The sequence below is a fragment of the Kingella sp. SNUBH-2017 genome, assembly GCF_028680565.1.
GTDB classification, from domain to species: domain Bacteria; phylum Pseudomonadota; class Gammaproteobacteria; order Burkholderiales; family Neisseriaceae; genus Kingella_D; species Kingella_D pumchi.
Window position 1 is genome coordinate 226,782 of the sequence record NZ_JAPHVK010000001.1, and the last position, 113,121, is coordinate 339,902.

Sequence of the window (113,121 nt, forward strand, 5' to 3'; positions counted from 1 at the left end):
GTGCCGGGATTGGGCACCGCCAGCAGGTTTTTGTAGGCCGGTTTGGTCAAATCGTCGAGACTCTGCGGCAGCGGCAGGCCTTTTTCCTGAAACCATTTTTTGTCGTAATTCAGGGTAACGAAGCCGTAATTGACCGCCAGCGCATAAGGCAGCGACACGGTAACCGGCGCGCCGGCAGGCTGTTTGTCGGCCAGAATGCCGGCATGGTGGGCTTTATAAACGGTGCTGTTGTCCAGTCCGTACACCGCGTCGGCCAGCGGGCTGTTGCTGCGGGTCAGGATCAGGCGGTTGACCATTTCGTTGCCGCTGCCCATTTTGATTACCGTTACCTTGGCATCGTGGTTTTTCTCAAACTTTGCCAGCACTTCGGCGGGCAGGCTGTAAGAGCCGGTAACGGCGAGCTTGACTTCGGTATGCGCCGAAGCCGCGGCGGCGGCAAAGAGAGCGGCGGCGCACAGCGTGCGGCGGACAAATTTCTGCATGGCGGTTTCCTAAAACGGCAAAGTGAAAGACGGGATGATAGGCAAAACGGTTTGCTTGTGCAAGCTTGGGTTAAGGAAGCGTTAAGGGGGCGGCGGGTGCGGCGGATGTTTTAGCTTCGCAGAAACTCACTTCGTTCGTTTTCAGGCTGCCTGAAAAACATTAGAATGCCGCCCTTGATATTTTTTCCGCAAAGGACACGCGATGCGCACCCGAATCATTGCCCTGCTGGCGCTGGCCGCACTGGGCGGCTGCACTTGGGAAACCTACCAGAACCAGGCCGGCCAGACCCGCCTGCGCCAGAAATACCCCACCGGCACCGGCATCTACTACACCGAAGGCGCCGCTTCACAAAACACCCACTACCACTCCGCGCGGCCGGTGCAGCACGCCATTTTGCCGGAAAAAGAAGTCGGCGAAGACGAAGAAGGCCAGAAGTAAACCGCCGATGTCTTTTCAAGAACACTATCCCGCTTGGCGGCAGGCTTTGGCGGGCGGCGGCTGGCGCGGCAGCGGTGAAGAACTGCCTGCCGCCGCCGCGGCTTGGCTGCTGCATCAGGGTTCGCTCACCGAAAAACTGCGCGGCCGCTGCGGCAGCCTGAAAGTGCGTATCGTGCGCCAGGGCTGGTTTTCAGGCAGCCTGAAAACGAACGAAGCGAGTTTCTGCGAAGCTAAAACCGATACCGCGGGTTTACCGGGGCTGGAAACGGCAAAAGCCGGCGGCGTTGCGGCTGCGGCGTCTGAGCGTGTTTGGCTGCGCGAAGTGATGCTGTTTGGCGACGGCGTGCCGTGGGTGTTTGCCCAAACCCTGCTGCCCGAGTCCGGCGCCCGCGGTGCCGCCGCCGGCCTGACCGAGCTGGGCGACGAACCCATCGGCCCGTGGCTGTTTGCCCGCCGCACCCGTCGCCAGAGCCTGCAATGGCGGCGCGACGAAGGCGGGCTTTATGCCCGCCGCTCCATGCTGCTGCTGGAAGGCAGTCCGCTGCAGATTAGCGAGCTGTTTCTGCCGCAGTTTGATTTTGCCGGCTGAATGCCTTTCAGGCTGCCTGAATCGGGGCGGGCGGTATTTTTCAGGCTGCCTTGTCTGCCGGCAGCCTGAAAAACGCCCGCTCCGCGCCAACCCGTTTTCCCTTTTATCCGTCTTCTATATAGAGAAAGATTTGCCATGTCCGCCCCGCTTTCCATCGTTATCCTTGCCGCCGGCAAAGGCACGCGCATGTATTCCGCGCTGCCCAAAGTGCTGCACCGCATCGGCGGCCAAACCATGCTCGAGCGCGTGATCGACACCGCGCTGTCGCTGCGGCCGCAGCACATTAGCGTGGTAATCGGCCACGGCAAAGACGCGGTGCGCGACACGGTGCGGCGCGACGTGGCATGGGTGGAGCAGACCGAGCAGCTGGGTACCGGCCACGCGCTGAAAACCGCGCTGCCGCAGCTACCCGCCGACAGCCGCACGCTGGTGCTGTACGGCGACGTGCCGCTGATTGACGCCGCCACCCTGCAAACCCTGCTCGATGCCGCCGGCGACGAGGTCGGCCTGCTCACCGATGTGCTGGCCGATCCCACCGGCTACGGCCGCATCGTCCGCCAAGACGGGCGCGTGGTGGCGATTGTTGAAGAAAAAGACGCCGATGCCGCGCAAAAGGCCATCACCGAAACCAATACCGGCATTCTGGTGCTGCCCAACCGCCATCTTTCAGGCTGGCTGGCGCAGCTCAACAGCAACAACGCCCAAGGCGAGTATTACCTGACCGACCTGATTGCGCTGGCCAATGCCCAGGGCGTCGCCGTGCATCCGGTACAGGTGGCCGCGTCTTATCTGGCGGCGGGCGTAAACAACAAACAGCAGCTGGCCGCGCTGGAGCGCATTTTTCAGCGCAATCAGGCCCAAGCGCTGCTCAAAGCCGGCCTGACCCTGCGCGATCCCGAGCGCTTTGATTTGCGCGGCAGCCTGAAACACGGGCAGGACGTGGAAATCGACGTTAATGTGCTGCTCGAAGGCGACAACGAATTGGGCGACGGTGTGATCGTCGGCGCCAACTGCGTGATCAAAAACGCCGTCATCGGCGCCGGCAGCGTGATCGAGCCGTTTTCGCATCTGGAAAACTGCCGCATCGGCCGCGACGCCCGCATCGGCCCCTACGCCCGCCTGCGCCCGCAGGCAGACATCGGCGACGAAGCGCACATCGGCAATTTCGTCGAAGTGAAAAACAGCACGGTTGGGCACGGCAGCAAGGCCAACCACCTGACCTATATCGGCGACGCCGAAATCGGTCGCGGCAGCAATATCGGCGCCGGCACCATCACCTGCAACTACGACGGCGTGAACAAACACCGCACCATAATCGGCGACGAAGTGCGCATCGGCTCCGGCACCATGCTGGTGGCGCCGGTAACGGTCGGCAGCCGCGCCACCACCGGCGCCGGCAGCACCATCACCCGCAACTGCCCTGCCGACAAACTCACCGTCGCCCGCACCCGCCAAACCGTTATCGAAGGCTGGGTGCGGCCGGAAAAACCGAAAAAATAGCCCCGATCCGTTTTCAGGCTGCCTGTTTCCCAATAAAGGCAGCCTGAAAAACAAGCAGCCTGAAAAACCAAACCCGTTCCGCACGAAAGGAAGCCCATGATTACCCCGCAGCAGGCGATAGCCCGCCTGATCGACAACAACGAGCTGTTCCACGACGAAATGGCCGATCTGATGCGCCAGATTATGAGCGGCCAGGTGCTGCCCGAGCAGATTGCCGCGATATTGGTCGGCCTGCGCATTAAAGTGGAAACCGTATCCGAAATCGCCGCCGCCGCCGGCGTGATGCGCGAGTTTTCCGCCAAAGTGCCGGTGCGCGACGGCAGCGATCTGGTCGATATCGTCGGCACCGGCGGCGACGGCGCGCGCACCTTCAATATTTCCAGCACCGCGATGTTTGTTGCCGCTGCCGCCGGCGCGCAGGTGGCCAAACACGGCAGCCGCTCGGTGTCGTCGTCCAGCGGCGCCGCCGACGTGCTCGAGCGGCTCGGCGTGCCGATGACGCTCAGCCCCGAACAGGTGGCGCAAAGCATCGAGCGCTGCGGCATCGGTTTTATGTTCGCGCAAAACCACCACAGCGCCATGCGCTACGTTGCGCCGGTGCGCAAAGCGCTGGGCGTGCGGACTATGTTTAATATTCTCGGCCCGCTGACCAATCCCGCCGGCGCCGCCAACCAGCTGTTGGGCGTGTTTCATATCGACTTGTGCGGCATCCTGTCGCGCGTGCTGCAGCAGCTCGGATCGCAGCACGTTTTGGTGGTGCACGGCAGCGACGGTTTGGACGAAATCACCGTGTGCGGCAGCACGCGCATCGCCGAGCTTTATCAGGGCAGCGTGCGCGAGTACGACGTCCACCCCGAAGATTTCGGCATAAGCGTTTATCCCGATTTGGACGGCCTGACGGTGGAAAACGCCGCCCAGTCGCTCGCGCTGATGAACGCCGTGCTCGCCGGCGAAGCAAAGGGCGCCGCCCGCGACATCGTGCTGCTCAACGCCGCCGCCTGCCTGTATGCCGGCAACCGCGCCGGCAGCCTGAAAGACGGCGTAGAAATGGCGCGCGAAGCCATCGACAGCGGCAAGGCATTGGCCAAACAGCAGGAATTTGTCGCCACCAGCCTGGCGCTGGCCGGCTAACGCGGCAAAAGTGTTGCATCCGCCGCTAAACCTTTCAGGCTGCCTGCGCGCCAAATTGCGGCGCAGGCAGCCTGAAAATTATCGAAAGGGGCAGGGCGGTTTGATTTTGGTCAAGCACGGTGTTACGGAATAACTTATAATCAGCCGCGCACCGACAGTTTGCTCTAGCCGGCAAACCCGCAGCCGGTGCGCCAGGCCCGCGGCCTTTCGGGCGGTTCGGGCATTTTTCCATCAAGACAAAGGAAGCAATCATGAAGAAAATCGCTTTGGCGCTCAGCGCAGCCCTGCTCTGCCAAATGGCTATGGCCAAAGGCATCCAAACCGGCGCAGCCTATGCACGCCCCACCGTTGAAGGCCAGAGTGCCGGCGGTGTGTTTGTCAACCTGAAAAATACCGACAAAAAAGACAACGTCCTTGTCGGCGCAAGCGTTCAGCCCTCCATTGCCGGCAGCACCGAGCTGCATACCCATATCAACGAAAACGGCGTGATGAAAATGCGCGAAGTCAAAGACGGCATCCCGCTGCCCGCCGGCAAAACCCAGAAGCTCGAACCCGGCGGCTACCACGTGATGCTGATGGATCTGAAACAGCCGCTGACCGTGGGCAAAACCTTCCCCCTGACTTTGAAATTCAAAGACGGCAGCAGCAAACAAGTAACCGTGAAAGTACGCAAAATGCAGGACACCATGAAGCACGATCACGGCCATGATCATGGCGGCCACGACCACGGCGGTCACGATCAGCATCATTAAGTCTCAAACTCCCAAAGGCAGCCTGAAACCGCAGATTCCGGTTTCAGGCTGCTTTTTTTCAGGCTGCCCCGCATACGCGCAAGGCAGCCTGAAAACTTTTGAAACGACAGCTTTTAGTCGATATCGTGCAAATCACCCGTCCATTCCTGCGGACCACCCTGCCAGCCAGAAGCATCGGTCTGCATTTTTCCGCTGGCCGCATCCACGCGGAAGCTGAACAGGCGCGGCGAAGTTTCGGGGTCGCCGCCGCAGTGTTCGTCGTGTTTTTCATGCACGGCGATTTCATAGTAGCCCTCGTCGTTTTCGCGCCCTTCGTTGCTGTAAACGAGTGTCAGGCATTCGGTTTCCAAACTGGTGAGTTTGTGCGTTTTTACCGCGGCAACCACTTTTTCCGCCGCCTGCTCGGCGCCCACCGGTTCGGCCAAAGCTGTGGCGGCGGCAAGAAAGAATACGGCTGCGGCCGTGATACGTTTGTTCATTTTGATGTCCTTTAGTTTGGGATAACTGTTTTCAGGCTGCTTTTCAGGCTGCTTTTCAGGCTGCTTTGCTGCGGGGCAGGGCAGCCTGAAAGGATTTTAACCGTTTTCACTTGCGCCGTAATCGCGGCGGCCGAACAGCGCGCTGCCGATGCGCACCATAGTCGCGCCGCAGGCGACGGCGGTTTCCAAATCGCCGCTCATGCCCATCGACAGCGTGTCGGCCTGCGGGGCGACGGTTTGCAGTTCGCGCAAAAGATTGCGCATGGCGTCGAACTGGGCGCGCAGCGCGGCGTGGTTGTCGGTGGCTTCGGCCACGCACATCAGGCCGCGCAGATTCAGGCGGGGCAGCTGCGCCACTTCGCGCGCCAGCGGCAGCATCTGCTCGGGGGCAACGCCGTGTTTGGCCGCTTCGCCGCTGATGTTGATTTCGATGCAGACCTGCAAATCGGGCAGCTGCGGCGGGCGCTGATCGCTCAGGCGGCGGGCGAGTTTGGCGCTGTCGAGCGTGTGCAGCCAGTGCGCACCCTCGGCCACCGGCCGGCTTTTGTTGGATTGGACGTGGCCGATAATGTGCCAGAGCAAACCGGCGCAGTCGGCCAGCTCTTCGGCCTTGAGCTGCCATTCGCGGATGTAGTTTTCGCCGAAATCGCGCTGGCCGAGCGCGTAAAAAGCGCGGATATCGGCGGCGGGAAAGGTTTTGCCAACCGCAATCAGCCGTACCGCCACCGCTTCCCTGCCTGCCTGCACCGCCGCTTCGCCGATGCGCCGGCGCAGCGCTTCCAGTCTCTGAGCCTGTTCCATCGCACACTCCCAAATAAAAAGGTAATTATAGCGCCAAGGCAGCCTGAAACGCTTTTCAGGCTGCCTTGATCCTTATTGGTCTGCCCCCGCTTTGCTGATAAAATCGCCGCCTTTTCCGAGTCCCCTTTTTCAGAAAGGAAACCGCATGAATTTCCGCACACTGCTGCTGGCTGCCGCGCTGATGGGCGCCCCGGCCGCCTACGCCGAAACCCGCGCCGTGATCGACACCAATATGGGCAGCATCGAGCTGTCGCTAGACGAAACCAAAGCGCCGCAAACCGTGGCCAACTTCGTCCAATACGCCGAAAAAGGCTTTTACAACCACACCGTTTTCCACCGTGTAATCGACGGCTTTATGATTCAGGGCGGCGGCCTGACTTCCGACCTGCTGGAAAAACCCACCCAAAAAGCCATCGTAAACGAAGCAGACAACGGCCTGAAAAACACCGCCGGCACCATCGCCATGGCACGCACTGCCGCGCCCAATTCCGCCACCAGCCAGTTCTTTATCAATCTGGCCGACAACGATTTTCTCAACTTCAAAAACAAAACCACCGCCGGCTGGGGCTATGCCGTATTCGGCAAAGTAACCGGCGGCATGGACGTGGTGCAGAAAATCGCCAAGCAGCGCACCGGCTACCAGCGCAGCTTCTCCGACGTGCCGCTCAAACCGGTTATCATCGAAAAAGTCCGCATTCTGAAAAAAGGCGGCAAATAAATTTTCAGGCAGCCTGAAAGGCTTTCAGGCTGCTTTTTCCCTTTCCCAAACCGTCCCACCAAAGGATTCCAGCATGATCAAACTGCACACCAACTTCGGCACCATCGGCATCGAGCTCGACCACGAAAAAGCCCCGATTACCGCCGCCAACTTCGAGCAATATGTGAAAGACGGCTTTTACGACGGCCTGATTTTCCACCGCGTTATCAAAGGATTTATGATCCAGGGCGGCGGCATGGACGAAAACATGGGCGAAAAAGCCACCCGCGATCCAATCCAAAACGAAGCGCAAAACGGCCTGAAAAACGACAAATACACCATCGCCATGGCGCGCACCCAAGCCCCGCACAGCGCATCCGCCCAGTTTTTCATCAATACCAAAGACAACACCTTTTTGAACCACACCGAACCGAGCCTGCACGGCTGGGGCTACGCCGTATTCGGCAAAGTGGTCGAAGGCCAGGATGTGGTTGATCAGATTGAAAACGTCGCCACCAAACGCCACGGCTACCACGACGACGTGCCGGTAGAGCCGGTGGTGATTACCAAAGCGGAAATCGTTTAAACCGCTTTTTCAGGCTGCCTTTGCCCAAAAAGCAGCCTGAAAAACCCTGCCCGCCGTTGTTGATTACGGCGGGCAGGGTTTTATTGTTTGTTAAAACGGAGATTACGGCGAAAAACCGGCTTTAAAAAAATTGAGTGGCGGAACGCCCCAAAAGCCGTCATTCCCGCGCAGGCGGGAATCTTGGTGAAAATTCAGGCAACGGTTTGTTTTTCCGGCACCGCCGAACACCGAACAAGATTCCCGCCTGCGCGGGAATGACGGTATTGCGGGAATGACGGCATTTGCGGGAATGGCGTCTTTGGGAATGCGGCCAAGTTTTCAGGCTGCCTGCAGGCGCTGGCGGAACTGCTCAAACAGGCACACGGTGGCGGCCATCGCCACATTCAGTGATTCCGTGCCCGGCTGCATCGGAATCAGCACTGTTTCATCCGCCGAGCCGGCCAGTTCGGCAGACAGCCCGCTGCCTTCGTTGCCAAACAGCCAGGCATGGCCTGCGCCGCGCAAGTCCAGGCTGTATAAAGACTGCGGCCGGCCGCCCAGCGTGGTCGCCAGCACCCGGCCGCGGTAGTCCGCCCGCCATGCCGCCAAATCCGCCCGTTCGCAAATCTCCAAAGCAAAATGCGCGCCCATGCCCGCGCGCAGCACTTTGGGCGCGTAGGCGTCGGCACAGCCTTTGCCCAGCACTACCGTGCGCACGGCGGCGGCGGCGGCGCTGCGCAGCACCGTACCGAGATTGCCCGGATCCTGCACCGCTTCCAGCACCACGCAGTCGCCTTGCTGCGGCAGCTTCGGTGCCGGCGGCACGGCCAGCAGCGACAATATCCCGCCGCCATCGTTCAGGCTGCCTGCCTGCGCCAGCAGCCGGCTGTCGGCCGTCGCCGCGCAGCGTTCGGGCAGCCGCGCCAGCAGAGCCGCAGTTTCATCGTCGGCCAGTTTGTCGTCCGGCACCAGCACCCGCTGCGGCAGCAAACCGGCATTCAGGCAGGCATCCAGCAAATGCGCCCCTTCCAGAACCGCCAAACCGCTGCGCCGCCGCTCTTTGGCCGACGATAACAATTTGGCAAACTGCTTCAACTCGGGATTGTGGGGCGATTGGATGTGCTTCATGGTATTTTCGGCGATGGCGGCAAAGCGGCGGATTGTAAAGCATTTCGGCGGTGGGGTTGGGGTTTTCAGGCAGCCTGAAAAAACAGCCGCCCGCAGAATGGACTGCTGGCGGTTTTTATTTCTAAAATTTTAAAAGTAGGGAAGTTTACAAACTTAACAAATTTCTGAATTTGGCAGCATCAATATTAAGTTTGTTTTATGGAACGTAAAGAAAAGTTGCAATTTGCATACGGTTAGCGGACAATTAGCAAAACAATAAAGAAAAGAGTTTGCAGTTACAGGATTAGGAAGAAAACAATCATCAGTTGTTACAGATGTGCTTAGAATTTTTCTTTTGCCTTTACCTTGAATCAAGGAAATACCATGAAACATCAGAAAATTACGCCGATTGCCCTAACAGTTGGACTTCTTTTTGGCAGTGCGGCCTATGCCGCCGACGACACGCCTGCCCAAGGCACCGAATTGCAGCAGGTGAAAGTGAAAGGCCGCAGAAATGCGCCGGCAGCGGTGGAGCGGGTTAATGCGGAGGTTATCCAAGAGCAAATGATCCGCGACAACCGTGATTTAGTCCGTTACTCGCCGGATGTCGGCGTAGCCGATCAAGGGCGCCATCAGAAAGGTTTTGCCATTCGCGGCGTTGAAGACAACCGTGTCGGCATCAGCATCGATGGCGTATCCCTGCCCGATTCGGAAGAAAACTCCCTTTATAAACGCTACGGAAACTTAAACACTTCCCGCCAAAGCATAGACCCCGAGCTTGCCCGTTCGGTAGAAGTGGTTAAAGGTGCGGATTCGTTTAATCAGGGCAGCGGCAGCCTTGGCGGCGGAGTCAATTACCGCACGTTGGGGGCGGCTGACATCGTGCAGCCCGGTAACAAACTCGGGTTTCTGCTGCGTAGCGGTTATGCCAGCAAAAACCGCGAATGGGTTAATACTGCCGGTACCGGCTATCAGGGAGAAAAAGCCGAAGCGGTATTACTGTATTCGCACCGGCACGGTCATGAAATGAAAAGCCGGGGCGGCTACACCATCCCCGAAGACAGCCTGAAAACCCGCGATTACGGCAGCAGCCGCCAGATTCCCGATGCTGCCAAACACAAAAGCCACAGCTTTTTGGCCAAATGGGCATGGCAGTTTAACGATAATCATCGTGCAGGGTTATCTTTGAGTGGACAGCAGGGCAACAACTACATTATCGAAGACTCCGGTGTGTGGAGCTCCAGCAAATACCGTGAGTCAGATGACCGCGCGAAACGCCGCACTTGGAATGCTTTTTATGAGTTTACGCCCAATTCCGACTGGCTCTCTTTAGTCAAAGCGGATTTGGATTATCAAAAAGCCGTTTCTTCCGCCTACAACTACGAAGGTACGCGCGAAGGATATGACTGGGCGGGCAGGTATAAAGAACGGGAACCCAGCGACGACAACATCCGCATTTTCACCACCCGTCTCAAACGCCTGTCGCTGCGTGCCGACACCCAGCCTTTAAGTCTGGGAAGCACGCGGCATACGCTGTCGTTTAAAGCCGCCGCCGCTCGTAGGGAATTTGATATTCTGCACCGTGACCGCTACTTCTTAAGCGGTGCGTATTTGCCCTACAAAGAAGAAACCATGATGTATCCGGTGAAAACCACGCAATACAATTTTTCGTTGCACGACCGTATTGTGTTTAACAACACCTTCTCCGGCTACGCAGGCATCCGCTACGACCACAACAAAGTACAGCCGCAGGATTTGAACGGGCTTTATTGCAAAAACTGTCTGGTTCCCAAACCTGCCGACAGCACCTTTAAAGGTTTCAGTTGGGTATTGGGCGCAGATGCCAAACTGAATAACTCTTGGAAACTCGGTTACAGCATCGGCACCGGTTTCCGCGTACCCAATGCTTCGGAAATGTATTTCGACTACCGCGGAAATGCGGCAGGCGAATGGTTGTCCAATCCGAATCTGAAAGCCGAACGCAGCCTGACGCAAAATCTCAACTTAACCGGCAACGGCAAAGCAGGGAATTTGGCGGTAAACCTGCACCACACCCGATACAAAGATTTTCTCTACGAGCAGGAAGTCTTGGAGCGCGAAGACAACCCGTTTTACCCTTGGTATAGCAACAATCCCTACCGTTACAAACCGATGCAGCAGATGCAAAACTCAGATAAGGCCAAAATCTACGGCATCGAGCTCACAGGCCGCCTGAACCTCAACAGCATTACCCCCTTGCCCGAAGGCTGGAAATTATTCGGCACGTTGGGCTACAGCCGTGGCAATTTGGCCGGTGATGCGGATCTGCTTTCCATCCAGCCGTTTAAAACCGTTATCGGTTTGGACTACGAGCAGCCTGAAGGAAAATGGGGCGTGCTTTCCCGTCTGACCTACACCGGCGCGAAACACGCAGGCGATGCCAAATACAAAAACTGTAACGATCCTGACAACCGTGATGAAGGAAAATGTATTTACAGCGTTTGGCCACATCTCAACAAATCCGCTTGGGTATTTGATTTGTTCGGCTATTACAAGCCTTCGGAAAAGCTAACTGTCCGCGCCGGCGTGTACAATCTGTTTAACCGCAAATACCACACTTGGGACAGCCTGCGCGGCCTGAACATTACCGGCGGTTTGGTCAATTCCGTCGGAGCGCGCCCCAACCGTACTTATGGCGGCTATCCCGGTCTTGAGCGTTTCTATGCACCCGGCCGCAACTACTCTTTCTCTGTAGAACTGAAGTTTTAAACCGTCGGCAACAACCGCCAATCTCCGATTGGCGGTTTTCTTTTCCTTATCTAAGCCCAAAACAGGCAGCCTAAAACCTGTGCAAAACTTCGCGGCAGCCTGAAAACACTTACCCCACCATTCCCGCCTGCGCGGGAATGACGTTACGGGAAGAGACCAAGGATGACAAAACAGGCAGCCTGAAAGCCGGTTCGAGCTTTCAGGCTGCCTTTGTCGTTCCGCCGCCTGCTGCGGCAGCGGCGGGATGGGCGATCGCGTATCGGCCTTATTATTCCGTTCATAAAACGGCAAAAAAGAAGCCTGAAAACCGTGCCGTCGGGTTTTCAGGCTGCTTTGGGGTTCGGGATATTCGGGCGTTGCTGTCAGGCTGCTCAGCCGAAAAAGCCCATTTTTACTTGGATCAGTTTTTCGATTTCGGCCAGGGCGCGGCGGCGGGTAACGAAGATGACCAGGTGGTCGCCGTCGGCGAATTCGAGATCGTGGTGGCGGCCCATCACCACTTCTTCGCCGCGCACCACGGCGGCGAGGTGGCAGCCTGAAGGCCATTTGACCTGTTCGACGCGGCGGCCGACGAGGGCGGAGGTTTTTTTGTCGCCGTGCACCACGACTTCGATGACTTCGGCGTTGCCGCGGCGCAGCGGATAGACGGCGGCAACGTCGCCGCGGCGGATGTGGGCGAGCACGCTGCCGATGGTGATCATGTGCGGCGAGACGACAATGTCGATTTGGTTGCCGGTGAGCAGATCGACGTAGCGCGAGCGGTTGATGATGCTGATCACGCGGCGGGCGCCGAGGTTTTTTGCCAGCAGGCCGGCCATGATGTTGTTTTCGTCGTCGTTGGTTACGGCGCAGAAAACGTCGATTTCGTCGATGTATTCGCGGGCAAGCAGCGCTTCGTCGGTGGCCGAGCCGTGCAGCACCAGGGTGTTGTCGAGATTTTCGGCGAGCCATTCGGCGCGGGCGCCGCCTTGTTCGACGATTTTGATGTCGAAGCGGTTTTCCAGCTGTTTGGCCAGCCGGTAGCCAACGTTGCCGCCACCGGCAATCATAATGCGGCGGTTGCTCTGCTCGCGTTGGAACAGCACGTTCATAATGGTGGCGATCTGGCGGCTGTGGCCGACGAAGCAGACTTCGTCGCCTTCCTGAATCAGGGTGTCGGGCTGCGGCACAATCAGGCGGCTGCCGCGGTAAACAGCGCAAATCTGGCAGTCGGTGTTTTCAGGCAGTATGTCGCCGATTTGGATGATGCTGCGGCCGTTGAGCGGGTCGCCGTTGCGGGTCTGCACCACCATCAGGCGGGCGAGATCGCCGGCAAAACGCAGCACCTGCAGCGCCCGCACATAGTCGAGCAGGCCGGCCAGATGGCGGGTAACCAGCTGTTCGGGGTGGATGGAATCGGTTACGGCGAAGGCATCGAGCGCGGGGATATGCCCGTCTTCGGCGCCGTAGTCGAGATAGTCCGACGAGCGCACGCGGGCGATGCGGTTGGGAATATTGAAAAAATCGGCGGCCATTTTGCAGGCCAGCAGATTGGTTTCGTCGCTGCGGGTGAGCGCCAGCAGCATATCGGTGTCGGCGGCGCCCACCTGCTCAAGCAGCACCGGCGAGGCGCCGTTGCCGACCACGGTTTGCACATCGACCAGGCTGCCGATGTTGCGCAGGGCGTTTTCGTCGGTGTCGATGATGCTGACGTCGTTGTTGGGCATGTTCGCCAGCTCCTGCGCGATGGCGGAACCGACTTGACCGCTGCCTAAAATCAGTATTTTCACGGTAATCGGGGATGCGGTGTTTCAGGCTGCCTGAAACGCAAAAAACGGGAAAAGAAAGCAGCCTGAAAAGTTTTCAGGCTGCCTAGGACGTGTTGGCATTCAACACGCCCTAGGGCTTACAGGGCGCGGATCAGATCCTGCACCATCTGCGCCGAATGCACGGCGGCGGTTTGCAGGAAGGTTTCAAAGCTGACCTGCGCTTCGTCGGAGGCGCTGTCGGACACCGCGCGGATAATCACAAAGGGCTTTTGCAGCCGCGTGCAGGTTTGGGCGATGGCGGCGGCTTCCATTTCCACCGCCGCCACGTCGGCAAAACGGCTGCGGATGCGCGCCAGCTCGCTTTCGCTGTGGACAAAACTGTCGCCGCTGACCACCAGCCCGCGGCGCACCGAGGCAGCCTGAAAAGCGGCGGCGGCCTTTTCGGCGGCGGCCATCAGGGTTTCGTCGCTGTCAAAACGCGGCGGCATGCCGGGCAGCTGGCCGTATTGGTAGCCGAAGGCGGTAACGTCGGCATCGTGGTGGGCGCTCTGGCTGCCGATAAGCACATCGCCGATTTTCAGGCCGTCGGCCACGCCGCCGGCGCTGCCGGTGTTGATTACGCAGTCGGGATTAAAGCGCTCGATCAGCAGCGTGGTGGCGATGGCGGCGTTTACCTTGCCGATGCCGCTTAGGCACAGCACCATCTTCCGGCCGGCAAAGCCGCCGCTGTAAATCACGATGTCGCTGCCGAAACGGTGGGTCTGCGGCGCTTCGAGCAGGTTTTTCAGGCTGTCGATTTCGGCTTCCATCGCGCCGATCACGGCAACGGTGTCGATGCGCTTCATGCGAAAATCTCCGTCCATTCGCCGCGTTTGTCGAGCAGGTAGCGGGCGATTTTCTGCGCGCCTTCCAGGCTGTGGCTGGCCGCCCAGCCGCATTGGACAACATTGCAGGCCGGCACTTCGCTGGCGGTGGTTACGTCGTGCAGGGTTTTTTCGATCAGATCGAGCGCGTCTTGATATTCGGGCAGGTTCAGCAGGGTGATGTAAAAGCCGGTTTGGCAGCCCATCGGGCTGATATCGACAATCTTATCGGAATGGTTGCGCGAGAGTTCGGCCATCAGGTGCTCGAGCGAGTGCAGCGAGGGCATGTCCATGTGGTCTTGGTTGGGCTGGCACACGCGCAGGTCGTATTTGTAGATGATGTCGCCGTGGTCGCCGTCGGTAATGCAGGCGAGGCGCACATAGGGGGCTTTGACTTTGGTGTGGTCGAGATTGAAGCTCTCGACATTCATTCTTTTTTCGGCGGTAACGGTGTTCACGATGCGTCCTTCGGGGGTGGGAATGGAAAAGTGCGATTATAGCGCAATCGCCACCGCCATCGGCTTTCAGGCTGCCTGCTAAACGGCACCGCCGTTTGTTTGGTGCGACGATTTTGCTGGGCGGAATAACGGTGTGTAGCGTAGAAAAGGCAGCCTGAAAACGGGTAGGACTGGTTTTCAGGCTGCTTTGGGTTTTCAGGCTGCCTTTTGGGGCTTCGGTTGTAGGGTGCACACCGTGCACCATTGCAGCGGTTGACTGACGGCTGGTGCGCGGGGCGCACCCTACAAATGTGAAATGGCGCGGCGGTTTTGCTTTGGCAGCATAAGGGTGCGCGGCATGGAAAAGGCAGCCTGAAAACAGATTGCTTGGTTTTCAGGCTGCTTTCGGGTTTCAGGCTGCTTTTCCGTGTGGCGATAGGAATGTGGTGGATTGCCGTCCGGCACAAAAGTTTTCAGGCTGCCTGCAGGGGATGCAGGCAGCCTGAAAACGGTTTGGGCGTTTAGGCCAGTTTGCCGTGGCACTGCTTGTATTTCAGCCCGCTGCCGCAGGGGCAGGGATCGTTGCGATGCACCAGCACGCCTTCGTGCGCCAGCGCTTCGGGGGTGTAGGCGCCGTTGTCTTCCTGCGTGGGGCTGAAGGCGTCGCGCACGTATTCGTCGCGGGTTTCGCCGAATACCTGCTGCAGGCCGGGTGCTTCGGCGTGGACGGCCTGCACATGTTCGGGAGTGTGGCTTTCCACTTCGGCTTCGACGTCTTCCTGCGGGCGCACCTGCAGGGAAATCAGAATCATCGCCACACTGTGCTTGATGCCCGCCCACAGGTTTTGGAACATGGCGAAGGCTTCACGCTTGTATTCCTGCTTGGGGTTTTTCTGCGCGTAGCTGCGTAGGTGGATGCCCTGGCGCAAATAGTCCATCGCCGCCAGATGCTCGCGCCATTGGGTATCGATGGTATCGAGCACGATGCGGCGCTCAAACTGGCGGAAGTTTTCTTCGCCGACCATCTCGACTTTTTCGCGGTAGTCTTTTTCCACCTGGCGGATCAGGCGCTGCTTGATTTCTTCGTTTTCCAGCGTGTTGTCTGCCTTGAGCCAGCCCTGGATGTCGGCATGGACGTGGAATTCGCCGGCCAGCACGGCTTCAAGGGTGGAAATTTCCCATTGCTCTTCCACGCTGTCGGCAGGCATATAGCGATCGACCAGACCGCCGATCACGTCGGCGCGCACGTCGCGGGTGTATTCGCCGATATCGGCTTCGGTCAGGATGTGGTTGCGCTGGTGATAGATGACTTTGCGCTGGTCGTTGGCAACGTCGTCGTATTCCAGAACCTGCTTGCGCATATCGAAGTTGCGGCCTTCTACTTTGCGCTGGGCGCCTTCGATCTGGCGGGTGAGAATGCCGGCTTCGATGGCGACGCCGCGCTCGGGGGCGAGACGGTCGAGAATCGCGGCGGCACGATCAAGCGCAAACAGGCGCAGCAGCGGGTCTTCAAACGACAGGTAAAAACGGCTGGAGCCGGGGTCGCCCTGACGGCCGGAGCGGCCGCGCAGCTGGTTGTCGATGCGGCGGCTTTCGTGGCGCTCGGTGCCGATGATGTGCAGGCCGCCGGCTTCGAGCACGCGGCGGTTGTCTTCTTCCCAGCTGTTTTCCAGCGCGCGGATTTGCGCTTCTTTTTCGTCGTCCGACAGGTTTTCGTCGTTGCGGATGGCATCGCTTTGGTGCTGGACGTTGCCGCCGAGCACGATGTCGGTACCGCGGCCGGCCATATTGGTGGCGACGGTAATCATGCCGGGTTTGCCCGCCTGTGCCACAATCAGCGCTTCGCGCTGGTGTTCTTTGGCGTTGAGCACGTTGTGCGGCAGGCCGGCCTTATCAAGCAGGCGCGACACCAGCTCGGAGTTTTCGATGGTGGTGGTGCCGACCAGTACCGGCTGGCCTTTTTCGTGGCAGGCCTGGATGTCTTTGATCACCGCTTCGTATTTTTCTTCGGCGGTGCGGAAGATTTGGTCGTTGTAGTCTTTGCGCTTGATCGGGCGGTTTGTGGGGATGATCACGGTTTCCAGATTGTAGATGTTCTGGAATTCGTAGGCTTCGGTATCGGCGGTGCCGGTCATGCCCGAGAGCTTGGTGTAAAGACGGAAGTAGTTTTGGAAGGTGATGGATGCCAGCGTTTGGTTTTCGCGCTTGATTTCAACGCCTTCTTTGGCTTCCACCGCCTGGTGCAGACCGTCCGACCAGCGGCGGCCGTCCATTAGGCGGCCGGTGTGTTCGTCCACAATCACGATTTCGCCGTCTTTGACCACATAGTGCTGGTCGAGATGGAACAGGTTGTGGGCGCGCAGGGCGGCCATCAGGTGGTGCATCAGCATGATGTTGGCGGTGGAATACAGCGAATCGCCTTCTTTGAGCAGACCCATGCGGATCAGGATGTCTTCGGCATGCTCGTGGCCGGCTTCGCTCAGGATCACCTGATGGGCTTTTTCATCGACCCAGAAATCGCCGTCGCTGTCTTCTTTCTCTTGGCGCGACAGCAGCGGCGGCACCTGGTTCATCACTTGGTAGAGCTGGACGTTGTCGTCGGCCTGGCCGGAAATAATCAGCGGCGTGCGCGCTTCGTCGATCAGAATCGAGTCTACTTCGTCCACCACGGCGAAATTCAGCTCGCGCTGCACTTTGTCGTATTGGTCGGTCACCATATTGTCGCGCAGGTAGTCGAAGCCGAATTCGTTGTTGGTGCCGTAGGTGATGTCGGCGTTATAGGCGGTTTGGCGGTAGAACGGCTCTTGGTTGCTGAGAATCACGCCCACGCTCAGGCCGAGAAAGCCGTAGAGCGGCTCCATAATGCCGGCGTCGCGCTCGGCTAAGTAGTCGTTCACGGTAACCACGTGCACGCCTTTGCCGGAGAGCGCATTCAGATAAACCGGCAGCGTGGCCACCAGCGTTTTGCCCTCGCCGGTGCGCATTTCGGCGATTTTGCCGTAGTGCAGCACCATGCCGCCGATCAGCTGCACGTCGAAATGGCGCATGCCCAGCACGCGGCGCGATGCTTCGCGGCAGACGGCAAAGGCTTCGGGCAGGATGTCGTCCAGCGTGGCGCCCTGCGCCAGCCGCTCTTTGAATTCGGCGGTTTTCGCCTGCAGCGCTTCATCATCGAGCGCCTGCATGGATTCTTCCAGCGCGTTGATTTTGGAAACGGTTTTACGGTATTGCTTGAGCAGCCGGTCGTTGCGGCTGCCGAAGATTTTTTTGGTCAGATTGCTTAGCATTGTTTGCTTTCTTTTGTCCTTGCATGGCCATGTGGCAAAACGGGCGGATTCTAACACAGAGCCGCGGCCGAGCCGGCCAAATGCGGCCAAAGCGGCCGATTTAAAGCCGGTCGCCGCGATTTGTTTGCAACAACTTGCGTTTTTCGCTTTTCAGGCAGCCTGAAAGCGCTTTGGCGCAGGCAGCCTGAAAAGGTTTAGCGGCGGCGTCCGCCGTAGCGTTTTTCCAGCCAGGCAAACAGAATGGTCAGGCAGGAAGTCATCGCCAGATACAGCAGCGCCACGGTATAGGCCGGCTCTTTATAAATGTAGAAGCGGCCGGAGATGGCGTTATACACCGACATCAGTTCGGCCAGGGCAACGGTTGAAACCAGCGAGCTGTCTTTAAGCAGCGTGATGAATTCGTTGCCCAAAGGCGGCAGCATCCGCCGTACCGCCTGCGGCACGATGATGTAGCGCATTGCCTGGCCGTAGCTCAAACCCAGCGAGCGCGCCGCTTCCATCTGGCCGCGGTCGATAGACTGGATGCCGGCGCGGAAAATTTCGGTGATGTAGGCGCCCGAGTTGGTGCCCAGCGCCAGCACGCCGATCAGGAAAGGTCCGTAGTTTTGGCGGAATATTTTGGCTTCTTCGCCGCTGAGAATCCAGCCGCCGTCCGGATGCACGAAAGCGGGAAACCACACATACGCCCATACAAAAAGCTGCACAAACAGCGGTGTGCCGCGAAACACCCACAAATAAACGCCGGACACCGTGCGCAGCAGCCAGGTCAGCGCGCGCAGCGGCCAGGCGCTTTTTTCGGCATTGGCCAGCCGCGCCAGCGCGCCGACCATGCCCAGCACCACGCCCATCAGCGTGGACAGGGCGCTCACGCCCAGAGTCAGCAGGATGCCTTTGGCGAACATCCAGCGGTACTCGTAAATCAGATCGAAATAATCGCTCATCCGTTTCCCCGAAACAGTTGTTGCCGAAAGGCTTTCGGCCGTGGAAAAACGGCGCATTCTACAGCAAAACCGCAGCGCTTTAAGAAAAAAACCGCGCTGCGGTTTCAGGCTGGGAGCAAAGCCATTAGAATACCGCCCTTTCGTGTTTTTACGGCATCCCAAGCTATGGAAATCTGGCTCGGCCGCAAGCTCCCGCCTGCCCTGCAGGGCAGCGCGGTAACCGTCGGCAACTTCGACGGCGTGCATCTCGGCCACCTGCACATTCTCGAACGCCTGCGCGACGAAGCCCGCAGCCGCAAGCTGCGCAGCGTTGCCGTTATTTTCGAGCCGCAGCCGCTCGAATTTTTCGGCCGCCGCCACGGCAGCCCCGCACCGTTGCGGCTGACCCCGCTGCGCGACAAACTCGCCCTGCTGCGTCAGAGCGGCTGCCTGGATGCGGTGTGGGTGCAGCGTTTCAACCCCGAATTTGCCGGCCGCAGCGCCGAAGACTTTATCCAGAGCGTACTGCTTGCCGGACTCGACACCCGCTACCTGCTGATTGGCGACGACTTCCGCTTCGGTCACCGCCGCAGTGGCGATTTTGCCCTGCTGCAGCAGCAGGAAAACTTTGTAACCGAACGCACGCCCAGCATTCTCGTTGCCGGCGAGCGCGCCAGCAGCACCGCAGTGCGCCAGGCATTGCAGGCCGGCCGTCTCGACACCGCCCGCAGCATACTCGGCCATGATTACCGGCTCAGCGGCCACGTCAAACACGGCGCCAAACTCGGGCGCACTTTCGGCGTGCCCACCGCCAACATCCACCTGCCGCCGCACCGCTACGCCTTAAGCGGCGTGTTTGCCGTGCGCGCCGAAGGCAGCTTCGGCCGCCGCGACGGCGTGGCCAGCTTCGGCCTGAACCCCACCGTGTCCGATACGCCCGAGAGCAAGCTCGAAGTGCATCTGTTCAATTTTTCAGGCTGCCTTTACGGCCAGCGCCTGCACATCACCTTTTTGCACAAACTGCGCGACGAAGCCAAATTCGCCGGCCTGGACGAACTCAAAGCCCAAATCCACGCCGACATCGGCGCCGCTAAATGCTGGCTCGCCGCAGCGGCAGCCTGAAAATCTACCGGCCAGATATCAAAACAGGCAGCCTGAAAACGCCGCAAACGTTTTCAGGCTGCCTTTGCGTATCGGCAGGCAGCCTGAAAAGTCTGGGCGGCGGTTTAGGCGCGGGCGGCGATAAAGCGCAGCGCAGCTTCATAGCCGAAGGCGCCGAGACCGGCGATTACGCCGAGCGCTTTGTCGGAGAGATAGGAGTGGTGGCGGAAGTCTTCGCGGGCGTAAACATTGGACAGATGGACTTCGACAAAGGGCAGTGCCACACCCAAAAGGGCGTCGCGGATGGCGATGCTGGTGTGGGTATAGGCGCCGGCGTTGATGATGATGTAATCGTGTGTAGTGCGTGCCTGATGGATGGCATCGACGATTGCACCTTCGTGGTTACTTTGGAAATGGTGAAGCGTGATGCCCAGTTCGGCGGCGGTGTCCTGCAGGCGCGTAACCAGCGTATCGAGGGTGTCGCTGCCGTAAAGCTGCGGCTCGCGCAGGCCGAGCAGGTTGAGATTGGGGCCGTTGATCAGTAAAACGTTCATGGTTTTTCAGGCTGCCTGAAATGTAAGGAAAGGCAAAGTTAGCATAAATCGCAGCAGGCGGCAAAAGGCATCCGCCGCTGCCGGCACCGGATTTTTTCAGGCTGCCTGAAGGGGTTTCGGTAATTTTTGCGACTGTTTGGCGGGTTTGTTGGTATAAATTGCGCGGTATGGTTTTTTGGTAAAGAGAAAATTGCCTATTGCAAAAAAATCTGCAAGGGGTCTTGGCAAGGCGGACAAATTAACGTAAATTAAACTACATGGCGCTACAAATTTGGTGTCATGTACTAAATCAGAAAAAAATCAAAACATTGGAGACCATCATGACTGACTATCAAGCAGGCATTCAGGCAGCCCGTACCCTTAAGCAAGAACATGGCGAAGGCTGGCATGCCATCAATCCCGAGTACGTTGAACGGATGCGTTTGCAAAACCGCTTCAAAACCGGCTTGGACATCGCCAAATACACCGCCGCCATTATGCGCCGCGACATGGCTGCCTACGATGCCGACCACGGGCAGTACACCCAGTCGCTCGGCTGCTGGCACGGCTTTGTGGCGCAGCAGAAGATGATTGCGGTGAAAAAACACCACCAATCCACTGCCAAGCGCTATCTCTACCTTTCAGGTTGGATGGTGGCGGCGATGCGTTCGCAGTTCGGCCCGCTGCCCGACCAGTCCATGCACGAGAAAACCGCGGTGCCGGGGCTGATTGAGGAAATCTACAGCTTCCTGCGCCAGGCGGATGCCCGCGAACTGGATTTGCTGTTTAGCTCGCTTGATAAAGCCCGTGCGGCCGGCGACAAAGCCGCTGAGCAGGACATTCTTTCCAAAATCAACGGTTTTGAAACCCATATCGTACCGATTATCGCCGACATCGACGCCGGTTTCGGCAATGCGGAAGCCACATATCTGCTGGCGAAAAAAATGATTGAAGCCGGCGCCTGCTGCATTCAGATCGAAAACCAGGTTTCCGATGAAAAACAATGCGGCCACCAAGACGGCAAAGTTACCGTGCCGCATGCCGACTTCCTGGCGAAAATCAATGCCGTGCGCTATGCCTTTTTGGAATTGGGCGTGGACGAGGGCGTGATTGTGGCGCGCACCGACTCTTTAGGTGCCGGTCTGACCAAGCAAATCGCCTTCTCCTCCGAAAAAGGCGACTTGGGCGACCAGTACAACAGCTTCTTGGACGGCGAGGAAATCACCGATGTGAGCCAGATTCAAGCCGGCGACGTTATCGTCAATACCAACGGCAAAACCATCAAGCCGACCCGTCTGCCGAGCAATCTTTTCCAGTTCCGCAAAGGCACCGGTATCGACCGCGTGGTGCTCGACTGCATCACTTCGCTGCAAAACGGCGCCGATCTCTTGTGGATCGAAACCGAAAAACCCCACGTCGGCCAGATTAAAGAGATGATGGACAAAATCCGCGCCGTGATTCCGAACGCCAAGCTGGTGTACAACAACAGCCCGTCGTTCAACTGGACGCTGAACTTCCGCCAGCAGGTGTTTGACGCATGGAAAGAAGCCGGCAAAGACGTTTCCGCCTACCAGCGCGACAAACTGATGGGCGCCGAATACGACGAAACCGATCTGGCCAAAGAAGCCGACGAGCGCATCCGCACCTTCCAGCGCGACGCATCGCGCGAAGCCGGCATCTTCCACCACCTGATTACCCTGCCGACCTACCATACCGCCGCCCTGTCCACCGACAATCTGGCCAAAGGCTATTTTGCCGACGAAGGCATGCTGGCCTATGTGAAAGGCGTGCAGCGTCAGGAAATCCGCCAGGGCATCGCCACCGTGAAGCACCAAAATATGGCCGGCTCGGATATCGGCGACAACCACAAAGAATACTTTGCCGGCGAAGCCGCGCTCAAAGCGGGCGGCAAAGACAACACCATGAACCAGTTTTCCTGATTTTGGAGAAAAGAGTTTTCAGGCAGCCTGAAAGGCCGCAAGACTCGCAAGCTGCCTGAAACCCCGCTTTGCTGCTGCGCTGTCTTCCTTTCCGGCGCAGCGGCGAAGGCAGGCGCAAGCCTGTATGTTTGTGAAGCGTAAATCTCTGATTTGAGGTATTTCAGGCAGCCTAGCTGCCTGCTTTTTATTGTCCGGCGAAAACGGGCAGGGCGCGGCAGCGTTTTCAGGCTGCCTGAAGCCGTGGTCGAACGCCGAAAGCAGCCTGAAAAAAACAGGCGATGATGTGTTGAAGAAATGATTGGGCAAGGATTGCCGGCAGCCTGAAAACCTGCAAACGGATATCGGGCACAAAAAAGGACTGGTTCAATATAACCAGTCCTTTGAGCCGAAAGGCAGCCTGAAAGTTTTGGGAACTGCTTTTTCAGGCTGCTTGGGGCTTTGCCGCTTAGGCGAAACTCAGCTTGTCGCCGTCGGCCTGCACATGAATCGTGCTTTCCGGTGCATAGCGGCCTTCGAGCAGCGCTTTGGCCAGCGGGTTTTCGATTTCGGCCTGAATCGCGCGTTTGAGCGGGCGGGCGCCGTACACGGGGTCGAAACCGGCTTGGGCAATTAGGTCGAGTGCGGCTTCGTCCACATTCAGGCGCAGGTTTTGCGCGGCCAAACGTTTTTCCAAGCCTTTGAGCTGGATTTTGGCGATGCTGCGGATATTGGCCTGGTTCAAGCCGTGGAAGACCACCACTTCGTCGATGCGGTTGATCATTTCGGGGCGGAAATGCTCTTTCACGTCTTCCATCACCACTTCTTTCACCGCTTCGTAATCCTGCGTGCCCATCTGCTGGATGTGCTGGCTGCCGATGTTGGAAGTCATCACAATCACGGTGTTTTTAAAGTCCACCGTGCGACCCTGGCCGTCGGTCAGACGGCCGTCGTCCAAGACTTGCAACAGGATGTTGAACACGTCGGGATGCGCTTTTTCCACTTCGTCCAAAAGAATCACGCTGTACGGTTTGCGGCGGACTTGTTCGGTCAGGTAGCCGCCCTCTTCGTAGCCGACATAGCCCGGAGGCGCGCCGATGAGGCGGGCGACGGCGTGTTTTTCCATGTATTCCGACATATCAATGCGGATGAGATGGTCTTCGCTGTCAAACAAAAAGCCTGCCAGCGCTTTGCACAGCTCGGTTTTTCCCACGCCGGTGGGGCCTAAAAACAGGAAGCTGCCGTAGGGTTTGTTGGGGTCGGCAAGACCCGAGCGGCTGCGGCGGATGGCGTCGGACACGGCGCGCACGGCTTCGTCTTGGCCGACCACGCGTTCATGCAATACTTCTTCCATTTTCAGCAGCTTGTCGCGTTCGCCTTCCATCATTTTGGCCACGGGAATGCCGGTCATGCGGGAGACGATTTCGGCCACTTCGTCTGCGCCCACTTCGGTGCGGAACAGTTTGTTGGCCTTTTTGCCTTCGGGATTGCTTTCGGCAGCCTGAAGCTGCTGGCCGAGCTTGGGCAGCTCGCCGTATTCGAGTTCGGACGCACGGGCAAAGTCGCCTTGGCGTTTGGCCTGCTCGATTTTGAACTTGATTTCGTCGATTTGTTTTTTGATGTCGGCGGTGCTGCTGGACGCGGCTTTTTCCGCTTTCCAGATTTCGTCCAAATCGGCGTATTCTTTTTGCAGGCCATCGATTTCTTCGTCGATCAGCTCCAAGCGTTTTTTGCTGGCGTCGTCGCTTTCTTTTTCCACGTGCATCCGCTCCATTTTGAGCTGGATGATGCGGCGGTCGAGTTTGTCCATCTGCTCGGGTTTGGAATCCAACTCCATTTTGATGCGGCTGGCCGCTTCGTCAATCAAATCAATCGCTTTGTCGGGCAGAAAGCGGTCGGTGATGTAGCGGTCGCTCAATTCGGCGGCGGCGACAATCGCCGGGTCGGTGATGTCGATGCCGTGATGGATTTCGTAACGCTCCTGCAAACCGCGCAAAATCGCAATCGTGTCTTCCACGCTGGGTTCGCCCACCAATACTTTTTGGAAACGGCGCTCCAGCGCGGCATCTTTTTCGATGTATTGGCGGTATTCGTCGAGCGTGGTCGCGCCGATGCAGTGCAACTCGCCGCGCGCCAGCGCAGGTTTGAGCATATTGCCCGCGTCCATCGCGCCGTCGGTTTTGCCCGCGCCCACGAGGGTGTGGATTTCGTCGATGAAAATCAGCGTGTTGCCGTCGTCTTTGGCCAAGTCGTTCAACACGGCTTTAAGGCGTTCTTCAAACTCGCCGCGATATTTCGCACCGGCAATCAGCGCGGCCAAATCGAGTACCAGCAGGCGTTTGTTGCGCAGGCTTTCGGGTACTTCGCCGTTCACAATACGCTGCGCCAGGCCTTCCACAATTGCGGTTTTGCCCACGCCCGGCTCGCCGATAAGCACGGGGTTGTTTTTGGTACGGCGTTGCAGAACCTGAATCGCGCGGCGGATTTCGTCGTCGCGGCCGATTACTGGGTCGAGCTTGCCGTCGCGGGCGCGCTGGGTTAAATCGAGGGTGTATTTTTTCAAGGCGTCGCGTTGGTCTTCGGCATTTTGGTTGTCCACGGATTGTCCTCCTCGCATGGTGTCTATGGCTTGGTTTAGGGCGGCTTCGCTCACTCCGGCGGAGACCAGAAGCTGGTTGGTCGCGCCTTTTTCCTGCATCAGCGCCAGCAGGAAGAGTTCGCTGGCAATGTAGGCGTCGCCACGTTTGGCGGCGGCTTTTTCCATCAGGTTCAAAACGTTTTGCAGCTCGCGGCTGGGCGGCAGCTCACCCCCTTGGCCGCTAACGCGCGGCAGCGAAGCGAGCGACTGCGCCACGTTGCTTTGCAGGCGGCCAAGATCGGCACCGGCATTGGCCAAAAGCGCGCCCATGCCGCTGTTTTTGTCGTCGAGCAGGGCTTTGAGTACATGGCCGGCTTCGAGATAGGGATTGTCTTTGCCCAAGGCCAAGCTGTGCGCCTGTTGCAAGGCCTGTTGGAAACGGGCGGTCAGTTTGTCAAATTGCATAATATTCCTTTTTTGTTGTGTCAAATCACTTCTGACGCGCTATATAAAGACGATGTGGGTGAAAACAAGGGTGCTGTGGATAAAAAATTAAGTTTTAAAAATTAGCCGCATAGTGCTTTCAGGCTGCCTGAAAGGCAGTTTGTGCTTGGCAATTTGGGGAAAACCCACTATGATTCGCGGCTTGTTTTTGGAAGCGTGGCAGAGCGGTTTAATGCAGCGGTCTTGAAAACCGTCGGGTGTAACAGCCCCGTGAGTTCGAATCTCACCGCTTCCGCCACTCCTTTTTAATATCAGGGAAACGTGGCAGAGAGGCTGAATGCAGCGGACTCGAAATCCGCTAAGGGCGCAAGTCCTTCGTGGGTTCGAATCCCACCGTTTCCGCCAATATTTAGGATTCAGAACAAACAAGCCGGCAGCGCCAAGCTGCCGGCTTGTTTTTGTCTGCCGGATTCAAACGGTATTGGGAGCGTTTGGGTTTTCAGGCTGCTTTTGGCTTTCAGGCTGCCACAAATAGCCTTTCAGGCTGCCTGCTTCGGGCAGCCAGCCGTTGGCGCAGCCGTTGGCGCCGGCGCGCAGGTTGGCGGCGGCGGCGACTTCGCCGTTTTCGTCCAGCGCCAGCGGCCAGTAGGGGCGGACGAAGGCGGGCACGCGGGCTTCCTGCAGCAGCTTGGCGATATCTTTGCTGCCGACGGCCAGCCGCAGGGTGTCGCCGCTTTTCAGGCTGCGGATGCTGCCGGGGCGGTTTAGGGTTTCGTCGGACAAGCCCCAGGCGGCGCGGCGCCAGCGCAGGCCGAGCGCTTCGGCGGCGGCTTTCAGGCTGCCTGAAAAATGGTTTTCTTTATTGTGCCACGGAAAACGGCCGGCAAAATCGTCGGGCACCGCAAACAAGCGGCCGCGGTCGGCGCAGGCATGGCCGTGCGGCAGCGGCCATTGCAGATGAGCGCCGGCGTGGTGTTTCAGGCTGCTTTCAAAGGCGGCAAGACTGCGCGGGTTGGGGCTGCCAAGCGCGTGTTCGCGGGTAAAGCGCAGCAGCTGGCTGCGGCGGCGCGCGGGGCTGAGTGCCTGCCAGCGGCGGCAGTCGAACACGCCCTGCGGGTGCAGCGCCTGCCAGTCGGCATCTTCGATTTCGGCGAGCAGCGCGCGCTCCTGCTGCAGCTGCGTGATGGCGGCGAGAATGTGGCGCTCGGCGTGTGGCAGCCGTGCGGAGAGCTGCGGCAGCAGGTGGTGGCGCAGCCAGTTGCGCAGCAGGGCAGGGTTGCGGTTGCTGTCGTCGTCCAGCCAGTCGAGACCGCGGCTGCGGGCATAAGCTTCGATGCGGTTGCGGGAAAAGGGCAAGAGCGGCCGTAGCAGGCGCACGGTTTGTTGTCCGCCGCCGGCCAGCAGCCGTTCGGTAGGCATCGCCGACAGGGCGCGCACGCCGCCGCCGCGCAGGGCGGCCAGCCAGAAGGTTTCGATTTGGTCGTCACGATGGTGGCCTAGGGCGACAAAGTCGGTGTCCAAGCGGGAGAAGACGGCATAGCGTTCGCGTCGGGCGGCGGCTTCGATGCCCTGTCCGCGCGGATCGACGCGGACAAAGGCAGCCTGAAAGGGAATATCCAAGTCAGCGCAGTAGCGTTCGCACCAGGCTGCCCAGTCGTCGGCGCGCGGATTGAGCCCGTGGTGGACGTGGACGGCGGCCAGTTCCGCCCCCAGCTCGTCGCGGGCGCGGGCGAGCAGGTGCAGCAGCACCACCGAATCGACACCGCCGCTCAGCGCAGCCGTCAGCCGCCGGCCCTTGAGATCGGGCAGCTTGGCGAGCAGTTCGGGCAAAAGGTCGGCGGCATCGGCCACGGTTTTCTCCGGCGGGTTAAAGCGCGGCATCATAATATATCGCGCCGCCGCGTGAAACGGCTGCGGCAGTTTCGTGCGCCCCAAGCGGCTGCTGCGGCAAATTTTGCCGGTGGCGGGATACTTTTCAGGCTGCTTGGTGTTAGAATACCGCGGCTTGGCTGCCTGCGGGCGGCATTTGTCTGTCTGGCTTTTTTGGAAACCCTTTGCCCATGATTCATATCGTTGCCTTTTTGATCGAGAATTTTTCCGACATCGCTGCCTGCCCGCAGGGACAGGATTTGGGCGAGATGCTGGAAAACGCCGGCTTTGCCGACGAAGAAATCGGCAAGGCGCTGATGGTGCTGGAGCTGCTGGACGAGCAGGGCGACATCGATACCGCTGCTTTTGACAGCACCGCGATGCGGGTTTACCACGACGACGAATGCGAAGTGCTGCCCGCCGAAGTGCGCTCGCTGCTGTATTTTCTGGAAAAACAGCAGGCATTAAAGCCGGCCGAGCGCGAGTTTGTGATTCACGCGCTGATGCATCTGCCTTTTGACGAAATCACGCTGGAAAACGCCAAAGTGCTGGCATTGCTGGTGTTGTGGGCGCAGCGCACCGAACTGCCCACACTGATTGGCGACGATTTGATGAGCGTGCTGCACGGCAAGGGAACCATGCACTGACACATGCCGCAGGCAGCCTGCATTTTGCCGCCCGACAAAGTACAGGCTGCTTTTGACACCGCCCGCATAAGGCACGTACGCATTGCCGCACATACGGGCGAAACGATGATTGGAATTGAATATGAAAAAATACATTTTCACCGCGTTATTCCTGACCGCGCTGCCCTTTCACACCGCCAATGCAGCCTGCACGATTACGCCCGAAGGCATCGGCGGCGTGAAGCTGGGGCAGACGCTGGCCCAAGTCAAACGCGCCTTTCCGCACATGAAAGTCCGCAGCGAATCCGACGCGGAAGGTGTGGAAATGTGGCGGCTGCCCGTTGCGCCGAACGCGGTGGTGTACGCACATGTGGAAGAAGGGCGGCGCGGCAGAATCGATTTTCTGGAAACCTTTTCCGCCGCCTGCCGCACAAAAGACGGCGTTCACCCCGCCATGCGCCTGACGCAGGTTGCGCAAAAATGGGGGCGGCTGAACCACATCACCATGAGCGAAATCGAAATGCGCCAATTCGCCCAATTTGCCCGGCAGCCTGCACGAATCGGCCTGCGCGTGGAAGGCGGCGACTTCGGCACGCAGGCAGCCGATGTGGAACTGCCGCTGAACACGTCCAAAGCATCGCCCGGCGCAAAAGTATTGAGCATACAGATTGCCCGCTGAACGAAGGTGCAGGCTGCTTTTTGCCGCAAAAACCACCCTGCCCCTTGCCAAAAACACCATATTATTAAGAATAATAAAAAAAGAGCTTTCAGGCAGCCTGCACTTTGTATTGTGAAATGCAGGCTGCTTTAACAACCTTGTTGAACAAAAAAGAAGACTATGTCCAAAAACCTATTGATTGTCGAATCCCCAAACAAAATCAAATCCATCAAAAAATATCTGGGCGGCGATTTCGAAGTGCTCGCCTCGTTCGGCCATGTGCGCGATCTGGTGCCGAAAAACGGCGCGGTCGATCCCGAGCACGATTTCGCGATGAAATACGAAGTGCCGGCCAAAAGCAAAAAGCACATCGATGCCATCGTGGCTGCTGCCAAAGAAGCGGAAAACCTGTATCTGGCTACCGACCCGGATCGGGAAGGCGAGGCGATTTCCTGGCATATTTACGAAATCCTGAAATCCAAGCGCGGCATTAAGGATTTGGAAGCGCGCACGCAGCGGGTGGTGTTTCACGAAGTGACCCAAAAAGGCGTTCAGGCTGCCCTGCAGCAGCCGCGCAAGCTGGATATGGACTTGGTCGATGCCCAGCAGGCGCGCCGTGCGCTGGACTATCTGGTCGGCTTCAATCTGTCGCCCTTGTTGTGGAAAAAGATCCGCCGCGGCCTGAGTGCGGGGCGGGTGCAGAGTCCGGCGCTGCGGCTGATTTGCGAGCGCGAAAATGAAATCCGCGCCTTTGAAAGCCAGGAATACTGGAGCGTGCATCTGGACAGCCACAAAGGCCGCACCAAATTCACGGCCAAGCTGGCGCAATGGCAGGGCGTGAAGCTCGAGCAGTTCTCGCTGCCCGACGAAGCGTCGCAGGCTGCCGTGCTGGCGGCGATGCAGGGCAAAGAAGCGAAAGTGGCCGAAGTTGCCAAGAAAAAGGCCGCCCGCAAGCCCGCCGCGCCCTATACCACTTCGACCATGCAGCAGGATGCCGTGCGCAAGCTCGGTTTCACCACCGACCGCACCATGCGCACCGCCCAGCAGCTGTTTGAAGGCGTGGACGTGGGGCAGGGCGCCGTCGGCCTGATTACCTATATGCGTACCGACAGCGTTACCCTGTCCGACGACGCGCTCACTGAAATCCGCCACTATATTGATAACAAAATCGGTGCCGACTACCTGCCCAAAGCCGCCAAAGTCTATAAAACCAAATCGAAAAACGCCCAAGAAGCCCACGAAGCCGTGCGCCCGACTTCGGTTTACCGCACGCCCGAGAGCGTCAAGCCCTTTCTTTCCGCCGACCAGTTCAAGCTCTACCAGATGATTTGGCAGCGCACTGTCGCCTGCCAGATGGTTGAAGCCCGCTTTGACGCCACTACTGTCGATATTGCCGTCGGCGACGGCGTGTTCCGCGCCAACGGCCAAGTGCTGGTGTTTGCCGGCTTTTTAAGCGTGTATCAGGAAGGCCAGGACGAAGACGACGAGAGCGAAGAGGGCAAAAAGCTGCCTGAAATGGCCGTTGGCGACGTGCTGCCGGTGGACGCGCTCTACGGCGAGCAGCACTTCACCCAGCCGCCGCCGCGCTTTAACGAAGCCACGCTGGTCAAAGCGCTGGAAGAATTCGGCATCGGCCGCCCGTCCACCTACGCCAGCATCATCAAAACGCTCAAAGACCGCGAATACGTAACCGTTGACCAGCGCCGCTTCCTGCCCACCGATACCGGCGAAATCGTCAACAAATTCCTGACCGAGCATTTCGAGCAGTACGTCGATTACGACTTCACCGCCAAACTCGAAGACCAGCTCGACGACATCGCCAGCGGCAAGCGCCAATGGATACCGGTGATGGACAAATTCTGGAAAGGTTTCCACAAACAAATCGAAGAGAAAGAAGGCATCGAGCGCGCCAAAATCACCACCGAAGCACTCGACGAAACCTGCCCCAAATGCGGCAAGCACCAGCTGCAGATCAAATTCGGCAAACGCGGCCGCTTCATCGCCTGCTCCGGCCACCCCGAATGCGACTACACCCGCAACATCGGCGAAACCGCCGAGCAGGCCGCCGAGCGCATCGCCCAAGACGCCGCCGAGCAGGCCGAACTCGAAGGCAGAAGCTGCCCCCAATGCGGCGGCCAGCTCGTGTACCGCAAAGGCCGCTTCGGCAAATTCATCGGCTGCGGCAACTACCCCAAATGCAAATACATCGAGTCCAAAGAAAAACCCAAAGACACTGGCGTTACCTGCCCGCAATGTAAAAAAGGCCACCTGACCGAGCGCAAATCCCGCTTCGGCAGCCTGTTTTACAGCTGCAGCGAATATCCCGACTGCAAATACGCCGTTTCCAACCCCCCGCTTGCCGAAGAATGCCCCAACTGCCACTGGCCGGTGCTCACACTCAAAACCACCAAACGCTGGGGCGTGGAAAAAGTCTGTCCGCAAAAAGAATGCGGCTGGAAAGAGCAGGTAGAACCGCCCGCACCGAAAGAATAGGCAGCCTGAAAGCCAAAAGGCAGCCTGAAAGCCGGTATTTCAGTTTTAGCTTCGCAACTCCGCTTCGCTACGCAGGCTGCCTTAATCCACAAAACCAACAAGGAAATCTTATGAACAACACCATCCTAACCAGCGTTCTGCTTGCCGTCTCATTCACCCTATGCACCCCAGCCGTTGCCGCATCGGCTAAAACGCAGCCTGAAAGCAAAACCAGCACCCAGCAAAGCCAACAAGACAAGCTGGAAATCGCCCAACATATCCGCAGCGAAGACCTTGTCGGGATATGGGGCGCAGGCGCCGAAACCAGCGAAGGCTCGCTGCTGAACATGACCATTATGAAAAGAGACGGCACAGGCACAGACCTGATGGTTTTCGTTATCAACAATCCCGAAAGCAGCCTGAAAATCAAACAAGCATTCAGCTGGCAGTTTGACGAAAAAACGCAAACATTCACCCAGCGCACCACCGATTTTGCCACTTCCGAAGACGGCAAAACTTACAAACAAGACCCATCTAAAATCGGCAAAACCCGCACCGCCAAAGTGCGTATGCTGCTGTTGGGCGGCAAACCCGATATGCTGGAATTTACGGATACCGCCAACGGCGAAAAAATCAGCTACTTCAAACAAAACCCCGCCAAATTAAGGGAAGCCTTGAAATAATCAGGCGCAAACCAAAGGCAGCCTGAAAACCCATGCCGATAAAAAACGCCCGTGAACTCAAAATCACGGGCGTTGGCACATAAGAAGCGCTTAGGCGGCGATTTTCTCGCACTCGCGGGCGCAGTTGGTGCAAGACTCGTAGCAGGCTTTGCACTCGGCGTGGTGGGCGGCGTGTTTTTTGCACGCGGCGGCGCACTGTTTGCACGCTTCCGCGCACACTTTGGCCAGCGCCGGAGTCAGCGGCGAGCGTTGTGCGGCCAGGTTTTGCAGCGCGCCGCACAGGGCGAGCATCTGGTTGGCGGCAGCGGCGCAGTCTTTCATGCTGGTATCGCCGCGGCTGAGCAGGTCGATGCAATGGGCCAGGCAGGCTTGACCGGCGCTCACGCAGTGGCCGGCAGCTTTGCGGGCGGCTTCGTAGGGATTGGCGGCCGCACCGTGCTGGTGGTCGTGCGCGCCGTGGTCGTGGCCGGGATGGGCCTGGGCAACAGCAGCGGCAACAGCCAGCGATACGGCGGCAGAGCCGCTGATAAATTGACGACGGTTCATGGGATTTCCTTGTAGTTTGTGAAACGGATGCGCGGCACTCGGCGCGCGCGGGCGCGAATTTAACATATCTTGATGTTTGTGAAAATCGGTTTGAAAGGCAGCCTGAAAACTTTTTCAGGCTGCCTTTTACCCCAACACAGGATAATCAACATGCCCCGCCGTGCCACCGTCGAACATGGTCGTGCGGTAGTAGGTCGGGCATTTATGCTCGAATCTTGGCGAACAGGATTCGTCGGGCATAAATGCCCGACCTACGAACTTCGGCGTGGTCGGTGTAGGCGGTAACGGTGATGCCGGCGGCGCTGCACAGGTGCAAATACCAGAGTTTGTGGCAGGCGGAAACGGCGGCCAGCAGCATGTCTTCGGGGTTGTGGCGGTGTTCGTCGCCGCGAAAGGCGGGGTCGGACGAGCCGAAAAGGTCGGGTTTGCCGGCGATTTGGACGGTGTAATCGCGCGAATAGGCGGTGTAGGACGATGTGCCGCTGCCCAAATTACCCGTCCATTCGACGGTGGCGCGGTAGGTGTGTTGTTTGCTCATGGTGTCTCCTTGTGGCTTGGTGGTTTTGCTGCGTTGAAACTGCGCTTTGAGGGCAGCCTGCACGGATTATACCGAACGGGCGGTGCAGTCGAATATTTGGATTTGCCGTGCATTAAATGTGCAGGCTGCTTTTTCAGACGGCCGCCTTGCCCGATTTATTTTCTTTCTTTATTATCCAGCACTTTGTTTTACCCGAAGAAAGAACGCCATGTCCATTTCCTTTGTCCGCACTGCGCTTCTGGCCGGCCTTGTTTGCCTGTCCGCCGCCTGTTCCAGCCTTGATTCCAGCATGAAACGCTATGTCGGCAAACCCATCGATATCGTTTACGAACGCTACGGCCGCGCGCCCGACACTGAACGCGTCAAAGTTGGCGAAAACCGCTATTCCTATTTTTGGCGTTTCACCTACTATTACCCCGGCGGCCGCGAATACCAAGGCAGCAGCCAAAACGGCCCCATCATCACCAACTATTACAGCGACGTCTGCTACGGCCAGCACAGCGACCGCACCTTTTTTACCAATTCGGAAGGCATCATCATCGATTACCACTGGGCGCTCAGCAATTCATGGCGCGTGAATTGTAACAATCATGTTATGGGACGGCCGCCCCGATAAGTCCGCCTGAAAGCGCGAGCTTCCACGGAGTTGGAACACAAAAAGCAGCCTGCACATTCACAAAACAAGTGCAGGCTGCTTTTTTCGTGTTCAGGTAGCCTCCCGCGACAAATATTTCCCCGCTTCGCGCAGGCTCAGTTTGGCCATTTTGTGCCGGTGGCGGTCGATAAAGCCTTGTACCCATTCGGGATTGGTTTTGCTGTAATCACGCAATGCCCAGCCGATGGCTTTGTTGATGAAAAATTCTTTTTGCCCCAGATTGTTGCAGATGATTCTTTCCAGCAGCGCGGTGTCGGTGTGCTGTTTGCGGAGCAGTTGGTGGTCGATGGCGACGCGGCGCAGCCAGATGTTGTCGTGCGTGCTCCATGCTAATAGGACGGTATTGACTTCAGGGTGGCGCAGGGCGATGTCGCCGACAATGCGGTCGAGTACGTCGGCGCTGTCCCACCATGATTTTTCGGTAATCAGTGTTTGCAAACGCGGGATGTCTTGCGGGGTCAGGTGTTGCTGCATTTTTTTCAGATATTCGAGCGCGGCGTATTGCAGTTCGCGGTGCGGGTCGTCCCAGCAGCGGCGCACAAAATTCCAATCGACCGGCTGTTTGGCGGCGTCTTTGAAAAACGGGCGGCACATGCGGGCAAGCTCTGGTTTGCCGATGCCGAAATAGGCAAAACGGTGTTTCATGTATGCCTGCATCGGCACGGCGCGTTCGGGGTTCGCGTGTTGTTGCAGAATGGCGAGCAGGGCGGGGTAGTCCATACGTTTTTCCTCTTTAAAAGAGATGGCAGGATTTGGGGTCGTCTGAAAGGGTTCTGAATTGGGGTGCAGGCTGCTTTTCAGTTTTCAGACGGCCTTTTCTATTTTATCCCGCCATCACCCGAAACGTCAGATTAATCCGCGGCTCTTGGATGCGGGTGCTTTTCAGGATGGTGTGCAGCCAGTGTTTCTGCGTTTCGCCGTGCATGACGATGAGCTGGCCGTGTTCCAGCCACATTTCGCGTTTTTCCTTGCTTTCTTTGTGTTTGAAGGCGAATTTGCGCGTTGCGCCGAGGCTGAGGGAGGCGATGGCACTGTCTTTGACCAGCCCCTGTCCTTCGTCGCTGTGCCACGCCATGCCTTCGTTGCCGTTGTTGTAGCGGTTGAGCAGGCAGGAGTTGAAGCGGGTGGGACAGATGTCGGCGATGGCGGCTTCCACGCGGTTTTTGAGTTCGGGCAAGACGCCGCCCCACGGCAGGGCGATACGGTTTGCGCCGGAATAGCCGTAGTTGTAGGACGTGTCTCCGTACCACGCGACTTCGCGGGCGGTGATGATGTGCTTGCCGAATATCACGGCTTCGTCGTGCCGCCAGGGAATATCACGCTGCAAAATTTCAAAATAACGGTCGGCTTCGGCGACGGTGAAAATCCGTCCGAAATTGCTGACGATGCCGTCGTAGGGTAGGATGTTTGCGTGCGGGTCGGCGGTTTCGGGGAAGAGGTCAAATGTCATCGGGCTCTCCTAATTCGTGCGCTAATATCGCCATTTTACGTCCGCGCTGCCAGCGGTAGCCGCCGATGATGCCGCTTTCTTGGATGACGCGGTGGCAGGGGATGAGTAATGCAACGGGATTCTGTCCGACGGCCGTCCCAACGGCTCGCGCGGCGTTGGGCGAACCCATGCGCTGCGCCACCGTGCCGTAGCTTTGCAGGCTGCCTGCGGGAATATCGAGCAAGGCCTGCCACACTTTGAGCTGGAAGGGTGTGCCTTTGATGTGCAGGGTAACGCGGCCGTGCCGGGTACGGAAGATGTCGGCGGCTTGGCGGTGGAATGCGGTTTCCTGCCCGATTAGGCGGGCGTTCGGATATTCGGCGCGCAATTCGTTCAGGGCGGCGGAAGGGTCGTCTGAAAAACGCATGAAGCAGATGCCTTTGTCTGTTGCTGCTGCCAACAGGTCGCCGAAAGGGCCGGGAATCAGGCTGTAATCGATTTGCAGACCTGCGCCGCCGTTTTTGTATTCGCCCGGGGTCATTTTTTCGATGTCGACAAATAAGTCGTGCAGCCGCCCCGTGCCGCTCAATCCGCCGCTGTGCGCCGCTTCCGCCACGCTTTCGCTGTTTTTCAGGGCTTCTTTGGCACGGCTGATACTGATGTGTTGCAGCATTTTTTTCGGACTGATGCCCGCCCATGCGGAAAATTCGCGCTGCAAGTGCTCGGGACTGACATGCACTGCTGCCGCCACCTGCGCCAAATCGGGCTGCTCGGCGGCATGGTCGTAAAGGTATTCGATGGCGCGGGCAATGCGCGTGAATTGACGGATTTGATTCGGGGACATGGGGTTGTTTTGAAGTTTCATGGCGTTAGGATACGCGTAAAGCAGCCGGGTGGCGACCCGATTGTTGATGGGGTTGCGGTTCGGGCAGGAAAAAGCAGCCTGCACATTCACAAAACAAAGTGCAGGCTGCTTTTTAGCTTCGCAGAAACTTCTTTTTAACTTCGTTGAAGCTCCGCTTTCAGCCAGCCTTCCCCACTGCCCGCTGTACCCCGAATATCGAAGCCAGCACCAGCGCGAAGCCTGCCAGCGATTTTGCGTCCATGCTTTGTCCTAAAAACAGCCAGCCCAAGACAAATGCCGAGACAGGGCTGAGTAGTCCCAGCGACGAAACCGCAGCAGGCGAAAGTTTGGCAATCCCTTTGAAAAACAACACATAAGCCAACACAGCACCAAACAGACACAAATACAGATAGCCGCCGATATTGGTGGGGCTTAAAGATTCGAGCGGCGGCTCGGCAAGCAGGGCAACGGGCAGTAAAAACACACCGCCGATAAACAACTGCCAGCCGGTGAACGCCAACACGGGCAACGAAGTGCGGTGATGTTTCGACAAATACACACCCAACGCCATCGCCGCTGCGCCCGCCAATGCCGCCAAAATCCCCGTCCCGTCATAGCGCGCCTGCGGCGACAAAACCAAGAGCGCAATTCCCAAAATACCTGCCGCCGACCAAGCCCAAGCCGCTTTGGGCGGCATGGTTTTGCCGATTAACCAAGTGAACACCAGCACCATTAGCGTCTGCGTGGAACTCAAGACCGCCGCCAGTCCGCCCGGCAAGCGATACGCCGCCACAAACAGCATGGCCTGAAAAAAGCCGATATTCAAAAAACCGAGCAAGACAACGGTCGCCCATTCGTCACGTTTCGGTATGCGCCGCGTCCACGCCAGCAGCAACAGCCCCGCAGGCAAAACACGGATAAGCGCGGCGGTGAACGGGCGGTTTGGCGGCAGAAATTCGGTGGTCACCAAGTAAGTGCTGCCCCAAATCAGCGGGGCGAGCGCAGTGGCGAGGATGGCGGCGGTGCGGTTGGGCATGGGGATTCCTTGTGTGCGGCGTTTTAGCTTCGCAGAAACTCGCTTCGTTTTTCAGGTAGCCTGAAGGCCGTCTGAAAAACGGGATGGTTGTGATGGGGCAAAGGTAGCATCGCAGGCACACACATCGGTTGGCTAAATCAGAGATTTAGACCGCTGACAGCCTGCACTGTTTCAGGCAGCTTGAAAAAGGCTACCTGAAAACTGGAAACTGCGTGCGTATCGCATACACGCTACCTAAGCGGGCTACGCTTGCTGCCAATCTGTGTTAACCCCTTTTAATTTTATAGGTAACTGTCAAGCACCACAGAAAGCTGAGATAGGAAAAATGGCTTAAATTTGGTATTATATTAATAAAATAGGATGACGAGGAGGTGTTTTATGTCGACAATTAAAATTGAAAACCTCAGTTTCTCATATCATGGATATGTAAAACCTATATTTGAAAATGTATCGTTTTCCTTTGAGACAAACTGGAAAATAGGGTTGATAGGAAGAAATGGAATTGGCAAATCAACGCTATTTAAGTTGCTTTTAAATGAAGAAACTTATCAAGGTAAAATAATCAAGGATGTTGAATTTATTAAATTTCCACCAAATATAACTGATACTTCAAAATCAGGGATTGAGTTATATAAAGAACTCATGCCAGATGGGGAAGAATGGAAATTATTTAGAGAACTTAGTTTGCTCAATGTAGATGAGAACCTTGTTTATAGGGAATTTGAAACGCTTTCCAAAGGAGAACAAACAAAAATCCTTTTAGCTATTCTATTTACAAGAGAAGACGGCTTTTTACTTATTGATGAGCCGACAAACCATTTGGATATGCACGGCAGAAAAATTGTAAGTGAATATCTGAAAAGTAAAAAAGGGTTTTTGCTCATATCTCATGATAGGGATTTTTTAGACGGCTGCATCAATCATGTTATCTCTATTAACAGGAATTCTATTGATGTTCAATCAGGAAATTTTACATCATGGTATGAAAACAAATTGATGAAAGATCAATTTGAAATCAGTAAAAACGAGAAATTAAGAAGAGATATTAAACGGTTAAAAGAAGCTGCAAGGCAATGCCAAATTTGGTCTGATAAAATTGAAAAGACTAAAAATGGTGTGAAAATATCAGGCGTAAAACCGGACAAAGGATATATAGGTCATAAAGCAGCCAAAATGATGAAAAGGTCTAAGAATTTGGAGAATAGGCAAAATAAGGCAATAGAAGAAAAACAGAATTTACTAAAAGATATTGAAACGAAGGAAAATCTATTATTGCATCCGTTACATCATCGCAAAAATCCTCTAATATCGGTTAGTAATTTATCATCATACTATGGAGAAAAACAGATATTAAGGAATGTGAGTTTTGAGATAAAACAAGGTGATATAGTAGCTATATATGGTAGTAATGGAAGTGGAAAATCGACCTTGATTAAAATTTTATTAGGTCTGAATCACGAGTATACAGGCGAGGTAAAATTAGCAAGTAATTTGGAAATATCGTATATTCCTCAAGATACATCTGATTTAACAGGCAGCCTAAATGAATATATTCATAAGCAAGATGTTGATGAAACATTGTGTAAAACAATTCTTAGAAAATTAGATTTTTCAAGAGAATTATTTGAAATGGATATGAAGAATTATAGTGATGGGCAAAAAAAGAAAGTTTTAATTGCCGTCAGTTTGTCAAAGCCGGCTCATTTATTTGTTTGGGATGAACCCTTAAATTATATAGATGTAATATCAAGAATACAGATTGAGGAAATCATAAGGGAAGCAAAGCCTACACTTATATTTGTGGAACATGATAGGCAATTTGTGGAAAATGTAGTCAATAAAATCATACAATTATAAATGAGATAAACCATTAAAGTTCAGAACAAGGCTAACACGGAAACAGTAAATCAGAAAAGGTTTACTGTTTTTTCTTGGCCAAAAAACAGAAAGGGTAGGTTGGGTTGATAAACCCCAATATTTTTCGCCATGTCCGAGCCGTCTTCGTAGCGGGCTTTGGGGAAGGCGCGCGGGGGTTCCGGCTCGCGTTGTTTTGCCGCAGCCTCTCACCCGATTAAAACGGAAGTCATGCTGATTGAGCCGAAGGCGAGTTCGTCATTGAAGATTTCCATATCGTCCTGCGGTTCGCGCAGCGCGGCGGTGTAGAGCAGCGGCAGGTAGTGCTCGGGCGACGGCACGGAAAGTGCGGCGGCGTCCCCCAGCCGTTCGTAATGCACCAGCGTGTCGTTGTCCCGTGCGGCAAGGGCGCGGTTGATGGCATTGCGGAAGTCTATTGCCCAGTCGTAGCCAGCATCGGCTTGGTCGGCGGGTTTGCGGCGCATGGCACGCAGGTTGTGGACGATGTTGCCGCTGCCGACCACCAGCACGCCCTGTTCGCGCAGCGGGGCGAGTTTTTTCGCCAAATCGAAATGCCATTGTGCAGGCTGCATCAGGTTCAGGCTGAGCTGCACCACGGGAATGTCGGCTTCGGGATACAAGTGTTTCAGCACCGCCCACGCGCCGTGGTCGAAGCCGCGTTCCGGGTTCATTTCCACCTTTTCAGGCTGCAACAGCGAGCGCACCTGCCCCGCCAGTTCGGGCGAGCCGGGCGCGGGATATTGCACTTGGCTGAGTGCTGCGGGGAAGCCGTAAAAATCGTAAATCATTTCGGGGCACTCGCCAGACGTTACCTGCAAACGGTTGCCGTACCAGTGCGCCGAAATCATCAGAATGGCTTTGGGCTTGGCAAATTTCTGCACGATGCGGCGGAAGCCTTGGTTGAACGGGTTTCCCGCGTCCAGCGCGTTCATCGGGCTGCCGTGTCCGACAAATAATACGGGCATTTTGTTCATGGTGTTTCCCAATTCGTTTTGATGCCGATGATTTTACGGGAAACTTTTGCGCGAACCATCCCGTTTGGGGAAGAATATATTTTCTCGATAAGAAATCATTGGTCGCTTCAATGCCCTCATGTTTTACTCTCGCGCTTTTTAAAGGCTACCTGAAAACATGGGTGGGTGCGTGATTGGCGCGATAAAAAGCAGCCTGCACTTTGTTTTCCAAATGTGCAGGCTGCTTTTTTTCAGATATTCGAGCGCGGCGTATTGCAATTCGCGGTGTGGGTCGTCCCAGCAGCGGCGCACAAAATCCCACTGGAAGTTAAAACGGTGGGGATGCCGATGGTGGCAGCGGTTTTGGCAAGCAGCAGCGCGTTTTTCTTCATGGTATCAAATGAAGTTGAACCAACCCAGCCCATTGTGCCGACTTGGTGGTCAATCAATAAAAGAACGGAATCTTGTGAATTAAACGGTTGGTACATTTTCAGCTCCTTCGGTGCGTTGTTTGAAAGTGTTGCCAGTATAGTTTCGGTTTGGATTTGGATAAATGGGGTAAAATGGATAACATTTATCCGAATATGAAATAAAGCAGCCTGAAAATGCTATTTCAGGCTGCTTCTGCCATGCCAAGCACGGTTTTACCCCACCGCCGTAAACCGCTTCTCCCGCAGCCGCACTTCGCTGTCAAAATCGTGGGCAAACTGGGTAATTGTGGGTTTGCGGCGGCACAGTTCGCGCATTTTGGTGGTGGACTCGTGGTGTTGTTTGCCGTCGATGCACACGCCGTCGATGTCGCCGTTGAGCATATATTGTTCGCAATAGGAAGCGTCGCCGCCGATGAGCACATAATGATCGCCCATATCCACAATCACGATTTGATGCCCGAGCGTATGCCCCGGCGTGGGCACAAGGCGGATTTTGCCGTCTTGGGTGAGTTTTTGGCTTTTTTCAAAGGTTTCAAATGCGCCGTCTGAAAACGGTACGGTTTGAATTTGTTTGAAAAACCAGTCGGGGTAATGCATGGTTAAATAACCGTTGAACACCGCGTCTTTGGCTTCGATGGCATGTTTTTCGGTTTCGGTGAGCAAAAAAGTGCTGTTGGGAAAATTGGGAATGCCGCCCGCGTGGTCGCCGTGCATGTGGGTCATTACCACCCATTTCACGTTGAGCGGGTCAAAGCCGCGCGAGCGCAAAACCGCGCCGACTTCTTCTTCGACTTTCACGCCGCGCCGTTCGCAAAACTGCATAAACGGATGCCACCACGGCTGATAGCCCGCATCGTTGGCGCGGCTGCGTTCGCCCGTGTCCACCATAATCAAGCCTTCGGGATGCTCAATCAGCCAGCAACCGATGGGCAGATGCGGCGACCATTTACGGTCGGTGAGTACGTCCATCACGCGCAAAGGCCGTCTGAAAAAGCGGGCGAGCTGGTGGTGGATTTTGATTTGCACCCAGCCGGTGGTCAAACAATGGATTTTGATGTTGCTCATGGCGTGTTTCCTTGCGTGTGATTGAATGGGCAGGATTGTACGAAGGCAGCCTGAAAGCCGATACCGACAAACCGGCGGCAAAATTCGGTTTAAACAGATAAAATCGCCCGTCTGTATGCTTATTTTCCAAAACAGCCATGAAAATTGATTTAAGAGTAGTCAAAACCCACCAAGCCATTCGCAATGCCCTGCTCAATCTGCTTGCCGAACAGGATTACGGCGACATTACCGCGCAAGACATCATCGCCGCCGCGCAAGTCAACCGCGCCACGTTTTACAAATATTATTCGGGCAAAAACGCGGTGGCGGCAGCCATGATTGCCGAGTTCAAACAGGAATACGCCGCCAATCTTGCCGAACGTTTGGCGGCAGACAATCTGCCCGACTTTTTGCAGCAATCCGCGAACGCATTGTATAAAAAACATAAATTATTGCTTACTCTGTGGTCTATCCGTACGCCCAAGCTGCATTTGTATGACGATATGCGCGATATGCTGCGTACCCATTTCACCGCGATGCAGCCTGAAACGACCGACGACTACCGCGCCAAAATCATGGCAACGCTGCTGCTGGAAACCGTGCGCCATTTTTTTGAGCGCGGCGAGCCGGTATCCGTGGCAGCGGTGCGCGACGAAATGGAAGCCGCGATACGGCTGTTGCGCGACACGGCAGCCTGAAAGGAAAAAACATGGACTATCTAAACGAAATGGCCTTATTCGTCGAAGTCGCCCAAGCCAACGGTTTCAGCCGCGCCGCCGCCAAGCTCGGCATGCCGCAATCGACCCTGTCGCGCCGCATTGCCGCGCTGGAAGATGCGCTCGGTTTGCGGCTGTTCAACCGCAGCACGCGGCGGCTGGAACTCACGGGCGCGGGCGCGTATTACTTGGAACGCGCCCTGCCGATTGTTACCGAAGCGCGGCTGTTGCACGGCGCGTTGGACGATATGCGCGAAAACGTAAAAGGCGCGCTGCGCGTGTCGCTGCCCGTGGATTTGGCGTATCAGATGGTTGCGCCGCTCTTGCCCGAGTTTGCCGAACGCTATCCGCTGCTGCGCCTTGATTTTGACGTAACACCGCGCAAGGTGGACTTAATCGGCGAGCCGTTTGACTTGGCGATCCGCACCGGCAGGCTACCCGATTCGGACTACATCGCCACGCCGCTGGCAACGTTTTCAGGCTGCCTTTACGCCGCGCCAAGCTATCTGGCAGAGCGCGGTGAGCCACAGTCGCCCGACGGTTTGGCGGCGCACGAATGCCTGCGTTTCGGCAGCGGCGGTGCAACATGGACGCTGCACAACGGCGACACCCGCGCCACCGTGCAGCCTGAAAGCCGTTTCGGCGCCAACAGCCCGGGCATGATCCGCCAAATGGCGGCGGCAGGCTTGGGCATCGCGCTGCTGCCCGAAATTTTGGTGCGCGAAGACGTGGCGCAAGGCCGTCTGAAAGCCGTATTGCCCGACTGGCAAAGCGAACCGACGCCCGTTCACGCGCTCACGGCAACGCGGCTGCTGACGGCGAACGTGTGGGCGTTTGTGGGGTTTTTGAAAGAGAAATGGGCGGGGGACGCTTGAAAACGGCAAAGCAGGAACGAACGATGGCGTAAGGCAAACAAAAGGCAGCCTGAAAACCTTGAAAAGGGTTTTCAGGCTGCTTTTGAATTGTAGCTTGGGTCGCGACCCAACCTATCTTTTGATATCGGAGAATGTTGGGTTTGCAACCCAAGCTACCTGCTAACAAGCGGATTTAATTGTCTGATTTGTCGCGCCCGATAAATTCATGCTTGATGACGCGGCGCGTTTTCAAATCGAATTGGTTGAGATAGATATCGGCGGCGCAGCAATTGGCATCTGCTTCGCCCGTTTGGGGGTCTTTGCCGAATTCGTTGTTTTTAAAGGTAAGGACTGAGCCGTTTAAGCGCACGCTTTTGGCATCGAGAAAGCGGGTGTTGATATTGGAGGGGAATAAGTCGTCATGCACCACGCGCCGGTTGCGGATTTCCGCCAGGCTGTATGTGAATGTGCCCGTGCCGCCGTCGCAGTGTTTGTGGCTGGGCTTGCTCTGGTAGGCGAAATAGCCTGCCGAGGAATAGAGAACGTAAGTCGCGCCGCCATACTGGAAGGTTTTTTCAACAGTCAAGCCGCATGCGCCGCCTTTTTGCACATGGTAGCGTTCCAAAATAGGCAGCACGGGCGATGATTTGCCTGCCGCCAGGCTGGGGGCGGCGGCGGTCATCAGGGCAAGGGCGGCGCTTAGGAGGATGGTTTTTTGCATGGGAATTTCTTTTTTGGAAAATGGGTTGTCTGGGGAAACGGTATTTCAGGCTGCCTGAAACGGCAGAATGAGATTGTAATTTGTTATGACGGGACAATGGAAGCGCAATATTGAACCTGCCCGCAAAAAATGCAAAACGTGCCGTTTCGGGTGTTTCAGGCTGCCTTTGACTTTCAGGCTGCTTGGGCAAAGGCTTTGCCCACTTCGTCGGCGATGGCGGCGATGCCTTGTTCCAGCGTCTCTTCGCTTTGGGCGATGCTGATGCGGATGCATTCGCGGGCGTGGGGGTAGTTTGCGGTATCGAAGCCGATAAAGAAGGGCTCGCCGGGGATGATGAGGGTGCCGCGTGCTTTGAGGCGCTGGTAGAGGGTTTGTGCGGGGACGGGCAGGCCGGGGAAGTTGAGCCAGAGGAAGATGGCACCTTCGGGTTGGTGGATAAGCAGGCGCTCTTTCAGGCTGCCTGAAAAGTGTTTTTTAAGGATGGAAACGGCGAGATCGGCCTGTTTTTGGTAGAAGGGTTGGATTTCGTCGGCGGAGAGTTGTTGCAGTTTGCCGCTTTCGATTAGGGGGGCGGCGATGGCGGCGCCGAAGCGGGTGGGGGCGAGGTTGGTGATGGCGTTCAGGCTGCTAATGGCGCGGATGACTTCGGGCGCGGCGACGACGATGCCGGTGCGCACGCCGGGCAGGCCGGTTTTGGAGAGGCTGAAACAGAGGATGATGTTGTCGTGCCAGTTAAGACGGGCGGGGACGTGGATGATGTCGGGGAAGGGCAGGCCGTAGGCATTGTCGATGATAAGGGGGATGTGGTGGGCACGAGCAAGGGCGTCGAGGCGTGCCATTTCGCCGTCGGTGAGGACGTTGCCGCTGGGGTTGGTGGGGCGGGAGCAGCAGATGGCGCCGATTTGGCCGTTTTGCAGCTCGGGCAGGTTTTCAAGGGAGGGGAAGTCGACGCGGTATTTGAAGAAGCCGTCTTGGCCTTGGTATTGTGTGTGTTCGATTTGCGGGGGGACGGAGATGAAGCGGGGTGCGTCGATGTGGGTGTCGGCGTAGCCGATGTATTCGGGGGCGAAGGGCAGGAGGATGGATTTGTCGCTGCCGTCGTCAAATTGGCCGCCGAACAGGTTGAAGAGATAGAAGAAGGCGTTTTGCGAGCCGTTGGTCAGGGCGATGTTTTCTTCGCTGATGTCCCAGCCGTATTGGCGGCGGAAGTAGGCGGCCAGGGCGGCAATCAGGCGGGCGTCGCCCTGCGGGGTGGAGTAGTTGGCCAGGCTTTCGATGGCGGCGCCGTTGTCGGCGATTTGGCGCAGGGTGTCGGCAAAGGCCTGCTGCACGGCGGGGATGTGGGCGGGGTTGCCGCCGCCGAGCATGTTGACGGGTTTGCCTTCGGACAGGGCGCGGCCGAGGTCGTCCATCAGTTGCAGGATGCCGCTTTGGCGGGTGAATTTTTGGCCGAATCGGGAGAATTGCATGGGGCGCTTTCGTGGGTAACGGAACGGCGGGAATTATAACGCGGATAAACCGCGGCAAGGCAGCCTGAAAAGCGGGAAAAGGCGTTTTCAGGCTGCTTTGGCGGGGCATAGACAAAGCAGCCAAAGGCAGCCGGCCTGATTTATAATTGCCGCCCTTAATCCGAAGGAACACAATATGAAACAAAAACTGCTTGTTACCGCTTTGGCGGGATTGCTGTGCACCGGCCAAGCGCTTGCCGACGGTTTAAGCCCTGCACAAAAACGCAATGCGCAGCGGCTGACCGATTTGTCGCTGCGCATATTCAATGTCGGCGAAATGGTGGCGGGTGAAGTTGCGCGAAGCGGCAGCCATTACGCCAAGCTGCCGCCCGCCAAGTTTGCGTGCATGAAAACGCAGCTGTCCGCGCAAGGATTCAAACGCTATCAGCAAGAGCGCGCCGAACGTTATGTGGTGGAATTTTCACCCGAGCAGATCGAACGGGATTTGGCGGTGTTTGACAACGAAGTGGTCGATGCGCTGCATAAAGCAACGAATATGGCAGATAAATTTGTAGTCAAACCGAATACCGACCGGCAGTGGGAGCAGTCTCTCGAACGGTGGTCGGATGCTATAGCGCAAACCCTCGGCTTGGAAAGCAAGGTGAATACCCTGGTAACGGACACGCGATATGCAGCGGTTATGGATTTTGTCAATTTGCCCCAAAGCAAAATAAAAGACGGGGAAAATGCTGAAGAAGCGGGTGAAATCGTGGCAGGACATTATCTGCTTTGGGCAATGGAAAACTGCGGTGTGGAAATAAGCGATTTTCCCGATGATTCAGGCAGCCTGAAAAAATAATCTGTGAGAGAAAAAACATGAAGCCCATTATTCTTGCCGTTCTGGCTTTATTGGCCGGCAGCCGTACCGCTCTTGCCGAGCTGACTGTGCAACAGCAGCATCAGGCTCGGCAACTTGCCGATGTGTCGGTGCAAATTACAGACCTTGGCGAATCTGCTAAGCAGATGTTGCAGAAGAATCCGCGCATGGCGCAGGCAGGCAAAAAAGACACGGCCTGCCTGCTGCGGTATGCGGACACCCGGGGTTTTTACCGCTATCAGCTGGAACGTGCCGAGCAATACGTTGCTGCCCGTCCCGCCGCGCATATCGCCCAAGATTTGGCGGTGCTGGACAGTGAAACGGTAACCGTCCTGCACCAGCTTGCAACGGGCGGGCAGACGGATGATACGCTCTTGCGTAAAAACCGTGTTTTGCGCCATCTGATGCTGCTCGCTACCGACCGCACCTATGGTGCGCTGGCGGAACTGCTGAACCTGCCGCAAACCGGCGATGACCAGGCAGCAAAACTGAAAGCGGGTAAAGACATGGGCGATCGTTATTGGTCTTGGATTCAGGCGCAGTGTCAAAAGCAGAACTGAGCAAGCGGGCAAAAAAGCAGCCTGAAAACCGCAAATACGGTTTTCAGGCTGCTTTTGGCTTTGGCGGCGGACATGCCGGCGGTTTATGTCAGCGGCCGGTTTGTCCAGATATTGCGGTAGGAGACATAGCTGATAACCGGCAGTATCGGAAACACGACGGCATAAAACACCAATAAGCCGACCACAATTCCTAGGTTATTTTCTATTCTTACCATTTCCCCCATTTTTACTGTAAACAACGCTAATAAAAAAAATGCCAGCACAAGTATTATCAGCAGGAAGCCGCTCAACTGCACAATATTTTTCAGGCTGCCTTTCAGGCTCATCTGTATGGCTTTGGCAGCGGGCATGCCTTGCAGCATAATCAGCGGCAGCGACATCCAGTTGCACAGGAAAAACAGTAGAATAAGGCCGACGCACAACCAAATGATTTCATCGCCGGTGCCGGCTGGCTGGCTGCCCAGTTTTCCGATGGCCATCAGGCAGGCAAATGCCACCAAGAGCCAAAACAGGTGCAGTCTGACCAATGTCCATTTCTGCTCGCCAAACCCACTAAACAGGCGGCCGAAGACAAACGAGCGCTCTTCCGACACGCCGGCCGCTATTGATACCAATCCTGCTGCAAAAAGCAGGGGCAGCACCTGTATAAATAAAAATATCGCAACCGACAGCACGCCAGCCCACCATTCATGCTGGTTCATTGCGTTTTTTATATATGGTACGGACAGCACAATCATCAATCCCCACATTATGGATGCAGTGCTGAAAATCATCAGCAATATCGCCAAAATCCACTGGGGCAGCCTGCCGCCGAGTAGCAGCAGCGTGTGCTTGACCCATATCAGGCTGTCGCTTATCGGCCGCCACGAAGGCGTATCGAGCAGATGCAGCATACCGTCGTCGTAGTTGCCGTAGCCGTAATAGTCTTCGCTCTCGCGCATGGTGTTTCCTTGTTGTGTTTGCCGGTTTCGTCTGGTTTTAAAGGCAGCCTGAAAACGGTTTTTTCGTTTTCAGGCTGCCTTTTGCGTTTTGGCCGGCGAAAAGCCGTTTGCCGTTTAGTCGAGATTGCCCAGCACGATGCGCAGCATGCGGCGGATGGGTTCGGCGGCGCCCCACAAGAGCTGGTCGCCGACGGTGAAGGCGCTGATGTATTCGCCGCCCATCGCCAGCTTGCGGATGCGGCCGACGGGGGTGGACAGGGTGCCGGTTACGGCGGCGGGGGTAAGCTCGCGCATGCTGGCTTCTTTGGTGTTGGGGATGACTTTCACCCAGTCGTTGGCGCCGGCGAGCAGGCTTTCGATTTCAGACAGCGGCAGGTCTTGCTTGAGCTTCAGGGTGATGGCCTGGCTGTGGCAGCGCATGGCGCCGATGCGCACGCACAGGCCTTCGATAATGGTGCGTTTGTCGCTGACGTGGCCGAGGATTTTGTTGGTTTCGGCTTCGCCTTTCCATTCTTCTTTGGACTGGCCATTGCCCAAATCCACGTCGATCCACGGAATCAGGCTGCCGGCCAGCGGCACGCCGAAGTTGGCTTTGGGGTAGGTGTCGGAGCGCAGGAAGTCGGAAACTTTGCGGTCGATGTCGAGAATGGCGCCGGCAGGATTGGCGATTTCGTCGGCCACTTGGGCGTGGATGGCGCCCATGCCCTGGATCAGTTCGCGCATATTTTTGGCACCGGCGCCGGAAGCGGCCTGGTAGGTCATGGCCGAAGCCCATTCGACCAGTCCGTTTTGGAACAGGCCGCCGAGCGCCATCAGCATCAGGGAAACGGTGCAGTTGCCGCCGATGTAGTTTTTCACGCCGTTTTTCAGGCCTTCGTCGATGACGTTGCGGTTAACCGGGTCGAGCACGATGATGGCATCGTCGTTCATGCGCAGGGCGGAGGCGGCGTCGATCCAGTAGCCGTTCCAGCCGGAATCGCGCAGGGGCCGGAACACGGATTTGGTGTAGTCGCCGCCCTGGCAGGTTACGATGATGTCCATCTTGGCCAGCTCGGCCGGGTTATTGGCATCCAGCAGGGTTTTGGCGGCCTGGCCGAAATCGGGCGCTGCGCCGCCGGGGTTGGAAGTGGTGAAAAAATATGCTTCGGGAATGCGGGAAAAATCGTTTTCTTCGCGCATGCGCTGCATCAAAACCGAGCCGACCATGCCGCGCCAGCCGACGAATCCTACTTTCATTGTGTGCTCCTGTTGGGAAATCAGACAAAAAACAGGCATTGTAAACCTTTAAACGGAAAAAGTAAGGCGCTCTTCGCAGCCGTAGGCTTTCAGACAGCCTGAAAAACCGCAAAACGACAGTTTCGAGCTAGAAAATTGCCGATCGGGTGGGGAGTTAACCGGCGTTTGACGGCGAATATAACGTAAATTAACAAAACTGGATGCGAAACTGTGCGTGTCGGATGGCGCGGAATCTTGCTGATGGTGCAAGGTGGAAAAAATTGGCTTGTTTGGTGTTGCTGTTATTTTAATGTTGGGTTTTAGATAAATTGGTGTTTAATTGCTTTATTGTAGCTTTTTGGGAAATTATTTTGCTTTGACTTGGTAATTGTTTGCGGTTTATTCCTGAAGTTTACTTATTTTATTGTTTTTAAATGGTTTAATTCGATATTAATGACTGCGGAAAACCATTTTTGGTTGTTTGATTGGTTTAACTCTGGGTGGTTTAAAGTTAATAAATGTTAATTTAAGTTATAAAATTGAAAATAACGTCAATTTTGTTTGTAAAATTTGTCGCAGATTCTTGTGCTTTACCAAATCTTGCGGATATATTTGCGCCGATTTTGCAAAAATCGACCAAACCTTAACAGTACAAGTTAAACGAATCACCACCAAAGGACTATTGCATGAAATATACCAAGCTCTACACCTGCCTGATCGCAGCCGCCGCGGTTGCCGCCCCGATGACTGCCCAGGCTGCCTACAATATCTACAGCAAGGACGGTCTGACCGTGGACTTTGGCGGGAACGTAACTGCCCAGTTCAGCAAAAAACACAACAAATTTACTTACAAACACGACTCTGCCCGCTATTACTACAATTATGATATTTCCGATTGGGAAAGCGCGCAGGCAGGGCATGATGTTGAGAATTCCGACAGACGTGCACGCTTAGGGTTTGATCGGGGATCTTCTTGGCTGCAGATTCGCGGCCAGCAGCGTATCAACCAAGATGTGCGTGCTACCGCCACCGTGCAGCTGGGTTACTACAAAAACGATTTGAACCTTTCTGCCGCTAATGTTGCTTTGGATTGGCGCAATCTCGGTAGCGTGACCCTTGGTAAGCAGTTCCTGCACTCCGGCTATGTTACCCGCACCGATACTTACTACCCGCTCGAATACTTCGGCAATTCCTCTATCCGCGTCGATTACACCGGTGTGCCTGAGTTGCAGGTGAGCGCCTATCATCTCTTCCCTTCCCAAGACGACGTACGCAAAACTGACAACACCAACGAAATCCGCGGTAACGGTATTTCCGCGTCTTACCGCCTGCGTATCGCTCCCGATCACAGCGTGCGTTTTGCCGCCGGCTACACCCAAAGCAAACGCAATCCGAATACCACTACCACTTGGACATCTAAAAAGAAACACGCCGTGGCCGGTTCGGTTGAGTACAAATACCGCGATCTGACTGTGGCCGGCGATATCGGCCAAGAGAAGGAAAAAATCGACATCGCCACGCTGGGCGAAGCCAAGAGCAATTTCTACGGCGTAAAAGCCGAGTATGCTTTCACTCCGCGCTTCAAAATGGCCGCAGGCTATGGTGTGCAAAACACTAAAAAAACAGCCGGATCGGTTGGTGCGTTCAACTTGAATGCCGGCTGGCAGGATCCTGACTTTATCGCCGCCAACGAAGAGTACATCTTCCCGAAAATCAAACGTAACCGCTACTATCTGAAAGCGGACTACGATCTGCGCGACAACGTTACCGTATACGGCAAAGTAGATTTTGAAAACACCAAAAACTACGTGGACGGCGAGCTGTTCTCCAAACGCCAGCGCCGCGAGCTGACCGCCGGTATTTCGGTAACCTTCTAAAGCGCCCCGCGCATCTGCAAAACCCATTTGCATCAAAACCGGAAACAGCCGTTTCAGGCAGCTTTCAGGCTGCCTGAAAGCGTAAAGGCGTGCTGTTTCCCGGTATCTGACTTGTTGCGGAGAAATTCATGAAAAGAAAACAATTATCCCTGGTGCTGGCTGCGGCGTTTTCCGGCCTGTGCCTGTGCCTGAGCCAGTACGCCAGCGCTGATACGGCTACCGGTACCAATCCTGCCGCCAAAACGGCCAATCCCTATGCCGCCCATTACGGCTATCCCGAAACCCGCACCAGCCAAGACGAAATCGACCGCTTTGAAACCGGCGAATACGGCGATCCCGGCCTGCGCTCAGATAGCCGCAATAGCACGGTCGGTCACGATATCCGCAAGCTCAAACGCAAAGACGACGGCATCGACCGCTACTACGGCGATGTATTGGTGGACAAATACCGCTGGCTGGAAGATGTCGAGCGCATCGAACCCGAATACCGCTACGAAACTAGCGAAGACCGCAAGCGCAACTATTTCGGCACGCTGTGGGAAGACCCCGAGCGCGAAAAACTGCGCAACGCGATGGAAACCGTGCACAACGAGCAGGGCGAAGTGGATAAATGGGTGAACGCGCAAAACGAAGCCACCCACAACTATCTGAACAAAATCCCCTATATCCAGGAAATCGGCAAACGCATCGACAAGCTGATGGACTACGAATACCTGTATTTCGACTACGACCGTGAATACGGCAAGCTCCATTACGCCCGTTATCCCGACGGCTATTTCCGCCTGACCAAAAAAGGTGCCGACGGCAAATCCCAAGTCATTCTCGACGAAAAAGAACTTTCCAAAGACGGCTACACCCAGATTGTCAACTACGCACTCAATAGCAACGGCAAATATTTCGCCTACGCCACCCGCGACGGCGCTTCGGATACCGACCACAAAGAGCTGTATGTGCTCGATACCGAAACCCTGAAAACCCGCCACATCACCACCAATATCCATGTGGTGGATGCCGGCGGCACGTACGGCTATCCGCTGGAGTGGAAAGACAACAACAATCTGTATTACGTCCGCTCACACGGCGGCTGGACGGATCTGATGCTGCACCGGATGGACAAAAACGAGTTCAACGACCCGATTATTATGAAGGCGTCGGACTACGACATGACGCCCGACAGCTTCTGGATTGAAGACGACCGCTATCTGATGGTGCAGGGCTCTTTGGGCAGCATCAGCAATACCCTGCTGCTGAAGGATTTGAAAACCGGCCGCTGGATTCAGATCCACAACCGCAAGATGTACGACAAAATCAACAAGGCGGATGCGTTTACCAACTATACCGCCGCCAAGTTCGTCCGCCTGGATGGCAATTATATCTATGTGATTTCCGAAGATAATTCCGAATTTGGCGAACTTCTGAAAATCGACATCCGCAGCCCGCAGAGAAAACGCGAAGTGGTGATTCCCGCGCGCGAAAACCACCGCCTGACTGCCGGCGTGTACCAAAGCGGCCATTATCTGATGCAGTATTACTCTGCCGGTTACGATTCGCTGGCACTGTTTGACGAAAACGGCAAATTCGTCCGCGACATCACCCCGGTTGCCGGCGGCAGCATCAGCAGCCTGACCGCCTACGACTCCGGCGACAAAGACGCCGAAAACAACCGCCCCAAAGGCACGCTCGCGGCCAACGAAAAAGACTACAAGCGCTATGTGTGGTTCTACTACCAAAACAAGGTAACGCCGACCACCACCTACCGCTACAACGTTGAAGAAGACAAATTCTTCGGCGTCAAACGCCGCGATACCATTCCTTTCGATGCCGACAAATACGAAATGCGCACCGTATCCTATCCGTCCAAAGACGGCACTATGGTGCCCATCGTGATCAGCCACAAAAAAGGGCTGAAACTCGACGGCAAAAACCCGACCATTCTCTACGGTTACGGCGGTTTCAACGTTGATGCCTACCAGGGCAACTTCACCACCGCAGCCGCAGCCTGGATGCAGAACGGCGGCGTTTACGCCACCGCCGGCCTGCGCGGCGGCAAGGAGTACGGTTCCAAATGGCACGACGCGGGCAAGCAGCTCAACAAGCAAAACGTTTTTGACGACTTTATCGCCGCCGGTGAATTCCTGATTAAGGAAGGCTATACCTCCAAAGACTACCTGTCGATTTCCGGCGGTTCCAACGGCGGTTTGCTGGTCGGCGCGACCATGGTTCAGCGTCCCGACCTGTTCCGTGTCGCCATTCCCGAAGTCGGCGTGCTCGATATGCTGCGCCACGACAAAATGTACCGCACCGACTACTGGATCAACGAGTACGGTATGGCCGAAGACAGCAAAGCGATGTACCAGAAACTGCTGTCCTACTCGCCGTATCACAACGTGCGCGACGGCGTCTGCTACCCCTCCACCATGGTGATGACGTCCAAGCGCGACGACCGCGTGGTGCCGTCGCATTCCTATAAATTCGCCGCCATCCTGCAGGAGAAGCAGTCGTGCATGCGGCCGGTGTTCCTGAATGCCGCCGAGCGCCACGGCCACGGTGACAACACCCGTGCGGAAACCAAGCGCGAGATGAAGGAAAAATTCGCCTTTATCTTGCACGAAATGGGTATCAAGTCGCTGCCGCCGATTCCCGATAGCCCGCAGCCGGCAACCGATAAGGCGAAAAAATAGCCCCGTCTGCTCCCGCAGATAAAGCTGCAGGCAGCCTGAAAACCCGAAAAACGGTTTTCAGGCTGCTTTTTTATCGGGAACAGTTTAAGGTTGGGCGCGGGAACTTTGGCAGTTCGGCTTCGGCACGGCGCCAAGATTGCCACCGGTGCCAAACCACCGCTCTTGTCGCCTGCTTGGGCGGGCAGGCTTTGTTGCCGCCGCCCTTGCATTATGCCGAAACTAAGCAGCCTGAAAATCGGATGGGCGGTTTTCAGGCTGCTTTGGTGCAAGGGAGTTTTGGCGGCAAGGTCAGCGGCGCAGTTCGCTTTCCATGGCGGCGATGTTCAGCCGGCGGTCGTTGATTTGCAGGGCGAAGCGTTGGGCGGCGCTGCTGTCGCCTTTGCTGCGCGCGGCGCTTAGGGCGGCTTCGGCGCTTTTAAGCGCAGTTTTTTCGCGGCGGATTTCCTGCTCCAGCGCCTGCCGGCGCGACAGTACCGGTTTGGCGGGGGCGACTTGCGCCACTTTCACCACCCGCGCCGGTTTGAGGGCGACGGTGGCTTGGCGCAGTTTGACCTGGGTTTTGGCGGCAGTGGTTGCTGCGGGTTTTTCCGCTGCACCGGTGGTATGGGCGGCGGGTGCCGAAGCCGAGGCGCGCTCGTCGGTATCGACGTCGCTGCCGAACCAGTCGCTGCGGCGGCTGCGCTCCGACCAGGCTTCGCTCTGACGCCACAGCGCGTCGATATCGTCTTCGGGCGCTGCGGTAGCCGCGGATACGGTGCGCACCAGGTTTTCAGGCTGCCTGCAGTTGGCGGCAGCTTTGGTGCTGTCGCAGTTTAAGGCGTGGGCGGCAAAGGGTAGGGCGGACAATAAGGCAAGAAGGGCGGTTTTTTTCATGTGCGGTCTCCGAATCAGGCGGCGCGGTGCTTTCAGGCTGCCTGCCAAACGGCGTGGTTTGAATGGCGGCTTTGGCGCCGGCGCGATGATCAGCCGTAGCGGCTGTAGAGCGTCCACAATGCCGAGAGTGTGGCGCAAACCAGTAACAGTAATGCCAGCAGGACGGCGCGGCGGTGGATGGCGCGTCGCCGGTGCGGTTTGAGCAGGCGCGGCAGCAGCAGGATAGCGGCGGCGAACAGCAGCAGAAACAGGCGGGGATTCATCGGCATCTGGCAAAAGAAAGGCAGCCTGAAAGCAAAATGGGCGGGTAAACGGGGCGGTTGCGGCCGCTGCGCCGTTTTTCAGGCTGCCTGATGGCGTGTCGGCATTGGGGTGGGAGTGCGGCGGCTGCCGCGGTGTGGTGTCAGAGATGCCGGAATGCCGGCGGGCGTGAGCGGCCGGCTGTCAGTTTTTCAGTTTGGCGGTGGCTGCTTTGTCCAAGCGGCATTTGTCGAGAATGATGGTGTTGCTTTCGCCGTTGCGGTAGGAGAGTTTGCCGCCGTCGGTCTGCTTCAGCGTGGCGGGGGTGGCGGGTAGGGTGGTCCACATGGTGCCGTCGGCGGTGGCGCTTTGGTAGATGTTGAGCAGGTTGTTGGCATCGGGCACGCGGAACAGGCCGGGAGAAATATTGCCGTCAACTTTCACTTGGGCAACGATGATGTCGTTGCCTTTGATGCCGTACATTACGGTCATCGGCACGGTTTTTTTGTCTATGGTGCAGCTGTAGGCAACTTCGACTTTTTTGTCGATGCTCAGCTCGTTGTTGTCGGCAATCGGGGTCAGCGCTTTTTCTGCCGCCAGGGCGGGCAGGGCGGCGGCCGCCAGCATAGCGGCGAGAGTATGGCGGGTGGTGTGTTTCATGGAAAATCTCCTGCATCGGAAAGCGGCGGATTAAAACCAATCGGCGGGGGCTTGTCAAACCGGGCGGCGGTTTTTTGCTGCTTTTTTAGAGAGTTTGACATTGCTTTGCATAATGTAAACCGGCGGGCAGGCAGCCTGAAAGGTGCCGTCCGGTTTTCAGGCTGCCGGTGCGTGGCGGTGCGGGGTTTGGAAGCTGGGTTGGTGGAAAGCCTGCATGCTGTCCAGATCGAGCGCGGTCAGGCAGCCGCCCCACAGGGCGCCGGTATCGAGGGCGGCGATACGTTTTTGCGGGTCGTTGCAGTAGCCCAGCGCCGACCAGTGGCCGAACACGACGGTATGGCTCAGATGGCGGCGATCGGGGGCGTCGAACCAGGCGTGCAGCTCGGGCGGCATGTCGCCGTAGGTGGCTTTGAAGCGGAAATCGAGTGAGCCGTCGGCATGCAGTGCGCGCATGCGGGTAAAGACGTTGGTAATCAGCCGCAGCCGCGGATAGCCGGTCAAATCGGGCGACCAGGCATCGGGCGAGTTGCCGTACATATGGTTGAAAAAACGGCGCGGGTGATGGCCGCGCAGGGCGTGTTCGACTTCCGCCGCCAGCGTTTTGGCTTCTTCGGCGCTCCATTGCGGCAGAATGCCGGCGTGCACCATCAGATAGCCCTTGTCTTCAACCAGCAGCGGCTGCGCGCGCAGCCAGTCGCGCATACGGCGCAGGTTGGGGTGCTGGAGAATGGGGGCGAGGGTGTCGTGGCGTTTGGGGTTGCCGAAGCCGTAGCACAGCGCCAGCAGGTGCAGGTCGTGGTTGCCGAGCACGATGCGCACGCTGTCGGCATGGTGCATGGCAAACAGCAGGCTTTCGAGCGACTGCGGACCGCGGTTGACGATGTCGCCGGTGAGCCAGAGCGTGTCGCGGCCGTGCTCAAAGCCGATCAGCGCGAGCAGCGCCTGCAGCTCGCGGTAGCAGCCTTGGATATCGCCGATTGCGTAATGTGTCATAAGGAAAATGCCCGCCGGAAAAAGTGGTTTGCAATGGGGCAATTTTAAGGCAAAAGCACCGGGCGGCGAAACCGCCGGACGCGGCAAACGGCGGGTTTGCGGCATGTCTATGGCGGCAGTTGGGCATTTTAATCGCCGGCAGGGCGGCTTTCTGCCAAACTGCGGACGGCTGTTTGGATGCGTTGCCGGTTTTTCAGGCTGCTTTGCGGATGGCTCGAACCGGGCAAAGCAGCCTGAAAGGGTTGGGACGGGCAGGCAACCTGAAAAGTTTGCTTTTGCCGGCTCTGAATTTGGCGCTAACGGCAGCGGCGGCTGCGGCAAACGGCGCTATCCGTGTTTTCAGGCTGCCTTTTTATTGCCGGTTGCGGGCGGCGGCGTGCGGATAAATGCACGATAGCGGCGCGGCGTGCGGTTTTTGTGCCGGAGTGGCGTTTCAGGCTGCCTTGCGGGATGTGTTAGTTTGGGTTAAAGTGCGTTACGGTTTTCCCAGCAGCCGTACCGCACGGCCGCTTGGGGCAAAGCCGTGCTGCCGCTGAAGATTCCCCCGCCGCCGGCCGAAGCGTTTTCAGGCTGCCGGGTGGGTTGGCGGCGGCAGCGCCGTCCGTTCCGCCCGTTGCGGCGGTTTGTCGTTTTCATGCTTTCAGGCTGCCTGAAAGCCGCCGGAGCCACCATCTATGACGCAGAAAAAGTTTTTCGGCCATCCGCCGCAGCTTTCCAATCTCTTCCATATCGAATTGTGGGAGCGTTTTTCGTTTTACGGGATGCAGGCGATCCTGATGATCTACCTATATTACGCGGCGGACAAAGGCGGGCTGGGCATCGACGAATCGCTGGCCGGCGCCGTGGTCGGCGCCTACAGTGGCAGCGTGTATCTGGCCACCGTCGGCGGCGGCTGGCTGGCCGACCGCGTGCTGGGCAGCGAGCGCACACTGTTTTGGTCGGGCGTGGTGGTGATGGCCGGCCACATCGTGCTGGCGCTGCTGCCCGGTGTGGCGGGGCTGGTGGGCGGCCTGATTCTGATTGGCGCGGGCAGCGGCGGGGTGAAGGCGTCGGCCGGCACCATGGTCGGCTCGCTGTATGAGAGTGAAGACACCCGGCCGCTGCGCGACGCGGGTTTTTCGATTTTCTATATCGCCATCAATATCGGCGCGCTGCTGGGGCCGCTGCTCACCGGCTGGCTGCAGGTAAACTACAGTTTCCACCACGGCTTCGGCGCGGCGGCGGTGGGCATGGCCTTCGGCCTGTGGCAGTACGGCCGCGGGCGCGGCAGGCTGCCCAAAAGCGAAGTGCCCAACCCGCTGCCGGCCGGCCGGCGCAATCTGGTACTGGGGCTGGTGCTGGCAGCCGTCGTTGCAGTGGTGCTGCTGGTGCGTGCCGACGTGCTGAACGTGCAGAATTTCTCATCGGCACTCAGCATACTGGTGCTGACGATTTCGCTGCTGTATTTCGCGTTTCTGCTGACCAACCGCAAAGTTAGCGCCGGCGAAAAACGCCATATCGCCGCCTATATTCCGCTGTTTGCCGCGCTGTGCGTGTTTTGGGCGCTGTGGTACCAGGTTTACACTTCGGTAACGGTGTATTTCGACAAAACCGTGCTGCGGCAGGTGGTGGCGCCCGAGTGGCTGCGCGGCTGGGCGCCGCTGACGGCTCTGGGCGTCGATCCGGCCAGCGGCCGCTTCGAAATTCCGGTGGGCTGGCTCGCGTCGCTGCAGGCGATGTGGGTGATTGCGCTCTCGGGCGTGATGGCGGCGCTGTGGAGCAAAATGGGGCGCTTCCAGCCCAAAGCGCCGCTTAAGTTTGCGCTGGCGCTCTTGGGCGTGGGCGCGTCTTATCTGTGCTTCGTGCCCTACGTCCATTCCGGCGTGCCGCTGCCGCTGATGCTGTTTTCGCTGGTGATTCTGGCGATTACCGTGTCGGAATTGCTGATTTCGCCGATTTCGATGTCGCTGATTACAAAAATCGCCCCCGCGCACTTTAAAACGCAGATGGTCGCCTTAAATTACCTGGCGTTTTCGCTGGGCTTCACGCTCGGCGGCAAGCTGTTCCACACTTATTACGAAGCGCTGGGACAGGAGCGCTTCTATATGATGCTCGGCACCATCGGGCTGGCCGCCGGCGCCGTGATGCTGCTGTGCTCGCCCTTCCTGAACCGGATGATGAACCAACTCGATTAAACGAAAGGACCACACCCAATGACCACTCCCGCCCAACGTCTCGCTGCCCTGCGCGCAGCGATGAAACAGCACCAACTCGACGCTTGGATTATCCCCTCCGCCGACCCCCATCTCTCCGAATACCTGCCCGAGCACTGGCAGACCCGCAGCTGGGTTTCCGGTTTTACCGGCTCGGTCGGCACGCTGGCGGTAACCGAAAACGAAGCCACCCTGTGGGCGGACAGCCGTTATTGGGAGCAGGCTGAAAAACAACTGGCCGGCAGCGGCATCCGTTTGGAAAAACTCGGCTTCGGCCGCACCCATATCGACTGGCTGGCCGAAGTGCTGCCGGCAAACGCCGCCGCCGGCATCGCGCCCGACATGCTCTCTGCCGCCGGCCTGAAGCAGCTTCAGGCTGCCTTCGCCGCCAAAAACATCACCCTGCGGCTGGAAGACGACATCGTTAACGGCTTCTGGAGCGACCGTCCCGCGCTGCCCGATGCGCCCGTTTTCATCCACGAAGCCGTCTATACCGAAGAGAGCGCCGCCGAAAAACTGGCGCGCGTGCGCCAATTTATGCGCGACAAAGGCGCCGACCACCATCTGGTGTCTTCGCTCGACGACATCGCCTGGATCACCAATCTGCGCGGCGGCGACGTCGATTACAACCCGGTGTTCCTGTCGCACCTGCTGATTGATGCCGAGCGCGCCGTATTGTTTATCGACAGCGCCAAGCTCGGCGCCGCCGAACAGGCCTGGCTGCAGGAAGCCGGCATCGCCACCGCGCCTTATGCCGATGCCGCTGATGCCGTGTCCGCCCTTTCAGGCTGCCTGATGTACGATTCGGGCAAAGTGGCGGTATCGGTAGTCGGCCGCCTGCCTGAGAGCGTGCGCCTGATCGACCACATCAATCCCAGCACCCTGTTCAAATCGGTGAAATCCGACAAAGAAGTCGAATACATCCGCCAAGCTATGATTCAGGACGGCGCCGCCCTGTGCGGCTTCTTCGCCGAGTTCGAGCGCCGCATCGCCGCCGGCGACAAACTCACCGAGCTGGATGTCAGCGATATGCTCATCGAGCACCGCAGCCGCCGCGAAGCCTATGTTTCCCCCAGCTTCGGCACCATCGCCGGCTACCGCGAAAACGGCGCCCTGCCGCACTACAGCGCCACGCCCGAAGCCTTCAGCCCGCTCGATGGCAGCGGTCTGCTGCTGATTGACTCCGGCGCCCAGTACAAAACCGGCACCACCGACATCACCCGCGTGGTGTCCGTGGGCGAGCCGACTGCCGAACAAAAACGCGATTTCACGCTGGTGCTCAAAGCCCACATCGCCCTGGCCTGCGCCGTGTTCCCCGAAGACACCAAAGCGCCGATGCTGGACGCCATCTGCCGCGCCCCGCTGTGGCAGGCGCAATGCGACTACGGCCACGGCACCGGCCACGGCGTCGGCTACTTCCTGAACGTTCACGAAGGCCCGCAGCTGATTGCCTACCAGGCATCGGTGCTCTCGCCGCACCACGCGATGAAAGCCGGTATGATCACGTCCAACGAACCCGGCCTTTACCGCCCGGGCAAATGGGGCATCCGCATCGAAAGCCTGGTGGTCAGCCGCCCCGTGGCGCAACCGGCGGAAACCGAGTTCGGTCGTTTCCTGTATTTCGAAACCGTAACCATGTGCCCGATCGACACCCGCCTGGTTGAGAAATCCCTGCTGAACGACGCCGAAACCGCCTGGCTCAACCAATATCACGCCACCGTGCGCGCCAAGCTCGAACCGCTTACCGAAGGCGAAGCCAAAACCTGGCTGATTGAGCGCACCCAAGCGATTTAAAAACATCTGCCCAAGGCAGCCTGAAAGCGTCTTTCAGGCTGCTTTTTTACCTCTGTCGGTGTCCATCTTGACAGCCCACCGCCGCGCTCCTAATATCCGCGCCGCCCCGCTAGGGGCGTTTTTTTACAACAACAATCAAAGGAACACGACATGAGCGAACAATGGCTCCCCACCCTGATTACCGAAACCCCGCAGGCCGGCTTCGAGCTGGCGGTTACCCTGAGCCGCCGCGGCGTCAAAACCACCCAGCCCGACGTTGAAGTGCTGAAAAAACTGCGCTCGGTTTACGCCAACGACGCCGACAGCCTGACCGCCGCTTCGCAGGTTATCGCCATCAACTTCCAAACCATCGCCGCCGCCAACAACTACTGGCGCGGCTAAGCCGGCAACGGAACCAACCGACGGCGCAAAGGCAGCCTGAAAGGGGAAATCCCTTTTCAGGCTGCCTTTCTTTTGCCCAAGAATAGGGCAAGCGGCTATAATCGCGCCCGCCCTTGGGGGAGTAGCCATCCGCGCGGCAGCGCCGCCGGAGCCTGTGTCAACATCATTGCCTTTGGGCGTGGCGCAGGCATCTTTATCAAGCCGTAAAGACAGGCAAGACTTAAGGCATACCGTTTGCGCCGTGCGGGGCAGACGGTGTGTCTTTTTCTTTGCCCGCACGGTTCGGAGTTCCTGATGGAAGCCTTTCCTTCCTCGACTTTCGGCGTCTTTATCGCCGAAATCGGCGACAAAACCCAGCTGCTGACTTTGTTTCTCGCCGCGCGTTTCGCCGATAAAAAAGCGGTGATCGCCGGCATTTTTGCCGCCACCCTGCTCAACCACCTGCTCTCGGCCGTGCTCGGCGTGATGATCGCGTCGCGCATTGCGCCGGAAATCGTGAAATGGACGGTGGGAATGAGCTTTATCGCCGTCGGCCTGTGGCTGCTGGTACCGGACAAGGACGACGACGGCGACCGCTGCCGCTGGCTGAAATACGGCGCCTTTTTCGCCACGCTGGTGCTGTTTTTCCTGGCCGAAATCGGCGACAAAACCCAAATCGCCACGGTGCTGCTGGCCGCCCGCTACGACGCCTGGCCGGCGGTGGTGGCCGGTAGCGTAATCGGCCTGATGGCGGCCAATGTGCCGGTGGCTTACTGCGGCGAGCTGGTGGCGAAAATCCCCGCCCGCGCGGTACGCATCACCGCCTGCGCCGTTTTCTGCGTGCTGGGCGTGCTGACCCTGCTGGGCGCGGGGCTGACGCTGTAAACGGGCGTTTGCCCCAAGCAGCCTGAAAACCGGATGGCGCGGACAAAGCGCAAAAAAGCAGCCTGAAAACGTTTTTTCCGTTTTCAGGCTGCTTTGGGTTTGGGATTGGTGTTTTCAGGCTGCCTTGATTTGGCCAAGGCAGCCTGAAAAGCGGAGCGCTCAGGCCTTGCCGATAATCTGCAGCATTTGGGCGAGGATTTTCGGGTTGGCGGCAACGATGTCGCCGCTTTCCAGCCAGCCGCTTTCGCCGGCGGGGTCGGTTACGATGCCGCCCGCTTCCTGCACGATCAGGGCGCCGGCGGCGATGTCCCAGGGTTTTAGGCCGAACTCGAAAAAGCCGTCGAAGCGGCCGGTGGCCAGCGTGCACAAATCCAGCGAGGCGGCGCCTTCGTGGCGGATGCCGGCGGCTTTTTGGATAAAGGCTTTGAGGGCGGCAAGGTAGTTGTCGAGACCGCTGTGGTCGGTTACCGGAAAGCCGGTGCCGATGATGCAGCGGTTGATTTCGGTGCGCGCGGCCACGCGGATGCGGCGCTCGTTCAGGCGGGCGCCTTTGCCGCGCGAGGCGGTGTAGATGTCGTTGCGCTCGGGGGCGTAAACCAGCGCTTCCTGCAGTACGCCTTTGTGCAGCAGGGCGATGGAAACGGCGTATTGCGGGTGGCCGTGCAGGTAGTTGGTGGTGCCGTCCAGCGGGTCGATAATCCATTCGTATTCGGCGCGTCCGCTGCCGCGGCTGCCGCTTTCTTCGGCGCTGATGCGGTGGTGGGGGTAGGCTTCGCTGATCAGGTCGACAATCAGCGCTTCGGCCTGGCGGTCGACGTCGGAGACGAAATCGTTGGCGGCTTTGTGATCCACGCGCAGGCTGTCGAGGTTGTTGGCGGCGCGCAGCATCAGGTCGCCGGCTTTGCGGGCGGCTTTGTAGGCGATGTTGAGGGCGGGGTTGAGCTGGCTCATGGCGAATCTTTCGGGTAGGCGGTTGGGCGGGTGCCGGCGGCGCTGCGCTTTTCAGGCTGCCTGAAAAGCGGTACAGGCGAAACGGGCGGGCAAAAAAGCGGCGGATTATATAGCGAATGCGGCCAAGTCTCCATAGCGCCGGGAGCGTTTTCAGGCTGCTTGGGACGGGGTTTTCAGCGGGCTTTCAGGTCAAACCGTTTTCAGGCTGCCTGCGTGAAAGGCAGCCTGAAAACGGCGGACGGTGTTACAGCGCGGGCATCGGCTCTTTGGGCGAGTCTTTTTCGGGGAAGCTGAGCACGGTTTTGTCCTGATAGTCGATCAGCACGCGGCCGCCCTGCGCCAGGCGGCCGAACAGCAGTTCGTCGGCGAGTGCCTGGCGGATTTCTTCCTGAATCAGGCGGCGCATCGGCCGCGCGCCCATCTGCGGGTCGAAGCCTTTGTCGGCCAGATGGCGGCGCAGCTCGTCGGTGAACGTGGCTTCGACCTGTTTTTCCAGCAGCTGCTGTTCGAGCTGGAGCAGGAATTTGTCCACCACGCGGCCGATAACGGCGGGGGTGAGCGGGGCGAAGGGAATCACGGCGTCGAGCCGGTTGCGGAACTCGGGGGTGAAGGTTTTTTTGATGGCGGCCATTTCGTCGCCGGCTTCGCGTTTGGCGGTGAAGCCGAAACCGTTGCCGCTGAGCGCTTCGGCGCCGGCATTGGTGGTCATAATCAGGATGACGTTGCGAAAATCGGCGCTTTTGCCGGTGTTGTCGGTGAGCCGGCCGGCGTCCATCACCTGCAGCAGAACGTTGTAGATGTCGCGGTGGGCTTTTTCGATTTCGTCGAGCAGGAGCACGCAGTGCGGGTGTTTGCTGACGGTTTCGGTCAGCAGTCCGCCCTGGTCGAAGCCGACGTAGCCCGGCGGCGCGCCGATCAGGCGGGAGACGGCGTGCGGCTCCATGTATTCGGACATATCGAAGCGCTCCAGCGGCACGCCCAGCGAGAAGGCGAGTTGTTTGGCGACCTCGGTTTTGCCCACGCCGGTGGGGCCGGAAAACAGGAAGCAGCCGATGGGTTTGTCGGGCAGGCCGAGACCGGAGCGCGACATTTTGACGGCGGCGGCCAGCGCATCGACGGCGGCATCTTGGCCGAAGACCATGTTTTTCAGGTTGCGTGCGAGATGGCGCAGGATTTGTTTGTCGTCATGGGACACGGTTTTTTCGGGAATGCGGGCGATTTTGGCGACGGTTTGCTCGATTTCGCCGCGGCCGATTTCGCCGCTGCGGCTTTCAGGCTGCATGATGCGCTGGGCGGCGCCGGCTTCGTCGATAACATCGATGGCTTTGTCGGGCAAAAAGCGGTCGGAAATGTGGCGGGCGGAAAGCTCAGCGGCAGCCTGAAGGGCGTCTTCGCTGTAGCGCACGCCGTGGTGGCTCTCGAAGGCGGGCTGCAGGCCGCGCAGGATATCGACGGTTTCGGCCACGCTGGGCTCGCCGATGTCGATTTTCTGAAAACGGCGGCTTAAGGCGTGGTCTTTGCTGAATATGGTGCGGTATTCGTTGTAGGTGGTGGCACCGATGCAGCGCAGCCGGCCTTTGGCCAGCGCCGGTTTGAGCAGGTTGGAAGCGTCCATGTGGCCGCCGGCGGTTTCGCCCGCGCCGATCAGGGTGTGGATTTCATCGACGAACAACAGCGATTTGGGCTGCTGCGCCAGCTCTTTGAGCACGGCTTTGATGCGGGCTTCAAAGTCGCCGCGGTATTTGGTGCCGGCCAGCAGGGCGCCCATGTCGAGCGAAAAAACGGTGTGGCCGGCCAGCACTTCGGGCACCTGCTGGTTTTCGATGCGGTAGGCCAGCCCTTCGGCCAGCGCGGTTTTGCCGACGCCGGCTTCGCCCACCAGCAGCGGATTGTTTTTGCGGCGGCGGCACAAAACCTGCACCAGCCGCTCCATTTCGGCTTTGCGGCCGATTAAGGGGTCAATGCGGCCGGCGCGCACTTCCTGGTTGAGATTGACGGTGTAGGCATCCAGCGGCTTGGCGGCGGGCGGCAGGTCTTCGTCGTCTTCGCCATCGCCGTCGTAAGCGGTGTCTTCTTCGTCGGTCAGGCCGTGGGAGAGATAGCGCAGCAGCTTGTAGCGGGTGAGCGACTGCAGCTGCAGAAAATAGGAAGCGGGGCTGTCTTTTTCGTCGAGCACCGCCACCAAAAGATCGGCCGCTTCCAAAGGCTCCTGCGAAGACTGCTGCTTGTGGATGATGGCGCGCTGCATCACCCGCTCGAAACCGGCGGTCGGCTGCGGCTCGCGGCTGCTGCCGGCCGGCAGCAGCGGGGTGTTTTCGCTGATGCTCTCCTGCAGCTGTACCGCCAGCAGGGCGGTGTCCACGCCGCAGGCGTCAAGGGTTTCCGCCACTTTGGACGAATGCTGCAGCAGGCCGAGCAGCAGCTGCTCCAGTCCGACCAGTTCGTAGCGTTTTTCTTTGGTGTCGTGGTAGAGACGCTCGATTACTTCTTCCAACTCTTTGCTGATCATCAGATCTCCTCAACAATGCACATCAGCGGGTGGCCGGCCGCTTCGGCCAGCGACAGTACCTGCTGCTGTTTGGTTTGCGCGATGTCGCGCGTGTAGGTGCCGCACAGCCCCCGCCCTTCGGTGTGCACCTGCCACATCACGCGCTCGGCGGTATCTTCGGGCAGCAGGAAAATTTCAACCAGCACCGCCACCACGAAATCCATCGGCGTGTAGTCGTCGTTGAGCAGGAAAACGCCGAAGCGTTTGGGCGGGGCGGTTTTTTCGCGGGTGGTTTGCAGTAATTCGGGGGAGAGGCTCATTTTGTGTCGGCGATTGTTGTATTTTGTTTCATTTTAATGAAAAAACCGCTTTTGCCCAAACAAAACTTGACGCAGGCGCCCAACACAGGTAAAAAGCCCGACAGCAAAAGCGCGCCGTACAGAAAAGCCTGTTTTGAGCGTTAAACCGAATGAAACTGAATTTTTTGGCAGCCGCGGATTTGCTTTTTTTTGTTTAATTTTTGTAGAAAGTAGCATCACATGGCAACAGGTATTGTTAAATGGTTTAACGACGCCAAAGGCTTCGGTTTCATCACTCCCGACGAAGGCGGCGAAGATTTGTTCGCCCATTTCTCCGCCATCAATATGGAAGGTTTCAAAACCCTGAAAGAGGGTCAGAAAGTTTCCTTTGATGTCACCACCGGCCCCAAAGGCAAACAGGCTGCAAACATTCAGGCTGCCTAAGCACCCCTGAAATTTGCACACCGGAAACACCGGGCAAAGGCAGATTGCAAAATCTGCCTTTTTGCTTTTTCAGGCTGCCGCAAAGCCCCGCGGCAGCGGCTTTTCCCTTGCAAAGCGCCGTGTTTTTGGTATGATGCCCCGCAGCTTCGGCACAAGGCCGCCGCGCCCTTTGCGCGCTGCCCGAGCCGGCGCTTCAAGAAAAACACCGCAGTCCGCGCATTCCGTTTTCAGGCTGCCTGAAACGGATTTTTCCGCATCTTTCATCTATGGAGAACCCGCTATGAAAACCCCAATCCGTGTTGCCGTAACCGGCGCCGCCGGCCAAATCGGTTATGCCCTGCTGTTTCGCATCGCTTCGGGCGAAATGCTCGGCAAAGACCAGCCCGTGATTCTGCAGCTTTTGGATCTGCCGCAGGCGCAAAACGCCGTTAAGGGCGTGATGATGGAATTGCAGGACTGCGCTTTTCCGCTGCTGGCCGGCATGATCGCCACCGATGATCCCGAAGTAGCGTTTAAAGACGCGCAAATCGCCATTCTCGTCGGCGCCCGTCCGCGCAGCAAAGGTATGGAGCGCGCCGATTTACTGCAGGCCAACGCGCAGATTTTCACCGTGCAGGGTGCCGCGCTCAACAAAGTGGCCGACCGCAACGTTAAAGTGCTGGTAGTCGGCAATCCCGCCAACACCAACGCCTACATCGCCATGAAGTCCGCCCCCGATCTGCCGGCGAAAAACTTCACCGCCATGCTGCGTCTCGATCACAACCGTGCCGCCAGCCAGATTGCCGAGAAAACCGGCAAGGCCGTTGCCGACATCGAAAAACTGTGCGTTTGGGGCAACCACTCGCCCACCATGTACGCCGACTACCGCTTCGCCACCATCGGCGGCCAGAGCGTGAAAGACATGATTAACGACCAGGACTGGAATGCCAACGTCTTTTTGCCCACCGTCGGCAAACGCGGCGCCGCCATTATCGAAGCGCGCGGCCTGTCTTCCGCCGCATCTGCCGCCAACGCCGCCATCGACCACATCCGCGACTGGGTGCTGGGCACCAACGGCAAATGGGTAACCATGGGCATCCCGTCCGACGGCTCCTACGGCATCCCCGAAGGCACCATTTTCGGCTTCCCCGTTACCTGCGAAAACGGCGAATACAAGTTGGTGCGCGATTTGGAAATCGACGACTTCAGCCGCGAGCGCATCAACATCACGCTCAAAGAGCTGGAAGACGAAAAAGCGGGCGTGGCGCATCTGCTGTAAGTCCGCGGTACATCCGGTAAATCGAATTGAAACGGCTTTCAGGCTGCCTGAAAGCCGTTTTTTAGCGGCTAAAAGCAGCCTGAAAGTTTTCAGGCTGCCTTTGGGTGCGGTTTGGAATTAAGCGACGTCGTTGCGCGAAGCAATAACCTTGTCGATCAGGCCGTATTCGGCGGCGGCCTGGGCAGACATGAAGTTGTCGCGGTCGGTATCGCGCTCAACCCGCTCCAGCGGCTGGCCGGTGTGCTGGGCGAGCAGGCGGTTGAGCGTGTCTTTCATTTTCAAAAGCTCGCGGGCGTGGATTTCGATATCGGACGCCTGTCCGCCCAAACCGCCGCCGATCAGCGGCTGGTGGATCATCACACGGCTGTGGGGCAGGGCGAAGCGTTTGCCTTTGGCGCCGGCGGCCAGCAGCATCGCGCCCATGCTGGCGGCCTGGCCCAGACACAGGGTCTGCACGTCGGGCTTGATGAAGTTCATGGTGTCGTATATCGACATGCCGGCGGTTACGCTGCCGCCGGGGCTGTTGATGTAGAAATAGATGTCTTTGTCGGGGTTTTCGCTTTCGAGAAACAAAAGCTGCGCCACCACCAGATTGGCGGTGTGGTCGTTAACTTCGCCGACCAGAAAGATAATCCGTTCTTTGAGCAGGCGCGAGTAGATGTCGAAGGCGCGTTCGCCGCGGCCGCTCTGTTCGATAACGGTGGGAATCAGGGTATTGTTGCGGATGTCGGGAATCATATCGTTTCCTTGCTGCGGGTTGGTCGGGAATGGGAGAAGCGGCTTTTCAGGCTGCCGCTAAAACGGGAAAAGCACCGCGGCCAAATGGCTGCAGGGTCTGCTGCAGGTTTCGGGCGGCGGTGCTTCGGCTTTCAGGCTGCCTTTTCAGGCTGCTTTAGGCGGCGGCCATGATTTCGTCAAAAGACAGGCTTTTTTCGGTGGTTTTGGCTTTGCCCAGTACGAATTCGACGACGTTGTTTTCCAGCGCCAGATTGGCCACGCCACTCAAGCGGTTGCGGTCGGCAAAGTACCATTCGGCCACTTCTTCGGGGTCTTCGTAGCTTTCGGCGAATTCCAGCACCAGCTTGCGGATTTGTTCGTCGCTGGCGTGCAGTTTGTTTTCTTCAACGATAACCGGCAGCAGCAGACCGAGTGCCACGCGTTCGGCGGCGCGCTCGGCAAACATCTCGGCGGGCAGGTTGAGCTGGGCGGGATCCATGCCTTGCGAAGCCAGGTTTTTCTTCATTTCTTCGGCCAGGCGGGCGGCTTCTTCGTTCACCAGCACCTGCGGCAGCGGGAAGTCGTGGCTTTGGCGCAGCGCGGCCATTACCGCGTCACGGTTTTTGCCGTCCACGCGGCGTTTGACTTCGCGGGCAACGTTTTTGCGGACTTCTTCGCGCATTTTCACGGTGTCGCCGTCTTCAATGCCCAGCGCGCGGGCGAACTGCTCGTCCACTTCGGGCAGCACGGGTTCGGCGACATTGTGCAGGGTGATGGCGAAAACGGCGGTTTTGCCGGCAACGTCTTTACCGTGGTAGTCGTCGGAGAATTTGACTTCAACGTCTTTGCTTTCGCCTTCTTTCAGGCCGCTGACGCCGGCTTCGAATTCAGGCAGCATCTGGCCTTGGCCGAGTACGAAGGGGTAGTTTTTGGCGCTGCCGCCTTCAAAGGGGATGCCGTCGATGGTGCCGGCAAAGTCGATGATGACGCGGTCGTCGTTTTGCGCGGCGCGCTCGACGCGGTTGTAGCGGGTGCGCTGTTTGCGCAGGATGTCGATGGTTTTGTCCACTTCGGCATCGCCCACTTCGGCGGTGGTTTTTTCTATTTCCAGCGCGGAGAGGTCGCCGACTTTGATTTCGGGATAGACTTCGTACACGCACACGGCTTGGAAGGAATCGGCGTTTTCCTGGTTTTCAACCGGTTCGATGCCGGTCAGGGCGGCCACGCGCAGGTCTTCGCCTTTGACGGCTTCTTCAAAGGCTTCGCGCACGGCGTCGTTCAATACGTCGTTCTGGATGCCGGCGCCGTACATGGAGGCGACCATTTTCAGTGGTGCTTTGCCGGGGCGGAAGCCGTCGATGCGCACGCGGCGGGCAGTCTGCTTCAGGCGGCGGTCGGTTTCGGCGTTTACCGCTTCCCATGCCACGGTAACGGTGGTTTTGCGTTCCAGAGGGTTCACTTGTTCGGTTGTTTCGCTCATGGCGGCCTTTCTCAATTTAGCGTTCGGTGGTTTCAAAAACGCGCGAGTTTAGCACAATAAAAGTTTTTCAGGCAGCCTGAAAACACATAAAATACCCGTTTTTTCATGCACGGGCAGCACCGCGAGATGCTCAGTTACCGCCACTCCTTCCATGCCGGCAACCATGCCGACATGCTCAAACATTTCACCCTGTTTCTGACGCTGGAATATTTCGGCCGCAAAGACAAACCCTATTGGTATATCGACACCCATGCCGGCGCCGGACTGTACGCGCTCGATTCCGGTTTCGCGCAAAAATTGGGCGAATACCGCGACGGCTGGCTGCGTGTGCGGCAGGCGGAAAAACTGCCGGCCGATCTGGCGCGTTTTGCCGATTTCGTGGGCGAAAGGCAGCCTGAAAACCGCTATTGCGGCTCGCCGTGGCTGGCCGCCGGGCTGCTGCGGCCGGACGACCGCATCCGCTGTTTTGAAATGCACCCGGCCGACTTTCCGCTGCTGGAACAGACGCTTGCTTCCGCCGGCCGCCGCGCCCAAGTCCGCTGCGAAGACGGCTACGGCGGACTGCTGTCGCTGCTGCCGCCGCCGCCGCGCCGCGCCGTGGTGCTGGTCGATCCGCCCTATGAGGAAAAGCAGGACTACCGGCGGGTGGTCGATACGCTGAAAGCCGCGCTTAAGCGCTTTGCCACCGGCTGCTATCTGGTGTGGTATCCCTGTTTGAGCCGTGCCGAAAGCCGGACGTTGCCGGAAAAACTGGCGGCGCTCTCGCCCAAATCGCTGCGCGCCGAACTCCACGTCCGCCGCCCGCAGGCCGACGGCTTCGGCATGCACGGCAGCGGCATGTTCGTTATCAACCCGCCTTATGTGCTGGCGGCGCAGCTGCGCGAAAACCTGCCTGCGCTGACGCGGCTGCTGGCGCAGGATACAGACGCGCATTTCGTGCTGGAAACGCAGGGTTTGGATTGAACGGCACGCGCCGAAAGGCAGCCTGAAAACCCGGCGGCGGTTTTATCGAGCGGCAAAACGGCATGGCAAAGGGTTTGATGGTTTTCAGGCTGCTTTTCCGGGTTGGAAAAGCAGCCTGAAAGTTTTGTTGAAGGCGTTTGGAATGGTGCCGCTGTTTAGGCGCTGCGTTTGGCTTGGGGCAGGGCGCCGTTTTGCAGGGCGCTGAAGCAGGTGTCGAGAATGCGCTCGGCGGCGGGCAGGATGTCGAACTGCCCGGGATTGCAGTTCCAAATGCCGATCAGGCCGGCCACGCAGCTTTGCAGATACAGGGTGGACAGCTCGAGATCGGTGTCGGCCGGCAGCAGGCCGCGCTGGTGGCACAGCTGCATCACGCTGCGGATTTGGCCGTGGCCGATTTCGTAATATTTTTCCACCAGCTCGGTAATCGCCTGGTTGGCGGGGCTGGCTTCGCATTTCATATACAGCACGTTGCAGAATTTTTGGTGTTTTTCGTCCTGCGCCATGCGCCGGAAAATGCCGAGTATGCTTTGGCGCAGATGCGCCCACAGATTGTCGGAGGCTTTGGCTTCGTCGGAGTCGAAAGGCTCGACCAGCGGGGTGAAGTAGCAATGGAACAGGGCGTCGAACAGGTCTTCTTTGTTTTTGAAATGCCAGTAGAGCGCGCCGCGGGTTACGCCGGCTTCTTGGGCAATTTCCTGCAGCGAGGAGCGGGTTACGCCGTTGCGCCAGAATACTTCCAGCGCCGCGTCCAGCAGGTGCTGGCGGGTTTTTTGGGCTTCGATTTTGGTTTTGCGCATGGTGGTTTGTGGTGCTTGGTTAAGAAATGGTAAAGACTGAATCTGCCATACAGGCTTGTATGTATAATGCCGCGTTTTTGACAGAATGTAAAACCCCGATGCGCTGCCCGAGAGCTTTTTTCAGGCAGCCTGAAACATTTAAAAACCTTGTTAAACAATCTATTGAAAATCAGGAAAAATAAAATGACCCACTCATCACGCGGCCGGCGCCTGACAGTGCTGGCGTTGTTGCTGCCGCTGGCATTGGCGGCCTGCCCGAATAAAAACGAAGAGCGGCAAAAGCAAATCGCCGAAAAAACGGCGCAGCTGCAGCCTGAAGTTTCGGTGCTGACGGTAAAAGCCGAAGACGTGCTGCTGGAAACCGTGCTCGGCGGCCGGTTGGAAGCGGTGCGCACCGCCTACATCGTGCCGCAGGTCAGCGGCATCGTGAAACGCCGCCTGTTTGAAGAAGGCTCGTTCGTTAAAGCCGGCCAGCCGCTTTACCAGCTTGACGATGCCGCCTACCGCGCCAATCTGGAAAGCGCCCGTGCGTCGCTGCTGTCTGCCCAGGCTGCGCTGGCGAAAGCCAATGCCGATGTGTCGCGCTACCAGCCGCTGGTGCAGGCCGATGCCATCAGCCGCCAGGAGTGGGATGCGGCGCTTACTGCCAAGCGTTCGGCCGAAGCGCAGGTGAAATCGGCGCAGGCGGCCATCAATGCGGCGCAGGTCAATGTGAACCATGCCTATATCACCGCGCCGATTGCCGGCATCATCGGCGAATCGAAAGTCAGCGAAGGCGCGCTGGTTACCGCCAACAGTACCCAGATGGCGCTGATCCAGCAGAACGACCCGATGTATCTCAATATCCAGCAGTCGGCCAACGATATGCTGAAACTGCGCCAGCAGCTTTCCAGCGGCGAGCGCGTGCTCAACGAAGCGATCGAAGTCGGCGTTGAATTTGAAGACGGCAGCGAATACCCGCACAAAGGCCGCCTGCTGTTTACCAACACTACGGTGGACGAGAGTACCGGCCAGGTTAATCTGCGCGCAGCGATTCCCAATCCGAACCTGATTCTGATGAGCGGGCTGTATGTGCGGGTGAAACTGCCGGTATCCGGCGTGCTCAATGCCTATGTGGTGCCGCAGCGTGCGGTTACCCGCGGCAAAACCGACACCGTAACCATTGTCAATGCCCAAGGCGGCTTCGAGCCGCGCACGGTGAAAATCGTGGCGCAAAAGGGCGACAGCTGGGTCATCAGCGAAGGCCTGAAAGACGGCGATAAAGTGGCGGTGGACGGCACCATGATCGCGGGCATGCTCCATTCCAAGAGCGTGAAAACCAAAGAATGGCAGCCTGAAAAGAAAGAAGCCGCATCCGCGCCCGCCACTGCGGTTCAGGCTGCTTCCGCTCCGGCTGCTGCGGCGTCCGCGCCCGCAGCTTCGGTGCCGGCATCCGCACCGGCCGCATCGTCAGCCCAATAAACGGAGTGGAACATGGCAAGATTCTTTATTGACCGCCCGATTTTCGCCTGGGTGATTTCCATCTTTATCATCTTGGCGGGTATTTTGGGCATCCGCAGCCTGCCAGTATCGCAATATCCTTCGGTGGCCGCACCCACCATCAGCCTGAACGCGACCTATCCGGGCGCTTCGGCGCAGGTCATGGAAGACAGCGTGCTGGCGGTGATCGAGCGCAGCATGTACGGCATCGAGGGCTTGGACTACATTTCCACGTCCGCCGACTCCAGCGGCAGCGGTTCGGTATCGCTGACCTTTACGCCGAAAACCGACGAAGACGTTGCCCAGCAGGAAGTGCAGAACAAGCTCTCCGAAGTGCTGAGCACGCTGCCGGCCACCGTGCAGCAGTATGGTGTCAAGGTTTCCAAATCGCGCTCCAACTTCCTGATGGTGCTGTCGCTGGACTCGCAAACCCAGGAAGTCGCCGATATGGCCGACTACGCCCAGCGCAACATCATCCCCGAGCTGCAGCGCGTCGAAGGCGTGGGTGCGGTGCGCATGTTTGCCGCCCAACGGGCGATGCGCATATGGGTTGATCCGCAGAAACTCAAAGGCTACAACCTGTCCTTTACCGACGTTTCCGCCGCGATCAACGCGCAAAACGCGCAGATTTCCGCCGGCTCGCTCGGCGCTCTGCCGGCAGTGGAAGGGCAGGGCTTTACCGCCACCATTACCGCTGAAGGCCAGCTCAGCACGCCCGAAGAGTTCGGCAACATCATGCTGCGCAGCAACAGCGAGGGCGGCAACGTCTATCTGAAAGACGTCGCCCGCATCGAGTTGGGCTCGGAAAGCTACGCTACTACCATGCGTCTGAACGGCAAACCGGCGGTGGGCATTGCGGTGATGCTCTCCAACAGCGGTAACGCCACCGCCACCGCTGCCGCCGTTAAAGCGCGGATGGAAAAGCTGAAGGAATTCTTCCCCGGCGACATGCAGTGGAAAGCGCCTTACGACACTTCGATTGCCGTCGATATTTCGATTGAGAAAGTGGTGCATACGCTGGTTGAAGCGATGGTGCTGGTGTTTATCGTGATGTTTGTCTTCCTGCAAAACATCCGCTATACCCTGATTCCGGCGATTGTGGTGCCGATTTCGCTGTTGGGCGCGTTTGCCGGCATCTACTATTTCGGCATGTCGATCAACGTGCTGACCATGTTCGCGATGGTGCTGGTGATCGGTATTGTGGTGGACGATGCCATCGTGGTGGTGGAAAACGTCGAAAGGATTATGTCGGAAGAAGGACTGGCGCCGCTGCCGGCCACCAAAAAGGCGATGAGCCAGATTACCGGTGCGGTTATCGGTATTACTGCCGTGCTGATTTCGGTGTTTATCCCGCTGACCCAGTTTGAAGGCGCGGTGGGCAATATTTACCGCCAGTTTGCCGTTACCATGATTCTGGCAATCGCCTTCTCCGCCTTTTTGGCGCTGACGCTGACCCCCGCCCTGTGCGCCACCATGCTCAAGCCGGTGGAAAAAGGGCATCATTTGGAAAAACGCGGCTTCTTCGGCTGGTTCAACCGCATGTTTGACGCCGGCAACAAACGCTATGAAGGCGTTGTCGCCAAAACCCTGCGCAATTCTGCCGCCTCGATGGTGATCTGGCTGGCCGTCGGTGCCGGTGCGGTGTGGATGTATGCCCGCCTGCCCGAATCTTTCCTGCCGGTTGAAGACTCCGGCAACTTTATGGTCAGCGTGCAGCTGCCGGCCGGCGCCTCCAAAGCGCGTACCGACAAAACCATCGAAGCGGTGGAAAAAGTGGTGATGGCCAAAGAAGAAGTAGAGAGCATCATCACGGTATCCGGTTTCAGCTTTTCAGGCAGCGGCCAGAACATGGCCATCGGCTTTGTATCGCTCAAAGACTGGGACGAGCGCCCCGGCCTGATCCATTCGGCCAGCATCGTTGCCCAAATGCTGATGGGCGAACTGATGACCAGCGGCGCCGTCAAAGACGGCTTCGCGCTGGCAGTCAACCCGCCCGCCATCCGCGAGCTGGGTAACGGCGGCATCGAGTTCTACCTGCAGGATCGCAACAACAGCGGTCACGCCGAACTGATGGCCAAGAGTAACGAACTGCTGGCGAAAATGAGCCAGAACCCAATGTTCTCCGGCCCGCGCAACAACGGCCTGCCCGACTCGCCGCAGCTCGAGCTGGAAATCGACCGCAAAGCGATGGCGGCGCAGGGCATCAGCATGACCAGTGTGCGCGCCACCCTTGCCGCAGCCCTGGGCGGCAGCTATGTCAACGACTTCCCCAACAACGGCCGCCTGCAGAAAGTGATGGTTCAGGCCGAAGCATCCGCCCGTATGCAGGAAGAAGACGTGCTCCAGCTTACCGTGCCCAACGGCAGCGGCCAGGCCGTTCCCCTGTCGTCCTTTGTCAAAGCCAAATGGGTGCCGGGCGTCGAGCAGAGCCTGCGCTTTAACGGCTATCCCGCCGTGCAGATGAGCACCCAGGTCGGCAACGGCTCCACCGGCCAGGCGATGGCCGAAATCGAGAAAATGGTCAAAGACCTGGGTGGCGGCTACAGCGTCGAATGGCAGGGCCAGTCGCGCGAAGAAGCCAAAGGCTCGTCGCAAAAGCTGATGCTCTACGGCTTTGCCGCGCTGTCGGTATTCTTGGTGCTGGCCGCGCTGTATGAAAGCTGGTCGATTCCCTTTGCCGTGCTGCTGGTTGCCCCGCTGGGTCTGTTCGGCGTCGTGTTTGGCGTTGCCAGCCGCAACCTGTTCAACAACAGCGTCGGCATACCGGTGGCCTTTGCCAACGACATCTATTTCACCGTCGGCATGATTACCGTGATGGGTCTGAGCGCCAAAAACGCCATTCTGATTATCGAGTTTGCCAAAGACCTGCAGGCCGAAGGCAAAAGCGCGCTGGCCGCGGCACTCGAAGCGGCGCACCTGCGCTTCCGTCCGATTCTGATGACTTCGTTTGCCTTTATTTTGGGCGTGGTGCCGCTATACTTCGCTTCTGGCGCCAGCTCCGGCAGCCAGAGCGCCATCGGTACCACCGTATTCTGGGGTATGACCATCGGCACCCTGTTGTCGGTATTCCTGGTGCCGGTGTTCTACGCCGTGGTGCGCGGCCTGTTTAAGCCGACCAAGCACGAGCTGGAAGTGGCCGCCGCCAATGCCCACCTGCACAGCGAAAGCCACCAAGATTCCGACAGCCACAACCCTTAAACCTTTTCAGGCTGCCTGAAACCAGGCAGCCTGAAAGAGAAAGGACAACCATGAAAACCACATTCAAACCCGTCCTGCTGGCCGTCAGCACCGCCGCCGTTTTGTCGGCGTGCAATCTGGCGCCCAAATACCAGCAGCCCAAAGTCGATCTGCCCGCCGAGCAGTTCCGCTACGACGCCCGCGACAACGGCGTCCGCGCCGCCGCCGTCGGCTGGCAGGACTACTTCGCCGATCCGCGCCTGCACCGCCTGATCGAAATCGCCCTGAAAAACAATACCGACCTGCGCACCGCCAGCCTGAACGCCGAGCAGGTGCGCACCCAGTACGCCATCGCCCGCGCCGACCGCTTCCCCGGCTTGAACGGCAACGGCAGCGCCACCCGCAGCGGCAACGCCAATGGCGCCGGCAACGCTTTCAGCGCCGGTTTGGGCATCGCCTCCTTCGAGCTCGACTTGTGGGGCAGGGTGCGCAACACCAGTCAGGCCGCGCTGCAGAGCTACTTCGCCAGCACCGCCGCCCGCGACGCCACCCATCTGAGCCTGATTTCCAGCGTCGCCAAAGCCCACTTCAACGAAATCTACGCCGAAGACGCCATGAAGCTGGCGCAAAACGTGCTCGACAGCCAGCAGGAAACCTACCGTCTGGCCAAGCTGCGCCACAAAGCCGGCGTGATTTCCGCCATCGACCTGCGCGAGCAGGAAACCGTGATTGAAAACGCCAAAGCCTCCTACGCCGCCGCCGTCCGCGCCCGCGAGCAGGCACGCAACGCCCTCGAGCTTCTGATCGCGCAGAAACTGCCCGACGATCTGCCCCGCGCCCTGCCGCTGGCACAGCAGTTCAATATCCGCAACCTGCCCGCCGGCCTAAGCTCCGAAGTGCTGCTCAACCGCCCCGACATCCGCGCCGCCGAGCACAACCTGCGTCAGGCCAACGCCAATATCGGTGCCGCCCGCGCCGCTTTCTTCCCCACCATCGGTCTCACCGGCAACGCCGGCTTCAGCAGCAGCGAACTGAGCAATCTGTTTGAATCCGGCAGCCGCAACTGGTCGATCGGCGGCGTAATCAGCGTACCGATTTTCAACTGGGGCAAAACCAAGGCCAATCTCGATGCCGCCAAAGTCGCCCAGGAAAAAACCATCGTCGCCTACGAAGCCGCCGTGCGCAGCGCCTTCCGCGACGTGGCCGACGCCCTGGTGGCGCGCGCCGCGCTCAACAGCCAGTACCAGGCCAACAGCGCCCAGGCCAAAGCCCAAGCCGAACGCCTGCGCCTGATCCGCCTGCGTTACAAACACGGCGTTTCCAGCTCGCTCAACCTGCTCGACGCCCAGCGCGGCAGCTATTCGGCTGACAGCACCCTACTGTCCACCCGCCTGAATATGGCCGAGAACCTTGCCGATCTCTACAAAGTGCTCGGCGGCGGTCTCAAGCGCTACACCCAGGACGACGAACAGGTGCGCGCCCAGCTCAAAGCAGTCGGCGACGCCCGCGCCGCCGAGAACGGCAGCAGTGCCAGCGCCCCGCAGCAGCAGTAAACACCCACCCCGACAAGGCAGCCTGAAAACCGGTTTTTTGGTTTTCAGGCTGCCTTTGGTTTTCAGTTGTAGCTTGGGTCGCGATCCAACATATCTTTGGCATCGGAAAATGTTGGGTTTGGCAACCCAACCTACCTATTGGGGCGTAGGGGAAGGGAGCAAGGTATGCGGCGGGATGGCGTTTCAGGCTGCCTGAAAGGCTGTTTTGCGTAAGCCCGCGTAAATTTACCGAGAAAATTGTCGGCCTATGGCGTATTGTGCGGCGGGTTTTGCTAAAATCCGCCCTTTGCGTCCGCTGGTGCCGTTTCGGTCTGCGGGTGCCCGCACACAAGCCGCAGGCAGCCTGAAGCTGTCCGCCCGTTTTCTGGCCGTGCCGCCGCCTGTATCGGCGGCCGTTTGGCGCAGGCGGACGGCGCCGATACGGGTTTTCAGGCTGCCGCAATACCACAAAATACAAGGATTTTTTATGCTGTTATGGCTGGCCAAGTTCAGCAACTGGTTCTCGGTGCTGAATGTTTTCCACTACACCACCTTCCGCGCGGTGATGGCGGCGCTGACGGCGCTGGCGTTCAGCCTGATGCTCGGGCCGTGGACGATCCGCAAGCTGACGGCGCTGAAGGCTGGGCAGGCCATCCGCAGCGACGGCCCGCAGACGCATCTGGTCAAAGCCGGCACGCCGACGATGGGCGGGGTGCTGATTCTGCTGTCGATTACGTTTGCCACGCTGCTGTGGGGCAATCCGTCCAATCCTTATCTGTGGATTCTGATCGGGGTGCTGCTGGGCACGGGTGCGCTGGGTTTTTACGACGACTGGCGCAAGGTGGTTTATAAGGACCCCAACGGCGTGTCGGCGAAATTCAAAATGGTGTGGCAGACGGTGGTGGCGCTGGCCGCCGGCGCGCTGCTGTTTTATGTTGCCCGCTCGGGGGCGACCAATATCCTGATCGTGCCTTTTTTCAAGCAGGTGGCGCTGCCTTTGGGCGTGGTCGGCTTTGTGGTGCTGGCGTATTTCACCATTGTCGGCACGTCCAATGCGGTGAATCTGACCGACGGCCTGGACGGGCTGGCGGCGTTTCCGGTGGTGCTGGTGGCCGGCGGGCTGGCGGTGTTTGCCTACGTTACCGGCCACGTTAAGTTTGCCGGATATCTGCAGCTGCCTTTCGTGCCGGGCGCCAACGAAGTGGTGGTGTTCTGCGCGGCAATGTGCGGCGCCTGCCTTGGCTTTTTGTGGTTCAATGCCGCGCCGGCGCAGGTGTTTATGGGCGATGTCGGCGCGCTGGCGCTGGGCGCGGCGCTGGGTACCGTAGCGGTAATCGTGCGCCAAGAATTTGTATTGGTCATCATGGGCGGCCTGTTTGTGGCGGAAGCCTTGTCGGTGATGCTGCAGGTGGGCTGGTACAAGAAAACCAAAAAACGTATCTTCCTGATGGCGCCCATCCACCACCACTTCGAGCAAAAGGGCTGGAAGGAAACGCAGGTGGTGGTGCGCTTTTGGATTATCACCATCGTGCTGGTGCTGGTCGGTCTGAGTACGCTGAAAATCCGTTAGGCAGCCTGAAAACCCGTTTCAGGCTGCTTGGTTGAACATAAGGAGAAACGCTATGTTGGATGCTTTGATGCTGCTGGTGTTCGGCAAACTGCAGGAGCATGTATACGAAGAAACGTCGCGCGCCTGGCAGTGGGCGCTGGCCTATACGCTGTTTGTTCTCGGCGGCCAGCTGTTCGGCGGCAATGCCAATCTGCTTGCCCTGCTGATCAGCGCGGTGCTGGTTTTTCTTTATGCCTGGGCGTATTTCGGCCTGCTGCGCTATTTTGTCGACAGCCTGATGGTATGGCTGCTGGTGTATGTCGGCGGTGCGCTGCTGCCGCTGCTGATTGCCCTGAAGCTGATTGCTGCGGCGCAGCCTTGAGATGCAGCCTGAAAACAAGGACGCACAAATGTCTTCTTCTTCGGAAAATAAGATTCAAACCGCGATTTGGATGATCGGCATGGCGCTGTTCGGCGCCTTCGGCTATTGGGGCTGGAAGTTTATCGACGCCGCCGGCAAAAGCGCCGAAGGCCTGCAGGCCGGGCAGGGTGCTTCGGCGGCGTCGCAGATGCGCTCGGGCGGCGACGGCTTTGCGCCCGCATCGGCTTCGGGCATCAACTACGGGTCTTCGGCCGAGAGCGTCAGCAGCGGGCAGGACGTTGCCATCGAAGCGGGCGAGTTTTCCTACCGCAACGGCCGCCCGCGCGTGCTGCTGTCGCTGCGTAACAGCGGCAGTTTCGCCGTATCGTCGGTGTATGTGAGCCTGACGCTGTATCTCGACGGCAAGGCCGATGCCAAAGCCGTCGGCATTCCGGTGAAACTGTCCAGCCTGCTCGCGCCCGGTGGCGAAACCGTAATCGCCGTGCCGCTGGATGACGAAAAATGGTGGCGAGATGCCGTGCGCCAGGCCGGCTCGCGACGGATGACGGCACAGATTGTCGCGGTGGGCGACGGCAGCTATCAGGACATCGACTACCCGCAAACCGGCGCCGCGGTTTCCCTGAGCCAAACCGCCAACGAATGGGATACGCCCGCCGAAATTCCTGCACCACGTCCCGACAATGGCGAAGCGCGGCGGCCGGAGCGCATAATCGACAGCGAACCGCGCATCGACATGCCCGCGCCGAAAGCCCCGCCGCCGGCCGAGCCGGCCGAGAGCAGCGGCCGCCGCGTGCAGCGCGCCGGCACCCGCATCGATTTGAACGACGACGAAGCCGTTTCCCGCCTGCCCGACGAGCCGGGCGTGATTTCGGTAGAAGTGCAGGAAGGGCGCAAATAGCCCGGCTGTTTCAGGCAGCCTGAAAGCAAATACCAACACGGATTAAAACCAACAGCATGAACTGGCAAAACCGACACATTCTGGTCGCCGGCATCGGCGGCAGCGGCGTTTCGATGATCGCCTATCTGCGCGAAGCCGGCGCCGCCGTTGCCGCCTACGACGAAAACCTGCCGCCCGAGCGCCGCAGCGCGCTCCAAGAGCGTTTTCCGAATCTGGACTGCTTTTCAGGCAGCCTGAAAGACGCGCTGGACAATGGTTTCGACACGCTGGCGCTCAGCCCCGGCATCAGCCGCCGGCAGCCTGAAATCGCCGCTTTTGAAGCGCGCGGCGGCCGCGTGCTCGGCGATGTCGAAATTCTGGCGCAGATTCTTGCGAAGCGCGGCGATCCGGTGATCGCCATCACCGGCAGCAACGGCAAAACCACGGTAACCAGCCTGGTCGGCCACCTGTGCCGCGAAAGCGGGCTGGATACCGTGGTGGCCGGCAACATCGGCCTGCCGGTGCTGGAAGCCGAAATGGCGCGCGGCGGCAAAAAAGCCGACGTGTGGGTGCTCGAACTCTCCAGCTTCCAGCTCGAAACCACCAGCAGCCTGAATGCCGCCGCTGCCGCGGTACTCAATATTTCCGAAGATCATCTCGAGCGCTACGACGATCTGCTCGACTACGCCCACGCCAAAGACCGCATCTTTCGCGGTAGCGGCGTGCAGGTGCTCAACGGCGACGATGTGTTCTGCCGCGCCATGCGCCGCAGCGGCCGCCGCGTCGAATGGTTTTCGCTGAAGCAGCCTGAAAATTATTGGTTTGACGAGTCTGCAGGCAGCCTGAAAGCCGGCGGCGACACTTTGCTGGCACAATCGCAAGTGCCGCTGCAGGGGCAGCACAATCTGGCCAACGTGCTGGCAGCGCTGGCGCTGTGCGAAGCCATCGGCATCGAACGCGCCGAACTGCTGCGCCATGTTGCCAGTTTCAAAGGCCTGCCGCACCGCGTGGAAAAAATCGCCGAGAAAAACGGCATCGACTTTATCGACGACAGCAAAGGTACCAATGTCGGCGCCACCGCCGCAGCGGTGGCCGGCCTGAACCGGCCGCTGGTGCTGATAGCCGGCGGCCAGGGCAAGGGGCAGGACTTTGCGCCGCTGGCGGCTGTCCTTAAAGACAAGGCGCGCGCGGTGTTTCTGATCGGCATCGACGCGCCGAAAATCGCTGCCGATCTGGCCGCCGCCGGCATTACCGGCGAATTTTGCGCCGACCTACCCGAAGCGGTGCGCCGCGCCTATGCCGCCGCCCGCAGCGGCGATGCCGTTTTGCTGAGTCCGGCCTGCGCCAGTCTGGATATGTTCCGCGGTTATGCCCACCGCTCCGAAGTATTTGCCGCCGCCGTCGCCGCCCTTTAAGGCAGCCTGAAAGCGTTTCGCCCGCCCCGTATTGGCCCTTTATGAATCCGATTACCCGCTTTTTCCACTACTGCTCCGACGAGTCCAACCTGTTTAACCGCAACCTGCAGAAAAACGGCGACGTTTACGACCAAACCCTGCTGTGGGTGCTGCTCGGCCTGCTGGGGCTGGGGCTGGTGATGGTGTTTTCCGCATCCGCATCGCAGCTCGATCCCCACAATTTCGACCAGCGTACCGTGTATCTGTTCAAGCAGGCCAAGTTCGTGCTGTTCGGGCTGGTGCTGTGCGCCTATTTGATTGCGAAGGTGCCGATGTGGATTTGGCAGCGCTTGACCAAATACATTTTGGTAATGCTGCTGCTGCTGATGTGTTTCGTCCCCTTTTTGGGCGAAACGGTAAACGGCGCCCGCCGCTGGCTGTCGCTGGGTTTTATCAAAATCCAGCCCAGCGAGCTGTTTAAGCTGGTAACGATTATGTATATGGCGAGCTTTCTGAAGCGCAAGCTCAACGTGCTCGACGACTTCAAGCGCGTCAGCTGGGTGGCGCTGCCCACCGGTGTCGGCATCGGCCTGATTTACGCTACCCGCGACTTGGGATCGGCGCTGGTGGTGTTTGCGATTGTGGTGGCGCTGCTGTTTATCGCCAACCTGCCGTGGCGCTGGTTTTTGTTGATTCTGGGCGCCGGCGTTTCGCTGGCGGTGCTGGTGATCGCCACCACCGATTTTCGCCTGCGCCGCTTCGAAGTGGCGCTGACGCCGTGGATTGATGCTAACGGCACCGGCTTTCAGGGACTCGGTTCGCTGCTGTCGATGGAAAGCGGCGGCCTGTTTGGCAAGGGTTTGGGCAAGGCGATTTTCAAACGCGGCTTCCTGCCCGAAGCGCATACCGACTTTATCTTGGCGGTAATCGGCGAAGAATTGGGGCTGATAACGGTGGCGCTGTTGATTTTCACCTATCTGTGGATTGTGTGGCGCGCGCTGAGCATCGGCAAAATGGCGCGCGACCAAAACATGTATTTCAACGCCTTTATCGCCACCGGCATCGGCGTGTGGGTGGCGGCGCAGAGCTTTATCAATATCGGCGTCAACATCGGCCTGCTGCCCAACAAAGGGCTGACCCTGCCGCTGGTTTCCTACGGCGGCTCGTCGCTGCTGGTGATGATGGCGGCCTTTACCATGCTGCTGCGCGTCGATTACGAAACCCGCCGCAGCATGCGCGGTTACGACGACGTGCTCGACCCGCGCGACAGAAAGCAGGCGCAGCCCGAAGCAAGGGCGCAAGGAGCGAAAACATGAGCAAAACTTCCCCCACCTTTATGCTGATGGCCGGCGGCACCGGCGGCCATATTTTCCCCGCGCTGGCGGTAGCGGCGGCGCTCAAAGAACGCGGCTGCAACGTAGTATGGCTCGGCAGCAGCGGCAGCATGGAAGAGCGGCTGGTGCCGCAGCACGGCATCACGCTGGAAACGGTGGCGATGAAAGGCGTGCGCGGCAACGGCCTGCTGCGGCTGGCCGCGCTGCCGTGGATGCTGTTTAAGGCCGTGCGCGCCGCCCGCGCCGCCCTGCGCCGCCATCAGGTCGATGCCGTGATCGGCTTCGGCGGCTTCGTTACCTATCCGGGCGGCGTTGCCGCGCGCTCGCTGGGGCTGCCGCTGATTGTCCACGAGCAAAACGCGGTGGCCGGCTTGGCCAACCGCAAGCTGGCGAAAACGGCGGCGCGGGTGCTGTACGCCTTTCCGCAGGCCTTCCCCAACCGGCCCGACGGCCTGGTCGGCAATCCGGTGCGCGCCGATATTGCTGGTCTGCCCGCACCGCAGGAGCGCTTTGCCGGCCGCGAAGGCAGCCTGAAAATCTTTGTGGTCGGCGGCAGCCTGGGCGCACGCGCGCTCAATACCATCGTGCCCGCTGCGCTGGCGCTGCTGCCCGAAGAGCGGCGGCCGCAGATTGTCCACCAGTCCGGCCGCGGCAATCTCGAAGCGTTACAGGAAGCCTACCGCCAGGCCGGCGTAGCGGCCGAGTGCGTTGAGTTTATCGACGACATGGCCGCGGTGTACCGCGATGCCGATTTGCTCATCTGCCGCGCCGGCGCGCTGACCGTTGCCGAGCTCACCGCCGCCGGCGTCGGCGCGCTGCTGGTGCCCTTCCCGCAGGCGGTGGACGACCACCAAACCGCCAACGCCCGCTTTATGGTGTCTGCCGAAGCCGGCCTGCTGCTGCCGCAGGCGCAGCTTGATGCCGCCCGTCTGGCCGCGGTGCTGGCCGGACTCGACCGCGCCGCCTGCCTGCGCTGGGCGCAAAACGCCCGCACGCTGGCGATGCCCGACAGCGCCGAGCGCGTCGCTGATGCCGCGCTGGCCACCGTCAGGGCAGCCTGAAAAAAGCAGGCAGCCTGAAAAGCGTTTTCAGGCTGCCTTGGTTTGTCTTTCCCGTTTCCGAATACCTATGCGCATTATTTCCGCCAATCTCAACGGCATCCGTTCCGCCTACAAAAAAGGCTTTCTCGATTATCTCGCCGCCGCAGAGGCTGATTTCGTCTGCGTGCAGGAACTCAAAGCACAGGAAGCCGATTTGGCCGACGACATGAAACGCCCGCACGGCATGTACGGCGCCTGGCATTGCGCCGAAAAACGCGGCTACAGCGGCGTTGCCCTTTACAGCCGCCGCCAACCCGACCGCGTGCAAACCGGCATCGGCGTGGACGAGTTCGACCGCGAAGGCCGCTTCGTGCGCGCCGATTTCGGCCGCTTAAGCGTGGTGTCGCTCTATCTGCCGTCCGGCAGCAGCGCCCCCGAGCGGCAGGAAGCCAAGTTCCGTTTTCTGGACGTTTTCTACCCGATGCTCGATGCCATGCACGGCGAAGGGCGCGACATCGTCATCTGCGGCGACTGGAACATCGCCCACCAAAACATCGACCTGAAAAACTGGAAAGGCAACCAGAAAAATTCCGGCTTCCTGCCCGAAGAGCGCGAATGGATGGGCAAAGTCATCAACGAATTGGGCTGGCACGACACTTGGCGCGAGCTGTATCCCGAAGCGCCCGGCTACACCTGGTGGAGCAACCGCGGCCAGGCCTATGCCAAAGACGTCGGCTGGCGCATCGACTACCAGATGGCCACGCCGAACCTGGCCGCCGCCGTCCGCAGCGCGTCGGTTTACAAAGACGAGCGTTTTTCCGACCACGCGCCTTTGGTGGTCGATTACGACTATTCCCTATAAAGCCCGCCCGCGCGTTTCAGGCTGCCTGAAACGCGCGGGCGCTTTGTCCACGCCAAGCCCCAACCCAGCCATGCATTTTTCCGATCTCGAAAGCCTGACCCTGCTGATTGTGCGCGACGCCGGCGAGCCCGCGCTGTGGAGCGAGCGCTGGGAATACAGCTATCCGATGGTGCAGAGCACCGCCTGCTCGGCTGCCCAAAGCATCGAGCAATGGCAGCGCGGCGTTCAGGCTGCTTTTGCCGCCATCCGCGGCAACGGCGCGGTGATGCTGGTGGCCTACGGAGCCGGTGCGCTGGCCGCCGCCGCGTGGTATTACCAAACCGACACCGCCGCCCAGCGCCGTGTTGCCGGCGTGATTTTGGTGTCGCCGTCGCGCGAAGCCTGGCAGGACGACGAGTACCACACTCTTGCGCGCTGCCGTTTCAACTGCAAAACCGCGCTGGTTATCGGCAGCGGCGACGAGCGCAGCCCCGAAGCCTGGGCGCGGCAGCAGGCCGAACAATGGCGCGCCCGCCTGCTGGTATCGCCGCATACGGGGCGTTTGAACGGCGAAATGGGCGGCTGGCAGTGGGGCATGCGGCTGATGCAGGAAATGCTGATTTATTAGACTTTATTAGGCGCGGCGGGAGCAGATTTGCCGTTTGCGTGCAGCGCCGGCGCGAAAAAGCAGCCTGAAAAAAGCGGCAGCCGTTTTCAGGCTGCCGCTGGGCAAAGAAATCATTGGCGCACCCGACTGGGATCGAACCAGCGACCTTCAGCTTCGGAAACTGACGCTCTTCCAACTGAGCTACGGGTACCGCGCAAAACGGGCGCAAGAATACCCGAAAAAACGCCGTTTGGCAAAAAAGCCTGCGCTCGCCGCCCGTATTTTCAGGCTGCCGCCGCCCTGTTTTTTTGATGCACGCCAAAATTTCCGATTGGAAAGGCAAGGCGGATTGAGTATAATCGCGAAAATTCATGTTAATGTAAATTAACTTATACAAAGAAGCCGCAACCGCTTTGCCGGCCGGCTTTGCAGAACACTCCACAATTACCAAAACGGTGAGGCCCGATTAAATGAAGAACCCGAAAAAACAAGCGCAAGGTTCGGCGCTGATTACCCTGCTGGGCGGCATCCTGATTCTGATAGCCGTGCTGTTCCTGCTGGTCAAACTTGCCACCACCAAATACGAAGGCGACGTTGCCGAAACCACCGAAGATGCCACCGAAACCCGCATCATGCCCGTCGGCCGCCTGGTAGAGGGCGACGGTACCGAGCCCGGCCAGCGTACCGGCCAGCAGGTGTTCGACAAAGTCTGCGTCCAATGCCACGCCGCCGACGCATCCACCGCCTTCTCGCCCAAAATCACCCACAACGACCAATGGGCGCCGCGCATCGCCAAAGGCTTTGACGCCCTGCTCAACAGCGCCATCAACGGCTTTAGCGGCCCCGAAGGCGGCAATATGCCCGCCAAAGGCGGCGCGTCCGACCTGACCGACGAAGAAGTCGCCCGCGCATTGGTTTACATGGCCAACAAATCCGGCGCCAACTTCAGCGAACCGCAGGCCGGCGGCGCAGCCACCGCTGCCGCATCCGACAGCGCCGCTTCAGGCGCCACCGCCGATGCTGGTGCCGCCGGCGAAGCGCCCAAAGCCGAAGGTAAAGCAGAAGCCAAAGCCGAAGGCAAAGCGGATGCCGCACCCAAAGCCGATGCCGCCGCCGGCAAAGCCATTTTCGACAAAACCTGCTTCGCCTGCCACGGCGCATCGTCCGCCATTCCCAATATCCCGCGCATTACCCACAAAGACGAATGGGCGCCGCGCCTGAAAGCGGGCAAAGACACCGTGTACAAACACGCCATCTCCGGCTTCAACGCCATGCCCGCCCGCGGCGGCAATCCGGATTTGAGCGACGACGAAGTCAAAGCCGCAGTCGAGTACATGCTTAAAGAATCCGGCCTGTAAAGGCAGCCTGAAAAAGCAAATAAAGCGCAATCCTTGGTGGTTGCGCTTTATCTGTAAGCAGCTTTCAGGCAGCCTGAAAACCGTTTGTCCGTTATCAAGACCGCCGCAGCGGCAGGCAGCCTGAAACGCCCGCCAAGCGGCACCCGCAATCCCGTTCACAACTGATCAAAGGAAAAACCATGAACAAAGCACTTACCGGCAGCCTGATCGGCATCGTTCTAATCGGCGGCGGTCTCGCCGGCGGCAGCTACTATATGGGCAGCCGGCTCGAAGACAGCTACCGCAACAGCTTTAATCTCAACGACAAACGTTTCGCCGTCAAACTCAATAACTTCTCTATGGGCCCCCTGTCCGGCAAAGCCGCGTGGACGGGCGAAATCACCCCCGATTTGTGCGATCCCAGCCTGAAATTCATCGTCCGCGGCGAAGACATCCTGCACCGCAGTCTTACCGGCTACCGCGTCGAATCGAAAATCTATCTGGTGCGCCCCAAAGACAACAGCGCAGTTTTGCTGTTTGACACCGATACCGCTATCGGCTGGACGGGCGATATCGACGGCAGCCTGAAAGTGCCCGCCGGCAGCCATGCCGACGGCAAACCGGCGATGAACAGCGAAGGCGATTTGGCCGTTACCCGCGACGACTTTCGCATCGAATGGCAGCAAATCAGCGGCCGTTTCAAAGGCGGGCGCCAAGATGGCGAAACCGAAATCCGCTCCTTCGAGCTGAGTATGCCCCTGGTGAAAATCAGCCAGGCAGGCAGGGATAGCGCCGAGTTTGAACTGAAAAACCTGAATTACTACAACGATATCGGCATCAGTACCTTCGGCAGCCGTCCGGTATCGGGCAGCGACAAACTCGATATCGAATCCTTCAGCTTCACCAACAGCAGCGGCGATATGCGTTTGAGCAACCTGAAAATGGGCGGCACGCAAACCGCCGACGGCAAAACCCTGTCCTACAATTGGAACGGCGACATCGGCCGCTTTTCTTTTGGCAGCAGCGACCAGTTCGGCAGAGGGCGCTATTCCATCGACAAAATCCATTTAAACAGCCACATCAAGGGTCTGAACATCGCCGCGCTGGAAAAACTGCACGCGCTGCTCAAGCGCCAAAGCCAGACCTGCGTGCCGCATGAAGAGCAGACGCGGGCGATGCAGGACTTTATCGTCGAGCTGGCCAAAAACGGCGTAAGCGCCGAATCTAAAGGCAACCAGCTGTCCTTCAACGGCGGCACCGCCACCGCCGAGGCCCAAGCCAGCCTGCCCGCCGGCGACTACACCGCGGAAAACCTCCCGAGCAAAGCATGGGAAGCCCTACGCTACAGCGCCCGCGCCAGCATCGATAAAAAACTGATCCGAGAAATCGCCAGACTCGAGAAAAAAGGCCAAGAACCCAGCGACGAAGAAATCGCCAAAGCCGTTGCAGAAATCGTCACACTCACCGGCGGCCGCGAAGAGGGCGACAAAATCGTGATGTCGATCGAGAAGCAGTAAAAGCAAGCAGACAAAAGCAGCCTGAAACGGTTCGGATGCCGTTTCAGGCTGCTTTTTGCCGTTGCGCACAAAGGCGGTGCGGCTTTTCAGGCTGCCCTTTGGGCAGTCTTTTTTGTTTTTAGCGGATAGCTTGGGTGGCAAAGCCAACATCAGCAGGGGGTTGCGCTGCATTGTTGGGTCTTGACCCAAGCCGCAATACCGCCAGACGGTGCGCGGTGCGCACCCTACAGCCGGACGGCAACGGTGCAAACGGCAGCGGGTACGCCCCGCGCACCGAAAACGGTGCCGCCTTATCGCCTTTATCCCATTCCAAACCCGAAAAAGGCAGCCTGAATACGCCAAACTGCCTGCAAACGGTGCTCCCTCTCCCGTCAAAACGGGGGAGGGCTGGGGTGGGGGCAAACGTTTGCGCTGCACAAACCAGCGTTTCTGTCGAAACGCCCCCACCCCAACCCCCCCGCGCTTGGGCGCAGGGGAGGGAGCAAAGGGCGCCGCGGGATGGACGGTTTCAGGCTGCTTTGCTTTGGGTCGCCGTCTGAAAGGCAGTCTGAAAGGTTTTTCAGGCTGCTTTTTGCTGTTTTGTTGCAAGGCAGCCTGAAACTCGTTTCAGCGCTCGGCAAACGCCGTGCCGCGAAACACCCGTTTGGGGTTGCCGCGCTCTACGCGGTACAGCGACTTGTGCGCGTCGGCGGCCTGTCCGGCGGCGTCGGCCTGGCGGCGGGCGGCGAGTTTCAGCGCGAGCAGTTCCAGCGCGCGTTTTTTGTTGGCGTGCTGGCTGCGTTCGCTTTCCACGCGCACGCTGATGCCGCTGGGCGTATGGGTGGCGCGTACGGCGGATTCGGTTTTATTGACGTGCTGGCCGCCTTTGCCGCCGGCGCGGCAGGTTTGGAAAACGATGTCGGCAGGATTGCCTGTATCGTGTTCCGCGCGGTTTTCAGGCAGCCTGAACACGCCGATATACCAGTTTTTGCGCGGATGGCGCGGGCGCAGCGGGCTGTCGCACACCCATTGCAGCGTGCCCTGCCAGCGCTGCGCGGTGTCGTCGGCCAGGCAGCCTGAAAGGCGGACAAGGGCGGAGAGAATGCCGTGCTTGTCGGCGGTTTCTTCAAGCACTTGCGCCGCCGCACCCGCCTGTTCGGCTTCGCGCAGGATTTGCGCCAGCACGAAACGGGCGAAAATGCGGCACTCGGCCGGGCCTTGGGCGGTGGAGATTTGCAGGGTGGCGGCGCCGTTTTCAGGCTGCCTGAACGGGATATTTGGTGTCATCGTCTGCTCCTTTCAGGCTGCTTGGCACGGCTACCGTTTGCGTCGTCGTCGCCTTGGCCGGCGCATTCGCCGCCGGTTTTGTAGGTTAAAACCGGTTTGAAGCGCGCCACCAATTCAATCAGGCTGTGCGCGTGCATGGCGGCGATGATGCTGTCGATGTTTTTGTAGGCCTGCGGGGCTTCTTCATAAACCAGCGCTTTATCGGCGCAGACGACCAGACTGCCGAAGGCGGTGCGGCGCAGGCTGTCGGCGGAGTATTTGTGCGACAGACGGCCTTTGCATTCGCCGCGCTGCCATTTGCGGCCGGCGCCGTGGGCGAGCGAGCGCAGGGCGGTTTCCCGACCGGCGGCGGGGGCGACGAGATAGCTGTAGTCGCCGCGCGAGCCGGGAACCAGCACCAAGCCCTGATCGGCGGGGGTGGCGCCTTTGCGGTGCAGCCAGCCCGCTTCGCCGTCAAACGCGGCGGCTTCAAGGAAGTTGTGGTGCACGTCGAGTAGGCATTCGCCGCTGCTGTGAAGCTTGTGCAGGATGCGTTCGGCAATCAGCAGGCGGTTGGCGCGGGCAAAGGCGAGCGCTGATTGGTGTTCGGCCAGATAGGCTTGGGCGTCGGCGCTGTTGTCGTTCAAACCTTGATGGCCGAATGCTTCAACGTGGCGGCGCAGGATGTCTCCGCCCAGCCCGCGCGAGCCGCTGTGGACGAGCAGTTGCAGCGCGTCGGCACGGAAGTTTTCAGGCAGCAAATCGGTGCGGTAAACGGTATCAACGGTTTGCAGCTCGGCAAAATGGTTGCCGCCGCCGATGGTGCCCAAGGCAGCCTGAAAGGGGGAGTCGGGCAGGATTTCGTTGATCCGCGCCTGCCATTCGCCGCCTAAAGGCGCGTCGATATTGCCGATTTGTTTGGCGAGCTTGGCGGGTTTGCTTTTGGCGGCGGGGACGGCGGTTTGCCAGAAGGCCATGCCGCAGCCGATGTCGCCGCCGATCAGTGCGGGATAAAAACGGCCGACGCTGAAAAAGGCCGCGCCGATCGGGTAGCCGCGGCCGGCGTGCAGATCGGGCATGCCGGCCACGCGGCGCATGGCGGGAAGACGGGCGGTGGTTTCGAGCTGGCGCACGGCATTGCCTTCCAGCCAGGTATCGGGGGTGGAAATTAGGGAGATGTTTGGGATGTGATTGCCCATATCGGTACTTTCCCACGCAGGGGCAGCCTGAAAGCCGTTTTAAAAAACGTCAGGCAGCAAAAACGCGCCGGTTGCGGCGGGTTTTGACCAAGCGTGTGTGAAAAAATTGGGGAAAGCAGCCCGATGCGGGCAGGAAGATGCTGCCTAAGCGGCCGGGCTGCAAAGAATGATTGGGAGACGGTTTGCGTGTTTCATGGCCTGTCCTTTCTTTGCATGGGGTGGGAAAAGGGCGGCATCTTAGGGGCAATGGCGGCGGCGGGCAAGTTTGCGTGGGATTGGGCGGGGGCGAAACGGGTTGGGTTGTCGCGGCAAAGCAGCCTGAAAGCCGCGCCGGTGCTGGGAACGGGCGTTCGGGCGGCGGGTGTGGCGTTTGCGAGACGGTCGCGCCGTGTCGTTGTCGTCCAAGGGGCGGCGCGAAGGGCGGCGCGAAGGGCAGGGCGCTTTTCGCTATAATCCGCCCCTTTAACGATTTTTCAGGCTGCCTGCCACCATGACGCCACACGATCCCTTTGCCTATTTGGAACGGCTGGACGACCCTGCCGTCCAGTCTTTCGCCGCCCAAGCCCATGCCGAAACCCTGTCGCATTTCGCGCGGGGGACGGACTACGAAGCGCTGAAAGCCGACATCACCGCCGTGCTGCAGGACGAAAACCAGATTCCGTTTTGTCAGGAACACCGCGCGCAGATGTACCATTTCCACCAGAGTGCCGAGCATCCGAAAGGCGTGTACCGCGTGTGCAGCGCCGCGTCTTACCGCAGCGGGCTGCCGCAGTGGCGGGTGCTGTTTGACGTGGCGGCCTTCGACGAAATCTTGGGCGACGATGTTTATCTCGACGGCGTGTCGCACTATGTCGAGCAGCCTGAAAAAGTGCTGCTGTCGCTGAGCATTGCCGGCGGCGACACCGCCTATACGCTGGAATTCGATCTGGCCGCCGGCGCGGTGGTGGAAAACGGCTTTCATTTTCCCGCCGGCAAAAGCCACATCGCCTGGCGCGACGAAAACAGCGTGTGGGTCTGCCCCGCGTGGGACGAGCGCCAGCTCACCGAATCGGGCTATCCGCGGCAGGTGTGGCTGCTGCGGCGCGACCAGAGTTTTGCCGAAGCCGAGCCGGTGTACGAAATGGACGCCGCCGGCGTGATGGTGCACGCCTGGCGCTATCTCGACGGCCAGGGCGCGCCGATTGATCTGATCGAATCGTCGCACGGCTTTTTCAGCAAAACCTATTACCAGGTCGGTGCCGATTTGGTGCCGCAGCCGCTCAAGCTGCCTGAAGACTGCGACATCACCGGCTATCTCGGCGGTCGGCTGCTGCTGCACCTGCAAAGCGAATGGCGTCGCGCCAAGCACAGCTATCCGGCGGGCAGTCTGGTGGCGGTCAAACTTTCCAAAGGCCGGCTTGGCGAAGCGGAGCTGCTGTTTGCGCCCAACAATCGCCAGTCGCTCGAAAGCGTGGAAACCACCAAGCGCTTTGTGGTTGCGTCGGTGCTCGACAAGGTTTCAGGCAGCCTGAAAGCCTGGAAGCTGGACGCCGACGGCTGGCACGAGCAAACCCTGCCCGCGCTGCCCCAAGGCGCTTTGGAGCTGACCGATCAGCCGTGGGGCGGCGATGTGCTGTATGTGGCCGCCAGCGATTTTCTCACCCCGCTCACCCTGTTTTCGCTGGATTTGCAGGTGATGGAACTGAGCGTGTTGCGCCGCCAGCCGCAGCAGTTTGACAGCGCCGGCTTGGGCGTCGAGCAGTTTTGGGCGGTATCGGCCGACGGCGAAAACATCCCCTATTACTGGGTCGGCAGCCGCCGCAGCGCCGATACGCCGACGCTGGTTTACGCCTACGGCGGCTTCGGCGTGCCCGAGCTGCCGCACTATCTGGGCAATATCGGCCGTCACTGGCTCGCGCAGGGACACAGCTTTGTGCTGGCTAATGTGCGCGGCGGCGGCGAGTTCGCCCACTGGCACCACGCCGCCCGCCGCGAAAACAAACACAAAAGCACCGACGATCTGCTCGCCGTTATCGCCGATCTGCACCGCCGCGGCCTGTCGTCTCCCAAACGCACCGCCATCCAAGGCGGCAGCAACGGCGGCCTGCTCACCGCATCTGCCTTTGTACGGCAGCCTGAAAGCATCGGCGCGCTGGTGTGCGAAGTGCCGCTGACCGATATGCTGCGCTACCACCGCCTGTCCGCCGGCGCCAGCTGGATAGAAGAATACGGCGACCCCGACGACGAAACTATGCGCCCGCTGCTGGCCACGCTGTCGCCCTACCACAATCTCGATGCCGAACGCCGCTACCCGAGCGCGCTGATTACCACCAGCCTGAGCGACGATCGTGTCCACCCCGCCCACGCCCTGAAGTTCTACGCCCGCCTGCGCCAAAGCCAAAACGCCAATGCCTGGCTCTACGCCCCCGCCGGCGGTGGCCACACCGGCAACGGCACGCAGGAAGAAACCGCCGCCGAGCTGGCCTGCATCCTGCGCTTTCTGCATGAAAGCATCGTCGCCGCCTGATTGCGGCGGACAACAATAAAAGCAGCCTGAAAACCGTTTGCACGGGTTTCAGGCTGCTTGGTTTGGGGATTAGCGGCGGATCTGCCGTTTGCCGCGGGCTGGGGATTGCTTGGCAGCCACCGGTTTTTTGGTGCGATTCATGTTTTGCAGAATCTCCTTCCATTGTCTGCGTTCGTTAACTAAACCAAGCTCTTTAGCATCAAATCTCTCTAAAAAAACCGGCATCCGGTCATCCAAATATTGCATCAGCAGCACAATATCGCGCAGGCTCAAATACACAAAATTGTATTTGCTCTCCGCCAGCGGCAGCTCGGGCACAATAATGGCTTCCAGATATTGGTCTTGATGAAAGCGAAGATTTGCTCCCAAAGCCCACTGCCTGCCGTCTTGATAGGTAATTAAAATAAACAGCCGGTGTTCTATAGACTCAAATTCCGATTGGGGATTGGGATAACGCCAGGCACGGATATGGTTCAGCCTGCCGGCAAATTCGCTAAAGCGCTCGGGTGGCAGAATAAAATGTGCCATATCGCTATACGTATTGTCATTTACCGAAACTTCATCCACCAGCAGATTGGTGCCGGGCGGCAAGCCGATTTCGAATGGCGAATAGCTGTTTTTTACATCAAAAAAACGCTCGACAACTATACCGGTAGGGGGTGGTGCCATTCCGCCGTAAAAAACTTCAATTGACGTAATGCCCTTATCGGTCAGCGGCAGAATCTGCTTGAGCGGTACCGCGTGCTTGGCAAATTCTTCGTTGTTTCTTTTATGCCTGATAAGCGATTGAATATTGTCGCGCGGATGTTTACGCTTTTGCTCTTCCAACTCTTCAAAGCTGGGATACTGCTGCTCGGGCGTGGCCATCAGCTTGTCCCAGGCGGCCATATTGCGGGCGATTTTGGCTTCGTCTGCCGGGTATGCGCTGTTCTGCTTGGGTGCAGACGCAATTTGGGTTTCAGGCTGCCTGCTACTTTCAGGCTGCTTTGTTTCAGCAGCGGCATGTGGAATGCAGACGGCAAGCAAAAGGGCGGTGGCGGATGCGTAAAGCCGGTGGTTCACGGTGTTGCTCCTGATGGTTTGGGGAAAGCCGGATTATAAGTGTTTGGCAGCAGCCTGAAAGCCAAGCAGCCTGAAAACCGCTCCCGTAGGTCGGATTCTCGAATCCGACAGCCGGCCGCAAGGGCGGCATGCGGGTAGGCAAAAGCAATGTCGGATACAAGTATCCGGCCTACGCAGTTTGCAGGGGGCGTACCGCGCACCAAAAAGCAGCCTGAAAGCCGTTTGCGCGGTTTCAGGCTGCTTTATCGTTTATTGCCGTGCAAACGGCGGAAGGGGTTTTCAGGCTGCTTGGCTTGCGCCGGGCGGACGGTTGTTGCCGTATTCGGACATATCGGCAGCCGGCAGCGCGGCGGCGCGTTCGATTTGTTCGCGCGCGCCGTTTGCCAGCCGCAGTTGCGGCCGCGACTGCTGCAGGCAGTTCCAAGCCTGCTGCCAATCGCGGCAGCTGCCGTGGCGCAGCAGCCAGACCATCGCCACTGCCGCGCTGCGCCCCAAACCCAGCGCGCAGCACAGCAGCACCGCGCTGTCGGTTTGCCGCAGAAAGTTTTGCAGTGCATCAGCGGCGTCACGCAAATCGGCGGCGGGCGGCGGCACGGTATCGAGCATCGGCACGCAGAGATAGTGCGGCGGACGCCACGGTGCGGGCTGTTCGGCGCAGCAATCGACGGCAGCCTGAAAACGCGGCCGCCCGGGCGCGGAGCGCAGCGCGTTCAGGCTGCCCAAATACAGGCGGCCGCCGGCGGCAAACGGCACGCACAGGGGCATCCGTTTGGCGCGCAGCCAGCAGCGCGCGCCCCACAGGGCTGCCAAGCTGTACGGCAGAAATAATAGTTTTGCCGCCGCGGCGGTCGAGCCGTCGGCCTGTTTTTGAAACGCCGCTGCGCCTAAGCCGCCGTAGGCCGCGGCGGCCAGCAGGCAGGAAACCGCCGCCCACAGGCTCCACAGCCATGCGCCGCCGGATAATGCAGGCAGCGCGCACAAAAGGGCGGCGGCCAGGTAAATCCGTGCCGGACGGCGGTAAGCCGCTGAGCGCGCCCGCAGCGGCGAAGTGCCATCCGGCCACAGCCACAGCACCAATGCGCCGAGCAGGGCGCCGCCGGCAAGGTCGATAAAATGATGCTGCCAGGTCGTCAGTACCGACAGCGCAATCAGCGCAAACCATGTCTGCACCGCCGGCCGCCAGCGTTCGGGCAGCCTGAAAAAATAAAAGCGCCCGACAATCCACGCAAACGCCACATGCAGCGACGGTGCCTGGTTGTACGGGCGGTCAAACTCGGCCACCGCAGCAAACAGCATTCCCGCCCAGCCATCCGCTGCAGGTTTGGCGGCGGAAAACTGCAGCGGCAGCAGCAGGAAAAACGGCAGGGCAGTTAGCTGCGCCGTCCACAGCCGCGCCAGATAGCGGTTTTGCTCCGCCTTGCTGCGGCAGAGAAAAAAGGCCAGCGCATACAGCGGCGTGAGTGAAGAGTAGGGCAGAATGCTCCACGCCCAAAACGGTATCCGCGCTTCCCAGCCAAACATAATCTCCGGCACGCCGCCGCGTTGTGCGGCCAGATGGTTGGGCAGGCCGTAGCTCAGGGCAAACAGCAATCCCGTTGCCCCGAGCGCGCACAAAGAGCGGAAAAAAGACGGTTTCATGTTTTCAGGCTGCCGTTTTGTGGATGGATGGACGCGGCAATGTAACACAGCCGGCCGGCAGCCTGAAATTTGTGCCGCATATCATTCTGTTATTGACCGGATGCTTCCAAAAATAATATAATTCCGCTCTTGTCGGCATGGTGTCGGCAAGAATTTTTACTCAACAGGAAAAAGTAAATATGCCTACTATCAACCAATTGGTACGCAAAGGCCGTAAAAAGCCCGTGTACGTAAACAAAGTGCCCGCACTGGAAGCATGCCCGCAGAAGCGCGGCGTGTGCACCCGCGTGTACACCACCACCCCGAAAAAACCGAATTCCGCTTTGCGTAAAGTATGCAAAGTGCGCCTGACCAACGGTTTCGAGGTGATTTCATATATCGGCGGCGAAGGCCACAACCTGCAAGAGCACAGCGTGGTACTAATCCGCGGCGGTCGTGTTAAAGACTTGCCGGGTGTGCGCTACCACACCGTTCGCGGCTCTCTGGACACCGCCGGTGTGAAAGACCGGAAACAAGCCCGTTCCAAATACGGTGCCAAACGCCCGAAATAATCTGTTCAACCAACTGGCACATCGGCAGCCTGAAAGGCTAAGCCGAGTAAGTGAATGCCCCGCTGGGTATTCATGGGTCTGCCCCAACTGAAGATTTTAAGGAATTAAAATGCCAAGACGTAGAGAAGTCCCCAAGCGCGAGATTCTGCCCGATCCGAAATTCGGCAGCGTGGAATTGAGCAAATTCATGAACGTGCTGATGATTGACGGTAAAAAAGCCGTTGCCGAACGCATCGTATACGGCGCGTTGGAACAAATCGCCAAGAAAGTTTCCGACAAAGAAGCCATCGAAGTGTTCAACGAAGCGATTAACAATGCCAAACCCGTGGTGGAAGTGAAAAGCCGCCGCGTCGGCGGTGCCAACTACCAAGTTCCTGTTGAGGTTCGTCCGGCACGCCGTCTGGCTCTGGCAATGCGCTGGGTGCGCGACGCCGCCCGCAAACGCGGTGAAAAATCCATGGATCTGCGTTTGGCCGGCGAGTTGATCGACGCTGCGGAAGGCCGCGGCGGCGCAATGAAAAAACGTGAAGAAGTACACCGCATGGCCGAAGCCAATAAAGCCTTCTCCCATTTCCGTTTCTAATTTGCAAAGGCTGAAAAAATGGCTCGTAAAACTCCGATTGAACTGTACCGCAACATCGGTATTTCCGCGCATATCGACGCGGGTAAAACCACCACTACCGAACGCATCCTGTTCTACACCGGCCTGACCCACAAACTGGGCGAGGTGCACGACGGTGCGGCTACCACCGACTATATGGAACAAGAGCAGGAGCGCGGTATTACCATTACTTCTGCTGCCGTAACTTCCTACTGGTCCGGTATGGCCAAGCAGTTTAAAGAACACCGCTTCAACATTATCGATACCCCCGGACACGTGGACTTTACTGTCGAAGTAGAGCGCTCTATGCGTGTGCTCGACGGTGCGGTAATGGTTTACTGCGCGGTTGGCGGCGTACAGCCGCAGTCTGAAACCGTATGGCGTCAGGCAAACAAATACAAAGTGCCGCGCCTGGCCTTCGTAAACAAAATGGACCGCCAGGGTGCCAACTTCTTCCGCGTGGTTGAGCAGATGAAAACCCGTCTGCGCGCCAACCCTGTGCCGATCGTGATTCCCGTCGGCGCCGAAGACAACTTCGAAGGCGTGGTTGATCTGCTGAAGATGAAAGCGATCATTTGGAATGAAGCTGACAAAGGTACCACCTTTACTTACGGCGACATCCCTGCCGATTTGGTTGCGACTGCCGAAGAATGGCGCCAAAACATGATCGAAGCTGCCGCCGAAGCTAGCGAAGAACTGATGGACAAATACCTGGGTGGCGAAGAGCTGAGCGAAGAAGAAATCGTTTCTGCTCTGCGTCAGCGCACGCTTGCCGGTGAAATCCAGCCGATGCTGTGCGGCTCTGCCTTCAAAAACAAAGGTGTGCAACGCATGCTCGACGCTGTAGTTGAACTGCTGCCTGCCCCGACCGACATTCCGCCGGTTCAGGGCGTAAACCCCAGCAACGACGAAGTCGACAACCGCAAAGCTTCCGACGAAGCTCCGTTCGCCGCTTTGGCATTCAAAATGTTGAACGACAAATACGTCGGCCAGCTCACTTTCATCCGCGTTTACTCCGGCGTCGTCAAATCAGGCGACAGCGTGCTGAACTCGGTTAAAGGTACCCGCGAGCGTATCGGCCGTCTGGTGCAGATGACTGCCGCAGACCGTACCGAGATTGAAGAAGTGCGCGCCGGCGACATCGCCGCTGCAATCGGCCTGAAAGACGTTACCACCGGTGAAACCCTGTGTGCCGAGAACTCTCCTATCATTCTGGAACGAATGGAATTCCCCGAGCCGGTAATCCACATTGCGGTTGAGCCGAAAACCAAGGCCGACCAAGAGAAAATGGGTATCGCCCTGAACCGTCTGGCCAAAGAAGACCCGTCTTTCCGCGTGCGTACCGACGAAGAATCCGGCCAAACCATTATTTCCGGTATGGGCGAATTGCACTTGGAAATCATCGTCGACCGTATGAAACGCGAATTCGGCGTGGAAGCCAACGTGGGCGCTCCGCAAGTGGCCTACCGCGAAACCATTCGCAAAGAAGTCGAATCCGAAGCCAAACACGTCAAACAGTCCGGCGGTAAAGGCCAATACGGTCACGTTGTGATCAAAATGGAACCGATGGAACCCGGTGGCGCAGGCTACGAGTTTATCGACGAAATCAAAGGCGGCGTGATTCCGCGCGAATTCATTCCGTCTTGCGACAAAGGTATTCGCGACACCCTGCCTAACGGCATCGTGGCCGGCTATCCGGTTGTGGACGTACGCATCCGTCTGATTTTCGGTTCCTACCATGACGTGGACTCTTCGCAGATCGCGTTTGAGCTGGCTGCTTCCATGGCTTTCAAAGAAGGCATGAAAAAAGCCAACCCCGTTCTGCTTGAGCCGATTATGGCCGTTGAAGTGGAAACGCCTGAAGACTATATGGGCGACGTGATGGGTGACTTGAACCGTCGTCGCGGTATTGTCTTGGGTATGGATGACGACGGTATCGGCGGCAAAAAAGTCCGTGCCGAAGTGCCGCTGGCAGAAATGTTCGGTTACTCCACCGACCTTCGCTCTGCCACCCAAGGCCGCGCCACCTACTCTATGGAATTTGCCAAATACGCTGAAGCGCCGGCACACGTCGCCGCCGAAGTAACTGCCGCCCGCAAAGGGTAGCAAACTCCGTCAGGCAGCCTGAAAAGGCAAAATACGTTTCAGGCTGCCTGATATTTGTTCTTTAATGATCTTTATATGAAGGAATTAGCTCATGGCTAAGGAAAAATTCGAACGTAGCAAACCGCACGTAAACGTTGGCACCATCGGTCACGTTGACCATGGTAAAACCACACTGACTGCAGCGCTGACCACCATTCTGGCTGAAAAATTCGGCGGTCAGGCCAAAGGCTACGACCAAATCGACAACGCCCCGGAAGAAAAAGCCCGCGGCATTACCATTAACACTTCCCACGTGGAATATGAAACCGAAGGCCGCCACTACGCCCACGTAGACTGCCCCGGACACGCCGACTACGTGAAAAACATGATTACCGGTGCCGCCCAGATGGACGGTGCAATCCTGGTATGCTCCGCTGCCGACGGCCCCATGCCGCAAACCCGCGAGCACATCCTGCTGGCCCGTCAGGTAGGCGTACCCTACATCATCGTATTCATGAACAAATGCGACATGGTTGACGATGCCGAACTGCTCGAACTGGTAGAAATGGAAATCCGCGACCTGCTCTCCAGCTACGAATTCCCCGGTGACGACATCCCGATCATCCAAGGTTCCGCACTGAAAGCCCTGGAAGGCGATGCCGCATACAAAGAAAAAATCTACGAACTGGCCGCCGCTCTGGACAGCTACATCCCCACTCCCGAACGCGCCGTAGACAAACCCTTCCTGCTGCCGATCGAAGACGTATTCTCCATCTCCGGCCGCGGTACCGTAGTAACCGGCCGCGTAGAGCGCGGTATCATCCACGTTGGCGATGAAATCGAAATCGTCGGTTTGAAAGAAACCCAAAAAACCACCTGTACCGGTGTTGAAATGTTCCGCAAACTGCTGGACGAAGGCCAGGCAGGCGACAACGTCGGCGTACTGCTGCGCGGTACCAAACGCGAAGAAGTCGAGCGCGGTCAAGTATTGGCCAAACCCGGCAGCATCACCCCCCACACCAAATTCAAAGCCGAAGTATACGTACTGAGCAAAGAAGAAGGCGGTCGCCATACCCCGTTCTTCGCCAACTACCGTCCCCAGTTCTACTTCCGTACCACCGACGTAACCGGTGCCGTTACTTTGGAAGAAGGCGTGGAAATGGTAATGCCCGGTGAAAACGTAACCATTACCGTAGAACTGATCGCCCCGATTGCCATGGAAGAAGGTCTGCGTTTCGCCATCCGCGAAGGCGGCCGTACCGTTGGTGCCGGCGTGGTTTCTACTGTAATCGCTTAATCGAAGGATACCGAATCAATGCCAAACCAAAAAATCCGTATCCGTCTGAAAGCCTACGATTACAGCCTGATCGACCGCTCCGCGCAGGAAATTGTTGAAACCGCCAAGCGTACCGGCGCCGTTGTTAAAGGCCCGATTCCGCTGCCGACTAAAATCGAGCGTTTCAACCTGCTGCGTTCTCCCCATGTGAACAAAACTTCGCGTGAACAGCTGGAGATCCGCACCCACCTGCGTCTGATGGACATTGTGGATTGGACCGACAAAACCACCGATGCCCTGATGAAACTGGATCTGCCGGCAGGCGTGGATGTAGAAATCAAAGTCCAATAATTAGTGGCTGAAACAAAAAACCGAACGGGTTTCCCGTTCGGTTTTTTTGTTTGGTAGATGGGTAAAGGGTAAGCGGAGAAAGTAGGGAAGCGATGAACAAATTGACGCACCAATATCCGAAATGTTTACAGAATACGCAGACGTTCAATCCGTTTATCCAAGCTGGGATGCGAGCTCAGCCATGTTTGGGCGTGCTTGGCATCGGATTCGCCGGAGATGCCCATTGTCGTAATATCTTGCCGCAAACAGCCGCCGCGACCACGCAGGCGCTGCAAGGCGCAAATCATTTTCGGCACGCCGACCAAACGGGCGGCGCCAACATCGGCGCGGTATTCGCGCACGCGGCTGAAACGGTAAACGATTACGCTGGCAAAAAAGCCGAAGAAAAACTGAAAACCGAGATAAGCGGCGAAATACACTCCGCCAACCAGCCGTTGACCGGCTCCAAGTTTTGCCGCCATGCGGCTGACGGCATGGGCGGGAAACACCACCACCGTATTCACCACACCCTGCATCAGCGCCAGCGTGAGCATGTCGCCGTTGCCGATATGCGCTACTTCGTGCGCCAGGACCGCTTCCACTTCATCGCGGCTCATATTTTCCAAAAGGCCGGTACTTACCGCAATCAGCGCGCGGTTTCGGCTGCTGCCGGCGGCAAACGCATTCAATTCCGGCGAGTGGTACAGCGCCACTTTGGGCGGCTGCAAATCCCATTGCTGCGACAAATCCCGCACGCATTGCAGCAGCCATATTTCCGTATCGTTTTTTGCTTCGCCAACCACTTGGGCGCCAACCGAATTTTGAGCCAAAGTTTTGGAAAGCAGCACGGATATTAAGGCACTGGCCACCGCCAGCAGTGCAAAATAAAATAGGCTCGAGAGCGTGTTTACACCGCTGCTCCAGCCTAAAAATGCCAATACCGCCCCCAGTTGCAGCATCATCGCGGCAATTGTAGCGGCAAACAGAAAAACGCGTTTCATGTGGCGTGCACCCTGCGGCGGATAACCGCCTATTATGTTTATGGAACAAATTCGACAGCGGCGGATTATGACAACAAATGCCTAGAAAAAACACATGTTTTCGGCAAAACTGTGCAAAGCCGTTTTCAGGCTGCCCCAAAGGGCGAACCCCTTGAAATCGGGTATTGTGCAGTTTTGGGAAGAAGCGGCTGTTAACCGGCTTAATTTTTCTTTACATCATGCCTGAAAACGTAAGGGCTGGGCGGACGATCCGCAAGCCTTTCAGGCTGCTTGGCGGGAAAAGCAGCCTGAAAAAAGCCGTCCGGTTTCCCGAACGGCTGTGGCAGTGTGTGTTTTGGTGTCCTTTTGCGCCTAGCGTACGCCTTTTTTCAGCAAATCTTGATAACCGCCGTGGTTGCTGACTTGGGTGTAACCCATTTTTTTCAGTTCCTGCAATGCGGCTTCGGCACGGCGGCCGCTGCGGCAGTAAAGATTGATGGGCGCGTTTTTATTGGGGCTGACGGCAGCGATTTTGCCGGCGATTTGGTCAACGGGAATATTGACGGCACCCTGGATATGGCCTTCGGCAAACTCTTCAGGCGTGCGCACGTCTATCCAGATGCCTTTGGCTTTGGCCGGCTGTGCGGCGGCCTTGGCGGCGGTTTGCGGCGTGGCCTTCGGTGCGGCTTGGGCAGTGGCAGACAGCGCGGCAACAGCGGCAAGCAGCATCAGGCGGGACATTGTTTTCATGGCGGTTCTCCGTGTGAAGTATGAAACGGCGCGAATTGTAGCGCGGACTGTTTGGCCGTGCCAGCGCAGCCGGTTTTTGCAGGCAGCCTGAAAGCGGCAAATCGGTTTTCAGGCTGCCTGTATGCCGTTGCGTTTTAGCGTTGGCTGTCGATGGCTTCCAGCGCGCGCAGGGCGTAGGTGTAGGCAGCGCCGGCGTTCAGCGAGATGGCGGTGGCCAGTGCGCCGGCGATTTCGCTGTCGGTGGCGCCGGCTTTGGCGGCTTTCTCGGCGTGGACGCTGATGCAGCTTTCGCAGCGGGTGGTGATGGCGACGGCGATCGCAATCAGCTCGCGCGTTTTTTCGTCCAGCGCTTCGGCGGCAGCGGCCTGTTCGAGCGCGCCGTAGGCCTGCAGCATTTTCGGATGGTTTTTGCCCAGCGCGGCAAAAGATTTTTTCACATGGGCGGTGTGTTCGGGCCAGTTGGCAAACATGGTATTTCCTTTCGTGATTGGGTTGACGCTGCGGATTATGGTGATAATCTGCGTATAATAATCTGCAAATCGTCTCAAAGAATGGTGAAAAACGATGGATGTGTTGGACAAACTGGTCGAATTGGCACAACTGGCGGGCAGCGTGGACACCCAATGCCTGTTTCAGGGCGCATGGTATGTGCGCCACGAAGCCAGCCGCGTGCGCGGTGTGGTGCACATCGTTACCCGCGGTTCGGGCTGGATTAAGATCGACGGCGAAAACCAGGCGCGGCTTTTGCAGCAAGGCGACATCGTCTTTTTCCCGCGCACCGCCGGCCATGTGCTCAGCAGCAGCGCCGGCTGCGGCAACTGCGACGACACGGTAGAGAGCAGCCGGCAAGGCGCGTTTACCGTGAAAAGCAGCAGCGGCGAAGGCGGCCAAATGCAGCTTTTCTGCGCCCGTTTCGAATACGAGCAGCAGGCCGAACTGATTGCCGGCCTGCCCGCTATGCTGCGTTTGAATTTGGAAAGTCCCGAACTGTGCTATCTGGTGGAAATGCTCAAGGGTGAAGCCGCCGGCCTGCGGCAGGGTTCGACTTCGGTGGTGAACGCGCTGTCGGCGGTGCTGCTGGTGCTGATGCTGCGCGCCTATCTGGCGCAGGAAGGGCAGGAGCTGCCCGACGGCGTACTCAAAGGCTGGCGCGACAAACGCCTGCGCGGCCTGATCCAAGCGGTGATCGAGCAGCCTGAAAAACCGTGGAACGTTGAAGACATGGCCGCTGCGGCCAAAATGTCGCGCGCCCACCTGATGCGCCTGTTCCGCCAGCAAACCGGCAGCAGCCCGCACGCCTTTGTCAGCCGCATCCGCCTGCAGCAGGCCGCGCTGCTGCTGAAACAGCGTGCCGATTCGGTGCTGTCGATCGCGCTGTCGGTGGGTTTCAGCTCGGAAACCCATTTCGGCAAAGCGTTTAAAAAAGAATACGGCATCTCGCCCGGCCAGTACCGCAAGCAGCCGCAGGAAGCGGTGGCGGACGGCGGCTTTGTGATTTAAACGGCCCATCCGCAGTGGATGGCGGCATGGCGCCGGTGCCAAAAGCAGCTTGAAAGATTTTCAGGCTGCCCAATGCCCGGGTGCTTTGCCGCAGAGCAAAAAGCAGCCTGAAAGCCGCGTATCCGGTTTTCAGGCTGCTTTTTACCGTTTCGGGCTGCGGTTTACACCGGCTTTTGGCCGTCGGTTTCAAACTTGAGCTGCTGGTGGAATTCGCGCGCCTGCCGTTCGGCCTGGCTGCCGAGATCGTCGAGCATCAGGGCGACGTATTCGGGGAAAATGTAGATCGAGCCGAGCTTGGCGCGGGCGGCGTCGGTGGCGGGTTCAAGACTGGGGATGGCGACGCTGCGGTCGATTTCGCCGTCCCAGGGAATGTCGAAACGGCGCTCCTGATAGCGGATGGGCATGAGTTCGCAGGGCTTGCGGTGCAGCAGGATGCACAGTGCTTGGCCGCTGAATACGTCGTAGAGCCAGGCATCGCCGCGGTCGTTGTTGAACAGCAAAAAGGCGGAGGGTTCGGCGGTTTCAAAGCCGGTGGCGGTTACGTAGTCCTGGCCGTCGAGCGTGTGGCGCTCGAGCACGAAGCACTCTTCGGTGAGCGGGGTGCGGCCGTAGCGCTCGCCGGCGGCGTAGCATTCTTGGGCGTGCGACCAATTCTGGTATTTGGCTTCTTTGGCGGCGGCGTTCAGCAAATCGGACATCTGCCCGCCTTGTTTGCTCTGGCGCTTTTTCGCCTGCTTGCGCAGGTGCTCGAGGGTTTCTGCGGTGGTGTGGATGTATTTCATTGGGGTTCCTTTGCGGGTTTTCAGGCAGCCTGAAAGTCGGTTGGGGCTTGATAGGTTTTCAGGCTGCTTTGATACGGGAAAGGCAGCCTGAACAGCGGTTTTCTGTTTTCAGGCTGCCTGTTGGTGCCGGTTTAGGCGTCGATATTCTGTGCCACCAGCGCGTTGTTTTCGATAAAGGCGCGGCGCGGTTCGACTTCGTCGCCCATCAGGGTAACGAACACTTCGTCGGCGGCGATGGCGTCTTCGATGCGCACTTTCAGCAGGCGGCGGACGGTGGGATCCATGGTGGTTTCCCACAGCTGCTCGGGGTTCATCTCGCCCAAGCCTTTGTAGCGCTGGATCATCAGGCCTTTTTGCGCGCCGGCGAGCAGCAGGTCGAGCGCGTCTTCAAAGGAAGCAGCCTGAAGCGGTTCGGCGTCGCCTTTGAATACCTGCAGCGGCGCGGAAAATTCGAGCGCGGCGAGTGCGGCGGCGGTGGAGGAAAGGGTTTGGTAGGCTTTGCTGTCGAGGAATTTCTGGTCGAGATAGCTCACCATCACGTTGCCGTGCAGCTTGCGGGTGATTTTCAGGAAGTGGCCGCCTTCTTGTCCGGCAACATGTTCCAGCGCCACTTCTTCGTGCTGCAGCACGGCGGAGAGCGCGGCGATGGCGGCTTGGGCGGCGGCTTCGTCGGCCAGGCTGACGGCGGGCACGTCCAAGAGCGCGCGCAATACGGCGGCGTCGATCACGCGGCTTTCTTGGGCGATGGTGCTGCGGGCTTTCAGGAATTTGCGCGCGGTTTTGGCCAGCTCGGCGCCTTCAATGACGCGGCCGGCGGATTCGATGCGGGCTTTATCAACGGCCAGACCGAGCAAAAATTCGTCTTTTTCGGCTTCGTCTTTCAGGTAGCGCTCCTGCTTGCCGTGCTTGGCTTTGTAAAGCGGCGGTTGGGCGATGTACACATAGCCGCGCTCAATCAATTCGGGCATCTGGCGGTAGAAGAAGGTTAGGAGCAGGGTGCGGATATGGGCGCCGTCCACGTCGGCATCGGTCATGATGATGATGCGGTGGTAGCGCAGTTTTTCCAGATTAAACTCTTCTTTGCCGATGCTGGTGCCCAGCGCGGTAATCAGGGTGGCGACTTCCTGGCTGGCGAGCATTTTCTCGAAGCGGGCTTTTTCCACGTTCAGGATTTTGCCTTTCAAGGGCAGGATGGCTTGGAATTTGCGGTCGCGCCCTTGCTTGGCGGAACCGCCGGCCGAATCGCCCTCCACCAAGTAAAGCTCGGACAGCGCCGGGTCTTTTTCCTGGCAGTCGGCCAGTTTGCCGGGCAGGCCCAAGCCGTCCATCACGCCTTTGCGGCGGGTGATTTCGCGCGCTTTGCGGGCGGCTTCGCGGGCGCGGGCGGCGTCGATGATTTTGCCGGTGATGATTTTGGCGTCGTTCGGATTTTCTTCGAGAAAGTCGTGCAGCGCGGCGCTCAAAACTTCATTGACCACGGGGCCGATTTCGCTGGACACCAGTTTGTCTTTGGTTTGCGACGAGAATTTGGGATCGGGCAGTTTCACCGACAAAATGCAGGTTAGCCCTTCGCGCATATCGTCGCCGGCGGTTTCGATTTTGGCTTTTTTGGCGATTTCGTTGGCTTCAATGTATTGGTTGATGGTGCGCGTCATCACTTGGCGCAGCGCGGTCAGGTGGGTGCCGCCGTCGCGCTGCGGGATGTTGTTGGTGAAGCACTGCACGTTTTCCTGATAGCTGTCGTTCCACTGCATGGCGCATTCGACGCTCATGCCGTCTTTCTCGCCGAAAGCGTAGAACACTTTGTCGTGCAGCGGCGTTTTGTTGCGGTTCATATACTGCACGAAGCCGGCCACGCCGCCGGAGAAGGCGAAGTTTTCGTGTTTGCCGTCGCGCTTGTCGGTCAGCTCGATGCCGACGCCGTTGTTTAGGAAAGAGAGCTCGCGGATGCGTTTGGCGAGAATGTCGAATTTGTATTCCACCAGGCCGAAGGTGTCTTCGCTGGCGAGAAACTGCACGCGGGTGCCGTGTTTGCCGGCCGGGCAGTCGCCCACCACTTTCAAGGGTTCGACCGCTTCGCCGTTGCGGAATTCGACGAAATGCTCTTTGCCCTCGCGCCAGATGGTCAGCCGCAGCCAGTCGGAGAGTGCATTGACCACCGACACGCCCACGCCGTGCAGGCCGCCGGAGATTTTGTAGCTGTTGTTGTCGAACTTGCCGCCGGCATGCAGCACGGTCATGATCACTTCGGCGGCGGAGCGGCCTTCTTTGGGGTGGATGCCGGTGGGGATGCCGCGGCCGTTGTCTTCGATGGTGATGGAGTTGTCGGAATTGATGGCGACGGTGATTTTGTCGCAGTGGCCGGCCAGCGCTTCGTCGATGGCGTTGTCCAGCACTTCAAACACCATGTGGTGCAGGCCGCTGCCGTCCTGCGTGTCGCCGATATACATGCCCGGGCGCTTGCGCACGGCTTCCAAACCTTCCAATACCTGAATGCTGTCGGCGCCGTATGCGGCGGTTACTGTCTGTTCGGTCATTTTTGTGTCTTTTCCCAAAAAAAAGCCGCCCTCTCAGGCAGCCTGAAAGGGCGGATTATACCCGAATTCGGCAGGCTTTTCAGGCGTGCCAAGGCAGCCTGAAAAGACGGGTGCCGCTTTTTCAGGCTGCTTTGTCGTCTGCGCGATAGGCATCGAGCACCGCCACCGCATCGCGCAGCGACAGGCCGTAATGCTCGCGCAGGGTTTTGATATCGGCAATGCGCCGGCCGCTGAGATGTTCGGCCATCCAACGGCGGGTTTCGTCGGGTGCGGCGTCGAAGCGTTCGCGGGCGCTGCGGGCGGCGGCGCCCAGTTTCCACGCCAGCCACCAGTAGACGGCGTTGGCGGCCAGCAGCACCGCGCCGGCTGCCGGCGTGGCGGCATCGCCGATCCGCCACCACAGGCACAGGGCGGTGATGGTGGCGAGCGAGCAGACGGTTTGCAGTTTCATCATGGCGGCGGGCTTCACGGTTTTTCCTTGTTAAAAACAGGCATGCGGTGATTGTAGTCTTTTCAGGCTGCCTTTGGCAGCGGGCGGCGATGCTGTTAGAATTCCCGCACTTTTGACAGACGGCTTTTATCTGCGGGAGAAAACCATGAAAACCACCACAATGATGCTGTTGGCACTGGCGGCATTGGCCGGCTGCGGCGGCAAATCTTCGGGCAAACTGCCGGCCGTTTGCGCCGATGCGCTGACGCAGTACGCCAAGCTCGACCAGGCGCAATGGAAACAGCTGGATCTGTCGGTGCAGCTGGGTTTGGGCACGGTGCTGGAGCAGGGCGGCGGCAAGGAAAAGGCCGCGCTCTCGGCCTGGCAGCAGAGCATGGCCGACCGCTATGCCGTTACCAAAGACCTGCAGGGGCAGGAAGCGGCCGATGCGATGCTGGAAGAAACCGAAACGCAATGTAAGGAATGGCAGCAGGCGATGCAGTCTGCCCAATAAACCCGCGCCGCCCGCCACCGCAAGCGGGCGGCGGTTTTTGCACAAACGTTTTTCAGGCTGCCCGCATACACAGGCAGCCTGAAAACATCCAAGCGCAACCCAAAGGAAACATCATGCAGACAGAAGCTCTTATCCGCCATATTTCAGGCTGGCTCAAAGACTACGCCGACGGTGCCGGCGTGCGCGGTTACGCCGTCGGTATTTCCGGTGGCGTCGATTCGGCGGTGGTGTCCGCGCTGTGCGCCAGAAGCGGCGTGCAGCTGCTGTGCGTCGATATGCCCATCCGCCAAAAGGCCGACCAGCTCGAGCGCGCCCGCAACCACATCGCCGCGCTGCAACGGCAGTTTTCCAATGTACGTGCCATCAGCGCCGATCTGACGCCGCTGTTTGAAGAGTTCGAGCGCAGCGTGGCGCTGCCGGATGCTAAGCAGCAGGAACTGGCGCTGGCCAACACCCGCTCGCGCCTGCGCATGAGCACGCTTTATTACTACGCCCAAACCCACGGCCTGCTGGTGGCCGGCACCGGCAATAAGGTTGAAGATTTTGGCGTCGGCTTTTTCACCAAATACGGCGACGGCGGCGTCGATGTCAGCCCGATTGCCGATTTGCTCAAATCGCAGGTATACCGGCTGGCCGAAGCGCTGGATGTGTCCGAATCCATCCGCGCCGCCGCGCCGACCGACGGCCTGTGGGACGGTGAGCGCACCGATGAAGAGCAGATGGGCGCGAGCTATCCCGAGCTGGAATGGGCGATGGCGCAGCATGAAGCGGGCAGGGCGCGCGAAGAGTTTGCCGGCCGCCAGCAGCAGGTGTTTGATATTTACACCCGTCTCAACCGCGCCGCCCAGCACAAAATCCAGCCGATACCGGTGTGCCGCATTCCTGCCGAACTGTTGGATTGAACCATGCCGCCCAAAATCGTTTTTTTCGATATCGACGACACGCTCTATCTCAAACACGAGCGCCGCATTCCCGCTTCCACCCGCGATGCACTGCACCAGTTGAACGCGCGCGGCATCATCACCGCCATCGCCACCGGCCGCACCCCCGCCGTGCTGCCCGAGCCAATCCGCCGCCTGATGGACGATACCGGCATGGAGATGTTGGTGGCGGTCAACGGCCAATACGTCGAATACCGCGGCCGGCCGCTGGCGCAGTTTGCCATGCCGCCGGTGCAGGCCGAAGCGGTTTCAGGCAGCCTGAAAGCACACGGCATCAGCCACGGCTTCGTTTCCGCCGAGCGCATCAGCGTGGCGGCCGCCGACGAGCCGCTGCACCGCTCACTCGGCGATCTGGCGATTCCCTATGAAGCGGACAGCGGCCATGTCGGCCGCGAACCGGTATATCAGATGCTGGCCTTTTATCCCGAAAGCCGCGACGCCGAAATTGCCGCGCTGCTGCTGCCGCAGCTGAAAACCGTGCGCTGGCACCCGCAAGGAGTGGACATTATCGAGCGCGCCGGCTCCAAAGCCCGCGGCATCCGCGCCGCCTTGAACGCGCTGGGTTTGGAAATGGCCGACGCCATGGCCTTTGGCGACGGCCTAAACGATCGGGAAATGCTCGAAGCCGTCGGTTTCGGCGTTGCCATGGGCAATGCCCCTGCCGAACTCAAAGCCGTTGCCCGCCACGTCTGCCCCGCCGCCGCAGAAGACGGCATCGCCCGCGGCTTGCGCGAGTTGGGGCTGATCGATTGATGGATCGGCTAAGGCCATAAAACGAAAACACGGCAAAACCGGCTTTCAGGCAGCCTGAAAGCCGGTTTTGCCGTGCCGTTTGCGGTTTCAGGCAGCCTGAAACGCGGGCGGGTTTATTTGACGATCTCAAACCAACCTTTAACGAGCACCCATTCACCATTTTCCTTGGTAACCTTGACTTTATAGCTTCTTAGCGCTTTGGCGTAGGAAGAGCGGTCGCTGAATACATTGATTTCGCAAGTAAACACACCCTTCTTGATGTAGCCGCCGCTGGTTCGGGCGCAGGATTGGCCTACCGTCAGATGGGTTCCGGGCGGCAGTTTGTCCACGATCGGCTGCGCCAGCTTGCGCACGGTTTCCTGGTTGGGCGGCACAAAGGTAATGTCGCCGGTGCTGAAATATTTGTAGCCGGCAAACACAATGGCGGCCGTTATGATGAAGTTAAGCAGTTTTCCTAAGTCCATTAGTCGTTCCTTTCGTATCGTAAAAAACCAACAAGTTTATCCGCCAAACATGCGGCGTGCCAATTCTGAAGTTATTCCGCTTTCAGCACCGACAAATCGGTCTGGCCGGCGGCCGTTTCATTGTCTGCCCTTTCAGGCTGCTTGGCAGCTTCTTCCGCCGCCTGCCGCCGTTTCTCCGCCAGATACAGCCCGATTTGGCGCACCAATTCCTGCGTGCCCTGATGCGCCAGCGCGCTGATTTCAAATAGGCGCGGGGTTTCGGTGTCGAAGCCGAAACGGTCGTCTGGCGCGGGGAACTGCCAGCCGGTGGCTTCAAGGAAAGCGGCTTTGCGCGCGGCGGCTTCTTCGGGGCTGAGCATGTCCAGTTTGTTCAGCACCAGCCAGCGCGGTTTGTCGTAGAGTTCGGCGTCGTATTTGCGCAGCTCGTTGACGATGGCCAGCGCTTCGGCGGCGGGATCGACGCTGTCGTCAAACGGCGCCAGATCGACCACGTGCAGCAGCAGGCCGGTGCGCGAGAGGTGTTTGAGAAAGCGGTGTCCCAGCCCCGCGCCTTCGGCGGCGCCTTCGATCAGACCCGGGATGTCGGCCATCACAAAGCTGTGGTTTTCGTCCAGCCGCACCACGCCGAGATTGGGGTGCAGGGTGGTGAAGGGGTAGTCGGCCACTTTCGGGCGGGCGGCGGAAACAGCGCTAATCAGCGTCGATTTGCCGGCGTTGGGCATGCCCAACAGGCCGACGTCGGCCAGCACTTTCAGTTCCAACAGCAGGCGGCGGCTTTCGCCTTCTTCGCCCGGCGTGGCCTGCTTGGGCGCGCGGTTGACCGACGATTTGAAATGCAGGTTGCCCAACCCGCCTTTGCCGCCGCGCGCCAGGCAGACGCGCTGGCCGTGGCGGGTGAGATCGGCGACGGTTTCGTCGGTGTCGATGTCGCGGATCAGCGTGCCGACGGGCATTTTCAGTTCGATGTCGTCGGCGCCCGCGCCGTAGCGGTCGGAGCCGTGGCCTTTTTCGCCGTTTTTGGCTTGGTAGCGTTTGATAAAACGGTATTCCACCAGCGTGTTGGTGTTTTCGTCGGCCACCGCAAACACGCTGCCGCCGCGTCCGCCGTCGCCGCCGTCGGGGCCGCCGCGCGGCACGAATTTTTCGCGGCGGAAGCTGGCCGCGCCGTTGCCGCCGCGTCCGGCCGCCACTTCGATTTTGGCTTCGTCGATAAACTTCATAATCTCTTTCGCCGGGCTTTTCAGGCTGCCTGAAAACCCGAAATGGGAAAACGGCGCATTATACAGGAAGCGGCGCGGGGCTTTGGCTATAATCATGCCCGGCCAGGCAGCCTGAAAGGACGATGATGGACAATCAAACAGAACGCAGCTGGTGGCGCGCGGTGCAGACGGCGCTTGCCGGCAACCTGCTGACCGGCGCCGCATCGAATCTGGCTTTTTTGGTGTTTTTCAGCACACTGGGAGACCGGAGCGAAATCTTTGGCCTATTCCTGATGGTATTGCTGCCGTGGAACCTGTTTTGTGCATTGATTGCTGCGGCCGCCGCCGGTATGGCGGGCTGGATGCTGTACGATCGGGCATGGCATCCGCGCTGGCGGCGCAGGTTGTTTGCCGCTTCGCTGCTGTGGGGACTGACTTCCTGCGTTGCCGTGATCACGCTGATTCCAAGCTGGGTTTTGGTCTGGCCGTGCAGCATGCTGCTGACCTACTTCTGCCTGCGGCCGCCAAAAGGCTTCGGCAAGGCAGCCTGAAAGGCGGAAAACAGGTTTTTCAGGCTGCCTTGTCCGGCGTTTACGGCTGCAGCCGTCCGCCCTTAATCTGCAGGCCGCCCAGCCGTCCGGCGAGGCCGTGGTGGCGCAGCGCGTGGGTGATGGCGACGGCCAGACCGTCGGCGGCGTCGGCCTGCGGCGTGCCGGAGAGATTCAGCATCTGCACCACCATATGCTGCACCTGCTCTTTGGCCGCCTTGCCGCGCCCGACCACCGACTGCTTGACCTGCAGCGCGGTGTATTCGTAAACCGGCAGCCCGCGCAGCACCAGCGCCGCCAGCGCCGCACCGCGCGCCTGGCCGAGCATCAGCGTGGCGGCGGGATTGACGTTAACAAACACTTGCTCCACCGCTGCCTGTGCGGGGTGGTAGGTGGCGATCAACTCGTCGATATGCTCGACGATCACGCCGATGCGGCCGGCCAGCTCGTCTTTGGGGATGGTTTTGATGCAGCCTGAAGCCACATAAACCTGCTCGCGGCCGATAACGTCGATAATGCCGAAACCGGTGCTGCGGCTGCCGGGGTCGATGCCTAAAATTCTTAAGGGGCGCTGGCTCATGGCGGAACGGGGAAAACGGAAAAGGCGGCGATTATATAGCGAAAGGCAGCCTGAAAAGGTTTTCAGGCTGCCTTTTGTCATTGGGCAAACGCTTATTGCGGTTGCAGTTGGATAACGATGTTCTGCGTGTTTTCGCCGCCGGTTTTGCTGCCGCGCAGGGAATGGCTTTCGGTCATGCATTGGTATTCGCGGGTGTGCCGCCACAGGGTGCATACGGTGCGCCGTTTGCCGTGCGCCTGCATCAGGCAGCTTTCGGTTTCGCCGTCAAATGCTTCGGCATAGCTGTAGCCCCACGCTTTGCAGCGTTTTTTCGCCATTTCCAGCGCAGCATCGTTATCAGGCAGACGAGTGTCTTTCCAGCCTTTTTTGTAGGACAGTTTGACGGTGCCGTCGGAGCGGCTGCCGCCGACACTTTCCCATTCCAAGGGCGGCAGGGGGCGGGCGCAAGAAGCAAGCAGTACGGCGGCAAATAGACCCATTAACGGCAGGCGGGCAACGGAAAACGGCAGGCGTTTCATCAAATCGTCCTTTCAATTCGGTTAATCAAGGTAAAGACATGCTATAGAAATCAAGCAAGAACAATACCAATGTTAAGTCTACCAATGTTAAGTTGAGTTAATATAAGGCAGCCTGAAAACTGTTTCAGGCTGCCTTATAATCCGCCCCCATGAACACGCCCGATTCCGAATTTGACCTTGCCCTGTTTCTGAAAACCCTGCCCGCACTGCCGGGGGTGTACCGCATGATTGCCGCCGACGGCTCGGTGCTGTATGTGGGCAAGGCGGTGAACCTGAAGCGGCGAGTGTCGGGCTATTTCCAGAAAACCGCCGGCCATTCGCCGCGCATCGCGCTGATGGTCAAACAGGTGGCGCGGGTGGAGATTACCGTTACCCGCAGCGAAGCCGAGGCGCTGATTCTGGAAAATAATCTGATTAAGTCGCTGTCGCCCAAATACAATATCCTGTTTCGCGACGACAAATCCTATCCCTATCTGATGCTCTCCGGCCACGAGTTCCCGCAGATGGCCTACTACCGGGGCAGCCTGAAAAAGCCGCACCAGTATTTCGGCCCCTATCCCAATGGCTACGCGGTGCGCGACAGCATCGAGGTGCTGCAAAAAGTGTTCCAGCTGCGCACCTGCGAAGACAGCGTGTTTGCCCACCGCGAGCGCCCCTGCCTGCTGCACCAGATCAAGCGCTGCTCCGCGCCGTGCGTGGGCGCGATTTCGGCAGACGACTACCGCGCCACGGTGGAAGAAGCCGCCGCTTTTCTCAACGGCCGCACCGATGTGCTGAGCCAGACTTTGCAGCACAAAATGCAGCAGGCCGCCGCCAATCTGCAGTTTGAAGAAGCCGCGCGCTACCGCGACCAGTTGCAGGCGCTGGGGCTGGTGCAGAGCCGCCAGTTTATCGACAGCCGCAACCCCGACGCCCCGCACAATATCGATATTCTCGCGCTGGCAGTAGAGCAGGGAGGCGTGTGCATCAACTGGACCAGCATTCGCGGCGGCCGCCACGTCGGCGA

General features: G+C 58.5%; 102 protein-coding genes, 3 tRNA genes and 2 pseudogenes (2 of these 107 running past the window's edge). 57 read left to right on the forward strand and 50 right to left on the reverse strand.

Going from position 1 to position 113,121, the window contains the following annotated elements:
* Nucleotides 1-482: the start of a thiamine ABC transporter substrate-binding protein gene (locus OP500_RS01090; protein ID WP_274069937.1), read on the reverse strand. Its footprint begins 532 nt before the window's first position; the window shows 482 of its 1,014 coding nt (coding positions 1-482); its start codon is at nt 480-482; its stop codon lies beyond the left edge, outside the window.
* Between the two features lie 202 nt (nt 483-684).
* Between OP500_RS01090 and OP500_RS01095 the strand changes: the two genes are divergently transcribed.
* The 5 genes from OP500_RS01095 to OP500_RS01115 all read left to right on the forward strand — a co-directional run bounded on the left by OP500_RS01095 (nt 685) and on the right by OP500_RS01115 (nt 4,893).
* Entirely contained in the window at nt 685-921 is a 237-nt protein-coding gene (locus OP500_RS01095; RefSeq protein WP_274069938.1) for a hypothetical protein, read from the forward strand.
* Between the two features lie 7 nt (nt 922-928).
* Nucleotides 929-1,510, forward strand: a complete 582-nt coding sequence (locus OP500_RS01100; RefSeq protein ID WP_274069939.1) for a chorismate--pyruvate lyase family protein — start codon at nt 929-931, stop codon at nt 1,508-1,510.
* A 135-nt stretch (nt 1,511-1,645) separates the two neighbouring features.
* Complete coding sequence (glmU, locus tag OP500_RS01105) at nt 1,646-3,010, forward strand: bifunctional UDP-N-acetylglucosamine diphosphorylase/glucosamine-1-phosphate N-acetyltransferase GlmU (protein ID WP_274069940.1); 1,365 nt, start codon at nt 1,646-1,648, stop codon at nt 3,008-3,010.
* Between the two features lie 96 nt (nt 3,011-3,106).
* On the forward strand, nt 3,107-4,141 hold the full coding sequence (gene trpD / locus OP500_RS01110) for an anthranilate phosphoribosyltransferase (RefSeq protein WP_274069941.1): 1,035 nt from the start codon (nt 3,107-3,109) through the stop codon (nt 4,139-4,141).
* A gap of 251 nt (nt 4,142-4,392) precedes the next feature.
* The gene (locus OP500_RS01115; protein WP_274069942.1) at nt 4,393-4,893 is read left to right on the forward strand and encodes a copper chaperone PCu(A)C; all 501 of its coding nucleotides are present in this window, start codon (nt 4,393-4,395) and stop codon (nt 4,891-4,893) included.
* Nucleotides 4,894-5,006: 113 nt separating this feature from the next.
* Here OP500_RS01115 and OP500_RS01120 read toward each other — a convergent pair whose 3' ends face one another.
* Both OP500_RS01120 and OP500_RS01125 read right to left on the reverse strand, forming a co-directional pair.
* On the reverse strand, nt 5,007-5,372 hold the full coding sequence (locus OP500_RS01120) for a hypothetical protein (RefSeq protein WP_274069943.1): 366 nt from the start codon (nt 5,370-5,372) through the stop codon (nt 5,007-5,009).
* A 96-nt stretch (nt 5,373-5,468) separates the two neighbouring features.
* The gene (locus tag OP500_RS01125) at nt 5,469-6,173 is read right to left on the reverse strand and encodes a YggS family pyridoxal phosphate-dependent enzyme (protein ID WP_274069944.1); all 705 of its coding nucleotides are present in this window, start codon (nt 6,171-6,173) and stop codon (nt 5,469-5,471) included.
* 145 nt (nt 6,174-6,318) lie between these two features.
* Between OP500_RS01125 and OP500_RS01130 the strand changes: the two genes are divergently transcribed.
* Both OP500_RS01130 and OP500_RS01135 read left to right on the forward strand, forming a co-directional pair.
* On the forward strand, nt 6,319-6,891 hold the full coding sequence (locus OP500_RS01130; protein ID WP_238745375.1) for a peptidylprolyl isomerase: 573 nt from the start codon (nt 6,319-6,321) through the stop codon (nt 6,889-6,891).
* Between the two features lie 73 nt (nt 6,892-6,964).
* Entirely contained in the window at nt 6,965-7,456 is a 492-nt protein-coding gene (locus OP500_RS01135) for a peptidylprolyl isomerase (protein ID WP_238745372.1), read from the forward strand.
* Nucleotides 7,457-7,774: 318 nt separating this feature from the next.
* Here the strand turns inward: OP500_RS01135 and OP500_RS01140 are convergent, their stop codons facing one another.
* Nucleotides 7,775-8,563: a TrmH family RNA methyltransferase gene (locus OP500_RS01140; protein ID WP_274069945.1), complete on the reverse strand. Its 789-nt coding sequence runs from the start codon at nt 8,561-8,563 to the stop codon at nt 7,775-7,777.
* A 363-nt stretch (nt 8,564-8,926) separates the two neighbouring features.
* Between OP500_RS01140 and OP500_RS01145 the strand changes: the two genes are divergently transcribed.
* Nucleotides 8,927-11,290 carry a TonB-dependent hemoglobin/transferrin/lactoferrin family receptor gene (locus OP500_RS01145; protein ID WP_274069946.1) on the forward strand — a complete coding sequence of 788 codons (2,364 nt, stop codon included), beginning with the start codon at nt 8,927-8,929 and terminating at the stop codon, nt 11,288-11,290.
* A gap of 371 nt (nt 11,291-11,661) precedes the next feature.
* Here OP500_RS01145 and trkA read toward each other — a convergent pair whose 3' ends face one another.
* The 5 genes from trkA to OP500_RS01170 all read right to left on the reverse strand — a co-directional run bounded on the left by trkA (nt 11,662) and on the right by OP500_RS01170 (nt 18,566).
* Complete coding sequence (gene trkA, locus OP500_RS01150; protein WP_274069947.1) at nt 11,662-13,059, reverse strand: Trk system potassium transporter TrkA; 1,398 nt, start codon at nt 13,057-13,059, stop codon at nt 11,662-11,664.
* Nucleotides 13,060-13,175: 116 nt separating this feature from the next.
* Nucleotides 13,176-13,883 carry a 5'-methylthioadenosine/S-adenosylhomocysteine nucleosidase gene (mtnN, locus tag OP500_RS01155; protein WP_274069948.1) on the reverse strand — a complete coding sequence of 236 codons (708 nt, stop codon included), beginning with the start codon at nt 13,881-13,883 and terminating at the stop codon, nt 13,176-13,178.
* Nucleotides 13,880-14,332, reverse strand: a complete 453-nt coding sequence (locus OP500_RS01160) for an S-ribosylhomocysteine lyase (RefSeq protein ID WP_238745582.1) — start codon at nt 14,330-14,332, stop codon at nt 13,880-13,882. The genes mtnN and OP500_RS01160 overlap by 4 nt, the downstream gene beginning before the upstream one ends.
* 527 nt (nt 14,333-14,859) lie before the next feature.
* A complete protein-coding gene (gene secA, locus OP500_RS01165; protein WP_238745358.1) occupies nt 14,860-17,625 on the reverse strand; it encodes a preprotein translocase subunit SecA in 2,766 nt (921 codons plus the stop codon).
* A gap of 194 nt (nt 17,626-17,819) precedes the next feature.
* Nucleotides 17,820-18,566 carry an amino acid ABC transporter permease gene (locus OP500_RS01170; protein WP_238745356.1) on the reverse strand — a complete coding sequence of 249 codons (747 nt, stop codon included), beginning with the start codon at nt 18,564-18,566 and terminating at the stop codon, nt 17,820-17,822.
* A 165-nt stretch (nt 18,567-18,731) separates the two neighbouring features.
* Between OP500_RS01170 and ribF the strand changes: the two genes are divergently transcribed.
* Nucleotides 18,732-19,667 carry a bifunctional riboflavin kinase/FAD synthetase gene (gene ribF / locus OP500_RS01175; protein WP_238745354.1) on the forward strand — a complete coding sequence of 312 codons (936 nt, stop codon included), beginning with the start codon at nt 18,732-18,734 and terminating at the stop codon, nt 19,665-19,667.
* A gap of 104 nt (nt 19,668-19,771) precedes the next feature.
* Here the strand turns inward: ribF and aroQ are convergent, their stop codons facing one another.
* The gene (aroQ, locus tag OP500_RS01180) at nt 19,772-20,200 is read right to left on the reverse strand and encodes a type II 3-dehydroquinate dehydratase (RefSeq protein WP_238745352.1); all 429 of its coding nucleotides are present in this window, start codon (nt 20,198-20,200) and stop codon (nt 19,772-19,774) included.
* A 320-nt stretch (nt 20,201-20,520) separates the two neighbouring features.
* Here aroQ and OP500_RS01185 point away from each other — a divergent pair, with 320 nt between their 5' ends.
* A complete protein-coding gene (locus OP500_RS01185; RefSeq protein WP_238745350.1) occupies nt 20,521-22,119 on the forward strand; it encodes an isocitrate lyase in 1,599 nt (532 codons plus the stop codon).
* 445 nt (nt 22,120-22,564) lie between these two features.
* Here the strand turns inward: OP500_RS01185 and clpB are convergent, their stop codons facing one another.
* Complete coding sequence (clpB, locus tag OP500_RS01190) at nt 22,565-25,138, reverse strand: ATP-dependent chaperone ClpB (protein WP_238745349.1); 2,574 nt, start codon at nt 25,136-25,138, stop codon at nt 22,565-22,567.
* A gap of 189 nt (nt 25,139-25,327) precedes the next feature.
* On the opposite strand from clpB, the gene OP500_RS01195 reads away from it, so the two are divergent.
* Nucleotides 25,328-25,415 (forward strand) — tRNA-Ser (locus tag OP500_RS01195).
* 17 nt (nt 25,416-25,432) lie between these two features.
* Nucleotides 25,433-25,522: transfer RNA gene (locus OP500_RS01200), tRNA-Ser, on the forward strand.
* 66 nt (nt 25,523-25,588) lie between these two features.
* Here OP500_RS01200 and tilS read toward each other — a convergent pair.
* Nucleotides 25,589-27,001 carry a tRNA lysidine(34) synthetase TilS gene (gene tilS, locus OP500_RS01205; RefSeq protein WP_274069949.1) on the reverse strand — a complete coding sequence of 471 codons (1,413 nt, stop codon included), beginning with the start codon at nt 26,999-27,001 and terminating at the stop codon, nt 25,589-25,591.
* A gap of 176 nt (nt 27,002-27,177) precedes the next feature.
* Here tilS and OP500_RS01210 point away from each other — a divergent pair, with 176 nt between their 5' ends.
* From OP500_RS01210 to OP500_RS01225, 4 genes are all read left to right on the forward strand, one after another.
* Nucleotides 27,178-27,633 carry a DUF494 family protein gene (locus OP500_RS01210; protein WP_238745345.1) on the forward strand — a complete coding sequence of 152 codons (456 nt, stop codon included), beginning with the start codon at nt 27,178-27,180 and terminating at the stop codon, nt 27,631-27,633.
* 121 nt (nt 27,634-27,754) lie between these two features.
* Complete coding sequence (locus OP500_RS01215) at nt 27,755-28,291, forward strand: hypothetical protein (protein WP_238745342.1); 537 nt, start codon at nt 27,755-27,757, stop codon at nt 28,289-28,291.
* Between the two features lie 159 nt (nt 28,292-28,450).
* On the forward strand, nt 28,451-30,763 hold the full coding sequence (topA, locus tag OP500_RS01220; protein ID WP_238745340.1) for a type I DNA topoisomerase: 2,313 nt from the start codon (nt 28,451-28,453) through the stop codon (nt 30,761-30,763).
* 110 nt (nt 30,764-30,873) lie between these two features.
* Nucleotides 30,874-31,425: a hypothetical protein gene (locus OP500_RS01225; protein ID WP_238745339.1), complete on the forward strand. Its 552-nt coding sequence runs from the start codon at nt 30,874-30,876 to the stop codon at nt 31,423-31,425.
* Between the two features lie 90 nt (nt 31,426-31,515).
* Here OP500_RS01225 and OP500_RS01230 read toward each other — a convergent pair whose 3' ends face one another.
* Both OP500_RS01230 and OP500_RS01235 read right to left on the reverse strand, forming a co-directional pair.
* Nucleotides 31,516-31,971, reverse strand: coding sequence for a four-helix bundle copper-binding protein (locus tag OP500_RS01230; protein WP_238745338.1), 456 nt, complete (start codon nt 31,969-31,971; stop codon nt 31,516-31,518).
* A 259-nt stretch (nt 31,972-32,230) separates the two neighbouring features.
* Nucleotides 32,231-32,509 (reverse strand): annotated as a pseudogene (locus OP500_RS01235) (OsmC family protein); the annotation flags it as partial.
* Between the two features lie 208 nt (nt 32,510-32,717).
* On the opposite strand from OP500_RS01235, the gene OP500_RS01240 reads away from it, so the two are divergent.
* Nucleotides 32,718-33,125, forward strand: coding sequence for a hypothetical protein (locus OP500_RS01240; RefSeq protein WP_238745337.1), 408 nt, complete (start codon nt 32,718-32,720; stop codon nt 33,123-33,125).
* 90 nt (nt 33,126-33,215) lie between these two features.
* On the opposite strand, the gene OP500_RS01245 is transcribed toward OP500_RS01240, so the two are convergent.
* The 4 genes from OP500_RS01245 to OP500_RS01260 all read right to left on the reverse strand — a co-directional run bounded on the left by OP500_RS01245 (nt 33,216) and on the right by OP500_RS01260 (nt 36,473).
* Nucleotides 33,216-33,884, reverse strand: coding sequence for a DNA alkylation repair protein (locus OP500_RS01245; RefSeq protein ID WP_238745336.1), 669 nt, complete (start codon nt 33,882-33,884; stop codon nt 33,216-33,218).
* A gap of 103 nt (nt 33,885-33,987) precedes the next feature.
* Nucleotides 33,988-34,614 (reverse strand): alpha-ketoglutarate-dependent dioxygenase AlkB family protein, encoded by a 627-nt coding sequence (locus tag OP500_RS01250; RefSeq protein WP_238745333.1) that lies wholly within the window; start codon nt 34,612-34,614, stop codon nt 33,988-33,990.
* Nucleotides 34,604-35,437 (reverse strand): bifunctional transcriptional activator/DNA repair enzyme AdaA, encoded by an 834-nt coding sequence (locus OP500_RS01255; RefSeq protein WP_238745329.1) that lies wholly within the window; start codon nt 35,435-35,437, stop codon nt 34,604-34,606. Before OP500_RS01255 ends, OP500_RS01250 begins: the two co-directional genes overlap by 11 nt.
* A 178-nt stretch (nt 35,438-35,615) precedes the next feature.
* Nucleotides 35,616-36,473 carry an EamA family transporter gene (locus OP500_RS01260; protein WP_238745326.1) on the reverse strand — a complete coding sequence of 286 codons (858 nt, stop codon included), beginning with the start codon at nt 36,471-36,473 and terminating at the stop codon, nt 35,616-35,618.
* Between the two features lie 378 nt (nt 36,474-36,851).
* On the opposite strand from OP500_RS01260, the gene OP500_RS01265 reads away from it, so the two are divergent.
* Nucleotides 36,852-38,330 carry an Lsa family ABC-F type ribosomal protection protein gene (locus OP500_RS01265; protein WP_238745323.1) on the forward strand — a complete coding sequence of 493 codons (1,479 nt, stop codon included), beginning with the start codon at nt 36,852-36,854 and terminating at the stop codon, nt 38,328-38,330.
* Nucleotides 38,331-38,536: 206 nt separating this feature from the next.
* Here the strand turns inward: OP500_RS01265 and ygiD are convergent, their stop codons facing one another.
* From ygiD to OP500_RS01280, 3 genes and pseudogenes are all read right to left on the reverse strand, one after another.
* Nucleotides 38,537-39,322 carry a 4,5-DOPA dioxygenase extradiol gene (gene ygiD, locus OP500_RS01270; protein WP_238745321.1) on the reverse strand — a complete coding sequence of 262 codons (786 nt, stop codon included), beginning with the start codon at nt 39,320-39,322 and terminating at the stop codon, nt 38,537-38,539.
* Between the two features lie 210 nt (nt 39,323-39,532).
* Nucleotides 39,533-39,622 (reverse strand): annotated as a pseudogene (locus OP500_RS01275) (DNA alkylation repair protein); the annotation flags it as partial.
* A gap of 323 nt (nt 39,623-39,945) precedes the next feature.
* Nucleotides 39,946-40,797 (reverse strand): N-acyl homoserine lactonase family protein, encoded by an 852-nt coding sequence (locus OP500_RS01280; RefSeq protein WP_238745318.1) that lies wholly within the window; start codon nt 40,795-40,797, stop codon nt 39,946-39,948.
* Nucleotides 40,798-40,934: 137 nt separating this feature from the next.
* Between OP500_RS01280 and OP500_RS01285 the strand changes: the two genes are divergently transcribed.
* Nucleotides 40,935-41,474, forward strand: coding sequence for a TetR/AcrR family transcriptional regulator (locus tag OP500_RS01285; protein ID WP_238745316.1), 540 nt, complete (start codon nt 40,935-40,937; stop codon nt 41,472-41,474).
* An 11-nt stretch (nt 41,475-41,485) separates the two neighbouring features.
* Nucleotides 41,486-42,367 (forward strand): LysR family transcriptional regulator, encoded by an 882-nt coding sequence (locus OP500_RS01290; protein ID WP_274069950.1) that lies wholly within the window; start codon nt 41,486-41,488, stop codon nt 42,365-42,367.
* A 172-nt stretch (nt 42,368-42,539) separates the two neighbouring features.
* Here OP500_RS01290 and OP500_RS01295 read toward each other — a convergent pair whose 3' ends face one another.
* Complete coding sequence (locus OP500_RS01295; RefSeq protein WP_238745313.1) at nt 42,540-43,067, reverse strand: hypothetical protein; 528 nt, start codon at nt 43,065-43,067, stop codon at nt 42,540-42,542.
* A 173-nt stretch (nt 43,068-43,240) separates the two neighbouring features.
* Entirely contained in the window at nt 43,241-44,536 is a 1,296-nt protein-coding gene (locus OP500_RS01300; RefSeq protein ID WP_238745310.1) for a valine--pyruvate transaminase, read from the reverse strand.
* Nucleotides 44,537-44,711: 175 nt separating this feature from the next.
* Between OP500_RS01300 and OP500_RS01305 the strand changes: the two genes are divergently transcribed.
* Nucleotides 44,712-45,374, forward strand: a complete 663-nt coding sequence (locus tag OP500_RS01305; RefSeq protein ID WP_238745307.1) for a hypothetical protein — start codon at nt 44,712-44,714, stop codon at nt 45,372-45,374.
* Between the two features lie 17 nt (nt 45,375-45,391).
* A complete protein-coding gene (locus OP500_RS01310) occupies nt 45,392-45,952 on the forward strand; it encodes a hypothetical protein (protein ID WP_238745305.1) in 561 nt (186 codons plus the stop codon).
* 83 nt (nt 45,953-46,035) lie between these two features.
* Here OP500_RS01310 and OP500_RS01315 read toward each other — a convergent pair whose 3' ends face one another.
* Together OP500_RS01315 and asd are read right to left on the reverse strand one after the other, a co-directional pair.
* On the reverse strand, nt 46,036-46,893 hold the full coding sequence (locus OP500_RS01315; protein ID WP_238745303.1) for a hypothetical protein: 858 nt from the start codon (nt 46,891-46,893) through the stop codon (nt 46,036-46,038).
* 114 nt (nt 46,894-47,007) lie between these two features.
* Entirely contained in the window at nt 47,008-48,129 is a 1,122-nt protein-coding gene (gene asd / locus OP500_RS01320) for an aspartate-semialdehyde dehydrogenase (RefSeq protein ID WP_274069951.1), read from the reverse strand.
* A 665-nt stretch (nt 48,130-48,794) separates the two neighbouring features.
* On the opposite strand from asd, the gene OP500_RS01325 reads away from it, so the two are divergent.
* Nucleotides 48,795-49,985, forward strand: coding sequence for a porin (locus OP500_RS01325; protein WP_238745299.1), 1,191 nt, complete (start codon nt 48,795-48,797; stop codon nt 49,983-49,985).
* A 128-nt stretch (nt 49,986-50,113) separates the two neighbouring features.
* On the forward strand, nt 50,114-52,666 hold the full coding sequence (locus OP500_RS01330; protein WP_274069952.1) for a prolyl oligopeptidase family serine peptidase: 2,553 nt from the start codon (nt 50,114-50,116) through the stop codon (nt 52,664-52,666).
* Between the two features lie 288 nt (nt 52,667-52,954).
* Here OP500_RS01330 and OP500_RS01335 read toward each other — a convergent pair whose 3' ends face one another.
* From OP500_RS01335 to OP500_RS01350, 4 genes are all read right to left on the reverse strand, one after another.
* The gene (locus tag OP500_RS01335; RefSeq protein ID WP_274069953.1) at nt 52,955-53,539 is read right to left on the reverse strand and encodes a hypothetical protein; all 585 of its coding nucleotides are present in this window, start codon (nt 53,537-53,539) and stop codon (nt 52,955-52,957) included.
* A gap of 89 nt (nt 53,540-53,628) precedes the next feature.
* Complete coding sequence (locus OP500_RS01340; protein ID WP_274069954.1) at nt 53,629-53,802, reverse strand: protein MIGRI; 174 nt, start codon at nt 53,800-53,802, stop codon at nt 53,629-53,631.
* A 181-nt stretch (nt 53,803-53,983) separates the two neighbouring features.
* A complete protein-coding gene (locus OP500_RS01345; RefSeq protein WP_274069955.1) occupies nt 53,984-54,439 on the reverse strand; it encodes a hypothetical protein in 456 nt (151 codons plus the stop codon).
* Between the two features lie 156 nt (nt 54,440-54,595).
* On the reverse strand, nt 54,596-55,432 hold the full coding sequence (locus OP500_RS01350) for a symmetrical bis(5'-nucleosyl)-tetraphosphatase (RefSeq protein WP_238745287.1): 837 nt from the start codon (nt 55,430-55,432) through the stop codon (nt 54,596-54,598).
* Nucleotides 55,433-55,439: 7 nt separating this feature from the next.
* Here OP500_RS01350 and OP500_RS01355 point away from each other — a divergent pair, with 7 nt between their 5' ends.
* The 5 genes from OP500_RS01355 (at nt 55,440) to OP500_RS01375 (ending at nt 60,663) form a co-directional block, all read left to right on the forward strand.
* Nucleotides 55,440-55,829 (forward strand): hypothetical protein, encoded by a 390-nt coding sequence (locus OP500_RS01355; RefSeq protein WP_274069956.1) that lies wholly within the window; start codon nt 55,440-55,442, stop codon nt 55,827-55,829.
* 277 nt (nt 55,830-56,106) lie between these two features.
* Nucleotides 56,107-57,606, forward strand: coding sequence for a peptide MFS transporter (locus OP500_RS01360; protein WP_274069957.1), 1,500 nt, complete (start codon nt 56,107-56,109; stop codon nt 57,604-57,606).
* A gap of 18 nt (nt 57,607-57,624) precedes the next feature.
* Nucleotides 57,625-59,418 carry an aminopeptidase P family protein gene (locus OP500_RS01365; protein ID WP_274069958.1) on the forward strand — a complete coding sequence of 598 codons (1,794 nt, stop codon included), beginning with the start codon at nt 57,625-57,627 and terminating at the stop codon, nt 59,416-59,418.
* Nucleotides 59,419-59,568: 150 nt separating this feature from the next.
* Nucleotides 59,569-59,799 (forward strand): hexameric tyrosine-coordinated heme protein, encoded by a 231-nt coding sequence (locus OP500_RS01370; RefSeq protein WP_238745279.1) that lies wholly within the window; start codon nt 59,569-59,571, stop codon nt 59,797-59,799.
* 294 nt (nt 59,800-60,093) lie between these two features.
* On the forward strand, nt 60,094-60,663 hold the full coding sequence (locus tag OP500_RS01375) for a TMEM165/GDT1 family protein (RefSeq protein WP_274069959.1): 570 nt from the start codon (nt 60,094-60,096) through the stop codon (nt 60,661-60,663).
* A 159-nt stretch (nt 60,664-60,822) separates the two neighbouring features.
* Here OP500_RS01375 and OP500_RS01380 read toward each other — a convergent pair whose 3' ends face one another.
* The 3 genes from OP500_RS01380 to clpS all read right to left on the reverse strand — a co-directional run bounded on the left by OP500_RS01380 (nt 60,823) and on the right by clpS (nt 64,422).
* Nucleotides 60,823-61,614, reverse strand: a complete 792-nt coding sequence (locus tag OP500_RS01380) for an inositol monophosphatase family protein (RefSeq protein ID WP_238745275.1) — start codon at nt 61,612-61,614, stop codon at nt 60,823-60,825.
* A gap of 244 nt (nt 61,615-61,858) precedes the next feature.
* Entirely contained in the window at nt 61,859-64,123 is a 2,265-nt protein-coding gene (gene clpA / locus OP500_RS01385) for an ATP-dependent Clp protease ATP-binding subunit ClpA (protein WP_238745273.1), read from the reverse strand.
* Nucleotides 64,123-64,422, reverse strand: a complete 300-nt coding sequence (clpS, locus tag OP500_RS01390) for an ATP-dependent Clp protease adapter ClpS (RefSeq protein WP_238745271.1) — start codon at nt 64,420-64,422, stop codon at nt 64,123-64,125. The genes clpA and clpS overlap by 1 nt, the downstream gene beginning before the upstream one ends.
* Before the next feature lie 219 nt (nt 64,423-64,641).
* Here clpS and OP500_RS01395 point away from each other — a divergent pair, with 219 nt between their 5' ends.
* Nucleotides 64,642-64,845 (forward strand): cold-shock protein, encoded by a 204-nt coding sequence (locus OP500_RS01395; protein ID WP_003785524.1) that lies wholly within the window; start codon nt 64,642-64,644, stop codon nt 64,843-64,845.
* 280 nt (nt 64,846-65,125) lie between these two features.
* On the forward strand, nt 65,126-66,103 hold the full coding sequence (locus OP500_RS01400; RefSeq protein ID WP_238745269.1) for a malate dehydrogenase: 978 nt from the start codon (nt 65,126-65,128) through the stop codon (nt 66,101-66,103).
* Nucleotides 66,104-66,220: 117 nt separating this feature from the next.
* On the opposite strand, the gene clpP is transcribed toward OP500_RS01400, so the two are convergent.
* Both clpP and tig read right to left on the reverse strand, forming a co-directional pair.
* Entirely contained in the window at nt 66,221-66,841 is a 621-nt protein-coding gene (gene clpP / locus OP500_RS01405) for an ATP-dependent Clp endopeptidase proteolytic subunit ClpP (RefSeq protein WP_238745268.1), read from the reverse strand.
* A gap of 154 nt (nt 66,842-66,995) precedes the next feature.
* The gene (gene tig / locus OP500_RS01410; protein WP_274069960.1) at nt 66,996-68,300 is read right to left on the reverse strand and encodes a trigger factor; all 1,305 of its coding nucleotides are present in this window, start codon (nt 68,298-68,300) and stop codon (nt 66,996-66,998) included.
* Nucleotides 68,301-68,426: 126 nt separating this feature from the next.
* Here tig and OP500_RS01415 point away from each other — a divergent pair, with 126 nt between their 5' ends.
* Nucleotides 68,427-69,263 (forward strand): 23S rRNA (adenine(2030)-N(6))-methyltransferase RlmJ, encoded by an 837-nt coding sequence (locus tag OP500_RS01415; protein WP_238745266.1) that lies wholly within the window; start codon nt 68,427-68,429, stop codon nt 69,261-69,263.
* Between the two features lie 155 nt (nt 69,264-69,418).
* On the opposite strand, the gene OP500_RS01420 is transcribed toward OP500_RS01415, so the two are convergent.
* Nucleotides 69,419-70,060, reverse strand: coding sequence for a TetR family transcriptional regulator (locus tag OP500_RS01420; RefSeq protein WP_274069961.1), 642 nt, complete (start codon nt 70,058-70,060; stop codon nt 69,419-69,421).
* A gap of 183 nt (nt 70,061-70,243) precedes the next feature.
* On the opposite strand from OP500_RS01420, the gene OP500_RS01425 reads away from it, so the two are divergent.
* From OP500_RS01425 to OP500_RS01475, 11 genes are all read left to right on the forward strand, one after another.
* Entirely contained in the window at nt 70,244-71,521 is a 1,278-nt protein-coding gene (locus OP500_RS01425) for an efflux RND transporter periplasmic adaptor subunit (protein WP_238745264.1), read from the forward strand.
* 12 nt (nt 71,522-71,533) lie between these two features.
* Nucleotides 71,534-74,737 carry an efflux RND transporter permease subunit gene (locus OP500_RS01430; protein WP_238745262.1) on the forward strand — a complete coding sequence of 1,068 codons (3,204 nt, stop codon included), beginning with the start codon at nt 71,534-71,536 and terminating at the stop codon, nt 74,735-74,737.
* A gap of 50 nt (nt 74,738-74,787) precedes the next feature.
* Nucleotides 74,788-76,269, forward strand: a complete 1,482-nt coding sequence (locus OP500_RS01435; protein WP_274069962.1) for an efflux transporter outer membrane subunit — start codon at nt 74,788-74,790, stop codon at nt 76,267-76,269.
* A gap of 466 nt (nt 76,270-76,735) precedes the next feature.
* Nucleotides 76,736-77,818 carry a phospho-N-acetylmuramoyl-pentapeptide-transferase gene (mraY, locus tag OP500_RS01440; protein ID WP_238745258.1) on the forward strand — a complete coding sequence of 361 codons (1,083 nt, stop codon included), beginning with the start codon at nt 76,736-76,738 and terminating at the stop codon, nt 77,816-77,818.
* A 52-nt stretch (nt 77,819-77,870) separates the two neighbouring features.
* On the forward strand, nt 77,871-78,179 hold the full coding sequence (locus OP500_RS01445; RefSeq protein WP_274069963.1) for a hypothetical protein: 309 nt from the start codon (nt 77,871-77,873) through the stop codon (nt 78,177-78,179).
* A 28-nt stretch (nt 78,180-78,207) separates the two neighbouring features.
* Nucleotides 78,208-79,077 carry a hypothetical protein gene (locus tag OP500_RS01450; protein WP_274069964.1) on the forward strand — a complete coding sequence of 290 codons (870 nt, stop codon included), beginning with the start codon at nt 78,208-78,210 and terminating at the stop codon, nt 79,075-79,077.
* A gap of 56 nt (nt 79,078-79,133) precedes the next feature.
* Nucleotides 79,134-80,471, forward strand: a complete 1,338-nt coding sequence (gene murD, locus OP500_RS01455; protein ID WP_274069965.1) for a UDP-N-acetylmuramoyl-L-alanine--D-glutamate ligase — start codon at nt 79,134-79,136, stop codon at nt 80,469-80,471.
* Nucleotides 80,472-80,512: 41 nt separating this feature from the next.
* Entirely contained in the window at nt 80,513-81,766 is a 1,254-nt protein-coding gene (gene ftsW, locus OP500_RS01460) for a putative lipid II flippase FtsW (protein ID WP_274069966.1), read from the forward strand.
* A complete protein-coding gene (gene murG, locus OP500_RS01465) occupies nt 81,763-82,845 on the forward strand; it encodes an undecaprenyldiphospho-muramoylpentapeptide beta-N-acetylglucosaminyltransferase (protein WP_274069967.1) in 1,083 nt (360 codons plus the stop codon). Before ftsW ends, murG begins: the two co-directional genes overlap by 4 nt.
* A 67-nt stretch (nt 82,846-82,912) precedes the next feature.
* Nucleotides 82,913-83,686, forward strand: a complete 774-nt coding sequence (locus OP500_RS01470; protein ID WP_238745249.1) for an exodeoxyribonuclease III — start codon at nt 82,913-82,915, stop codon at nt 83,684-83,686.
* Nucleotides 83,687-83,756: 70 nt separating this feature from the next.
* The gene (locus OP500_RS01475; RefSeq protein WP_238745247.1) at nt 83,757-84,293 is read left to right on the forward strand and encodes an alpha/beta hydrolase; all 537 of its coding nucleotides are present in this window, start codon (nt 83,757-83,759) and stop codon (nt 84,291-84,293) included.
* A gap of 114 nt (nt 84,294-84,407) precedes the next feature.
* On the opposite strand, the gene OP500_RS01480 is transcribed toward OP500_RS01475, so the two are convergent.
* Nucleotides 84,408-84,483, reverse strand: a tRNA-Arg gene (locus OP500_RS01480).
* A 259-nt stretch (nt 84,484-84,742) separates the two neighbouring features.
* On the opposite strand from OP500_RS01480, the gene OP500_RS01485 reads away from it, so the two are divergent.
* Both OP500_RS01485 and OP500_RS01490 read left to right on the forward strand, forming a co-directional pair.
* A complete protein-coding gene (locus OP500_RS01485) occupies nt 84,743-85,630 on the forward strand; it encodes a c-type cytochrome (protein WP_238745245.1) in 888 nt (295 codons plus the stop codon).
* A 179-nt stretch (nt 85,631-85,809) separates the two neighbouring features.
* On the forward strand, nt 85,810-87,126 hold the full coding sequence (locus OP500_RS01490; RefSeq protein ID WP_274069968.1) for a DUF945 family protein: 1,317 nt from the start codon (nt 85,810-85,812) through the stop codon (nt 87,124-87,126).
* Between the two features lie 606 nt (nt 87,127-87,732).
* Here the strand turns inward: OP500_RS01490 and prfH are convergent.
* Nucleotides 87,733-88,392 (reverse strand): peptide chain release factor H, encoded by a 660-nt coding sequence (prfH, locus tag OP500_RS01495; protein WP_238745241.1) that lies wholly within the window; start codon nt 88,390-88,392, stop codon nt 87,733-87,735.
* Nucleotides 88,389-89,570, reverse strand: a complete 1,182-nt coding sequence (locus OP500_RS01500; RefSeq protein WP_238745239.1) for an RNA ligase RtcB family protein — start codon at nt 89,568-89,570, stop codon at nt 88,389-88,391. Before OP500_RS01500 ends, prfH begins: the two co-directional genes overlap by 4 nt.
* A gap of 490 nt (nt 89,571-90,060) precedes the next feature.
* Between OP500_RS01500 and OP500_RS01505 the strand changes: the two genes are divergently transcribed.
* Nucleotides 90,061-92,076, forward strand: coding sequence for a prolyl oligopeptidase family serine peptidase (locus OP500_RS01505; RefSeq protein ID WP_238745237.1), 2,016 nt, complete (start codon nt 90,061-90,063; stop codon nt 92,074-92,076).
* 69 nt (nt 92,077-92,145) lie between these two features.
* On the opposite strand, the gene OP500_RS01510 is transcribed toward OP500_RS01505, so the two are convergent.
* Complete coding sequence (locus tag OP500_RS01510; protein WP_238745235.1) at nt 92,146-93,138, reverse strand: hypothetical protein; 993 nt, start codon at nt 93,136-93,138, stop codon at nt 92,146-92,148.
* Between the two features lie 279 nt (nt 93,139-93,417).
* Entirely contained in the window at nt 93,418-94,776 is a 1,359-nt protein-coding gene (locus OP500_RS01515) for a dual specificity protein phosphatase family protein (protein WP_238745233.1), read from the reverse strand.
* Nucleotides 94,777-94,955: 179 nt separating this feature from the next.
* Here OP500_RS01515 and rpsL point away from each other — a divergent pair, with 179 nt between their 5' ends.
* The 5 genes from rpsL to rpsJ all read left to right on the forward strand — a co-directional run bounded on the left by rpsL (nt 94,956) and on the right by rpsJ (nt 99,640).
* Nucleotides 94,956-95,327 (forward strand): 30S ribosomal protein S12, encoded by a 372-nt coding sequence (gene rpsL / locus OP500_RS01520; RefSeq protein ID WP_003783497.1) that lies wholly within the window; start codon nt 94,956-94,958, stop codon nt 95,325-95,327.
* 109 nt (nt 95,328-95,436) lie between these two features.
* Nucleotides 95,437-95,910, forward strand: coding sequence for a 30S ribosomal protein S7 (rpsG, locus tag OP500_RS01525; RefSeq protein ID WP_238745231.1), 474 nt, complete (start codon nt 95,437-95,439; stop codon nt 95,908-95,910).
* Nucleotides 95,911-95,928: 18 nt separating this feature from the next.
* A complete protein-coding gene (gene fusA / locus OP500_RS01530) occupies nt 95,929-98,034 on the forward strand; it encodes an elongation factor G (RefSeq protein ID WP_238745228.1) in 2,106 nt (701 codons plus the stop codon).
* 91 nt (nt 98,035-98,125) lie between these two features.
* Entirely contained in the window at nt 98,126-99,310 is a 1,185-nt protein-coding gene (gene tuf, locus OP500_RS01535) for an elongation factor Tu (protein ID WP_274069969.1), read from the forward strand.
* 18 nt (nt 99,311-99,328) lie between these two features.
* Entirely contained in the window at nt 99,329-99,640 is a 312-nt protein-coding gene (rpsJ, locus tag OP500_RS01540) for a 30S ribosomal protein S10 (protein ID WP_238745166.1), read from the forward strand.
* Between the two features lie 125 nt (nt 99,641-99,765).
* Here the strand turns inward: rpsJ and htpX are convergent, their stop codons facing one another.
* The 3 genes from htpX to OP500_RS01555 all read right to left on the reverse strand — a co-directional run bounded on the left by htpX (nt 99,766) and on the right by OP500_RS01555 (nt 101,819).
* Complete coding sequence (htpX, locus tag OP500_RS01545; protein ID WP_238745164.1) at nt 99,766-100,620, reverse strand: protease HtpX; 855 nt, start codon at nt 100,618-100,620, stop codon at nt 99,766-99,768.
* A 351-nt stretch (nt 100,621-100,971) separates the two neighbouring features.
* Nucleotides 100,972-101,349: a rhodanese-like domain-containing protein gene (locus OP500_RS01550; RefSeq protein WP_238745162.1), complete on the reverse strand. Its 378-nt coding sequence runs from the start codon at nt 101,347-101,349 to the stop codon at nt 100,972-100,974.
* 134 nt (nt 101,350-101,483) lie between these two features.
* Nucleotides 101,484-101,819, reverse strand: coding sequence for a carboxymuconolactone decarboxylase family protein (locus tag OP500_RS01555; RefSeq protein ID WP_274069970.1), 336 nt, complete (start codon nt 101,817-101,819; stop codon nt 101,484-101,486).
* A gap of 94 nt (nt 101,820-101,913) precedes the next feature.
* Here OP500_RS01555 and OP500_RS01560 point away from each other — a divergent pair, with 94 nt between their 5' ends.
* Entirely contained in the window at nt 101,914-102,849 is a 936-nt protein-coding gene (locus tag OP500_RS01560) for an AraC family transcriptional regulator (RefSeq protein ID WP_274069971.1), read from the forward strand.
* 161 nt (nt 102,850-103,010) lie between these two features.
* Here OP500_RS01560 and OP500_RS01565 read toward each other — a convergent pair whose 3' ends face one another.
* The 3 genes from OP500_RS01565 to OP500_RS01575 all read right to left on the reverse strand — a co-directional run bounded on the left by OP500_RS01565 (nt 103,011) and on the right by OP500_RS01575 (nt 106,637).
* Nucleotides 103,011-103,631 (reverse strand): hypothetical protein, encoded by a 621-nt coding sequence (locus OP500_RS01565; RefSeq protein ID WP_238745156.1) that lies wholly within the window; start codon nt 103,629-103,631, stop codon nt 103,011-103,013.
* 131 nt (nt 103,632-103,762) lie between these two features.
* On the reverse strand, nt 103,763-106,168 hold the full coding sequence (gene gyrB, locus OP500_RS01570; RefSeq protein ID WP_274069972.1) for a DNA topoisomerase (ATP-hydrolyzing) subunit B: 2,406 nt from the start codon (nt 106,166-106,168) through the stop codon (nt 103,763-103,765).
* 121 nt (nt 106,169-106,289) lie between these two features.
* On the reverse strand, nt 106,290-106,637 hold the full coding sequence (locus OP500_RS01575) for a hypothetical protein (protein ID WP_238745153.1): 348 nt from the start codon (nt 106,635-106,637) through the stop codon (nt 106,290-106,292).
* A 127-nt stretch (nt 106,638-106,764) separates the two neighbouring features.
* Here OP500_RS01575 and OP500_RS01580 point away from each other — a divergent pair, with 127 nt between their 5' ends.
* The 3 genes from OP500_RS01580 to OP500_RS01590 all read left to right on the forward strand — a co-directional run bounded on the left by OP500_RS01580 (nt 106,765) and on the right by OP500_RS01590 (nt 108,806).
* Nucleotides 106,765-107,112 carry a hypothetical protein gene (locus OP500_RS01580; protein WP_238745152.1) on the forward strand — a complete coding sequence of 116 codons (348 nt, stop codon included), beginning with the start codon at nt 106,765-106,767 and terminating at the stop codon, nt 107,110-107,112.
* A gap of 113 nt (nt 107,113-107,225) precedes the next feature.
* Nucleotides 107,226-108,014, forward strand: a complete 789-nt coding sequence (nadE, locus tag OP500_RS01585; RefSeq protein WP_274069973.1) for an NAD(+) synthase — start codon at nt 107,226-107,228, stop codon at nt 108,012-108,014.
* Nucleotides 108,015-108,017: 3 nt separating this feature from the next.
* Complete coding sequence (locus OP500_RS01590; protein ID WP_274069974.1) at nt 108,018-108,806, forward strand: Cof-type HAD-IIB family hydrolase; 789 nt, start codon at nt 108,018-108,020, stop codon at nt 108,804-108,806.
* Nucleotides 108,807-108,919: 113 nt separating this feature from the next.
* Here OP500_RS01590 and OP500_RS01595 read toward each other — a convergent pair whose 3' ends face one another.
* Nucleotides 108,920-109,270 (reverse strand): hypothetical protein, encoded by a 351-nt coding sequence (locus OP500_RS01595; RefSeq protein ID WP_238745148.1) that lies wholly within the window; start codon nt 109,268-109,270, stop codon nt 108,920-108,922.
* Nucleotides 109,271-109,341: 71 nt separating this feature from the next.
* Entirely contained in the window at nt 109,342-110,490 is a 1,149-nt protein-coding gene (obgE, locus tag OP500_RS01600) for a GTPase ObgE (RefSeq protein ID WP_274070054.1), read from the reverse strand.
* 125 nt (nt 110,491-110,615) lie between these two features.
* Here obgE and OP500_RS01605 point away from each other — a divergent pair, with 125 nt between their 5' ends.
* A complete protein-coding gene (locus OP500_RS01605) occupies nt 110,616-111,020 on the forward strand; it encodes a hypothetical protein (protein WP_274069975.1) in 405 nt (134 codons plus the stop codon).
* A 40-nt stretch (nt 111,021-111,060) separates the two neighbouring features.
* Here OP500_RS01605 and ruvC read toward each other — a convergent pair whose 3' ends face one another.
* Nucleotides 111,061-111,597, reverse strand: a complete 537-nt coding sequence (gene ruvC / locus OP500_RS01610; RefSeq protein ID WP_274069976.1) for a crossover junction endodeoxyribonuclease RuvC — start codon at nt 111,595-111,597, stop codon at nt 111,061-111,063.
* A gap of 92 nt (nt 111,598-111,689) precedes the next feature.
* Nucleotides 111,690-112,115 (reverse strand): YecR family lipoprotein, encoded by a 426-nt coding sequence (yecR, locus tag OP500_RS01615; RefSeq protein ID WP_274069977.1) that lies wholly within the window; start codon nt 112,113-112,115, stop codon nt 111,690-111,692.
* A gap of 149 nt (nt 112,116-112,264) precedes the next feature.
* On the opposite strand from yecR, the gene uvrC reads away from it, so the two are divergent.
* Nucleotides 112,265-113,121, forward strand: partial view of an excinuclease ABC subunit UvrC gene (gene uvrC, locus OP500_RS01620; protein ID WP_274069978.1) — the 5' portion only. 1,000 nt of this gene lie beyond the right edge of the window; only the first 857 of its 1,857 coding nucleotides appear in the window; its start codon is at nt 112,265-112,267; its stop codon lies beyond the right edge, outside the window.

Bases quoted from the DNA above. Each gene is read 5' to 3' on its own strand.
- OP500_RS01095 (WP_274069938.1), top strand. From the start codon at position 685: ATGCGCACCCGAATCATTGCCCTGCTGGCGCTGGCCGCACTGGGCGGC.
- OP500_RS01100 (WP_274069939.1), top strand. From the start codon at position 929: ATGTCTTTTCAAGAACACTATCCCGCTTGGCGGCAGGCTTTGGCGGGC.
- glmU (WP_274069940.1), top strand. From the start codon at position 1,646: ATGTCCGCCCCGCTTTCCATCGTTATCCTTGCCGCCGGCAAAGGCACG.
- trpD (WP_274069941.1), top strand. From the start codon at position 3,107: ATGATTACCCCGCAGCAGGCGATAGCCCGCCTGATCGACAACAACGAG.
- OP500_RS01115 (WP_274069942.1), top strand. From the start codon at position 4,393: ATGAAGAAAATCGCTTTGGCGCTCAGCGCAGCCCTGCTCTGCCAAATG.
- OP500_RS01120 (WP_274069943.1), bottom strand. From the start codon at position 5,372: ATGAACAAACGTATCACGGCCGCAGCCGTATTCTTTCTTGCCGCCGCC.
- OP500_RS01125 (WP_274069944.1), bottom strand. From the start codon at position 6,173: ATGGAACAGGCTCAGAGACTGGAAGCGCTGCGCCGGCGCATCGGCGAA.
- OP500_RS01130 (WP_238745375.1), top strand. From the start codon at position 6,319: ATGAATTTCCGCACACTGCTGCTGGCTGCCGCGCTGATGGGCGCCCCG.
- OP500_RS01135 (WP_238745372.1), top strand. From the start codon at position 6,965: ATGATCAAACTGCACACCAACTTCGGCACCATCGGCATCGAGCTCGAC.
- OP500_RS01140 (WP_274069945.1), bottom strand. From the start codon at position 8,563: ATGAAGCACATCCAATCGCCCCACAATCCCGAGTTGAAGCAGTTTGCC.
- OP500_RS01145 (WP_274069946.1), top strand. From the start codon at position 8,927: ATGAAACATCAGAAAATTACGCCGATTGCCCTAACAGTTGGACTTCTT.
- mtnN (WP_274069948.1), bottom strand. From the start codon at position 13,883: ATGAAGCGCATCGACACCGTTGCCGTGATCGGCGCGATGGAAGCCGAA.
- OP500_RS01160 (WP_238745582.1), bottom strand. From the start codon at position 14,332: ATGAATGTCGAGAGCTTCAATCTCGACCACACCAAAGTCAAAGCCCCC.
- secA (WP_238745358.1), bottom strand. From the start codon at position 17,625: ATGCTAAGCAATCTGACCAAAAAAATCTTCGGCAGCCGCAACGACCGG.
- OP500_RS01170 (WP_238745356.1), bottom strand. From the start codon at position 18,566: ATGAGCGATTATTTCGATCTGATTTACGAGTACCGCTGGATGTTCGCC.
- ribF (WP_238745354.1), top strand. From the start codon at position 18,732: ATGGAAATCTGGCTCGGCCGCAAGCTCCCGCCTGCCCTGCAGGGCAGC.
- aroQ (WP_238745352.1), bottom strand. From the start codon at position 20,200: ATGAACGTTTTACTGATCAACGGCCCCAATCTCAACCTGCTCGGCCTG.
- OP500_RS01185 (WP_238745350.1), top strand. From the start codon at position 20,521: ATGACTGACTATCAAGCAGGCATTCAGGCAGCCCGTACCCTTAAGCAA.
- clpB (WP_238745349.1), bottom strand. From the start codon at position 25,138: ATGCAATTTGACAAACTGACCGCCCGTTTCCAACAGGCCTTGCAACAG.
- tilS (WP_274069949.1), bottom strand. From the start codon at position 27,001: ATGATGCCGCGCTTTAACCCGCCGGAGAAAACCGTGGCCGATGCCGCC.
- OP500_RS01210 (WP_238745345.1), top strand. From the start codon at position 27,178: ATGATTCATATCGTTGCCTTTTTGATCGAGAATTTTTCCGACATCGCT.
- OP500_RS01215 (WP_238745342.1), top strand. From the start codon at position 27,755: ATGAAAAAATACATTTTCACCGCGTTATTCCTGACCGCGCTGCCCTTT.
- topA (WP_238745340.1), top strand. From the start codon at position 28,451: ATGTCCAAAAACCTATTGATTGTCGAATCCCCAAACAAAATCAAATCC.
- OP500_RS01225 (WP_238745339.1), top strand. From the start codon at position 30,874: ATGAACAACACCATCCTAACCAGCGTTCTGCTTGCCGTCTCATTCACC.
- OP500_RS01230 (WP_238745338.1), bottom strand. From the start codon at position 31,971: ATGAACCGTCGTCAATTTATCAGCGGCTCTGCCGCCGTATCGCTGGCT.
- OP500_RS01240 (WP_238745337.1), top strand. From the start codon at position 32,718: ATGTCCATTTCCTTTGTCCGCACTGCGCTTCTGGCCGGCCTTGTTTGC.
- OP500_RS01245 (WP_238745336.1), bottom strand. From the start codon at position 33,884: ATGGACTACCCCGCCCTGCTCGCCATTCTGCAACAACACGCGAACCCC.
- OP500_RS01250 (WP_238745333.1), bottom strand. From the start codon at position 34,614: ATGACATTTGACCTCTTCCCCGAAACCGCCGACCCGCACGCAAACATC.
- OP500_RS01255 (WP_238745329.1), bottom strand. From the start codon at position 35,437: ATGTCCCCGAATCAAATCCGTCAATTCACGCGCATTGCCCGCGCCATC.
- OP500_RS01260 (WP_238745326.1), bottom strand. From the start codon at position 36,473: ATGCCCAACCGCACCGCCGCCATCCTCGCCACTGCGCTCGCCCCGCTG.
- OP500_RS01265 (WP_238745323.1), top strand. From the start codon at position 36,852: ATGTCGACAATTAAAATTGAAAACCTCAGTTTCTCATATCATGGATAT.
- ygiD (WP_238745321.1), bottom strand. From the start codon at position 39,322: ATGAACAAAATGCCCGTATTATTTGTCGGACACGGCAGCCCGATGAAC.
- OP500_RS01280 (WP_238745318.1), bottom strand. From the start codon at position 40,797: ATGAGCAACATCAAAATCCATTGTTTGACCACCGGCTGGGTGCAAATC.
- OP500_RS01285 (WP_238745316.1), top strand. From the start codon at position 40,935: ATGAAAATTGATTTAAGAGTAGTCAAAACCCACCAAGCCATTCGCAAT.
- OP500_RS01290 (WP_274069950.1), top strand. From the start codon at position 41,486: ATGGACTATCTAAACGAAATGGCCTTATTCGTCGAAGTCGCCCAAGCC.
- OP500_RS01295 (WP_238745313.1), bottom strand. From the start codon at position 43,067: ATGCAAAAAACCATCCTCCTAAGCGCCGCCCTTGCCCTGATGACCGCC.
- OP500_RS01300 (WP_238745310.1), bottom strand. From the start codon at position 44,536: ATGCAATTCTCCCGATTCGGCCAAAAATTCACCCGCCAAAGCGGCATC.
- OP500_RS01305 (WP_238745307.1), top strand. From the start codon at position 44,712: ATGAAACAAAAACTGCTTGTTACCGCTTTGGCGGGATTGCTGTGCACC.
- OP500_RS01310 (WP_238745305.1), top strand. From the start codon at position 45,392: ATGAAGCCCATTATTCTTGCCGTTCTGGCTTTATTGGCCGGCAGCCGT.
- OP500_RS01315 (WP_238745303.1), bottom strand. From the start codon at position 46,893: ATGCGCGAGAGCGAAGACTATTACGGCTACGGCAACTACGACGACGGT.
- asd (WP_274069951.1), bottom strand. From the start codon at position 48,129: ATGAAAGTAGGATTCGTCGGCTGGCGCGGCATGGTCGGCTCGGTTTTG.
- OP500_RS01325 (WP_238745299.1), top strand. From the start codon at position 48,795: ATGAAATATACCAAGCTCTACACCTGCCTGATCGCAGCCGCCGCGGTT.
- OP500_RS01330 (WP_274069952.1), top strand. From the start codon at position 50,114: ATGAAAAGAAAACAATTATCCCTGGTGCTGGCTGCGGCGTTTTCCGGC.
- OP500_RS01335 (WP_274069953.1), bottom strand. From the start codon at position 53,539: ATGAAAAAAACCGCCCTTCTTGCCTTATTGTCCGCCCTACCCTTTGCC.
- OP500_RS01340 (WP_274069954.1), bottom strand. From the start codon at position 53,802: ATGAATCCCCGCCTGTTTCTGCTGCTGTTCGCCGCCGCTATCCTGCTG.
- OP500_RS01345 (WP_274069955.1), bottom strand. From the start codon at position 54,439: ATGAAACACACCACCCGCCATACTCTCGCCGCTATGCTGGCGGCCGCC.
- OP500_RS01350 (WP_238745287.1), bottom strand. From the start codon at position 55,432: ATGACACATTACGCAATCGGCGATATCCAAGGCTGCTACCGCGAGCTG.
- OP500_RS01355 (WP_274069956.1), top strand. From the start codon at position 55,440: ATGCCCGCCGGAAAAAGTGGTTTGCAATGGGGCAATTTTAAGGCAAAA.
- OP500_RS01360 (WP_274069957.1), top strand. From the start codon at position 56,107: ATGACGCAGAAAAAGTTTTTCGGCCATCCGCCGCAGCTTTCCAATCTC.
- OP500_RS01365 (WP_274069958.1), top strand. From the start codon at position 57,625: ATGACCACTCCCGCCCAACGTCTCGCTGCCCTGCGCGCAGCGATGAAA.
- OP500_RS01370 (WP_238745279.1), top strand. From the start codon at position 59,569: ATGAGCGAACAATGGCTCCCCACCCTGATTACCGAAACCCCGCAGGCC.
- OP500_RS01375 (WP_274069959.1), top strand. From the start codon at position 60,094: ATGGAAGCCTTTCCTTCCTCGACTTTCGGCGTCTTTATCGCCGAAATC.
- OP500_RS01380 (WP_238745275.1), bottom strand. From the start codon at position 61,614: ATGAGCCAGCTCAACCCCGCCCTCAACATCGCCTACAAAGCCGCCCGC.
- clpA (WP_238745273.1), bottom strand. From the start codon at position 64,123: ATGATCAGCAAAGAGTTGGAAGAAGTAATCGAGCGTCTCTACCACGAC.
- clpS (WP_238745271.1), bottom strand. From the start codon at position 64,422: ATGAGCCTCTCCCCCGAATTACTGCAAACCACCCGCGAAAAAACCGCC.
- OP500_RS01395 (WP_003785524.1), top strand. From the start codon at position 64,642: ATGGCAACAGGTATTGTTAAATGGTTTAACGACGCCAAAGGCTTCGGT.
- OP500_RS01400 (WP_238745269.1), top strand. From the start codon at position 65,126: ATGAAAACCCCAATCCGTGTTGCCGTAACCGGCGCCGCCGGCCAAATC.
- clpP (WP_238745268.1), bottom strand. From the start codon at position 66,841: ATGATTCCCGACATCCGCAACAATACCCTGATTCCCACCGTTATCGAA.
- tig (WP_274069960.1), bottom strand. From the start codon at position 68,300: ATGAGCGAAACAACCGAACAAGTGAACCCTCTGGAACGCAAAACCACC.
- OP500_RS01415 (WP_238745266.1), top strand. From the start codon at position 68,427: ATGCTCAGTTACCGCCACTCCTTCCATGCCGGCAACCATGCCGACATG.
- OP500_RS01420 (WP_274069961.1), bottom strand. From the start codon at position 70,060: ATGCGCAAAACCAAAATCGAAGCCCAAAAAACCCGCCAGCACCTGCTG.
- OP500_RS01425 (WP_238745264.1), top strand. From the start codon at position 70,244: ATGACCCACTCATCACGCGGCCGGCGCCTGACAGTGCTGGCGTTGTTG.
- OP500_RS01430 (WP_238745262.1), top strand. From the start codon at position 71,534: ATGGCAAGATTCTTTATTGACCGCCCGATTTTCGCCTGGGTGATTTCC.
- OP500_RS01435 (WP_274069962.1), top strand. From the start codon at position 74,788: ATGAAAACCACATTCAAACCCGTCCTGCTGGCCGTCAGCACCGCCGCC.
- mraY (WP_238745258.1), top strand. From the start codon at position 76,736: ATGCTGTTATGGCTGGCCAAGTTCAGCAACTGGTTCTCGGTGCTGAAT.
- OP500_RS01445 (WP_274069963.1), top strand. From the start codon at position 77,871: ATGTTGGATGCTTTGATGCTGCTGGTGTTCGGCAAACTGCAGGAGCAT.
- OP500_RS01450 (WP_274069964.1), top strand. From the start codon at position 78,208: ATGTCTTCTTCTTCGGAAAATAAGATTCAAACCGCGATTTGGATGATC.
- murD (WP_274069965.1), top strand. From the start codon at position 79,134: ATGAACTGGCAAAACCGACACATTCTGGTCGCCGGCATCGGCGGCAGC.
- ftsW (WP_274069966.1), top strand. From the start codon at position 80,513: ATGAATCCGATTACCCGCTTTTTCCACTACTGCTCCGACGAGTCCAAC.
- murG (WP_274069967.1), top strand. From the start codon at position 81,763: ATGAGCAAAACTTCCCCCACCTTTATGCTGATGGCCGGCGGCACCGGC.
- OP500_RS01470 (WP_238745249.1), top strand. From the start codon at position 82,913: ATGCGCATTATTTCCGCCAATCTCAACGGCATCCGTTCCGCCTACAAA.
- OP500_RS01475 (WP_238745247.1), top strand. From the start codon at position 83,757: ATGCATTTTTCCGATCTCGAAAGCCTGACCCTGCTGATTGTGCGCGAC.
- OP500_RS01485 (WP_238745245.1), top strand. From the start codon at position 84,743: ATGAAGAACCCGAAAAAACAAGCGCAAGGTTCGGCGCTGATTACCCTG.
- OP500_RS01490 (WP_274069968.1), top strand. From the start codon at position 85,810: ATGAACAAAGCACTTACCGGCAGCCTGATCGGCATCGTTCTAATCGGC.
- prfH (WP_238745241.1), bottom strand. From the start codon at position 88,392: ATGACACCAAATATCCCGTTCAGGCAGCCTGAAAACGGCGCCGCCACC.
- OP500_RS01500 (WP_238745239.1), bottom strand. From the start codon at position 89,570: ATGGGCAATCACATCCCAAACATCTCCCTAATTTCCACCCCCGATACC.
- OP500_RS01505 (WP_238745237.1), top strand. From the start codon at position 90,061: ATGACGCCACACGATCCCTTTGCCTATTTGGAACGGCTGGACGACCCT.
- OP500_RS01515 (WP_238745233.1), bottom strand. From the start codon at position 94,776: ATGAAACCGTCTTTTTTCCGCTCTTTGTGCGCGCTCGGGGCAACGGGA.
- rpsL (WP_003783497.1), top strand. From the start codon at position 94,956: ATGCCTACTATCAACCAATTGGTACGCAAAGGCCGTAAAAAGCCCGTG.
- rpsG (WP_238745231.1), top strand. From the start codon at position 95,437: ATGCCAAGACGTAGAGAAGTCCCCAAGCGCGAGATTCTGCCCGATCCG.
- fusA (WP_238745228.1), top strand. From the start codon at position 95,929: ATGGCTCGTAAAACTCCGATTGAACTGTACCGCAACATCGGTATTTCC.
- tuf (WP_274069969.1), top strand. From the start codon at position 98,126: ATGGCTAAGGAAAAATTCGAACGTAGCAAACCGCACGTAAACGTTGGC.
- rpsJ (WP_238745166.1), top strand. From the start codon at position 99,329: ATGCCAAACCAAAAAATCCGTATCCGTCTGAAAGCCTACGATTACAGC.
- htpX (WP_238745164.1), bottom strand. From the start codon at position 100,620: ATGAAACGCGTTTTTCTGTTTGCCGCTACAATTGCCGCGATGATGCTG.
- OP500_RS01550 (WP_238745162.1), bottom strand. From the start codon at position 101,349: ATGAAAACAATGTCCCGCCTGATGCTGCTTGCCGCTGTTGCCGCGCTG.
- OP500_RS01555 (WP_274069970.1), bottom strand. From the start codon at position 101,819: ATGTTTGCCAACTGGCCCGAACACACCGCCCATGTGAAAAAATCTTTT.
- OP500_RS01560 (WP_274069971.1), top strand. From the start codon at position 101,914: ATGGATGTGTTGGACAAACTGGTCGAATTGGCACAACTGGCGGGCAGC.
- OP500_RS01565 (WP_238745156.1), bottom strand. From the start codon at position 103,631: ATGAAATACATCCACACCACCGCAGAAACCCTCGAGCACCTGCGCAAG.
- gyrB (WP_274069972.1), bottom strand. From the start codon at position 106,168: ATGACCGAACAGACAGTAACCGCCGCATACGGCGCCGACAGCATTCAG.
- OP500_RS01580 (WP_238745152.1), top strand. From the start codon at position 106,765: ATGAAAACCACCACAATGATGCTGTTGGCACTGGCGGCATTGGCCGGC.
- nadE (WP_274069973.1), top strand. From the start codon at position 107,226: ATGCAGACAGAAGCTCTTATCCGCCATATTTCAGGCTGGCTCAAAGAC.
- OP500_RS01590 (WP_274069974.1), top strand. From the start codon at position 108,018: ATGCCGCCCAAAATCGTTTTTTTCGATATCGACGACACGCTCTATCTC.
- OP500_RS01595 (WP_238745148.1), bottom strand. From the start codon at position 109,270: ATGGACTTAGGAAAACTGCTTAACTTCATCATAACGGCCGCCATTGTG.
- obgE (WP_274070054.1), bottom strand. From the start codon at position 110,490: ATGAAGTTTATCGACGAAGCCAAAATCGAAGTGGCGGCCGGACGCGGC.
- OP500_RS01605 (WP_274069975.1), top strand. From the start codon at position 110,616: ATGGACAATCAAACAGAACGCAGCTGGTGGCGCGCGGTGCAGACGGCG.
- ruvC (WP_274069976.1), bottom strand. From the start codon at position 111,597: ATGAGCCAGCGCCCCTTAAGAATTTTAGGCATCGACCCCGGCAGCCGC.
- yecR (WP_274069977.1), bottom strand. From the start codon at position 112,115: ATGAAACGCCTGCCGTTTTCCGTTGCCCGCCTGCCGTTAATGGGTCTA.